The organism is Parasphingorhabdus sp., from assembly GCF_059726685.1.
Genome location: NZ_AP041068.1, coordinates 3,247,802 through 3,357,500, shown reverse-complemented (window position 1 = coordinate 3,357,500; position 109,699 = coordinate 3,247,802). Strand labels below are relative to the sequence as shown.

Annotated in this window: 82 protein-coding genes, 1 tRNA gene, 2 rRNA genes and 1 pseudogene (2 of these 86 cut by a window edge); 53 read left to right on the top strand and 33 right to left on the bottom strand. The window is 52.2% G+C overall.

Going from position 1 to position 109,699, the window contains the following annotated elements; genetic code table 11:
- The 3 genes from AC6I9Z_RS16390 to AC6I9Z_RS16380 form a co-directional block, all read left to right on the top strand.
- Window positions 1-1,300 (top strand): 23S ribosomal RNA (locus AC6I9Z_RS16390); it begins 1,495 nt to the left of the window's first position.
- Window positions 1,301-1,476: 176 nt separating this feature from the next.
- Window positions 1,477-1,591, top strand: a 5S ribosomal RNA gene (gene rrf / locus AC6I9Z_RS16385).
- A gap of 133 nt (window positions 1,592-1,724) precedes the next feature.
- Window positions 1,725-1,801: transfer RNA gene (locus tag AC6I9Z_RS16380), tRNA-Met, on the top strand.
- A 68-nt stretch (window positions 1,802-1,869) separates the two neighbouring features.
- Here AC6I9Z_RS16380 and AC6I9Z_RS16375 read toward each other — a convergent pair.
- From AC6I9Z_RS16375 to AC6I9Z_RS16345, 7 genes are all read right to left on the bottom strand, one after another.
- On the bottom strand, window positions 1,870-2,868 hold the full coding sequence (locus AC6I9Z_RS16375; protein ID WP_461459005.1) for a hypothetical protein: 999 nt from the start codon (window positions 2,866-2,868) through the stop codon (window positions 1,870-1,872).
- A gap of 4 nt (window positions 2,869-2,872) precedes the next feature.
- The gene (locus tag AC6I9Z_RS16370) at window positions 2,873-4,225 is read right to left on the bottom strand and encodes an outer membrane beta-barrel protein (protein ID WP_461459003.1); all 1,353 of its coding nucleotides are present in this window, start codon (window positions 4,223-4,225) and stop codon (window positions 2,873-2,875) included.
- Between the two features lie 56 nt (window positions 4,226-4,281).
- A complete protein-coding gene (locus AC6I9Z_RS16365) occupies window positions 4,282-5,379 on the bottom strand; it encodes a glycosyltransferase (protein ID WP_461459006.1) in 1,098 nt (365 codons plus the stop codon).
- 159 nt (window positions 5,380-5,538) lie between these two features.
- Window positions 5,539-5,799, bottom strand: coding sequence for a hypothetical protein (locus AC6I9Z_RS16360; RefSeq protein WP_461459001.1), 261 nt, complete (start codon window positions 5,797-5,799; stop codon window positions 5,539-5,541).
- 39 nt (window positions 5,800-5,838) lie between these two features.
- Window positions 5,839-7,182, bottom strand: coding sequence for an O-antigen ligase family protein (locus AC6I9Z_RS16355; protein WP_461458999.1), 1,344 nt, complete (start codon window positions 7,180-7,182; stop codon window positions 5,839-5,841).
- A 61-nt stretch (window positions 7,183-7,243) separates the two neighbouring features.
- On the bottom strand, window positions 7,244-9,433 hold the full coding sequence (locus AC6I9Z_RS16350) for a GumC family protein (RefSeq protein WP_461458998.1): 2,190 nt from the start codon (window positions 9,431-9,433) through the stop codon (window positions 7,244-7,246).
- An 80-nt stretch (window positions 9,434-9,513) separates the two neighbouring features.
- A complete protein-coding gene (locus tag AC6I9Z_RS16345; RefSeq protein WP_461458996.1) occupies window positions 9,514-10,461 on the bottom strand; it encodes a glycosyltransferase family 2 protein in 948 nt (315 codons plus the stop codon).
- A 211-nt stretch (window positions 10,462-10,672) separates the two neighbouring features.
- Between AC6I9Z_RS16345 and AC6I9Z_RS16340 the strand changes: the two genes are divergently transcribed.
- Genes AC6I9Z_RS16340 through AC6I9Z_RS16325 form a run of 4 tightly spaced genes read left to right on the top strand, consistent with a single transcriptional unit; the run spans window position 10,673 to window position 15,094 of the window.
- On the top strand, window positions 10,673-11,425 hold the full coding sequence (locus AC6I9Z_RS16340; protein ID WP_461458994.1) for a glycosyltransferase family 25 protein: 753 nt from the start codon (window positions 10,673-10,675) through the stop codon (window positions 11,423-11,425).
- 18 nt (window positions 11,426-11,443) lie between these two features.
- Window positions 11,444-12,952, top strand: a complete 1,509-nt coding sequence (locus AC6I9Z_RS16335) for a lipopolysaccharide biosynthesis protein (RefSeq protein ID WP_461458992.1) — start codon at window positions 11,444-11,446, stop codon at window positions 12,950-12,952.
- Window positions 12,945-13,946 carry a polysaccharide pyruvyl transferase family protein gene (locus AC6I9Z_RS16330; protein WP_461458990.1) on the top strand — a complete coding sequence of 334 codons (1,002 nt, stop codon included), beginning with the start codon at window positions 12,945-12,947 and terminating at the stop codon, window positions 13,944-13,946. The genes AC6I9Z_RS16335 and AC6I9Z_RS16330 overlap by 8 nt, the downstream gene beginning before the upstream one ends.
- On the top strand, window positions 13,943-15,094 hold the full coding sequence (locus tag AC6I9Z_RS16325) for a glycosyltransferase family 4 protein (protein ID WP_461458988.1): 1,152 nt from the start codon (window positions 13,943-13,945) through the stop codon (window positions 15,092-15,094). The genes AC6I9Z_RS16330 and AC6I9Z_RS16325 overlap by 4 nt, the downstream gene beginning before the upstream one ends.
- Here the strand turns inward: AC6I9Z_RS16325 and AC6I9Z_RS16320 are convergent.
- Window positions 15,041-16,435, bottom strand: a complete 1,395-nt coding sequence (locus tag AC6I9Z_RS16320; protein WP_461458986.1) for a sugar transferase — start codon at window positions 16,433-16,435, stop codon at window positions 15,041-15,043. The two genes, AC6I9Z_RS16325 and AC6I9Z_RS16320, sit on opposite strands and share 54 nt — an antisense overlap.
- 594 nt (window positions 16,436-17,029) lie before the next feature.
- On the opposite strand from AC6I9Z_RS16320, the gene AC6I9Z_RS16315 reads away from it, so the two are divergent.
- The gene (locus tag AC6I9Z_RS16315; RefSeq protein ID WP_461458985.1) at window positions 17,030-17,491 is read left to right on the top strand and encodes a serine acetyltransferase; all 462 of its coding nucleotides are present in this window, start codon (window positions 17,030-17,032) and stop codon (window positions 17,489-17,491) included.
- On the opposite strand, the gene AC6I9Z_RS16310 is transcribed toward AC6I9Z_RS16315, so the two are convergent.
- Window positions 17,488-18,075, bottom strand: coding sequence for a polysaccharide biosynthesis/export family protein (locus tag AC6I9Z_RS16310; RefSeq protein WP_461458984.1), 588 nt, complete (start codon window positions 18,073-18,075; stop codon window positions 17,488-17,490). The genes AC6I9Z_RS16315 and AC6I9Z_RS16310 overlap by 4 nt on opposite strands.
- Before the next feature lie 481 nt (window positions 18,076-18,556).
- Here AC6I9Z_RS16310 and AC6I9Z_RS16305 point away from each other — a divergent pair, with 481 nt between their 5' ends.
- From AC6I9Z_RS16305 to AC6I9Z_RS16260, 10 genes are all read left to right on the top strand, one after another.
- Window positions 18,557-18,913 carry a MerC domain-containing protein gene (locus AC6I9Z_RS16305; RefSeq protein ID WP_461458982.1) on the top strand — a complete coding sequence of 119 codons (357 nt, stop codon included), beginning with the start codon at window positions 18,557-18,559 and terminating at the stop codon, window positions 18,911-18,913.
- A gap of 19 nt (window positions 18,914-18,932) precedes the next feature.
- Entirely contained in the window at window positions 18,933-21,125 is a 2,193-nt protein-coding gene (locus tag AC6I9Z_RS16300) for a TonB-dependent siderophore receptor (RefSeq protein WP_461458980.1), read from the top strand.
- Window positions 21,126-21,164: 39 nt separating this feature from the next.
- Entirely contained in the window at window positions 21,165-22,325 is a 1,161-nt protein-coding gene (locus AC6I9Z_RS16295) for an acetyltransferase domain-containing protein (protein ID WP_461458978.1), read from the top strand.
- Window positions 22,326-22,412: 87 nt separating this feature from the next.
- Complete coding sequence (locus AC6I9Z_RS16290) at window positions 22,413-23,132, top strand: ABC transporter ATP-binding protein (protein WP_461458976.1); 720 nt, start codon at window positions 22,413-22,415, stop codon at window positions 23,130-23,132.
- The gene (locus AC6I9Z_RS16285) at window positions 23,129-24,565 is read left to right on the top strand and encodes an ABC transporter permease (protein ID WP_461458974.1); all 1,437 of its coding nucleotides are present in this window, start codon (window positions 23,129-23,131) and stop codon (window positions 24,563-24,565) included. The genes AC6I9Z_RS16290 and AC6I9Z_RS16285 overlap by 4 nt, the downstream gene beginning before the upstream one ends.
- Window positions 24,565-25,815 (top strand): DUF3526 domain-containing protein, encoded by a 1,251-nt coding sequence (locus AC6I9Z_RS16280; protein ID WP_461458972.1) that lies wholly within the window; start codon window positions 24,565-24,567, stop codon window positions 25,813-25,815. Before AC6I9Z_RS16285 ends, AC6I9Z_RS16280 begins: the two co-directional genes overlap by 1 nt.
- 334 nt (window positions 25,816-26,149) lie before the next feature.
- Window positions 26,150-27,130, top strand: a complete 981-nt coding sequence (locus AC6I9Z_RS16275) for a sterol desaturase family protein (protein ID WP_461458970.1) — start codon at window positions 26,150-26,152, stop codon at window positions 27,128-27,130.
- A gap of 9 nt (window positions 27,131-27,139) precedes the next feature.
- Window positions 27,140-27,688 carry a rhodanese-like domain-containing protein gene (locus AC6I9Z_RS16270; protein ID WP_461458968.1) on the top strand — a complete coding sequence of 183 codons (549 nt, stop codon included), beginning with the start codon at window positions 27,140-27,142 and terminating at the stop codon, window positions 27,686-27,688.
- 69 nt (window positions 27,689-27,757) lie between these two features.
- Window positions 27,758-28,843: an inorganic phosphate transporter gene (locus AC6I9Z_RS16265; RefSeq protein WP_461458966.1), complete on the top strand. Its 1,086-nt coding sequence runs from the start codon at window positions 27,758-27,760 to the stop codon at window positions 28,841-28,843.
- Window positions 28,844-28,898: 55 nt separating this feature from the next.
- Window positions 28,899-29,768, top strand: a complete 870-nt coding sequence (locus AC6I9Z_RS16260; protein WP_461458964.1) for an S-methyl-5'-thioadenosine phosphorylase — start codon at window positions 28,899-28,901, stop codon at window positions 29,766-29,768.
- Here AC6I9Z_RS16260 and AC6I9Z_RS16255 read toward each other — a convergent pair.
- A complete protein-coding gene (locus AC6I9Z_RS16255; protein ID WP_461458962.1) occupies window positions 29,765-30,724 on the bottom strand; it encodes a radical SAM protein in 960 nt (319 codons plus the stop codon). The two genes, AC6I9Z_RS16260 and AC6I9Z_RS16255, sit on opposite strands and share 4 nt — an antisense overlap.
- Before the next feature lie 108 nt (window positions 30,725-30,832).
- Here AC6I9Z_RS16255 and AC6I9Z_RS16250 point away from each other — a divergent pair, with 108 nt between their 5' ends.
- Together AC6I9Z_RS16250 and AC6I9Z_RS16245 are read left to right on the top strand one after the other, a co-directional pair.
- Entirely contained in the window at window positions 30,833-31,888 is a 1,056-nt protein-coding gene (locus tag AC6I9Z_RS16250; protein WP_461458960.1) for a methyltransferase domain-containing protein, read from the top strand.
- Between the two features lie 4 nt (window positions 31,889-31,892).
- Entirely contained in the window at window positions 31,893-32,963 is a 1,071-nt protein-coding gene (locus AC6I9Z_RS16245) for an SDR family oxidoreductase (protein WP_461458958.1), read from the top strand.
- A gap of 8 nt (window positions 32,964-32,971) precedes the next feature.
- Here AC6I9Z_RS16245 and AC6I9Z_RS16240 read toward each other — a convergent pair whose 3' ends face one another.
- Together AC6I9Z_RS16240 and AC6I9Z_RS16235 are read right to left on the bottom strand one after the other, a co-directional pair.
- Window positions 32,972-33,712 carry a glycosyltransferase gene (locus AC6I9Z_RS16240; RefSeq protein WP_461458956.1) on the bottom strand — a complete coding sequence of 247 codons (741 nt, stop codon included), beginning with the start codon at window positions 33,710-33,712 and terminating at the stop codon, window positions 32,972-32,974.
- Window positions 33,697-34,281: a TIGR04282 family arsenosugar biosynthesis glycosyltransferase gene (locus AC6I9Z_RS16235; RefSeq protein WP_461458954.1), complete on the bottom strand. Its 585-nt coding sequence runs from the start codon at window positions 34,279-34,281 to the stop codon at window positions 33,697-33,699. The genes AC6I9Z_RS16240 and AC6I9Z_RS16235 overlap by 16 nt, the downstream gene beginning before the upstream one ends.
- Before the next feature lie 193 nt (window positions 34,282-34,474).
- Between AC6I9Z_RS16235 and AC6I9Z_RS16230 the strand changes: the two genes are divergently transcribed.
- Together AC6I9Z_RS16230 and AC6I9Z_RS16225 are read left to right on the top strand one after the other, a co-directional pair.
- Window positions 34,475-34,810: a hypothetical protein gene (locus tag AC6I9Z_RS16230; protein WP_461458952.1), complete on the top strand. Its 336-nt coding sequence runs from the start codon at window positions 34,475-34,477 to the stop codon at window positions 34,808-34,810.
- On the top strand, window positions 34,807-36,828 hold the full coding sequence (locus AC6I9Z_RS16225) for a glycosyltransferase (protein WP_461458950.1): 2,022 nt from the start codon (window positions 34,807-34,809) through the stop codon (window positions 36,826-36,828). Before AC6I9Z_RS16230 ends, AC6I9Z_RS16225 begins: the two co-directional genes overlap by 4 nt.
- On the opposite strand, the gene AC6I9Z_RS16220 is transcribed toward AC6I9Z_RS16225, so the two are convergent.
- Window positions 36,825-37,775, bottom strand: a complete 951-nt coding sequence (locus AC6I9Z_RS16220) for a DUF547 domain-containing protein (protein WP_461458948.1) — start codon at window positions 37,773-37,775, stop codon at window positions 36,825-36,827. The two genes, AC6I9Z_RS16225 and AC6I9Z_RS16220, sit on opposite strands and share 4 nt — an antisense overlap.
- A 123-nt stretch (window positions 37,776-37,898) precedes the next feature.
- On the bottom strand, window positions 37,899-38,423 hold the full coding sequence (locus AC6I9Z_RS16215) for a class I SAM-dependent methyltransferase (RefSeq protein WP_461458946.1): 525 nt from the start codon (window positions 38,421-38,423) through the stop codon (window positions 37,899-37,901).
- A 188-nt stretch (window positions 38,424-38,611) separates the two neighbouring features.
- Between AC6I9Z_RS16215 and AC6I9Z_RS16210 the strand changes: the two genes are divergently transcribed.
- A complete protein-coding gene (locus AC6I9Z_RS16210) occupies window positions 38,612-38,905 on the top strand; it encodes a winged helix-turn-helix transcriptional regulator (RefSeq protein WP_461458944.1) in 294 nt (97 codons plus the stop codon).
- Here the strand turns inward: AC6I9Z_RS16210 and AC6I9Z_RS16205 are convergent.
- On the bottom strand, window positions 38,854-40,500 hold the full coding sequence (locus tag AC6I9Z_RS16205) for a sialidase family protein (RefSeq protein ID WP_461458942.1): 1,647 nt from the start codon (window positions 40,498-40,500) through the stop codon (window positions 38,854-38,856). The two genes, AC6I9Z_RS16210 and AC6I9Z_RS16205, sit on opposite strands and share 52 nt — an antisense overlap.
- Before the next feature lie 203 nt (window positions 40,501-40,703).
- Here AC6I9Z_RS16205 and AC6I9Z_RS16200 point away from each other — a divergent pair, with 203 nt between their 5' ends.
- The 6 genes from AC6I9Z_RS16200 (at window position 40,704) to AC6I9Z_RS16175 (ending at window position 46,705) form a co-directional block, all read left to right on the top strand.
- Window positions 40,704-41,801: an ABC transporter ATP-binding protein gene (locus AC6I9Z_RS16200; protein WP_461458940.1), complete on the top strand. Its 1,098-nt coding sequence runs from the start codon at window positions 40,704-40,706 to the stop codon at window positions 41,799-41,801.
- Window positions 41,802-41,803: 2 nt separating this feature from the next.
- Window positions 41,804-42,904: an ABC transporter ATP-binding protein gene (locus tag AC6I9Z_RS16195; RefSeq protein WP_461458938.1), complete on the top strand. Its 1,101-nt coding sequence runs from the start codon at window positions 41,804-41,806 to the stop codon at window positions 42,902-42,904.
- Window positions 42,904-43,779: a carbohydrate ABC transporter permease gene (locus AC6I9Z_RS16190; protein ID WP_461458936.1), complete on the top strand. Its 876-nt coding sequence runs from the start codon at window positions 42,904-42,906 to the stop codon at window positions 43,777-43,779. Before AC6I9Z_RS16195 ends, AC6I9Z_RS16190 begins: the two co-directional genes overlap by 1 nt.
- A 71-nt stretch (window positions 43,780-43,850) precedes the next feature.
- Window positions 43,851-44,627, top strand: coding sequence for a carbohydrate ABC transporter permease (locus tag AC6I9Z_RS16185; RefSeq protein WP_461458935.1), 777 nt, complete (start codon window positions 43,851-43,853; stop codon window positions 44,625-44,627).
- A gap of 28 nt (window positions 44,628-44,655) precedes the next feature.
- On the top strand, window positions 44,656-44,928 hold the full coding sequence (locus tag AC6I9Z_RS16180; RefSeq protein WP_461458933.1) for a DUF2160 domain-containing protein: 273 nt from the start codon (window positions 44,656-44,658) through the stop codon (window positions 44,926-44,928).
- A 58-nt stretch (window positions 44,929-44,986) separates the two neighbouring features.
- The gene (locus AC6I9Z_RS16175; protein ID WP_461458931.1) at window positions 44,987-46,705 is read left to right on the top strand and encodes an ABC transporter substrate-binding protein; all 1,719 of its coding nucleotides are present in this window, start codon (window positions 44,987-44,989) and stop codon (window positions 46,703-46,705) included.
- 61 nt (window positions 46,706-46,766) lie between these two features.
- Here the strand turns inward: AC6I9Z_RS16175 and AC6I9Z_RS16170 are convergent, their stop codons facing one another.
- From AC6I9Z_RS16170 to AC6I9Z_RS16160, 3 genes are read right to left on the bottom strand one after another with little or no spacing between them, the layout of a single operon-like run.
- Window positions 46,767-49,235, bottom strand: a complete 2,469-nt coding sequence (locus AC6I9Z_RS16170) for an outer membrane protein assembly factor BamB family protein (RefSeq protein ID WP_461458929.1) — start codon at window positions 49,233-49,235, stop codon at window positions 46,767-46,769.
- 44 nt (window positions 49,236-49,279) lie between these two features.
- Complete coding sequence (locus AC6I9Z_RS16165) at window positions 49,280-50,038, bottom strand: SDR family NAD(P)-dependent oxidoreductase (protein ID WP_461458927.1); 759 nt, start codon at window positions 50,036-50,038, stop codon at window positions 49,280-49,282.
- Between the two features lie 8 nt (window positions 50,039-50,046).
- On the bottom strand, window positions 50,047-51,096 hold the full coding sequence (locus tag AC6I9Z_RS16160) for a VOC family protein (RefSeq protein ID WP_461458925.1): 1,050 nt from the start codon (window positions 51,094-51,096) through the stop codon (window positions 50,047-50,049).
- Between the two features lie 232 nt (window positions 51,097-51,328).
- On the opposite strand from AC6I9Z_RS16160, the gene AC6I9Z_RS16155 reads away from it, so the two are divergent.
- Window positions 51,329-53,746 (top strand): TonB-dependent receptor, encoded by a 2,418-nt coding sequence (locus AC6I9Z_RS16155; protein ID WP_461458923.1) that lies wholly within the window; start codon window positions 51,329-51,331, stop codon window positions 53,744-53,746.
- Between the two features lie 195 nt (window positions 53,747-53,941).
- Window positions 53,942-54,898 carry an alpha/beta fold hydrolase gene (locus tag AC6I9Z_RS16150; RefSeq protein WP_461458921.1) on the top strand — a complete coding sequence of 319 codons (957 nt, stop codon included), beginning with the start codon at window positions 53,942-53,944 and terminating at the stop codon, window positions 54,896-54,898.
- A gap of 21 nt (window positions 54,899-54,919) precedes the next feature.
- Here AC6I9Z_RS16150 and AC6I9Z_RS16145 read toward each other — a convergent pair whose 3' ends face one another.
- The 3 genes from AC6I9Z_RS16145 to AC6I9Z_RS16135 all read right to left on the bottom strand — a co-directional run bounded on the left by AC6I9Z_RS16145 (window position 54,920) and on the right by AC6I9Z_RS16135 (window position 58,935).
- Window positions 54,920-55,549 (bottom strand): TetR/AcrR family transcriptional regulator, encoded by a 630-nt coding sequence (locus AC6I9Z_RS16145; protein ID WP_461458919.1) that lies wholly within the window; start codon window positions 55,547-55,549, stop codon window positions 54,920-54,922.
- 249 nt (window positions 55,550-55,798) lie between these two features.
- Entirely contained in the window at window positions 55,799-58,279 is a 2,481-nt protein-coding gene (locus AC6I9Z_RS16140; RefSeq protein ID WP_461458917.1) for an ABC transporter permease, read from the bottom strand.
- On the bottom strand, window positions 58,276-58,935 hold the full coding sequence (locus tag AC6I9Z_RS16135) for an ABC transporter ATP-binding protein (RefSeq protein WP_461458915.1): 660 nt from the start codon (window positions 58,933-58,935) through the stop codon (window positions 58,276-58,278). Before AC6I9Z_RS16135 ends, AC6I9Z_RS16140 begins: the two co-directional genes overlap by 4 nt.
- Window positions 58,936-59,116: 181 nt before the next feature.
- Between AC6I9Z_RS16135 and AC6I9Z_RS16130 the strand changes: the two genes are divergently transcribed.
- From AC6I9Z_RS16130 to AC6I9Z_RS16120, 3 genes are all read left to right on the top strand, one after another.
- Entirely contained in the window at window positions 59,117-59,797 is a 681-nt protein-coding gene (locus AC6I9Z_RS16130; RefSeq protein WP_461458913.1) for a response regulator transcription factor, read from the top strand.
- Window positions 59,790-61,007, top strand: a complete 1,218-nt coding sequence (locus AC6I9Z_RS16125) for a sensor histidine kinase (RefSeq protein ID WP_461458911.1) — start codon at window positions 59,790-59,792, stop codon at window positions 61,005-61,007. Before AC6I9Z_RS16130 ends, AC6I9Z_RS16125 begins: the two co-directional genes overlap by 8 nt.
- Before the next feature lie 113 nt (window positions 61,008-61,120).
- Window positions 61,121-61,918 (top strand): alpha/beta hydrolase, encoded by a 798-nt coding sequence (locus AC6I9Z_RS16120; protein WP_461458909.1) that lies wholly within the window; start codon window positions 61,121-61,123, stop codon window positions 61,916-61,918.
- Window positions 61,919-62,767: 849 nt separating this feature from the next.
- Here AC6I9Z_RS16120 and AC6I9Z_RS16115 read toward each other — a convergent pair.
- Together AC6I9Z_RS16115 and AC6I9Z_RS16110 are read right to left on the bottom strand one after the other, a co-directional pair.
- Window positions 62,768-63,409, bottom strand: a complete 642-nt coding sequence (locus AC6I9Z_RS16115; RefSeq protein WP_461458907.1) for a TetR/AcrR family transcriptional regulator — start codon at window positions 63,407-63,409, stop codon at window positions 62,768-62,770.
- Window positions 63,410-63,428: 19 nt separating this feature from the next.
- Window positions 63,429-64,504, bottom strand: a pseudogene (locus AC6I9Z_RS16110) (hypothetical protein).
- A gap of 126 nt (window positions 64,505-64,630) precedes the next feature.
- On the opposite strand from AC6I9Z_RS16110, the gene AC6I9Z_RS16105 reads away from it, so the two are divergent.
- Window positions 64,631-65,806: a sterol desaturase family protein gene (locus AC6I9Z_RS16105; RefSeq protein ID WP_461458901.1), complete on the top strand. Its 1,176-nt coding sequence runs from the start codon at window positions 64,631-64,633 to the stop codon at window positions 65,804-65,806.
- 332 nt (window positions 65,807-66,138) lie between these two features.
- On the opposite strand, the gene AC6I9Z_RS16100 is transcribed toward AC6I9Z_RS16105, so the two are convergent.
- Complete coding sequence (locus tag AC6I9Z_RS16100) at window positions 66,139-66,972, bottom strand: glutathione S-transferase family protein (protein WP_461458899.1); 834 nt, start codon at window positions 66,970-66,972, stop codon at window positions 66,139-66,141.
- Window positions 66,973-67,367: 395 nt separating this feature from the next.
- Between AC6I9Z_RS16100 and AC6I9Z_RS16095 the strand changes: the two genes are divergently transcribed.
- A complete protein-coding gene (locus AC6I9Z_RS16095) occupies window positions 67,368-68,123 on the top strand; it encodes an SDR family NAD(P)-dependent oxidoreductase (protein WP_461458897.1) in 756 nt (251 codons plus the stop codon).
- Window positions 68,124-68,157: 34 nt separating this feature from the next.
- Here AC6I9Z_RS16095 and AC6I9Z_RS16090 read toward each other — a convergent pair whose 3' ends face one another.
- From AC6I9Z_RS16090 to AC6I9Z_RS16080, 3 genes are all read right to left on the bottom strand, one after another.
- Window positions 68,158-68,793, bottom strand: coding sequence for a TetR/AcrR family transcriptional regulator (locus tag AC6I9Z_RS16090; protein ID WP_461458895.1), 636 nt, complete (start codon window positions 68,791-68,793; stop codon window positions 68,158-68,160).
- A 67-nt stretch (window positions 68,794-68,860) separates the two neighbouring features.
- Entirely contained in the window at window positions 68,861-69,961 is a 1,101-nt protein-coding gene (locus AC6I9Z_RS16085; RefSeq protein ID WP_461458893.1) for a VOC family protein, read from the bottom strand.
- A gap of 11 nt (window positions 69,962-69,972) precedes the next feature.
- Window positions 69,973-71,835: an outer membrane protein assembly factor BamB family protein gene (locus AC6I9Z_RS16080; RefSeq protein WP_461458891.1), complete on the bottom strand. Its 1,863-nt coding sequence runs from the start codon at window positions 71,833-71,835 to the stop codon at window positions 69,973-69,975.
- 137 nt (window positions 71,836-71,972) lie between these two features.
- On the opposite strand from AC6I9Z_RS16080, the gene AC6I9Z_RS16075 reads away from it, so the two are divergent.
- The 3 genes from AC6I9Z_RS16075 (at window position 71,973) to AC6I9Z_RS16065 (ending at window position 77,463) form a co-directional block, all read left to right on the top strand.
- Window positions 71,973-73,007 (top strand): alpha/beta fold hydrolase, encoded by a 1,035-nt coding sequence (locus AC6I9Z_RS16075; RefSeq protein WP_461458889.1) that lies wholly within the window; start codon window positions 71,973-71,975, stop codon window positions 73,005-73,007.
- A gap of 4 nt (window positions 73,008-73,011) precedes the next feature.
- The gene (locus tag AC6I9Z_RS16070; RefSeq protein WP_461458887.1) at window positions 73,012-74,337 is read left to right on the top strand and encodes a dipeptidase; all 1,326 of its coding nucleotides are present in this window, start codon (window positions 73,012-73,014) and stop codon (window positions 74,335-74,337) included.
- A 195-nt stretch (window positions 74,338-74,532) separates the two neighbouring features.
- Window positions 74,533-77,463: a TonB-dependent receptor plug domain-containing protein gene (locus AC6I9Z_RS16065; protein ID WP_461458885.1), complete on the top strand. Its 2,931-nt coding sequence runs from the start codon at window positions 74,533-74,535 to the stop codon at window positions 77,461-77,463.
- A gap of 545 nt (window positions 77,464-78,008) precedes the next feature.
- On the opposite strand, the gene AC6I9Z_RS16060 is transcribed toward AC6I9Z_RS16065, so the two are convergent.
- Window positions 78,009-78,620 carry a LysE family translocator gene (locus AC6I9Z_RS16060; RefSeq protein ID WP_461458883.1) on the bottom strand — a complete coding sequence of 204 codons (612 nt, stop codon included), beginning with the start codon at window positions 78,618-78,620 and terminating at the stop codon, window positions 78,009-78,011.
- An 81-nt stretch (window positions 78,621-78,701) separates the two neighbouring features.
- Between AC6I9Z_RS16060 and AC6I9Z_RS16055 the strand changes: the two genes are divergently transcribed.
- On the top strand, window positions 78,702-79,199 hold the full coding sequence (locus AC6I9Z_RS16055; protein WP_461458881.1) for an Lrp/AsnC family transcriptional regulator: 498 nt from the start codon (window positions 78,702-78,704) through the stop codon (window positions 79,197-79,199).
- Window positions 79,200-79,408: 209 nt separating this feature from the next.
- Here AC6I9Z_RS16055 and AC6I9Z_RS16050 read toward each other — a convergent pair whose 3' ends face one another.
- Window positions 79,409-80,728, bottom strand: a complete 1,320-nt coding sequence (locus AC6I9Z_RS16050) for a carotenoid oxygenase family protein (RefSeq protein WP_461458879.1) — start codon at window positions 80,726-80,728, stop codon at window positions 79,409-79,411.
- A gap of 231 nt (window positions 80,729-80,959) precedes the next feature.
- Here AC6I9Z_RS16050 and AC6I9Z_RS16045 point away from each other — a divergent pair, with 231 nt between their 5' ends.
- The 8 genes from AC6I9Z_RS16045 to AC6I9Z_RS16010 all read left to right on the top strand — a co-directional run bounded on the left by AC6I9Z_RS16045 (window position 80,960) and on the right by AC6I9Z_RS16010 (window position 91,340).
- Entirely contained in the window at window positions 80,960-83,407 is a 2,448-nt protein-coding gene (locus AC6I9Z_RS16045; protein ID WP_461458877.1) for a TonB-dependent receptor, read from the top strand.
- Window positions 83,408-83,617: 210 nt separating this feature from the next.
- On the top strand, window positions 83,618-84,340 hold the full coding sequence (locus tag AC6I9Z_RS16040) for a TetR/AcrR family transcriptional regulator (RefSeq protein WP_461458875.1): 723 nt from the start codon (window positions 83,618-83,620) through the stop codon (window positions 84,338-84,340).
- A complete protein-coding gene (locus AC6I9Z_RS16035; RefSeq protein WP_461458873.1) occupies window positions 84,337-85,782 on the top strand; it encodes an NAD-dependent succinate-semialdehyde dehydrogenase in 1,446 nt (481 codons plus the stop codon). Before AC6I9Z_RS16040 ends, AC6I9Z_RS16035 begins: the two co-directional genes overlap by 4 nt.
- Before the next feature lie 49 nt (window positions 85,783-85,831).
- On the top strand, window positions 85,832-87,274 hold the full coding sequence (locus AC6I9Z_RS16030) for a carotenoid oxygenase family protein (RefSeq protein WP_461458871.1): 1,443 nt from the start codon (window positions 85,832-85,834) through the stop codon (window positions 87,272-87,274).
- A 659-nt stretch (window positions 87,275-87,933) separates the two neighbouring features.
- Complete coding sequence (locus AC6I9Z_RS16025; RefSeq protein WP_461458869.1) at window positions 87,934-88,608, top strand: hypothetical protein; 675 nt, start codon at window positions 87,934-87,936, stop codon at window positions 88,606-88,608.
- Window positions 88,609-88,788: 180 nt separating this feature from the next.
- On the top strand, window positions 88,789-90,141 hold the full coding sequence (locus AC6I9Z_RS16020) for a hypothetical protein (RefSeq protein ID WP_461458867.1): 1,353 nt from the start codon (window positions 88,789-88,791) through the stop codon (window positions 90,139-90,141).
- Between the two features lie 39 nt (window positions 90,142-90,180).
- Window positions 90,181-90,540, top strand: a complete 360-nt coding sequence (locus AC6I9Z_RS16015) for a hypothetical protein (RefSeq protein ID WP_461458865.1) — start codon at window positions 90,181-90,183, stop codon at window positions 90,538-90,540.
- Entirely contained in the window at window positions 90,537-91,340 is an 804-nt protein-coding gene (locus tag AC6I9Z_RS16010; protein ID WP_461458863.1) for a DUF1036 domain-containing protein, read from the top strand. Before AC6I9Z_RS16015 ends, AC6I9Z_RS16010 begins: the two co-directional genes overlap by 4 nt.
- Window positions 91,341-91,400: 60 nt before the next feature.
- On the opposite strand, the gene AC6I9Z_RS16005 is transcribed toward AC6I9Z_RS16010, so the two are convergent.
- Window positions 91,401-92,039 carry a response regulator gene (locus AC6I9Z_RS16005; RefSeq protein WP_461458861.1) on the bottom strand — a complete coding sequence of 213 codons (639 nt, stop codon included), beginning with the start codon at window positions 92,037-92,039 and terminating at the stop codon, window positions 91,401-91,403.
- On the opposite strand from AC6I9Z_RS16005, the gene AC6I9Z_RS16000 reads away from it, so the two are divergent.
- The 3 genes from AC6I9Z_RS16000 (at window position 92,024) to AC6I9Z_RS15990 (ending at window position 96,256) form a co-directional block, all read left to right on the top strand.
- The gene (locus tag AC6I9Z_RS16000) at window positions 92,024-94,057 is read left to right on the top strand and encodes a sensor histidine kinase (RefSeq protein ID WP_461458859.1); all 2,034 of its coding nucleotides are present in this window, start codon (window positions 92,024-92,026) and stop codon (window positions 94,055-94,057) included. The two genes, AC6I9Z_RS16005 and AC6I9Z_RS16000, sit on opposite strands and share 16 nt — an antisense overlap.
- A 102-nt stretch (window positions 94,058-94,159) precedes the next feature.
- Window positions 94,160-95,203, top strand: a complete 1,044-nt coding sequence (locus tag AC6I9Z_RS15995; protein WP_461458857.1) for a hypothetical protein — start codon at window positions 94,160-94,162, stop codon at window positions 95,201-95,203.
- A 15-nt stretch (window positions 95,204-95,218) separates the two neighbouring features.
- Window positions 95,219-96,256, top strand: coding sequence for a hypothetical protein (locus AC6I9Z_RS15990; RefSeq protein ID WP_461458855.1), 1,038 nt, complete (start codon window positions 95,219-95,221; stop codon window positions 96,254-96,256).
- 43 nt (window positions 96,257-96,299) lie between these two features.
- Here AC6I9Z_RS15990 and AC6I9Z_RS15985 read toward each other — a convergent pair whose 3' ends face one another.
- Window positions 96,300-96,719 carry a hypothetical protein gene (locus tag AC6I9Z_RS15985; RefSeq protein ID WP_461458853.1) on the bottom strand — a complete coding sequence of 140 codons (420 nt, stop codon included), beginning with the start codon at window positions 96,717-96,719 and terminating at the stop codon, window positions 96,300-96,302.
- Between the two features lie 400 nt (window positions 96,720-97,119).
- Here AC6I9Z_RS15985 and AC6I9Z_RS15980 point away from each other — a divergent pair, with 400 nt between their 5' ends.
- Window positions 97,120-99,099 carry a M1 family metallopeptidase gene (locus tag AC6I9Z_RS15980; RefSeq protein ID WP_461458851.1) on the top strand — a complete coding sequence of 660 codons (1,980 nt, stop codon included), beginning with the start codon at window positions 97,120-97,122 and terminating at the stop codon, window positions 99,097-99,099.
- A gap of 347 nt (window positions 99,100-99,446) precedes the next feature.
- Here AC6I9Z_RS15980 and AC6I9Z_RS15975 read toward each other — a convergent pair whose 3' ends face one another.
- Window positions 99,447-107,450 carry a beta strand repeat-containing protein gene (locus AC6I9Z_RS15975; RefSeq protein ID WP_461458849.1) on the bottom strand — a complete coding sequence of 2,668 codons (8,004 nt, stop codon included), beginning with the start codon at window positions 107,448-107,450 and terminating at the stop codon, window positions 99,447-99,449.
- Window positions 107,451-107,665: 215 nt separating this feature from the next.
- On the opposite strand from AC6I9Z_RS15975, the gene AC6I9Z_RS15970 reads away from it, so the two are divergent.
- Window positions 107,666-109,237 carry a winged helix-turn-helix domain-containing protein gene (locus AC6I9Z_RS15970; RefSeq protein WP_461458847.1) on the top strand — a complete coding sequence of 524 codons (1,572 nt, stop codon included), beginning with the start codon at window positions 107,666-107,668 and terminating at the stop codon, window positions 109,235-109,237.
- A 53-nt stretch (window positions 109,238-109,290) separates the two neighbouring features.
- On the opposite strand, the gene AC6I9Z_RS15965 is transcribed toward AC6I9Z_RS15970, so the two are convergent.
- Window positions 109,291-109,699, bottom strand: the final stretch of a protein-coding gene (locus tag AC6I9Z_RS15965; protein ID WP_461458845.1) for a TIGR03032 family protein. 686 nt of this gene lie beyond the right edge of the window; only the last 409 of its 1,095 coding nucleotides appear in the window; its start codon lies off the right edge, out of view; it ends in the stop codon at window positions 109,291-109,293.

Genomic DNA, 109,699 nt, shown 5'->3' with positions numbered 1-109,699 from the left:
TCGAAGTGGATCCAGGAAATAGCTCCACCATATAGACCGTACCCGAAACCGACACAGGTGGTCAGGTAGAGTATACCAAGGCGCTTGAGAGAAGTATTCTGAAGGAACTCGGCAAATTACCTCCGTAACTTCGGGAGAAGGAGGCCCTGCATGAAGGCAACTTTTTGCAGGGGGCACAAGCTGGGGGGTAGCGACTGTTTAGCAAAAACACAGGGCTCTGCTAAGTCGGCTTCAAGACGACGTATAGGGTCTGACGCCTGCCCGGTGCTCGAAGGTTAAGAGGAGGAGTGCAAGCTCTGAATTGAAGCCCGAGTAAACGGCGGCCGTAACTATAACGGTCCTAAGGTAGCGAAATTCCTTGTCGGGTAAGTTCCGACCTGCACGAATGGCGTAACGACTTCCCCACTGTCTCCAGAATATGCTCAGCGAAATTGAATTCTCCGTGAAGATGCGGAGTACCCGCGGTTAGACGGAAAGACCCCGTGCACCTTTACTGCAGCTTCAGAGTGGCATTAGGAAAGAATTGTGTAGAATAGGTGGGAGGCTTTGAAACTTGGGCGCCAGTCCGAGTGGAGCCATAATGTGAAATACCACCCTATTGTTTTCTGGTGTCTAACCTAGATCCGTTATCCGGATCAGGGACCCTCTGTGGCGGGTAGTTTGACTGGGGCGGTCGCCTCCTAAAGAGTAACGGAGGCGCGCGATGGTGGGCTCAGGACGGTTGGAAACCGTCTGTTAGAGTGCAATGGCATAAGCCCGCCTGACTGCGAGACTGACAAGTCGAGCAGAGACGAAAGTCGGTCATAGTGATCCGGTGGTCCCTCGTGGAAGGGCCATCGCTCAACGGATAAAAGGTACGCCGGGGATAACAGGCTGATGATTCCCAAGAGCTCATATCGACGGAATCGTTTGGCACCTCGATGTCGGCTCATCACATCCTGGGGCTGGAGCAGGTCCCAAGGGTTTGGCTGTTCGCCAATTAAAGTGGTACGTGAGCTGGGTTCAGAACGTCGCGAGACAGTTTGGTCCCTATCTGCCGTGGGCGTCGATAATTGAAAGGAGTTGACCCTAGTACGAGAGGACCGGGTTGAACATACCTCTGGTGTACCAGTCATGCCGCCAGGCGTGCCGCTGGGTAGCTATGTATGGACGGGATAACCGCTGAAAGCATCTAAGCGGGAAGCCTCCCTTAAGATAAGTTATCATAGAGTCGTGGGAGACCACCACGTTGATAGGCTGGGTGTGGAAGTGCAGTAATGCATGTAGCTAACCAGTCCTAATTACTCTATTCGCGCTTGTAGAATCCCGCCATCAACAACAATGTTGGACCAAGAAATTGGATAACCTTCTTGTCGTAGATGCTGGACATTATAAGCTCAGCCCACGGTAATATGTGCATGGATTAAACATGCATATCTTACCAACGATATATCGATTAAAAGACCCGTGATTACAGCTTATGCGCTTGCTTCATTGCTTGGTGGCCATAGCGTCTGTGCCCCACCCGATCCCATCTCGAACTCGGCCGTGAAACCAGATTGCGCCGATGGTACTTTGTCTTAAGGCATGGAAGAGTAGGTCGTCGCCAGGCATTGCAGCAGGCGCATTGAGATGTAGTCACGAGGAAATAACCCATTCACTTTTTCAAAAAGCGGCCTGTCCATCGAGTGGGCCGGCCGCTTTTTTAGTTTTGGCAGCTGTTGCAATATGGCTGCCATTGGTGGCGCGGGATGGAGCAGTCCGGTAGCTCGTCAGGCTCATAACCTGAAGGTCGTAGGTTCAAATCCTACTCCCGCAACCAAAAAAGGCCGCTGACCTAATGGGTTGGCGGCTTTTTTGTGTCTGGCGCAAAGGGGAAGTTTCAAGCCTCTATTCCTTGGTTCTGATGCTTTGCTCTGCTCGCGCTGGCACCCATTTGATGTTTGGCTCGCTATTTTCAGCAAGGACCAAAGGAGCGCCAGGAGCGCTAATATCAGCATTGCGAATTTCGACATTAGCCGGTGCATCATTGTCAAAAAGGAAAACCGGTGCGTCGTTGTCGTCAGCGGCGCGCACGACGGGCCTGTCGATTACATATTTTGCGCTGCCCCCATGGAAGGAGAAATGGGAAGCCCGGCCTGACCCGCCACGTGATCGTGGATCTTCACTGCGGCATTTTTCCACTTCACCGCTGCCCCAAAAGCGGAAATTGCGCTTGTTATCTTTGGCCACGCAATCGGACAGTCTGACATCGGTTGATTTCAAATCAAACCCTCCGTCCGTGCTGCCTGTGGCAACGCAATTCAGATATTGGATCGCCTTATTGCCTCGCTCGTCAGTAAAACCATCTCCGTTCCAGTAATCGCTGCCAGACCTGCCCCGCTCGGCAAAACCATGTGCCTCACAGCGACGATAGATGATGGACCGTGCTTCATCGTCGAGAACGAAGCCGGCGCAATATCGTTCTGTCTCTGTCCCGGCGCGCGCAATTACATCTTCTATGAGACCGTCTCGCGATCCATAACGGATACGGGTCATGGCTCTGCTGATGTCGTCTCCCGTAATCCGGCGCAATGTGAAATTGGTCAATGACGCGGGTGTAGATCGGTCTGAAGCGGTATTTTCAAGAAACCGATACAGATCGCGCCCCTCAACATCTTCCACAACCAGGCTGTCTGTCGCGACATTCACCCGAATGGCACCATTGCCGAGATTGAAGAAGCCCGAGTTTCTGATCACCAATCCCGATTGGGCTCTTAGTCCTTCTCCTGAGCCATCGCCTTTGAAAGTGCGGCCATCTATGGTTGCTGCGTTGGCAGAATGAGACCTTCCTGCCAGAGACGCCAACACGAGAGCGGAGATAACAGTTCTGCGGTCTGGATGGTTCACGATATCACATTCCTGCTATGGTTATGCCCGCCAGGAAACGGTGCCGGGAAAATTCACGTCCCGGGAATGTGCCTGAAGCATCCTGTTCGCGAAAATCATATTGGGCGTGGAGCGCAAAGCGCGGCGCCAGACGCCATTCTGCGCGCATCTTTGCGCTGGTGATATCATAGCGCCGGTCGATATCCTGGAAGCGGTCGCGCTCGTAACCAGCGCTCGCACTGATGACGAGATTGCGTAACAATTCATAGTCCGCCGTCAGCGAGAAAGATGTTGCAACAAAAGCGCCCGAACCCAGTGTCGAGGACTCTTCAACCCCACGATTGGCCCTTGCCGTCAGCGTCACCAGGGGTGTTACAAAATATTCCGCCTTCGCCCTGACGGCAAAGCCATCGACATCTTCAAAGCCAGGATCCTCGAAATTTTGCTTGAAATAGCCAACTCCGATTTCCGAACGGATCAGTTTGCTGAGCTGAAAACTGGTTCCGGCCGTAATTTCGTAGCCTTTAGAGTCTCTGGATGGAGAAAGCGCCGGTTGTGTCGTGTAGTCCCGCCGATTGATACTTCCGTTGATGAATACAGAAGTGTCGGGGCTGATCGCGAATTCGGCAGCCAGATCTGACGTAAACAGTGTTCGGTTGCGAAAGTCCTGATCCACCGGCACGTCCAAGCCGTCTCGTCCGTCCTTATAATCACGGGTTTCAATTCCGACGCGACCGGCAATACGCAGCCGGTTGAAACTCTGTGCTGCTCCGAGAAATGCAGAGGCATAGCGATATTGTACCGGCTTTTGCAGATTAAGCGGGGAGGCGGGATCGGTTCTATCCTCCGTGGCTTGTCCGTTGCGGGTTCCGATATAGATCTGGCCGTCCCGACTGGCGTCAAACCTTCCGCGGAGACCCAAGGTATAGTCCGTGGTGCTCTGACTATCGGTGCTTAAATATTGCCGACGGTCTACCTCTGCAGCGGTCGCGATATTGAAACTGCCAAGCTGTGTAGATGCGGTAACTTTGGGCCTGACCCTCACGATCAGGTCATCACTGGCATCGCGCACTGCAAAGATATTGCTGTCGTAAAGCGTTTCGATATTGATGCTTGGCATGATCTCTACTCCATCAACGCGGTACGGGACGGCATCATATTCAGGCTGAGGTCGATCAAGAACGCCAAGCTGATCGTTCCTCTTGAACTGGAGGCTGTCCTCACGAAAATCCTCCAGCACGTCGGATTGTTGAGCATAGGCGTTGCTTGGCAGCATAGCGGCAATGATCAACGGCAAAGCAAGAGCCTGATAAGACGTAAAAACTGTGTCGCTGGCGGCTCGTTTTCCGACAGCACGCATGGGGCCAAATTGACGCATATCCGCTTCAATTCCTTGTCTTGCCCCAAGGTTGAACAATTGCCCGAGAGCGTCAGCTACACGGCATTCATGCTATTCTCTATCACATGCCAGTAACGGCGTGCCGCCTTTTCCGGTGTATAGTCTTTGGTACGGGTCAAAGCGAGATCAGCGAAGCGTTTGCGGGTCTCATCATCCTGAAAATAGAGCAAAGAATCGGCCATTGCGGCAACATCGTTGCACGGAACCAGGACGCCAAAATCAACCGGAGTCATTTCTTCAACCGCCAGATTGTTTTTGTTAGCGAGAATTTCTGAGGGGCCGGATTTGCAATTGGTGGAAACTACCGCAGTGCCGGTACTCATCGCTTCGACTAGTCCGTTGGGGAAGCCTTCGGCATTGGATGGCAGCACAAAAAATTGCGCTCCGGCCAGAAGGGGGAAAGGGTTTTGGATGAAGCCGGTCAGGATGATTTGTGGCTCCAGCCCATGATCAGCAATTTTCTGTTCAAGAGTGGCGCGGAGCGGCCCATCGCCGATGATGATTAGCTTTCCCGGGATTGATGCAGCAGCAAAAGCATCAATCAATAGCCCAAAATTCTTATTCTCTACCAGCCGGCCGATTGCGACAATATAGGGTTCATCCGGATGGACAGGATATTTTTCAAGCGCTTGCCGGGAGATGCGGACGGTATCAACCGGATTGGAAATTACGCTGATGATATCGTCCGGCACATCAAACGTCTCCGACAGATCATCCGCTACGCCCTGTGAAACGGCAATGATATGAGTAGCATGGCGATAAGAAAGCTGGACGAGCATACGGCTAAGTCGCCCGGATAGCCCTTGGCCGAGATGCGCGCTGGTATTAACCCGTTCGCTGATAATCCAAGGGTAGCCTTTGCCTGCTCTGCTGGCCCAGTTCGCGACGTTTGCGCGGGTTAGAAAACTCAGCGTTGCAGCAGGGCGCAGGGATCGTTCCAGCGCGCGTAATTGCCGGATGGATTGCAACAGGCTGCCACGGCAATCGAGCTGATGGACAGTGATCCAGTCCGGCACTTCATAGGCGGCTGGTTCATCGTCCAGCAAAGCCAGCGATATATCATATTGATCGCGATAAGGGACCGAGTGTCGAAGCAAGGCAGCCATAACCCGCTCTGCACCTCCGCCTGTCAAACTGTTGATGATGAAGAGAATTGTTGGTCGCAAAAAATTCAACCTCAGGGGGACAATCTATTTCTAGATATCAAAGCCCGGACGGCAGCAAAATTGTTCGGCGATATAACGCACAGATTTCGCGTTGACGGGAAGGAACCCCAATAAAAGAAAATCCATTCAGAAGAAAAAGATCAGCAATCCAATCGCGATGATGATCCAAATGAACAGTCCGGCAACAACGATGATCCGTGTCCTTTGCGGCAGCTGTGCTGCCTTTTCGGATGCGGAAGACGGCTGGAAAGCACCAGAATCATCAAGCTGTTCTTCAGCATTGCCATCCAATGTCGAAGGAGGGTCAGAAAGTATCCGCGCACTAACCGTATCGCCTGACAAATTGGATCGACTGGATCCAGCTGTATCGCCGCCTTTCTTGTCCAATTACGCCTCCCCTGTTCCAGCCTATCTGGAACCAAAAAGTCAGGCAGGGTGCAATTGCGCTTTGAAATGGCTTCTGATTGCCCCTGATTCCACCTTCCTAAATAGCGAAAAACCACAAATAATGGCATAAAAAATTACACCTTCTATTTGCCACAGGGCCATGGTTGCCAAGTTCATGAAAAGGAATGACAAATGCGCGAACAACAATATCGCGCGGTCTTCAGCGGGCGCTCGCATGGCCAATTTAATCATGGTAACCCAGAAAAACAACAGCAGGAAAACGCCGGCCCAGCCCAGTTCGTAGAGATAGGCGACAATTGTATTATGGGGGTAGACTTTGAATATCTCCTCCCAACTGTCCGGACCGAAGCCAATCACATGATTGAGCGTCGACCCATCAAGCCAGGCGTATATATATCCTGACCATATATAGAGCCGACCCGACAACAAACGCCGCTCGTCAAACGAAAATTCTGCTTGTGGTTTGATATATTGGCCGGGGTCGCCGAAAAACACCGCGAGGTCATTGAAGCGTTCTGCTGAGAAACCGGCCAGCATGAAAACTCCGGCTACCGTGATTACCGATATGATCACGGCCAATATGACTCGCTGTTCCCGCACGAAAGAGAACATGGTGCTGCTCACCAACTGTATCGCTGCAACCGGCAAAACCGCGAGCATGGTTGTCCGGTAGTTGGCCAGCACGATCCCGCCAAGCAATCCGATGGACAGAAGGCCCTTTAGCACGCGCGTTAATGAACTCGCAAAACACAAGACCACGAAAAACGTGGCCATAGCGATGGAGAAGGTGGCCTCATGGTTATAGCCGCCGATATAACTGCTGGAACCATCGAATTCAGATGCTTTCACCGCGCCCAGGCCGATTGACAGCAATTGGAGAACAACCAAAGGCGCAAAGGCCCAGAGCAGGGGCGTAAAAAACCGGGCGCCGCCATTTTCCAAAAGCGCACGATATATAGCGATCATCAGCACCATGAAATATATATGTTTCACTGCGGCATTGAGCGCCGTGAATATACCATCATTGGCGGCGGCACTAATCAATGACAGAAGGATCAGCGCATAGACGGGCATTAGCGGCTTCAGCAGATAATGCCGAGGAGTCACCAGCAGTAGGCCTGTACCGGCAACAGCTACGGAACCAATGGCATTCCAGCTTAGACCGGCGACGGCTGGCGAAAAAGTGATTTCATGAAAAGCGCTCATGATATAGCGCAGCCAAATGGCAAAAATCACAAAGCGCGCCGGATAACCGCGCACTTTCTTGAGCGCCAATACCATTGGAACGGCCATGAAGAGTGTAACCAGCGCCAGAACTGGCAAAGGTAAGGATGGTGCTCCTCCCAGGTCGCCGCCGATCATTGGCTATCCTTTTGGATATCTGAGGAGAATATGGCCAAAACCGCGCGTTCCCGAGCCTCCCTTAAGCATAGTATTCCTTGTAGCGCTTGAAATAGAGGCCTGCGTCTCCAAAGCCCGTCCGCGCCTGTTCAATCACATCTACCCGGCTTAAAACGACTCCAGACACGTTGGCGCCGACATCATCCAGCTGATGCAAGGCGATTTCCGCTGCCTTGGCCGGAGTTTTCTTCCACTGGACCAGAAAGACAACCATATCTGCGAGCGCTGCCAGCATGCGGGATTCTGCCACCGGCAGAACCGGCGCTGTATCCAGAACGACAAATTGGAACTGACCTCGCAATTCCTTGAGCAGGTCGGACATCGCTTCGGAACCCATGAGGTCAAACGGCGTGTCTTCATCAGGCTTTTGGCCAAGGAAATACACACCGCTATCTTTATCATGGACAACGGCCTGACTCAGCGCGGCCTCGCCGTTCAAGACATCTGTAAGTCCGTAGGTTATAGATTTAGCCAGAGAACGGGATGATGCCTGTCGGCGAGAATCGCAGTCCACCAAAAGTGTGCGAATACCGGATCGGGCAGCAGCGCCGGCAAGGCATATTGCTGAACTCGTCTTGCCTTCTCCGGGCAGCGCCGATGTGACCGAGATGATTTTCGTCTTATGACGGCCAGGCGCCATTGCCAGTGTGGTCTTAAGCGCACGAAAAGCTTCGGCAAAAGCCGATTTGGGATGATCGATCAAAAATTGGGGCGGCCATGGCTTTGGATCACCGGACTTTTTGACTTCCGGAAGTGAGTTGATTTCTGGGATAGACCCTAAAGCATTGATTTTCAGGCGCTTCTCGACGGCTTCGGCGGTCCTTAGACCATTCTCAAGAAACTCCCGACCTGCGACAACAGCGGTCGAGGACGCGCCCGCGGCCACCAATGCAAGGGTTATGTATAATAACGGGTTCGGGGAGACCGGAAGAACTGGAATAGCGGCTCGTGATACCTCTTTAGCCCCGCTGCTCTCCGTGCCTTGACGCGCCACAGATTCTTTGTAGCGATCCAGAAAGCCCTGATACAATTCCCTAGCAGACGCAGCATTGCGTTCCAGCTCACTGAGCCGCACAGAGGCATCGCTGTCCACCGCCAAACGATTTTGCAGCCCTGCTATAGACGATGCAATGGACGAGGTGCGTCCACTTGCGGCACTGGCTTCGGTTTTCAGACTCGATACAATCCTCCCGACTTCGGCGGCGATTTGGGTGTCGATGTCAGCGAGCTGGCTTTGCGCCTTGATCAGGCTGGGGTGACGCTGTCCATAGCGGGTCGACAGGTTCGCAACTTCGGCGCTGGCGACCGAGCGCTGAGCCCGCAAAGCGCCTACTACTTCGGACTCGAGCGCGGCTCCCAGGCTTTCTCCGGACAAGCCTTGAGACATTTGCGCCCTAGCGGTCGACAAACGTGCATTGGCTGCGGCTTCGGCGGCTCGCGCTTCGGCCAGCTGTGTATTGAGAACCGATAGTTCTTGCTGTGTAATTGAGCTGACATCCGTGGCAGCGAATAGCCCTTCGTCAGAACGGTATCTTGCGACCTGCGCTTCGGCAGCCAATACTTCCCCGCGCAGTTCTTCCAGCCTTGTTTCGAGCAGGTCTGCGCTCCGTTGGGTGGAACCTTGCTCCCCCTCAACCCGGGTTAGCAGATATTCATCGATCGTAGCATTGGCAATGTTCGCGGCCATCTTCGGGTCTTCGGACTCATATCGAACGGCAATAGCGTAAGAAACACCTTCTCGCTGGACAGTTAGCGAGCCGCCCAAGATACGAATGGCCCGGTCGCGTGCTGCTTGTTGCTGCTCTGATGTCTGTGGTCCTTGGCCATTTGTCTTCAAAAGTGCAGGGTTAAACTCAGGCTCTTCTGTGAGTTTTAATGCATCGACCACCCGTCCAGCAATGAAAGGGGATTGCAATATCTCCACCGTGGTATCGACGGTGGGGGAATCAGTTGTCAGCGCCGGTGTATCACTATTTACCGGAACTACTTCCTCCGCCTGTCGTTCGACAACCATGGTTGCGGTAGCGAGATAGCTGGGTGGGGTCATGAAATAGACAGTGGCCGTTCCGATCATGGCCAATGCCGACACCAAGATGACCGGAACGATGTGCTTGCGAAAAGCGCGGCCGATAGCACGTAAATCTATGAGCTCATTACCTTCTTCGACAACAAACCTGTCGAGCGGAAGCGGTGTTTCCGACATTCTATTCATGGCCGTTAGCTCCAAACAAACAGCCCCCTGCATTTATGCCCGTAATTTTTCCCCCAGTCTAAATTCCCCAGTCTAAATCATCATGTTCCCTTGATTGCGCGGTAAATCTTGTGGCGCAATGTTGGCGGCATTAACCGTGCGGCCTCGATCATCAGGAAAAGTCCAAAACCTTCTGGCAAGCATAAATTACGCGAGAATTGCGACGAGATTTCACCGCCCTTGAAAGAAAAACGCGCATAGAGACCGATTTGCTGGTTGATCAGCTTGCGCAGCAATGTCCGTTCTTCCTCACTTGCCGTTGCCATCATGGCCCGGGCTGTGTTGACCAATATGGGGATGCTGTCGGGATTGGTGGTCTTGCTTACCTTGTTATCGGTATCGCGATGAAATTCAGCACTGACTTTTGGTACATAGGTAAAAGGCGCATGGGATAGAGCCCGTAACCACATGTCCTTATCACCGCCGCGTACAGCTTTTCCGGCTGGAAACGGTCCTGCTCGGTGAAGCAGATCAAGGCGAAACGCGGCTGCGCTGGTCCAGATCGGGCACTCTCCACTGTGCACCCAGATATCAAGGGCCTCTCGAAAATCCGCGCTGCGCCCTGCAATGCTGGCAAGCGCATCCGTCATTTTGGAAGGTTTTCGATGGGAAGCAAAAACATGGTCATAGCGCGTTGCTACACATCCCGCCTCTGGCGTTGCTTCAATCGCGGCTGCCATGTCTGCAAGATGAGACGGATGCCAGATATCGTCTGCATCGAGGAAGGCGATCCAATTGCCATTGGCTTCGGCTATTCCTAAATTACGCGCTGCATATCCACCTGGTCCCGGTGTGTCCCGAAACAGCAGGCGAATGCGAGGATCATTCATGTTCGAGAGGATTGCCGCGCTGCCATCGGTGGAAGCATCATCGATGAGGATGATCTCGCTCGGTGGCCGTGTCTGTTGCAACGCGCTGGCTACGCTTGCGGTGACATGCCTGGCCTTGTTGTGGACCGGAATGATAACAGAGAATCTTGGATCAATCATTCTATCCCGTTTTTTGCAGTGCCGAAGATAATGTGTTGCTTGACATCGACGAATGGATTTTTCGCCTTGCCAGCAGCGCGATACAGGCATTTATAGAACCTAGCTCCTTCGTTGTGCAATGCAGTAAAGATCGTTCGGTCTGGGGATTCGAACGACCGAACCCGGACGACTTTTTAATCCGCATCTTCAAATGCCGGACAAAGGAACTTTAATGGCGCGTGGCTCGGTACGGACCAAGATTTTCGTCATAAGTATGCGCAACGCCGGTGAAAGGCGTCGGATATTTGCGGAAAGCGAGATACTGGATTCGATAGACTGGGCGTTTTTCGATGCCCTCGAAGTGTTGCATCCCGACCTTCATTACAATGAAGACCAGGCAATCATTGCCAAGGGTCGACCGCTGACCACTGGCGAGCGTGGCTGCTATTCGAGTCACTATGCACTGTGGAAGCAATTGGTGGACGATGACGTGGATCAATATGTCATTCTGGAAGATGATATTCTTGCTGACTGGAGTTTTATCAGGCCGCTGATTGTCGAAGATCATGCGGAAACTGGTCGTGATTACATCCGGCTCTATTACAAAAAACCTGCGCCTGCCCGGATATTGGAGAAAGATTTCATTTGCCGGACTACACGGCTAATTGAGATATCCGGATATTGCTTTGGGACACAGGCTTACTTGCTCACTAAAAACGGAGCCAACCGGTTCCTCGCCCAAACCCGCGATGTGGTCCGACCGATTGACGATCAGATGGATCGGTCATGGATACATGGCATAGCTAATCTCGCGGTTTTCCCGTTTCCCGTACTGGAACGGTCGGTCCCCAGTGAGATCGGAATGTCCCGTTTCGATGCCTATAAAATTCCGGAACGATTGAGGCTGAAGCGCTTCATATCGCGGAACCGCGAGCGCGCCAGCTATCAATTGCGGGGCCGCCGCCCTTTCCGATTTCAGCTCTAGCCAATGGGTGATCAGCACATGACGGAAAAGAGCAGTGATTTTTCTGACAATGCTTCGGCATTGTTTGATGATTCACTACGCCAGAAAACGAAGAAGTCTCTGGGTTGGACGGTGACCAAGGCGCTGAGCGATCAGGTCTTCTCGCTGGTGATATTCATCCTGCTGGCCCGGTTGCTGACCAAGGAGGAGATAGGCATCTTCGCTATGGTTTATGTCTTTTCGGAAATCGGCAGGATCATTGCGACTGGTGGTCTGGTGCAGCTTATCGCGCGGGCGAAAAAGATCGATAACCTTCAGATTAACACGATTTTCTGGACGAATATGGGCATCGCGTTCGCCTATGTAGCGCTGATCTGGATTTGCGCGCCGCTGCTGGCGGATTTGCTGAACCAGCCGGGATTGGTATGGCCACTGCAAATATTGTCGCTGGCACTGCCGATTAATGCGCTGGGCGCCTCACATTTTGCGCTGCGCCTGCGCGAGTTTGGGCATAAAACTGTGGCGATGCGCTCAATTCTGGCCGGAATCATTGGTGGCAGTGCCGCTGTGGTGGCCGCGTTGTCGGGCTGGGGTATCTGGTCGCTGGTGCTGCAACGCTGCGTGGCGGAGACCGTGAGTACCGTTCTTGCCTGGGCTTCTTATCGCTGGGTACCGGGACTGAAGTTTGACTGGGTACAAGCGAAACGGAATTTTGCCTTTTCCAGTAACCTGACGATTGCACAGCTGATTTTTCTTATGCTTGTGCGGATACAGGATTTGCTGATTGGAGCCAGTCTAGGTGCGGCTGCCGTTGGTGTTTACCGCGTGGCATGGCGATCCACCGAAATGTTTGCCAATGCCGCGATACAGCCATTCTCGCAGGTTGGTTTACAAACCTATTCCCGGCTGCAGGATAATCCGGCCGCGATGCAAAAAGCCTATAAGGCAATGCTCGGCATCTGTTCCGCGTTGTCCTTTCCAGCCTTGGTCGGTTTTGGTGTTATCGCGCCTGATCTGGTGCCGCTCGTATTTGGCAGCAAATGGCAGGCGTCTGGCAATCTTGCCCAGATATTCGCTTTCATGGCGATACCCTATACGTTGAACTTCTTTGCATCCCCGGTCCTCTCAGCAGTGGGGAATACACATCGTCAGCGAACACTGGCGATTATTCAGCTGGTATCGACGTTGGTCCTTACTCTCTTGGCCTTGCCCTATGGATTGACCGCAGTTGCCATAGCCTATGTTGTTCGTTCTTATCTGACTTTGCCACTTCAGATGCATTTCCTGAAAGAAGCCTCCCGTATTGGCGCCAAGGCCAGTTTTGATGCGATTAAGGCGCCTTTTTTTGTGTCGACCATAATGGGGCTGTTGCTTTGGACCGGCTTGCAACTTTTCTCAGCTGGACAGCCTCTCTCATGGAAAGGGCTGTTTATCACCATAGCTGGAGCCGCTCTGTTTTACACTGCGGGCTTGCTGATGATTTCCGCAACTTATCGTCGTTTGGTCTCAGATTTTCTGCCTCTGAAGGAGCTTTCCCCCCATGCCTGAACAACTCACACTTTCAAACGATCCGGCTACAGCTACCCTGGATCACCTCCGACAGGAAATATCGGATAAGATCGAGCCGATGATTGATGAACTGCCTTATGCGTTGCTGGACTTCCCGGATCATTCCAATGTCGGTGACTCTGCCATCTGGCTGGGCGAAAAGCGCTTTTTTAAGGAGCATGCCCAATCACCATCTTATGTCAGTAGTTTGAAATCCCATGTGTCTAATCAAATGGAGCAGGCAATTGGTGGTGGGACCATCTTCCTGCATGGTGGCGGGAATTTTGGCACCATCTGGAAGTCACATCAGGATTTTCGCATAGATTTGATGGCCCGCTTTCCGGGCCAGAGAATCATACAGCTGCCGCAATCCATCTATTTTGACAATTATGATGCCGTGGATGAAACAGCGCGAGCCATCGAAAAACACGGTAGTTTCACACTGCTTGTGCGGGATCAAAGATCCTATGAATTTGCGCGGTGTCATTTCCAGTGTGTGGTCTCTCTATGCCCCGATATGGCGTTTTATATGGAGCCGTTCGAGCGGCAAGATCCTGTCCATGACTTCTACTACCTGATGCGCACCGATTTTGAACGATCAGTCATGGGTAAGGCCAGTCATCCAGGTCACTCAGTCGAAATCGGCGATTGGCTGACCGAAGACAAGCTGCAGATGAAGATGGCCTCGGCGGCTTCCAAATTAATGGATTTTGGCCAAAGCCCTGATACCGCCCGAGCCATGAAATATGATCGTTTGGCGCAGAATCGGTTAAAACGCGGCATTGGTCTTTTGTCTTCTGGCCGTGTTGTTGTGACTGATCGCTTGCATGGGCATATCATGTCCACTTTGCTTGCGATCCCGCATGTCACGCTCGACAATAGCTATGGGAAGCTTCAGAACTTTATTCAGGCATGGACATCTGAAATTCCCTTTATGCGGACTGCAGATACGCTTGAAGAAGCGCAGGACCTGGCGGAAGGGTTGTTGTCATGAAGGTGGCGGTCACAGGGCTCCGGGGTATTCCGGATATCATGGGTGGAGTGGAAACGCATTGCGAAGAAATGTTACCGCGCGTCAAGGCCATTCAGCCGAACCTCGATATCACGGTATTCGCGCGCGCGCCTTACGTGAAAGATTCGAAATATGATTTTCGAGGTGTTTCTGTTGTCAGTGTTTCATCCCCTGTTTCGGTTTGGCAAGAGGCGATAGTCTCGACCTTCAATGCCATTATGGAAGCACGGCGGCAGGGCATGGATGTGATTCACATTCACGCAATAGGGCCGGCTTTGCTAGCTCCACTGGCGCGGTTAATGGGCCTGAGAGTAGTCGTCACACATCATGGCGAAGACTATAAGCGCGCCAAATGGGGACGATTTCCACGCTTTGCGCTTAAGATGGGTGAACGGTTCGGCCTATGGTTTGCCAATCATGTGATTGCCGTATCCCCATCGCTGACAAAGCGGCTGCAACAGTCGTTCCCCAAGGCCAGTCGCCGTATTTCCTACATTCCCAACGGGGCCCCGGAACTTCCTGCAGCACCCGGTGATGCTTTGTCGCGTTTTTCACTGGAGCGGGGAAAATATGTTCTTGCGGTTGCGCGACTGGTACCGGAAAAAGGTCTGCACGACCTTATCAAGGCGCATGCCCAGATAGATGATGGTCGGAAATTGGTAATTGTCGGGGGTGCTGATCATGCCAGCGATTATTCAGAGTCGTTGCTCAAACTTGCCGATGAAAACATCATATTCACCGGCTTACAGGATCGCGGCACATTGCGGGAACTTTATGAAAATGCCGATCTTTTTGTAATGCCCTCCTATCATGAGGGGCTACCTATTGCTGCGCTGGAAGCAGGATCCTGTTCCACACCAATGCTGCTCAGCGATATTCAGCCCAATCTTGATATCGGTTTGCCCGAAAGCGATTATTTTCCCGTTGGAAATACAGGTGCGCTGGCGGAAGCACTGAACCGGCCTACCTATCTATACCGAGTTGATGCAGCGGAATTCCGGCGGAAATTTGATTGGGATCAGATCGCAATGCAAACGTCATCCGTTTACCAAAAAATCATGGCAGGGCAGGGTGGTTCAAAAGCTGTTGCGATGGACAATCACACCAAAGGTACGGGCCAAGATCAGTAGATCGAAACCGGGCGACCATCGCTGGATATATTCCAGATCTGATGCAAGCCGGTTTTCCAGATCCTCTTGCGTCATGGTCGCTCCCCGAAAACCGCGCACCTGCGCCAAACCGGTGAGGCCGGGCACCGTCGCGTGACGCAGCCAGTAATTGCGGTCGATTTCCCAGAACAGTTTGCTGTCGGCTTTGGAACCCAAAGCATGAGGCCGTGGTCCAACAAGGCTCATTGTTCCGACCAGCACATTGAACAACTGTGGCAGTTCATCAATGCTGGTGGCGCGAATGAAACGGCCGACGCGGGTGATCCGGTCATCATCGCGGTCCGTTGAGCGATCGCCGTTCAAATCACGCAAATCATCACGCATGCTACGAAATTTGTAGATGTGAAACAGTCGGTTACCGTGACCCAATCGTTTCTGTTTGAATAATATCGGGCCGGGGCTTTCGAGTTTGATCGCGATGGCTGTAATTATCATCAATGGCGCGAGGAAGAGAATCGCCAATGATACCAGAACCAGATCCATTCCACGTTTCAACCATAGTTGCTTACGGGTCAGTGGCTTCACCTGTGAAGGATGAAGCGGCAACTCACAATATTTGGCCACCGGTGCAAACCGGTAATGGCGATGGACTTCGCCCGTCACGCCTGTGCTTTTCAGGACCAGAGCCCAATCGCAATGCCGCTCACCAGGGCAAGCCACTATCACGCGGTCGATTGACTGAAATAGATTTCCCAACCGGTTCAGCATGACGGGATCGGAAACATCCGGGTTCAAACCAATATCCTTGGCGTGGATTACGTGCTTATCTCTGATCGGGCCGTGGGGAACGCCGTCTATGATAACTAGCTCGCTGACCGGATTTGTGCCCAGCATCCGCTTGGCGAAGGCATAGCATACGTAGCGACCGCCGGTGATCAGCGCCGATGAAATCAGAAATCCGAAAGCCACAAAGGACGGATGATGGGACTTGAGTATCGACAATCCAAAAAGAACGAACAGGATAAGAGTCAATGTGGCAAATAGTGAGGCTATGCTGCGGATGGTCGCGCTTGTGTTGCGGTATAGAGCCCTTCTACCATAGGCTTTATTATTCAGCGCTATGGCAAGAAAAATGGGGATCGACAAAACACCAAGTTTTAGCCCGGGCGATGCGAACGGCTGGTCTAACAACAAGGCATTGCTGATCAGAAAACCTACGAAAACCGCCAATGCATCAGTAAAAAGCATGACCGAGTAAATTCCTATCCGCCATGACCGCTTGGTCAGGATCGGGTTTTTCCGCGCTGCTATTTTTGTGGTTGTGAAAGACGCATTTTGAAGAGCGCGTAGATTGGCTGTCATCCGAGAACCCTTTCGCGATCATTTCAGCAATGCGGTGCCGCCAGTATATTTGAAACTATAAGGTTCAAAATCATGCTGCACCGCAACAACAAATATCATCATCACATCTCTACAATGCCACTCGGAACGCGTTTGATGGTATTTAATATGCTGAAACGGGTTGAAAATATTCCCCTGAGAATTCTTCCTGAACAATATGTGCCATCCCCAAACTGGCTTGTCACGCTATGTTGATGGCGTGAGAGACGGGGTGTGTATTCAACACGATTAGATACCATATGGTCTAATGGCAGTTGCTCCGACTCGCATTTACCCCGACTTTAGATCAATCGAAGCTGATGCTGCATCGCAATAAAACGTCGCAAAGGAACAAAGGTTTTGAATGAAGTACTGACGCGAAATACCAATATTGCAAGCAATCGAACGACCAACAATCGGAGCCTTCGCCATACTTGGGCGCTTATATTGTCAGACCTATATCGCTATGCTGGGAACAAGCGTGCACGCTCTTTCCTCCGCCACTTTTTCTTCACACCTGGGTTTAAATATTCTGTGATCATGCGTCTCTGCGGTTGCATGAAAAAGCGGGCTGTGATGCAATATACTTTATATCCTCCTTTCAAACTGCTGTTGCTGCGATATCGTTACAAATATGGCATCGCCATTCCAGAATATACCAGGATCGGTCCGGGATTTTTCATCAATCGTTTTGGCAATATCATGGTCAACGGCGATGCGATCATCGGCGCCAATTGCAATATTACCCATGGCGCAATGCTTGGGCAAATGAACCGCGGGCCGAAACAAGGCTCGCCCATATTGGGAGATGGAGTGTTTCTGGCGGCTGGATGCAAGGTTATCGGCAGAATATACATCGGTAGTCGCGCGGCTGTCGGGGCCAATGCCGTTGTTACAAAAGACGTCCCTGATGACGCCGCAGTCGGCGGTATTCCGGCGAAGATATTGTCGATGAACGGATCTGAGGGTTATATCAACCGCCGGGTGGATAGCGATTGCCGCACCGGATATCAGCCGGATGGGCTGTCCAACCGCTAAAAGAAGCGCTCTGCAATCCGAATAGTGTCACCGGGGTAAATGCGGGTATTGCTGCCTAGCCTGATTTTCACCTCCCTCGGCTGATCCGAACGCTTCAAAAATATCTGCTTTTGCTGGGCGCGATAGGTGAAGCCATCCGCTTTCGCGATTGCCGCCAATATGGTCATGTCAGGAACGTAGGGATATTCGCCGGGTTTGTTCACTTCGCCCAATATGTAGATGGGTCGATAATTTTTGACTTCCACGTTAACTTGGGGGTTGAGCACATAGCCGTCAGCGAGCGCCGTCGCTATGCTTTTGCCGAGAGCGGCCGGCGTCAGACCCGCTGCTTTGATGTCCCCGACCAGTGGAAAGGAGAGAACACCATTCGCGCCGATATTAAACTCCCCGGTCAGTGTTTCCTCTCCATAAGTGACGACCTGGATTGTTTCGCCAGCCCGCAAAGGATAGGACACATCGATATCGGGTTGCTCAGCGGTCTCCACCGGAAAGGCGCCTGATGACGTGCAGCCTGCAACCAAAAGCGGTGCAGCAATAATGATCCCGATATTTTTAAAGGCCATGTGTAGAAAACGACGTTTCATCCAATGTCACCTGCAATTCCGCAATAAGTCACTTGCCCCACTTGTTGTTTCGACTAGCTTGCTCCACCAATAGCTCAAGCATGACGCGACAATCTGACAGACAAATTAGCTCAGTGGACTTTATCACAGAGCTTCGCGAGGCATCTTTTAAAGACTTCCAAGACAGCATGTCACGGGATGGATTGCCCGATCGATGAGAATGATATCGGAATCAATCGTTTCAATTTCCCGCTCCATGCCGGTGCGTTTGGAAATAGTGTTATCAGCATCGGTTGAACAACGGACGATAAATTACACTCCGCAATAACCGCATTGACCCCAAGGTGGTCGCTGGCCGCTTAAGCTCCTTTATCTAGAAGGCAGAAGTTTCGTGACATCACTTTCACTTTCCGACGCTTCTTCTGAGGTCGAAGTGAAAACCCGGTTGACTCAAGAAGGTCAAATTAATAATGTAATATTATAACATTACATGGATTTCTCAATGCATTCTGCTTTCTACAAAGATGGCGCAGCAATTGCGCTTAGCTTCGCTTGTGTTGCACATTGTATTCTTTTGCCTGCCATAGCCATATCATCTCCTGTGTTAGCGGTGGTTGCACAGGCAGAATGGCTTCACTGGACCATGGCCATACTGGCTATTTTGGCTTCAACGAGCGTGGTGATTTTTTCGCCGTCAGCGCGCGTTCCGGAATTTCTATTGCCAGCCGGGTTGGGAGCTATTTGGATAACAGGCGCACTTTTCGCAGAGAATTTCGGCTTTGAGGAGACATTGCCAACCATCGTCGGAGGTGTCCTGATCGCCTCCGCGCACATTTATCGAATTTACAGACAAAGATAGTGGATACGGGGACCCAATAATGACCTTTTTTAAACTTTCGGCATCGGCTTCGGTACTGCCGCTTGTCGCGCTTTTGGCCACGCCATCCTTTGCCCAAAGCGATAATACAGATAGTGCCGACGACGGATCGCCGATTGTCGTAACCGGTCTGCGACAAGCTTACCGCGGGGAATTTGAAGTGCTTGAAACACCGAAGGCTGATCAAATTATCGACAATGAAACGCTTGTTGACTTCGGTGCGGAGGATCTGGTGAGTGCGCTGGATCTGTCTGCTTCAGTCGCCCGGCAAAATAATTTTGGCGGACTGTGGAATGCGTTTTCGGTCCGCGGTTTTTCCGGTGACATCAATCTACCGAGCGGCTTTCTCGTCAACGGCTTCAATGCCGGGCGCGGCTTTGGTGGTCCTCGCGATATAGCCGGCATAGAGTCCGTTGAAGTCCTCAAGGGACCCCGCTCAGCCCTTTTTGGACGAGGTGAGCCGGGGGGCACGGTCAACATAGTCACCAAGCGCCCTGAATTTGCGACCACGGGTTATATCCGCGGTACAATCGGAAGCTGGGAGCAATATCGTATTGAAGGCGATGTCCAGACAACGCTTGGTTCGAATGACCAACTGGGAATCCGTCTGGTGGGGTTTTTTGAAGATGCCGAAAGCTTTCGCAAAACGGTCGAAACGGAGAGATTTGGCCTTTATCCTTCTCTAACCTGGAAGATTGGCGAGGATACCCGCGCGACCTATGAGCTAGAATATACAAGGCAAGATATCCCGTTCGATCGCGGTGTCGCTTTCACTGAAGAATTTGGTTTTACACCTCGCCGGACATTTGTGGGCGAACCCGGCGACGGACCGATCGAAACCGAGGTTCTTGGCCATCAATTCGAAATCCAGCACGATTTCTCGGACAATTGGAGCCTGCTTACCGGTATTGGTTTCCGGGAGACCTCGCTGGTCGGCAACGCATCAGAAACGAATTTCGAGGGTCGTCAGACCTTGTTCGAGGACGGACGTACCCTTTCCCGATTCTTCCGTTTTCGCGATTTCGATTCCGAATATCTTGTCCTTCGTGCCGAGCTGGCAGGCGAATTTAGCACCGGTTCCCTGCGTCACCGGGTATTGGTCGGTGCGGATTACGACCGTTTCGACAACAGCCTTTTTATCCAGCGCTTTCGACCCGGGTTTTTCCCTACAGGCACCGACATCAGCACGTTGGACCCTGCCGAATATCTGTTCCTTGACGTGTTTGATCCGATCTATGGACAGTTCCCACAACCTGTGCCGGGACCGAATACCGATCGCGAAGAGGTGCTCAAAGGGTTCGGTTTTTACTTCCAGGACCAGATCGATATCACCGATCGTCTGCAAATCCGTTTGGGTGGGCGGTTTGATGATTTCAAACAGGACCTAACCAATCTGCGCGCCACACCAGCGACCACCACAACGACCTCGGATACCCGTTTTTCTCCGCAGGTCGGGGCAGTGTACCAGGTTGATGACGGGATCAGCATCTACGCGTCCTATGGTGAAGGCTTCCGCCAACAAACCGGTTCCGACTTCCTGGGCAACCAGTTCGACCCGAACATCACCGAATCTGCTGAAATCGGGATCAAGGCGGATCTGGGAACCTATTTCAACGGGGTCAATGGCGCTGTTACGCTCACCGCTTTTCAGGTCGATCAAAGCAATATTCTGGTGAATGATGATCGGCCGGAGGCAGTGGCGGCGGGATTCTTCTCTATCCCGGCCGGTGAGGCACGCAGCCGCGGCATTGAGTTCGATGCCAATCTGGCTTTTGACAGCGGTCTGAGTATTTGGTTCTCTTACGCTTATACCGACGCGGAGTTTACCAATAGCAACCCCGATGCGGACTTTGGCGCGCTGATCGAAGATGGCGACCCGCTGATCAACTCGCCGGACCATCAGCTGAGCCTTCTGGTCAGTCAGTCCTTCAACATAGCCGATGTCCCGGCACAATTGGGCGGCGGTGTGTTGCATGTCGGTGAACGGCTTGGCTGGACAGGCTTTGATTTCTTCTTGCCTGACTACACAACCGTACGCCTGTTCGGGGAAGTGGAGCCTGTCGAGGGTCTCGCGCTTCGTTTCGATGTCGATAACCTGTTCAATGAGACCTTCTACACCAACTCCTTTGCCGATGTTTGGGTCCAACCGGGCGCACCGCGACGGTTTCGATTCACGGCATCCTATTCATTTTAGTCCGGAGGATCAGACGAGAGTCGTTAAGCATAGAGAACCATGACCAACGAAAACATGCCAGCATCACGCATTGCCTCTATCGATATCATGCGGGGCCTTGTTATAATCCTGATGATGCTCGATCATGTGCGCGAGCGCTTTTATATGCATGTCCGCACAGGTGACCCGATCGCTGACACGATAGAGCCGGATCTGTTCTTCACGCGCATGCTCACGCATTTGTGCGCGCCGGTTTTCATTTTCCTCGCCGGCATGTCCGCTTGGCTTTACGCTCATCCGCGGGACGGAGAATATCGGTCGCCGTCCATGTTCCTGTTCAAGCGCGGTCTTGTCATTATTGCGATCGAAATAGTGCTTTACTACCTTGTCTGGGCAGACAGCTTTCCAAACTTTCTTTTTCTGCAAGTGCTTTGGGCGATTGGGCTTTGCATGGTTGCGCTATCCCTCGCCAGCCGATTGAATTACTGGGTCATCGGTGCCTTGGGGTTCCTCATCGTGCTGGGCCACAATATTCTGGTGCCGATCAACTTCGAGCCCGGTGAATTAGGATATATCCCATGGGCCATTCTGCACGATGGCGGTGAACTGGGGAAGATTGGCCCTCTGACGATAAGCTTGTCTTATCCCAGCCTGCCATGGTTTGGTGTTATTCTTTTGGGCTATTTTGCCGGTCCGCTCTTCGCAAAGTCCATGTCTATCGTGACGCGACGGCAATGGCTCATCGGCCTCGGCGCATCATGTCTTGCTCTTCTGTTGGTCCTGCGCGGGTTCAACATCTACGGGGAGACGATCCCCTGGACGAGACAAGAGACGGGAATTGAGACAGTGATGTCGTTCATCAACTTCACCAAATATCCGCCGTCGCTCGACTACATATTGCTCACGCTGGGCCTAGGCCTGCTGATGCTCGCCTGGCTTGAGATGGTGAAAAAGCAAAACTGGTTACTGGACCTGATGCAGACATTCGGGTCCATTCCGATGTTTATCTATGTCCTGCATCTCTATGTTTTACTGGCCGCCTATTGGATCCTCTATGCGATATTCGGCGCAACGCAAGGTGAGCGCTATGGTCTGGACAGCGTTCTGTGGATCTGGGTTGGTATGTTCTTGCTAGTCGCGGTGCACTACCCGATCGCAAAGGTCTTTGCTGACTACAAGCACCGTGAAAAGCGCAACAAGCCATGGCTCAGCTATTTCTAATGGCACGCTCCCTCCAGCCAGCATGCCCCCAGACGCGCGCCATACCCGTTTCGTGTCCTCAATCTTTAAGTCAGGGAAAACAGTATTATGACCTCGCCACTTGAAGCTCGTTCCCTCTCACTGAATCGCGAAGGTAATGCTGTACTAAACGGTGTTTCTTTCGCGGTTGCGGAAGGGGAGGTTTTCGCCTTGCTTGGCGGCAATGGTGCAGGAAAATCGAGCACTCTCCTCGCCTTTCTGGGTTTTCTGGAACCTTCCGGCGGAGAGATACTGGTCAACGGAAAAAGCGTCGCCGATGATATTGCTGCCGCGCGATCAGCAATTGCATATTTGCCTGAGGCAGCCGCGTTGTACGGCCATATGACTGCTTATGAAAACCTCAATTACTTTCTCGATTTGGCGGGTAAATCAGTCAAGAAGGCTGACTATGACGACGCATTGAACCGGGTTGCACTTCCTAGGGAAGCCCGTTCGCGGCGACTGCAGTCCTACTCAAAAGGCATGCGGCAAAAAACGGCGATCGCGCTTGCGCTATTGCGCGAAACTCCGATCCTGTTGCTTGATGAACCGACCTCCGGCCTGGATCCGGTCGCGATCGATGAATTCCATGATCTGGTGAAAGATCTGGCTGGCGCCGGCCAGACAATATTGATGGTCACACATGATGTTTACGGCGCCTGCCAGGTCGCCGATCGGGTCGGATTGCTTCGGCGCGGTCAATTGGTCGGTAGCTTTGCCGCAGAGAATGGCGAGCGGATTGATACGGAAACCGTGCATGCGGCCTTTGCCGAGCGAGAAACCGCATGAACATGATGCTGAGGATTGCCAAAGAAGAATGGCGGCTCTGGCTGCGTTCGAAAGTAATCGTGGTGGCGACATTGATTGTCGCGGTTTTGCTAGCGGTAACCAGTGTGCTGACGGTCAACCGCGTCGCCAGCGAACAGTCGCAACGTCTTGCGCAGCAGGTTGCGGCCGAAGCAACTTTCTTTGTACAGCCGGATCGACATCCGCACCGTATGGTCCATTATGGCCACTACGCTTTTCGTCCCCCGCCGCCGCTGGCGGCCTTCGAACCCGGTGTCGATGCGGTAACCGGCCAATCGATCTTCCTAGAGGGACACCGGCAAAATACCCCTATGTTTGCAGATACCAAGGCGGCCGCCGATCTAGGCGGTTTTGCGTCCCTGAATCCGGCAAACCTGTATCAGTTGCTCCTGCCATTGCTGCTGATCGTACTGGGTCACGCGTTGTTGCTGCGCGAACGTGAAAGCGGCACTTTGGCCGTGATGCTGGCGCAGGGCCAGTCAGGTGTGTCGCTAGCAATGGGTAAAGCATTGGCGTTGCTCGCTGTTATCGCGATATTCATGTTGCCGCTGATTGCCGTCGCAATCCATTCGGTTGTCCAGGGAGAAAATGGGCTTGCGGCCGTCTCGCTTGTCGGCGGCTATTTTCTATACCTCTGCGTCTGGGGCGCTATCGTTCTGGCCGCATCGATTATTCTAAAACACCGTGCCGTTTCGCTCGGCGCTCTGATTTTCATATGGCTTTTCGCGGCGCTGATCGTGCCCCGATTCGCAATCAATGCCAGTAGTGCGGCCATTGACGCCCCGGGCAAGATTGAAAGCGACCTCGTCATGCTTGCGGAACAACGCAAACTGGGCGACGGCCACAACGCTGCAGACCCGGCTTTTCAGCGCCTGCAAAAAGAGGTGCTGGAGCAATATGATGTGGAAAAGGTCGAGGATCTGCCGATCAACTGGCGCGGGGTTGTGGCATCCTATTCCGAAGCTGAACTGACCGATTTACTCAACGGCTATGCTGAAAATCGCATGGAGCAGGAGGCGAACCAGTCAGGGCTTTTCAATCTATTTGGTCTTGCCTCACCGACTATTGCAATCGGCTCCGTATCGCGCACCCTTGCCGGAACTGATCTGTCTACGCACCATCGTTTTTTGCGCGAGAGCGAGGCTCTTCGCTTTGATTTTGTCCAATCGCTCAACGAAGTTCATGCCAAGGAACTGGCTTATGAGGATGACCTTAACCGCAGCAGCGATCCGGAGGCCGAACGCCGAACAAGAGTGAATTCAGAAGCATGGCGCGTGCTCGACGAATTTCGTTTCACGCCAGATAGCGCTTCAGACAGAGTCGATCGGGCTTCGTTTGCCTTTGGGATGCTTTTATCATGGTTGATACTGGCTTGCGGTGTCGCATTTTTTGCAGCGCGGAGGGTGCGGGTCTGATGGTCAGAGATATGCTTCGAGAGTCACGTTTCCTTGCCAAGGACCGTGGTGCGCTATTCTGGCTTCTTCTGGCGTTTATACTGTCCATCATTTCCGTTGCATTTGGCGTTGCAGAAGTCCGAGACCAGCAAAGGACTATTGCAGAACTTGTCGAGGAAGACCGCGCCGACCGGGCCAATGCACTTGAAGGACAGGAAGACTGGGGCGGCGCTGCCTATTATGCTTTTCATCTGACCTATGCCCCGCCGTCCGAATTTGCTTTTGCCGCCTTGGGGCAGCGCGACAGCAGTCCCTGGAAACACCGCGTGCGCATGCTGGCACTCGAAGGTCAAATCCATGAAGCAGATACCAGAAATGCGGATTTTGGTCTGGTAGGCCGGTTTGATTTCGCCTTCCTTGCCGCATCGGTCGCGCCACTGCTGCTCATATTGCTGCTCTATGATTTACGCGCGGCCGAACGAACAGCAAGGCGTCATGATCTGCTATTAGCGACAGCCGGGTCGTCCAAAAGCCTCTGGTTGCCGAGAGCGCTCATCCGGGTGATGGCATTGTTCTTTTTATTATTGATACCGCTATGGGTCGCGTCGGCAGTGGAAGGTGCTTCACTCGGCGTGATGATACAGGCAAGCGTCGTTCTCCTAGGCACTCTGTTGCTTTGGTGGTTGATTATTGAACTAATCAGTCGGATTGACGCCTCTTCGTCTGTCTTGCTCACTGCATTGGTTGGACTATGGCTTGCCTTGGCGATTGTAATCCCGGCACTTTCCAAAGCTGCAATTGAAACTCGTCAACCACTACCGAAAGGTGGGGAAATCTTGCTGCTTCAAAGAGAAACGGTGAACGATGCGTGGGATATGCCTAAGGAAGCGACAATGTCCGCATTTCTAGAAGAGCATCCTGAATGGAACGCCCACGCAACGATTGAGCAGCCTTTCGAATGGAAATGGTATTATGCCTTTCAACAACTAGGTGACATGAAAGCAGAGCCTCTAGTTGCCCAATATCGCTCTGCAAGACTGGCGCGAGATCATGAGGCAGGTGTGTTTGCCTTTCTCTCCCCAACCTCTTTTGTCGAGCGGTCGTTTGAAAAACTGGCGGGTACGGATGCCGCCTCCATGATCGCCTATGAGGAATCGGTGCGTGACTTTCACGCGCAACTCAGAGCGTTCCATTACCCCAAGCTTTTCAAGGATGAACCATTTGATCGGGACCTGTTGGAAGGATTGCCGGCTTACGATCCGAAATCTTAGGAGAGTTCTTGTCGTGAGGTCATGCTAGAAGCCTACTAGTTATCGGGAACAGGATTTTTCATACTACAACGCTGAACCAGCATACATCATCGAGATAACACCCTTATATCTGCCTTGAGATTTTCATGATCTTGACTATAAAAAACTATCTTTGAAACCCGCACGCCATCTCGGTTCATCAGTTTCTCAACTTTCGTTACGATTACCCGGCTAAAGTCACCGAAAGCAGGCATTAAATTACAGGCTGATAAAATAGAGGGCAAAACAAGTTGGACCGCCAATCAAAACTGCCCTCATTGTAACGTTGCAAGGCTTTCGATCGAATACACGTTTTATGATCCCAATCCCAAAGCAGATCGATAGTGTCGTGATGGTGAACAATCCCAACATTGCCAGCAAGCAGTCGGAGCCAATAGGCTACGGGAACTTCATTCTGACTTTTGCGGTTTTGTTGATCGTTGCGGAATCTTTGCTCTATGCTGCTGGATGGATGCAATATCGACTGGGGTTTTTCTTTCAGGATATCGAAATCAGACCAGTAGCTGCCGATATATCTGTAGCTCTGGCCAATGGGATATTCACTTTTTTGACGGTGGCTGGGCTTTTTGTCATCATCGAATGGCGGCAACTGCGCTTTTCCGATTTTCGGACCCGATATCGCGATGGCATGATCTATAGCGTAGTGGCGCTAGCGATTTCTATATTGGTTCAAGCGGCAGAATTCAGCCTGCTTCGGTCATTGGGCGTGGAACCACTATTTGCCGCCGATGATCTAGGCCCCGTGCTTGTCGTCTTTCCGCTGATTTACCTGCTGTTGCTGGGCCTGATGGAATATTGGCTGCATCGCGCGCTGCATCACTTTGACTTCCTATGGCGCTTTCACGCGATCCATCATCAAATCGAACATCTAAATGCGGCACGCAGTTATTCCCATTTCGGGCAGGATGTAATCTACATACTGTTGATTACCACGCCGCTGGTACTTTTGATCGACGCTCCACAGCAACATATCATGCTGGTGACGACATTTTATCTCATATCCAATTACTACATGCATTCTGATGCCCCGGCGCTTTCATTTCCTGCTCCATTTCGCCATATCGTTGCCGACAATGTCTACCATCATCACCATCACACACGCGATGTCCGTCATATCGGCAAAAATTACGCATCCTTCTTTTCATTTTTTGACCGTATATTCGGCACGCAATATATGCCGAAGGATGGAGAGTTTCCGAAGACCGGCATTGATGGATATCCGCCAGTTGCGTCGCTACGCGACTATATCTTGCGCCCTTTTGGACCCAAAGGTTAGGAAGGTGGAATGAAGTGGAAAGCCAAAAGTGCAATCGCGTTTGCGCTGTGCGGTTCGTTAACTGCGGCCGGTTATCTGCTATTAGCGGGCGATGATGGTGGTCTAACCAAAGTCCACAAAGGAATAGAAAGCGAATTTGTTGAGGTGAGTCATATTGATGGTGATAGCCTATCAGCCCTGAACCAGGAGAGCACCGTGCTTTTTGACGTGCGGGAGGCGTCGGAATTTTCGGTCAGCCATTTGAAGGGTGCCTTTCGGGTCGATCCAGGGATGTCAACACAGGAGTTCATCGCGCAATTTGCTGATCTCTCCAAAGGAAAGACGGCGATATTCTATTGTTCGGTTGGGCAGCGGTCATCCGATCTGGCCAATCGGGTGCAAGATGCTTTGATATCGTCAGGTGCAAAAGCGGCCTATAATCTGGAGGGCGGGATATTCAAATGGCACAATGAAAGCCGCCCGCTTTACACTAGCGGAACTAAATCAACTTCATATGTGCATCCCTATAACCCGGTTTGGGGCCGCATGGTCAACGATCAGAATAACACCCGATATTAATGTTTGAAACCGGCGGCATGTAACTATCTCTTCTACCGGACCGAACCTTTGCCAACAGACAAAGGGTAGATGATGATAATAACATTGGTCATAGTCGCAGCACTGTTCCTTGCCTTCGCAAATGGCGCAAATGACAATTTTAAAGGCTTCGCAACCGTATGGGGTTCGGCAACGCTGGATTATCGCAAAGCGTTGATAATCGCGACACTTGCGGCGCTTGCTGGTAGCCTGCTTTCGATATTACTTGCCCATGGTCTGGTAAAACAGTTTTCGGGCAAGGGTCTGGTCCCGGATGAAATTGTCGCCTTGCCTTCCTTTGCACTTGCGGTAGCGAGCGGTGCGGCTGCGGCGGTGATGATTGCGACACGGGTGGGTCTACCAATTTCAACGACCCATGCGCTGGTTGGCGGCCTGATTGGTGCCGGACTTGCGAGCAGCGCAGGCGCGGTCAACGTTGGCAATTTGGGTTCGGCATTCATTCTGCCTTTGCTGGTCAGTCCGTTCGTTTCAGCTTTCATCGGTTATTTGGTTTATAGGTTTTTGCCAGAGAGAAACGTCAATAAGGACTGTATTTGTGTCGTGAAAACAGCACCGCAAGCAACCGTTGACGGCACAATGAAACGCGCCCTGGCGATGCCTGCTGTTATCATTGACACGGATGAAGCATGCGCTGTTCACGGGTCTGAAGCTACTCGCGCTTCGGTCAGCAAGACACTCAATTCTGCCCATATCGCCTCAGCTGCAACGATCTGCTTTGCCCGCTCGGTCAACGACACGCCAAAGTTGGCAGGTTTGATGGTGGTGGTGAATGTTGGCAACACAAATTTGTCATTGATCGCGATTGCCATTGCCGTGGCCTTGGGCGGTTTATTGTTGTCACGCCGCGTTGCCGAAACGATGAGCCAGAAAATCACTACTCTGACCCCAACACAGGGATTGACGGCCAATCTGGCAACAGCTGCGCTCGTCCTTGCTGCAAGCTTCAAGAGCTTACCTGTATCCACCACCCACGTCAGTGTGGGTGCCATTACCGGCGTGGGTGCAGGTGCGCAGACATTGTCCGGTTCAACCGTGCGAACCATCCTGCTTTCATGGGTTGGCACATTACCGTTGGCAGGTGCGATCGCGTGGATCGTAATGACACTTGCAGCATAGGAAACCTCCGGTCATATCCGGCTAACAACATTTCAATCGGGGCGGAGCTTCAACTATGAGTGAATGGACATTGGGCATTATCGGCGGATCAGGGTTGTATCAGCTGGATGCTCTGGAGGGTGCCCGTTGGATATCGGTTGAAACACCTTGGGGAGCGCCGTCCGACGAACTGCTGACCGGGCATATTGCCGGCGTAAAATGTGTATTTTTACCACGTCATGGGCGCGGACACCGTCTTGGACCGAGTCAGTTGAATTTTCGGGCCAATATCGATGCCATGAAACGAGTGGGTGTGACGGATCTTGTTTCCATTTCGGCGGTTGGTTCACTCGCCGAAGATTTGGCTCCCGGACATTTTGCGGTGGTGGACCAGTTTATTGACCGCACGTTCGCTCGGGAGAAAAGCTTCTTTGGTGACGGCCTTGTTGCTCATGTATCAATGGCTGATCCCGTCTGTCCGCGGCTATCTTCATATGCAGCTGATGCTGCGCGAAAGGCCGGAGCAACCGTGCAGGATGGCGGCACCTATCTGGCGATGGAGGGACCGCAATTTTCGACCCGCGCCGAAAGCCATATGTATCGCGGCTGGGGTGCTCACGTCATTGGCATGACCGCTATGCCAGAGGCAAAATTGGCGCGGGAGGCGGAGCTCCCTTATGCGTTGATCGGCATGGTCACCGATTATGACTGCTGGCGCGAAAATGAAGCTCCCGTTGAAGTGGAGGCCATTATTGCTCAGTTGAGCGATAATGCAGCAAGAGGCCGTGCGCTTGTTGAATATCTGGTGAGATCATTGCCAGAGAAACGAGAGGTAAGTCCGATTGATACGGTGCTCGACTATGCGTTGATTACAGACCCATCGGTCCAAGATCCCGTGTTAAAGGCGAAACTGGATGCCGTGGCCGGACGGGTTTTAGCGATTTAAGCCGAGCAACTGGCACCGCCCAGAACACAAAACCGTGCACAATGCGGATGGTTTAGTGCTACGCTTTGGCTGGCTTCCTTCAACGTTCCGCCCATATCAAATTGTGGATCATAGGGCAGCAACGTACAGGCAGCCACGCGGGGAGTGGACTCTCCTTTGCGTTTCACAACCATGCGGCTGGATGCGCACATGATACTGGCTGGATCGACATTCAGGATACTCCAGCAAGCGTCCGTAATTTCGGCGATATCGGCCTGCGCATCCATTTCGGGAAACAACATCAATTGTGAGGGGTCATCCACTTCGATGGCCCAGTTTCGATCGGCAAATAACGCGCGATATCCGGCACGTGCCTGTGTCTCGTTTTCTCCGGCTAAATGCCGTCCGGCAACCGAGATGTTGAATCCGTTCGCTGAAAGCCAATCAATTCCGTCCAGCGCTTTGTCCCAGCTATTGGGGCCACGCTCTGCCTCATGAATGACCTTGGTGAAATGGTCCAGGCTGACCCGGAACGTCAGGCGGCTGCGGTCTTCCAGTGTCAACAATTCGCTTTCAAAACGTCGCATTGGCCGCATGGCATTGGTTAGCACCAGGACCTCAAACCCGCGTGACAGGCACAGGCGCAATATCGCCATCATATCCTTGTTCATAAACGGCTCACCGCCGGTAAACGCGATTTCCCGTGTCGACAGGTTCTCCGCCACAATCTCATCCAGAAACGTCTCAACCTCGGCCAGCGTGATATAGACCAACGCGTCATTGGTCGGGGAGCTTTCGATATAGCAGTTTTTACACGCCAGATTGCACAAGGTGCCGGTGTTGATCCACAAAGTATGAAGACCGGTCATGGCGACGCGCGCACGCGTTTCGCCCTTGGCGGTTAGATCCTGATCAAGGAATTTTTTCGGATCAAGTGGCGGTGCATTGATAACGGAAAATGGAGAAGTCTCTGACATATAATCCTATTCGCGACATGTAGGCCATTCGTTACATGCAACGGCATGTAACTGTAACCCCTTGGCTATTTTTCCCGAACCAGTGGTGTAAAATTGCGGAGCCACTGAATGAATCTTGAAAATAGCCAGAAATATTATGGGGAAATCCTTGCCGGATCATCTGATCTGCTGACCGACGCTTGCACCATGGCCGATGCGCCAGATTCCCGCGTCAGGGCGGCATTGGATAACGTGCATGAAGAAGTGAAGGGCCGTTACTATGGTTGCGGCCTTGTAACGCCGCAATTGATTGATGGAGCGCACATACTCGATCTGGGTTCCGGATCCGGGCAAGACGCCTATCTGCTGGCTCAACTTGTCGGAGAAGACGGCGCCGTTGTGGGTGTCGATGCCACGCCCGCGCAGCTTGAAGTCGCCAATCGGCATATCGAATGGCACCGGGAACGCTTTGGCTATGCGCAAAGCAATGTGCGCTTTATCGAGGGTGATATTGAAAAGCTTGACGAACTGGAATTGGAACCGAACAGTTTCGATATCATCGTCTCAAACTGTGTCATCAATCTGGTGGCGGACAAAGCTGCAGTTTTCCGAGCGGCGTTTAACTTGTTGAAACCGGGCGGTGAGCTGTATTTTTCCGATGTCTATGCCGACCGCCGCGTTCCGGTGCATTTGTTGAATGATCCGGTCCTTCACGGCGAATGCCTTTCCGGTGCGCTTTATTGGGGCGATTTCATGGAGCAGGCGAAGAGCGCCGGCTTCGGCGACCCGCGTCTGGTAAAGGATCGTCCGCTTGGCATTGGTGACGCGAATATTGCCAAGATGCTGGATGGTATCAATTTCTACTCGGCAACCTATCGACTTTTCAAACTGGAGGAGTTGGAGCCCGAGTGCGAAGACTATGGCCAGGCCGTTATCTACAAAGGCGGCATAGAAGGACAGGAACGCCTGTTCGAGCTGGATAAGGGACACGCTATCGAGGTTGGCCGGGTGTTCCCCATTTGCGGCAATTCATGGCGCATGCTGGCGGATACACGCTTCGCGCCTCATTTCGATTTCATCGGTGATTTTTCTCGCCACTATGGTGTGTTTGAAGGGTGTGGCAGCGATATGCCCTATACGTCCGATACCAGCGGTGCAGAAGCCGAGCCAGCGTCCTGCTGCTGAAACCGTGAATATACTGCTCACAGGTGCAACAGGAACTATCGGCGGTGAGCTTACTGCGCGATTGCTTGCTGCTGGCCATGCGGTCGTCGCGTTGGTCCGGAAAACCCGTGACATATATGCAAATGACGGGCGGATGCTGCCAGCTGGTGATTTCGCAAATGTCATGCCCGACGCCGGTTGTGTGTCTAAACTGACCGGAGATGTGACGTTACGCGGCCTTGGTCTGGATGAGGCCACTATTGCTTTGCTCGGGCGTCAGATTGATCTGGTCATTCATTGTGCCGCAACGACCGATTTCAATGCCAGCGGAGCGGTGTATCGAAACGTCAATGTTCGCGGCGTCTTCAATGTTCTGGAGACGGTACCGAGAGCCCGCTTCCTTCACGTAAGCACAGCCTATGTTTGCGGCCTGAAAGACGGACGGATTGCCGAAGCACCATGTGCAGCTGATCAGAGTTTTGCCAATGGCTATGAGCGATCAAAGGCAGCAGGAGAGGCTTTGGTGCTCGCTGCCGGAAGGCGCGCTGTCATTGCCCGGCCCAGCATTGTTGTAGGCGCGCATGATGACGGCAGTTTTCATCGCTTTGATAGCTTTTATCAGTTATTCCGGCTGATCGCCGAAGGTCATATTACACGGTTGCCTGCAGCGCCCGAAGCGACGCTCGATTTTGTTCCCATTGACCATGTTGTGGGAGGGTTGACCGACATTGTCGGTCATTGGGACAAGGCAGAGGGAAAGATCATTCACCTAACGTCAGGGGCTGCTATCTCTCCCACCATGCTTGCGGAAGCGATAGGCCTGTTTGACCAGCTGGATCCGCCTGAATTCCTGGCTCCAGAGATGTTCGGTGTTCAAGAACTGCCAGAATTGGAACGCCGTTTATACACGCATGTTGCTGCGTTCTACGCCAGTTATTTTCAACGCTGTCCTGATTTCGGGACCGAAAACCTGCGCCGGATTAGTGGGCGAACCTGCCCCCCGGTCGATCTTGCAGCTCTGGAAAGAATGATCGAACACTGCATCAAAAGCAGCTTCATTCGCGATGTACGACCATCCAGCAAGGCGATCCCATAAACGCCGGACTAGCGGATATCTGGATATTCATCGGCCAGCCGCTCACGGGCGCCCATGGCCCACATCAATCCGACTTTTAGATATATCCAGTTGGCCCGCCATCGGCCCCATGCCGTAATCCGTCTGTCCGATGTCCAGACCCAGCGCGGTATCATCCGAATTTTGCCATAGCGGGACAGTTTAATGCAAAGATCGGCTTCTTCCATTACGACCAGTCGCTCGTCGCAGCCACCAATGGCCAGAAACTGTTCTCGCCTGAAAAACATCGCATGATCACCGAATAACAGTCGCACACCGCGAAGGAACAGATGCGGCCGAGTAATGAGTGGCGCATACCATGTCTTTATCCAATTATGCAGCGTCGAACCCCAGCGTGTTCCCTGCGGCCCGGCAATCCGCGGTGTGAAGCTGGCCAGACCGGTTTTACCATCGGCCATGGCCGCGCGCATAACCGCCACGGCGTCCGCAGGCAGTATACTATCGGCATGAAGCACGCAGACAACCTCACCCTGCGCTTCACGCACTCCGAAATTAATTTGTGCGCCGCGACCTTTTTTGGGCGCTGCGATGACTTGCAGTCCCGCAGTCTGAGCGAGTGCTACAGATGTATCGGAACTGCCACCATCCACAATCAGAATCTCATCCGCCGGTGGATCCAGTGATTTGACGCAATCCAAAGTGTTAGGCAATGCCCGCTCTTCATTAAGCATCGGGATCAGAATGGTAACCCGGTTCATGGATTCAGCCATGGCCATCGCTCCAGATCCTCTGGCCGGTCGCAGTCATGTAATGTCTCCAACAACTCAAAACCAATGTCATGTTGTCTCAAACGATCAAGCGTATCGGGCATAACATGTTCTGTGCTCCAGCGCATATTCTGGAATAGAAAAGGATAGGGTTTTGCTAAACCAATAAGATAATAGCCGCCGTCATCTGCTGGTCCAATAACTACATCGGATTTCTGTAAAGCATTGATCGCCGCGTTCACATGATGGGCGGATAGATCAGGTGTATCAGAGCCCAAGAATATGACCGGCGCAGGGTCCATCGCAGCCAACAGGCGGCTGGTGAGATCGCCTTCGACCTGCGGCACATAGGACGGGTCGCTACCCAACCATCTGGCAATGGCATTCGCGTCGCCGCCGCTATATTGGATTTCAATCTGCTGACCGGTTTGCTTCAGTATCTCCACCGTCCGCTCGGTCAGCTGCATATGTACGGCGGCCGCCCCGTCTGCTCCCAATGCCGGAATCAGGCGTGTTTTTGCAGATCCCGGCACCGGATAACGTGTGAAGAGAACCAGCCGAACAGTGTTCATGAGCCGGTTCCGGTCAAAAAGAGCATGCTTTAGTTGTCCTTGTAATGGCAGCTGAGTAGCACATGATTCGATTAAGACGGCTATTTCGTTACATAAATTGCAGTATTTTCAAACCAACCTGTAACAAAAAGCCATGTTTCTCCGAAATCGTAATGAGGGTTCAAAACCCGGACCAAAAATTTAGGAGTATGATATGAAAATGCTGAGCTTATCTGTAGCAGCACTATCTGTGATGATCGCGGCACCGGCCTTGGCGTCAGGCGGTGGTGGCGGTGGTGGTGGTTATAGTGGTGGCGGTTTTGGCGCGTCTCAACCACGTGACCCCCGCGCTGCAGCGTATAGTAAGGGCAAAAGAGCTTTCAAAAAGCGCATTACTTGCAAGAAGTGCGAGTATAAGGGCGGCTTTACCGATGGTAAAACGGCGCGTGAAGTTGCTGCCAAGGTGAAAGCTGGCGAATTTGATCTGAAGGCCAAACAGCGACAGGCCGTGCTCTACTATATGTCGGAACGCTATAGCATCGCGCCTTGACTCAACAATCAGCTGTCGCCCATCTCAACGGCGTGGTGACCGGCTTTTCCACAATATTGACAGTGGTAGCGGCAATTGCCGTTACCACTGGCCTTGTGTTGTTGTCGCACAGTGATGACAGCGCGGTCCTTCCCTATGTCGCGTTGTTGAGCCTTGGTAGCTTGACCGTATTTATTGGCATCTGGCGATCAACAGCACTGACGGCCGGAATGGTTTTTGGCGTTGCGCTGATTCTTCATGTCGTAGCGATTTTTGGCTTTGCGGCCTTTGAAGACGATTATTTCCGGTTTATTTGGGATGGCTGGCGACTGATGATCTCCGGCTCTCCTTATGGTATCGCGCCTGCCGACTTTTTTGGAAAGTCGCTTCCCGACAACGGTCTTGCACTGACCTTGGACGGGGTAAATAATCCGCATTTGCCGACAATTTATGGCCCGACGCTGCAATTCATTTTCTCGCTTGCCTATCTGTTCGCCGGTACAGACCCAGTGGGGTTGCGGATATTTTTTGCGGTAATCAACCTGATCCTGGTGACTTTGCTGCTGCGATGGACCAGTCCTGAAAAGGCGGCCCTATATGCTTGGTGCCCTCTGGTACTGGCGGAAACAATCATCCACATCCATCCCGATGGGATAATGGCGATGCTGTTGCTCGCGGGCATATTATTGGCGAAGCACTATCCGCTGTTGGCTGGTCTGTTCTTCGGACTTGCGGCCGGTGCCAAGATTGTGGCGCTCGCTCTTTGGCCCCTGCTTTTGCGCATGGGGTGGCGGGCCGTGGCATCCGCTATCGCAACACTTGCGCTTATCTATGGTATTTTTCTGATCCAGGGGCAGGGTGCCGGTTTCGATTCAACCGGCGTTTTTGCGGCGGACTGGTATTATAATCCCATGGGCTTTGCGTTGCTTGATGTGCTGTTGCCTTCATCAATAGCAAGGCTGAGCGCCGCATTGATCGGTATTGGCATCATCATGGTTCTGCATGCGCGTACGCGCAGTTTGGAAGTCGCGCCGATAACAATGATCTTCGGTACCATATTGCTATTCGCACCGGCGGTGAACGCCTGGTATTTGCTGTGGATATTGCCGTTTGCGACAAAAAGCCGCATGGTCTGGCCTTTCGCGGCGGCGGTTGCCTTGCCGCTTAGCTATCTGACAGGACTTAACCTTGAAAACCCGGCGTTGAGGGATTTCGAGGTGCATTGGATGGCTTGGGCGGCTCAGGTCATCATATTGCTGGCCGCTGTCTGCTGGGATTATCGGCGTTTCCAAAGAGAAAAGAAAGCCAGTGATTCTGCGGAGGTTTTGTGCACACCAATAGCGCAGGCCCAAGTTGCGGTTATCATCCCGGCACTGAACGAGGAAAACTCAATCGGAGAGGTCGTTCGCGATATTGGATCGCAAAACTGGTCTGAGCCACCTTGCATCATTGTCGCCGACAATGGCTCTACGGACAGGACGGTCGAACAGGCCTTGACCGCCGGAGCGATAATTGTACGCGAACCAAAGCGTGGCTATGGCGCTGCATGTTTGGCGGGCATATCCGCCGCCCCAACAGCTACGAATATATTTCTGTTCATGGACGGTGATGGTGCAGATGTGCCGGAGGAAGGGCCCGCCTTGATTAAACCGCTGACAGACGGCGCGGCTGATCTGGTCATCGGATCACGGGCCCTGGGGCAAAAGCAGACCGGGGCCATGACCTTCCCGCAACAGTTTGGGAATTGGCTTGCGACCCGATTGGTTTGGCTGATTTGGGGTACGAGAATGACTGATCTCGGGCCATTTCGCGCTATTCGGGCTGATGCGCTTGACCGCCTGAACATGGCAGACAGGGATTTTGGCTGGACCGTTGAGATGCAGGTTAAAGCTGTACAACAGAATATGCGCATAACCGAACGCCCGGCCAATTACCGCCGCCGTGTCGGTATATCAAAAATATCCGGTACGGTTCGCGGCGTGCTGCTCGCAGGGAACAAGATATTATATGTGATCGGACGTGAAGCGTTCTTCCGTTAAGCTTGGGCTGCTTTTGTGCGCCGCCGCCGGATGAAAAATATGATCCCGCCAACTAGCACCAACAGAACGCCGCCAGCTGCAACGCCCAAAATGGGGTTTGACCTTATGAGCCATAGGGGCGAGATAAAGTTGGAGTTCTCGGCCGAACCCGGTCCTTTGCTGTCATTGAGCCGCCAATCATATTCCAGAAATGTGATTTCCATATCACCGCTATCGAGCGCCTCAATGTCGTCAGCAGACAGACCAAGACTGTCTGCATAAAGCGCGAAAAATTCGTCCAGCGTTTCAGCGCCGCGCCAACCCTGTTCAAAATCACCGCCATACCAGTTGAAGATGCTCGACACGGCGAGATTTCCGTCCTCAAGCCGGTTGCGGGTGCGGTCGCTCAAAAACCCCTTGGTCATCATATCCAATTGCTGGTCCAGTTTGCTGCCAACAAAGGCTTCGTTGAGCAAGGCCGGGCAACCAATGCTTGCACAGTTCACACCAAAATGGATGCGTGGGTCATTATATAGTCCGCTGCCGCGGATAATATCATGCTCGATATTGTCCAGAGATAATGTCTCGCCCAAAAGCGGAATGAAGGCCATCTGCCACGGTGACTCGGTCAACGATCCCAGCTCCTTGATCGACACCAGATCGGGATATTGGGTGAGAATTAGCTCAACCGTCCAGGCGTTATAGGCATTGATCAAAAACGCGAGCTGATCCGGTTTCGACCAGCCATCAAACTCCTCGCGGCTGACTTTTGCCATCGCATCCAGATAGGATTTCAGAGCAGCGCGATCCTCTTCAAACTCCGCATAGTTTACGGTTGAGGAACTGCCATCGGGCACCATCTCTACATTCTCGGTCAAAAGAGCGTCCCAGCTGGAATGGTCAAAATCTGCCGCTTGTACGGGTGCAGATGCCAGAAGTGACAATATGGCGATATAATGATGTTTCATGTCGAACCTTGCAAAATGAATATGTGGTCTGTCCCAAGTGGATGACCAATATTCGTCCCAAAACCGACAAGCGTTACAAAGCAGCAAAAAATGACCAGATTCGAATATGCCCGCCGTGCTTATTCATTGTGTGTCAACGATATAAACAGCCTGCTGATAGAATTTTGCCAATCTATGGATTTCGCTGTGACGAACGGTGAAGCCCATCCGGTCAAAAGTTTCCAGCCATTCGTTATGTGACCGGTTGCTATGGGGATGACCAATAAATTCCATATTGGTAATCTTGTCAGTCAGCTTGGTGTAAGCGGCCTGAAATGGAGTGTCATAGACATCTTCCACAATGATCAATCTTTTTGACACGCGCGCAGCTTCCTGCAGGATTTTGTCGGGGTTAGCTATATGGTGCAACACTGTAAGGAGCAACGCAGCGTCAAATGATTGGTCTGCGAATGGCATGGTATCGCCATCATATATTGTGGGTTTCAGGTCTTCAGAGATGCTATTGTCCGCGATATCCAGTGCCATCACGCACAGTCCGTGTTCGCGGAAAATCTTTACAACGCTACCCGGACCAGAACCAACTTCCAGCAGACGGTCTCCACGCTCTATCCAGTCTTTTGTGAGCCTGTACTTTCTCTGAGCATCCATTTTCCAAATAGCGAATACGGCCGGGCCCAGAAGAGGAGTTTTCCAAAAAAGCTGCATTTAGTTTCGCCCGGTAACGGTAACATCCAATATTGGTACTGCCAGCAATATCTGTAGGGCTAGCAAAACTCCATGCCAAAGCCCTTTGAACAATAGGCTTTCTATGCCTGAGCCCGGCTGTGCATAGAAACATGCGGGGTCGGATTTACCATCCGACCATTCCACCCAAGGTAGAATATAACCTGACGGCAATGGGCAAGTCATTTTGTGAGCCCGTCAACGCGTTGGGACATTGGGCACTGAAGAACCTCTCCAGAATCGACGCAGCTCGTGAGAGTTTCGATATTGCAAAAGAGATGCAAAACGCGGCTCCGCTTAGCGTATGCCTACCCACCCAGTACGGACATTGGATAGTTAGTCAATACAAGATGCTCTATCCATCAACTTTTGACTTTGCCCATTTTTTCCACGCAGCAACATCATAACCGAAATGCTCGCCGCTGACGGCGGTCAGCGTACCGATCACTTGTGACCTGAGCCATGGAGGATCATTGGCGAAATCCAGTCTTGCCAACAGCGCCTCGATTGTTTCTCGATCATCCTGTCCGGAAGCTGCGACGGCTCTTAGTGCGCTCAGCTCTATCTCAAAATATTTTTCGTAACTGTTCGGCGGAGAGGTCCAGGGGTCTGTCAGATATGAAATCGGTACATTTGCATGACCGGCTCTCTCCATACCCGATAAAAGGACTGCACGCGCAATATCTTTAGCTCTGAGCTCCATATTACCGCCAAATGCGCGTACCGTCACAGGCGGTATTTCTACTTTCAAGCGCTCGGCAAAAAACCCTGAGGGCGCACCATTGGTGGAAGCTTGAACTATTAGTCTGCGAACTTCACTTCTGCCCGCATCGATATAGGTAGACGGGTCGGATAACAGTGCGTCAATTTTCTGGCCTGCAGCCGCCCAATCCAATCCGGTCTTTTCCGCCGGGAGTTGCGAGATGAGTTCGGGCGGCTTTTTGCCCAAGGGAATGACATGCTCACTAGGACCCCAGACAATGCCTCGTCCATCGTCTCCTGCTCCGGCGACATAGATTCCTCCTGCAATTGCCTGGATGGATACAGGGCGACCGTTTTCAAGATCGCCATGCCGCGTCCAACTATTGCCGTTTTGACTCGACCATAGTCGTCCATCATTGGAAACGACCCAGAGTTGATCACCATCACTGGCCAAATCGACGAATGCTCCCTTAAAGCCAACGCGGATGGACCTTCTCCCGTCAAAGCGCCAGATTTCCCTCTCACCGCCACGTCCGACAATTCCAAAGAGCCCCTCTCTGTGAACCGTCAGGCCGTTAAAAAAGCGATTAAGCGGCCAACTGCTGACGGTCTGGAAACCAGAGCCAGTCCACCTGACAAGACGTTTGACCTTGGTGTCTTTCAGCGAAGCATAAGTTTCGCCATTAAATAGGAGAATCTCCTTGATCCGGCTGACATGCGTAGACGGCGTCGGGTGGATATAAAATTCTTCCCAACTGCGCCCTGCATCCGTTGATCGTTGCAGACCAGCGTTACGCGTTCCGGTAATTGCCAGCAATCCATCGTTCCATTCCAGCAACTGGCTGGTGTGATAAATGGGCGAATTGGGAATGATCAAAGGGCTCCAAGTTACACCATCGGTAACCTCGACAACGCCTTCACCAGCAGATTGCAGTGCATCCTCGAACGGCCAGTAAAGTAATCCCTTGTAGACCAGTGGGTGCCCAGCATCCTGACTGTATAAATGCCGTTCATATCTCGTTTCGCGCGTGTCGGGATCGAAACTCCAGATATCGGCCGAATTGTGATTGCGACCCTTGACCGAGTTAGCGAACCATAATTTACCCCGATATCCGATCAGCCGGGATGCAACTGGCCAAGGACCAACTTGCGCGATGACATCCAACTGCAATTTCTTTGTTTCTTGACCCGCACTGTCCGACGAAGGATTGGCAACAGAATCGCGCGTGAAATAGAAAGTCATGATAACGGCGAGACACGCAAGTAAAGCTAACATCATACCATTGCGGGAAATTTGCATATTTCGGGTCTACGAACCATTGGCCCAATTGCAATGCATTTTCTATATGCTTTGAGCGTCAATTGATGCCATAGCGTAGCGGCAACCCTTCATTCGAAAGGGCGCTACATATTGTCATTTGGAGAAAAGATGCTCAGAATCGCGGCCTATCTGGCGAAATCCAAAATAGGCCAACCATCTGACGAGTGCACTGGGAATGGTTCATGAGTTTGCGACTTCATGGGATCTCCAAAATATCCAATGGTGAGACGCATATCTATGCCACCGATCTGGAATTGCAGAAAGGAACGATGAACGTTCTGCTCGGGCCAACATCGTCCGGCAAAACATCCTTGATGCGTCTCATGGCTGGGCTCGACAGGCCAGATACCGGCAAAGTCTTTTGGGACAATGTGGATGTGACGAAAAAGCGCGTGCAGAATCGCGATATTGCGATGGTGTACCAGCAATTCGTCAATTACCCCTCGATGACGGTCTATGACAATATTGCGTCACCGCTGAAGTTGCAGAAGAAGTCCGCGGCGGAAATTGATGCAAAAGTGCAGGAAATGGCTGAACTGCTCAAACTGACTTCTATTCTTGATCGCAAACCCAATGAAATATCGGGAGGGCAACAACAGCGGTGCGCGATGGCGCGAGCATTGGCGAAAGATGTTGGTCTGGTCCTCATGGACGAACCGCTTGCAAATCTGGACTATAAATTGCGGGAAGAGTTGCGCCTAGAAATTCCGCGGCTTTTTGAGGCGTCCGGAAGTATTTTTGTTTACGCAACGACAGAGCCGGAAGAGGCGCTTTTGCTTGGCGGAAACACCGCGACCCTCTGGAACGGCCGGGTAACACAATATGGGAAGGCTATGGATGTCTATCGCAATCCCGTGGATGAGACGACCGCTCGCGTTTACTCCGACCCGCCGATGAATTTTGTGTCGGTCCAGAAGGACGGCGCAGTTGTTCATTTTCCAAATGGGCAAACGACAATACTGAACGATGATTTGGCTCGCTTGCCCAATGGCGAATATAAAGCCGGATTCCGTGCCCATCATCTTGAAATGAGCGATGGCCAGTCTGATGCCGTTGAATTTGCGGCGAAATTGATCGTCACAGAACTTACCGGATCAGACACCTATATTCACGTCAATGCAAGGGATGAAAGATGGATCGGCTTGATCCCCGGGCTTCAAACTTTTGAAGTTGGGCAAGTGCTGAAAATTTCCCTAGACCCTAAAAATATCTTCTTTTTTGATAAGGATAAGAAGCTGGTTGCGTCACCAAATCATGAACCTGAAAAGTCGGGAGCATAGATTTGGCCTCCATAACCCTCGAAAATCTGGCGCATAGCTACCTCCCCGATCCGGGTGGGGATCATGATTTCGCTCTCAAGGAGATCAATCATATCTGGGAGGATGGGCGAGCCTATGCATTATTGGGCCCCAGCGGATGCGGCAAAACAACGTTACTCAATATAATTTCCGGCTTGCTCACACCAACGAGCGGGCGCGTTTTATTTGGCGACAAAGATGTTACCGTATCATCAACAGCAGAACGTAATATTGCGCAGGTTTTCCAGTTTCCGGTTGTCTATGACACAATGACGGTTAGGCAAAATTTGGCATTCCCATTGCGCAATCGGGGCATGGAGGCCGACTATGTCTCCGAGCGAGTAGAGCAGATCGCGCAGATGATCGGTCTGGAAGCAGATCTTCATAAAAAAGCGCGAGGGCTAACCTCCGACCTGAAACAGAAAATCTCACTTGGACGCGGTATGGTTCGGGACGACGTGAACGCGATCCTTTTCGATGAACCTTTGACAGTCATCGATCCCCATTTGAAATGGGAATTGCGGACTCAGCTCAAGTCGCTGCACCGGGAATTTGGGCACACAATGATTTATGTGACCCATGATCAAACGGAAGCCCTGACCTTCGCAGAAAAAGTCGTGGTGATGCATGAAGGCCGGGTGGTGCAAATCGGAACCCCGAAAGAGCTTTTCGAAACACCGGCGCATGTCTTTGTGGGTTACTTCATTGGTTCTCCCGGAATGAACTTCGTTCCCGTTTCTGTCACAGGAAACAAAGCCCATATTAATGGCAATACGATCGACCTCCATCATGATTATGGCAACCCGCAAGGTGACATTCTTTTAGGGATACGGCCTGAATTCGTTCGGCTTAGCAAAAGCGACGGATTGCCGGTTCAAATAAACCGTGTTCAGGATGTCGGTAGACATAAATTCATTAATGCAACATTGTTCGATATTGAAATCAACATTTCTGCCAACGAGGGGTTTGAAATTGAGTCGGACATGATCAAGATAGAGTTTGATCCGGCCAACATCGGCATATTCCGCGATGATTGGCGCATGAATGGCAAAGCGATTGACCAAAGCAACGGGGGAACGGTTTAGTGGAAAAGACCGTTAATCAGCGTGCTTGGCTTCTGGTACTGCCGGTATTGGTCCTCGTTGCATTTTCATCAATCATCCCGATGATGACGGTGGTCAATTATTCTTTCCAGGATAGTTTCGGAGAGAATATATTTTTCTGGGTCGGACTGGAATGGTATCAGGAACTGCTCCGATCGGAACGGTTGTGGGATGCTTTGGGCCGGCAGCTGCTCTTCTCTTTCATCATTCTCATGATCGAAATCCCTTTGGGCATCCTGGTGGCACTGAGCATGCCGAAAAAGGGAATTTCAGCCTCGATCTGCCTGGTTCTCATGTCTTTGCCATTGCTAATCCCTTACAATGTTGTCGGAACGATCTGGCAAGTTTTCGGGCGCGCAGATATCGGACTGCTTGGCCGCACCTTGTCTGATTTGGGTATCTCCTACAATTATTCCCAGAACGCTTTTGACGCTTGGGTCACCGTGATAATTATGGACGTCTGGCACTGGACATCATTGGTTGCACTTCTGGCCTATGCGGGACTTCGATCTATCCCGAAGCCTTATTATCAGGCGGCGATGATCGATCAGGCGAGCCGGTGGAACGTCTTTCGATATATTGAACTACCGAAAATGCGAGGCGTTTTGATGATAGCCATCTTGTTGCGCTTCATGGACAGCTTCATGATCTATACGGAGCCATTTGTTCTCACCGGCGGTGGACCTGGAAATGCTACGACATTTTTATCGATAGATTTGGTGAAAATGGCGCTTGGTCAGTTTGATTTGGGCCCAGCGGCGGCATTCTCTCTTATGTATTTTCTGGTCATTCTGCTGATTTCTTATGTGTTCTACACCGTCATGATAACCATCGATAAAGATGAGGCGAAGCAATGAGCAAGAACCGGCATCCAACCAAAAAAAGTGGCTCAACATCGATACCAAGGGCCCGAATAGGGGCTCTCGTGATGACCCTATATTTGGTTTTCCTGCTGGTCCCGATCTATTGGTTGATCATCATGAGTTTCAAATCAAACTCTGAAATATTGAGCACGTTCACGCTTTTTCCTGATAATTTCACTCTGAAAAATTATAGCACCATCCTCACTGATCCATCTTGGTATATGGGCTATGTGAACAGCTTCATTTATGTTTCGCTCAATACCGTAATTTCTCTTCTTGTCGCATTGCCAGCGGCTTATGCCTTTAGTCGCTATCGATTTTTCGGCGACAATCATCTGTTTTTCTGGCTTCTCACAAATCGCATGGCACCGCCAGCAGTGTTTGCTTTGCCGTTCTTTCAACTATATTCCAGCGTGTCTTTGTTCGATACCCATATTGCCGTTGCCTTGGCGCATTGCCTGTTCAATGTTCCGCTCGCTGTTTGGATATTGGAGGGCTTTATGCGCGGAGTTCCAAGGGAAATTGACGAAACGGCTTTCATTGATGGCTACGGATTTACGAGATTCTTCACGAAAATATTTATACCCATGATCGCGCCGGGAATTGGCGTCACCGCCTTCTTCTGTTTCATGTTCAGCTGGGTCGAACTTTTGTTGAGCCGCACGCTTACGAGTGTGGATGCAAAACCCATTACCGCGATCATGACCCGGACTGTTTCTGCATCCGGTCTTGATTGGGGTGTGCTTGCCGCTGCAGGTGTTCTGACCATTATCCCCGGTGCAATTGTGATCTATTTCGTCCGCAATCACATTGCCAAGGGGTTCGCTTTAGGCCGTGTCTAGATAAGTTCGATAGGGGAGAGATGTTTTAATGGAATGGATGGCCTGGACACTGCCGACGGCAATATTCTTTCTGTCCATCGGCACCTTGCTGATTGGCATGGGATTATTGCACTTGAAATATCCGAGTACGCCCAGGGTTGGCGTGCTCGGAATAGAAACAATGCGCGGAGATCGCCTGTTCATCTCTCTCTTGGGCTCTGCCTTTATCAATCTTGCGTGGATTGGCTTGCTGGACGCGCCGCAATATGGTGCACTGATTATTTGCGGCCTATTTGCAATATTCGTATTTCGCTGGGTATAAAAATAGAAAAGATCGGATCAATGAAATGAGAAGTTTTCGAACAGCAGCAATCCTTTGCATGAGCCTTGCCGCGCTATCCTGTTCAGATTCCACAGAAACAGACAATGATGCACGGAATGACATCGACATATCCGATCCGGCAGGTGCAGCGAGCAAATTTCTGGATGAAGAGATTGGCGAACTCTCCAGTCTCAACCGGGAAGAGCAGGAAGCCGAATTGGCCTGGTTCACGGAGGCCGCAAAACCGTTCAGGGGTATGGAGATTTCGGTAGTATCGGAAACGATTGCAACGCATGAATATGAATCCAAAGTTCTGGCGCCCGCCTTTACAGCCATTACAGGAATCAGGGTCACGCATGACCTTATCGGCGAGGGTGACGTGGTTGAGAAACTGCAAACGCAGATGCAGTCAAATGAGAATATCTACGACGCCTATGTCAATGACTCGGATCTGATAGGAACGCATTGGCGCTATCAACAGGTTCGCAATCTTACGGATTGGATGGCAGGCGAGGGCAGTGATGTCACCAGTCCGGGACTGGATCTTGCCGATTTTATCGGAACCGACTTCACCACCGGTCCAGATAAAAAACTATATCAATTGCCCGACCAGCAATTCGCGAATCTCTATTGGTTCCGATATGATTGGTTCACCGACCCAAAAATCAAAGCCGAATTCAAAGCGCAATATGGATATGATTTGGGCGTGCCCGTCAACTGGTCAGCCTATGAAGATATTGCCGAATTCTTCACCGGCCGAGAGATTGGCGGGAAAAAAGTCTATGGCAACATGGATTATGGTAAGAAGGACCCTTCCTTGGGGTGGCGCTTCACCGATGCCTGGATGTCCATGGCCGGCATGGGATCGGTCGGGGAGCCTAATGGGCTTCCGGTTGACGAATGGGGCATAAGAGTAAACGACAAGTCACAACCGGTCGGGTCTTGCGTTGCGCGGGGCGGCGCCACCAATTCACCCGCTGCAGTCTATGCTGTGGCCAAATATTCCAAATGGCTTTCCGATTACGCACCACCATCGGCAGCCGGTATGACCTTTTCAGAGGCTGGGCCGGTTCCGTCACAAGGCGCCATTGCGCAACAAATGTTCTGGTACACGACATTCACCGCTAACATGGTCGGCGAAGAAGCATCTGCTGTCCTTTATGAAGACGGAACACCAAGATGGCGCATGGCACCCAGTCCTCACGGCGCTTATTGGGAAGATGGCATGAAAGTGGGATATCAGGATGCTGGCGCTTGGACGCTAATGAAATCCACACCCGTCAAGCGGGCCCAGGCGGCATGGCTCTATGCGCAGTTCGTAACCTCAAAAACTGTGGACGTCAAAAAAGCCCATGTCGGACTGACATTCATTCGCGAGTCGACCATCCAGCACGAATCCTTCACGGAGCGCGCGCCAAAGCTAGGCGGATTGGTGGAATTTTATCGCTCACCGGCTCGCACACAGTGGTCGCCGACTGGAACAAATGTTCCCGACTATCCTCGCTTGGCGCAGCTTTGGTGGCAAAATATTGGCGATGCTTCGTCGGGCACCAAAACACCGCAAGCAGCCCTCAATGCCCTATGCGAACAGCAAGAACGTGTCCTCAGCCGGCTCGAGCGATCTGGATTGCAAGGCGATCTCGGTCCCAGACTGAATGAAGAACGAGACAATGCCTATTGGTTGAACCAACCCGGATCACCCAAAGCCAAGCTAGCGAATGAGAAGCCCAAGCCGGTGACAATCGAATATGATAAGTTAATCGCCGCCTGGCAGTGAGGTAGTCCATCTTCAAACTTATCGCATCGGACAATAGAGTTTGCTAAAACCGGACCGTGATTCAGTCATTGTCCAATGCATAAGCAATCACGTAGCCACCGTTGCCGTCTCGAACATCTTGTGAGTCCAGATATTGGTTTGTGACTGGGTCCCGCGGATAGCGCCAGGTTGGATTCGGGACCGTCACGATAAGATATTGCTTACCGTCTTTTTTTGACCGGTAGGACATCGGCGTAGATTGTCCGTTGCCAGGCAAATCTGCTTTCCATTTTTCTTCGCCGCTACGGATATCAAAAGCACGAACCTTGCTGTCCATGGTCGAGCTCAAGAATGTCAATCCCCCGCGCGTTGTCAATGTGCCTGCACGTATTGCCGTTCCGACATCATACGGAATGCCTGAACGCAAGTTAAACGGACCTGAATCGCTCATATCGCCAGCTGGCCGGCTCCACAGCAATTCTTTGGTATTCAGATCCATAACCGCAATCCGCGACCATGGTGGTTCGAAACAGGGGACCTGCGTACCAAGCCGCGACATGAACGGCATAGGCAAGCCAAAAAATTTGATCCGTCGATGGTCAAATGGATTGTCTGCATCGGGTTCCCCCATTTTGGGCATGGGTCCATTCGGATCCATGCGAACGGCCGGATGGTTTTTGCCCAGCAACAGACCTCCAAGCGGCCCGGCTTCCGCAACCTGTTCCGGAGTCACCAGAATCAATCGATGCGCCAACATCATTGGAGCAGCAATCAACAGACCGTTATCGGCATCGACCGAGACACTGCCCCAGTTAAATCCACCGAAGTTACCAGGGTAGAGCATGGTACCCGTGTTCGTGATGCCGGTTGGCACGGTTGGCGGCGTGTACATGCCCTCATAGCGCATGGTTCGATATTCAATCCGGCACACCAACTGATCAATCGGAGTCAGACCCCACATGTCTTTCTCATACCGATAGGGATGAAAATTGGGGAGCGAGGAAGCAGGTTGGGTGGCGGAGAGATATTCTCCATCAACCGCGCCCTGCGGTGCCGGTTTTTCAGGAATGGGATGCACAGGCTCACCATTGCGCCGATCGAGTAAGAAGATATCACCCATTTTGGTTGGTACGGCGACAGATGGCACTTTCTTGCCATCCTTGGTCACATCCACCAGCACCGGCTGTGCGGGTACATCATAATCCCAGACATCATGATGGACGGTTTGATATTTCCAGCGCGGCTCACCGGTGGCGGCATCAATGGCCACCACAGCGGATGACCATTCATCGTCAAATTCGCGGCGCGCCCCGCCAAAATAATCGGGCGCAGCATTGCCGGTGGGGGCATAGATCAGGTTCAACTCCGGGTCATAACTCATGATCGACCAAACGTTGGGGGTACCCGGTGTGTAGGTCTTGCCTTCCGCTGGTTCGCCGTTCTGGCCGGCATTGCCCATATCCCATGCCCAGGAAAAATCACCGGTCGCCGCGTCAAAAGCTCTGACCACGCCGGATGGCAGGCCAAGATTCTGGGAGTCGTTTACTAGGCCGCCAACCACCAGATTATCGCCTGCGACCAGTGGCGGTGATGTATGATAATAGTCACCGACCGGATGGTCGCCCATGCCCTGTCGCAAGTCGACAATGCCGTTGTCGCCAAAATCGCTGCAGGGCTTTCCGGTCATGGCATCTATGGCAATCAGACTGGCATTGACAGTCGCTGTCACGATCCGGCTCGGGCACTGGCCTTCATATTCCTCGCTCGCTTCATAATAACCGAGGCCGCGACAGGTTTTGGCATATTGATGGGTCGCTGGCGGCTCAAGGCCGGGCTCATAACGCCAAATTTCTTTACCAGTGCTGTCGTCGATAGCGATAACAACATTCAGCGCCGCACAGATATATAGCATGCCGTTGACATTAAGCGGCGTGGCTTTGAAATCCTCTTCTACTCCGGTACGGTAACGCCATACTTCTTTCAGCCCGCTAACCGTTTCAGCATTAATATCGGTCAGTTGGGCAAAACGGGTACCGCCGGCATCATTACCATAGTGACGCCAGTCGGAAACGGCATCATTGGCGTTCGCTTCCCGAACCGTTCCGGTACCATTTTGGATATAGCCTTGCATCGAAGCAAGCAGCAGAGCGGCAACTGCCGCCAGGCTTGGACCACCAACCCACCAGCGGTTTGAAGGTGCCGGCCCGTCGTCCTCGGCATCAGCTTTGAGCGAACGACGGTACCAAGGCGTCAGAAACCACAGTCCAACGACCAGCCAAGCAGCCAACCGTGGCAAGAGCGCAAGGAAGTGCAGCTCTGCCTCAAAGAGTGACCAGATGAGCGTGACGAGCAATATGGCCGCATATATTTTTGGTGCTTTGTTGCTCCGTTTTTGCGCCAATATCGCGACCGCAATCGTAGCGACACCAGCCAGTAGGTAATAGACGCTGCCGCCCAGATAGACGAGAAATCCGCCCAATAAACTAAGGGTCAGACCAATCAACCAAAGCAGAACGATAAAAACCCAATGCATGATTTTGGAGAAGTTCATTTGAGTATTCCTGTTTGTTCTGCGGTTCGGAAGTTATTCAGCACTTATAGTGGGAAGATGGAATGACCTCCATCCAGGACGATATTTTGACCGGTCATGAAGTCACTTTCCTTGGAAGCAAGAAAAGCCGCAACGCCTTCCATGTCTTCCAGTTTGCCAATCCGGCCAATCGCAGCGCGTCTTTTTGCGCCGTCTTTAAATGACTGCGGCGTGTCCAGTGACATTTCCGTTTCGATATAGCCGGGCAGGATGGCGTTGACCCTGATGCCTGCCTGTCCAAGTTCAACAGCCAATGCGCGCACCAGACCCAAAACGGCTGCTTTGGTTGTGGAATATCCCGCGGCACCGCCCGTGCCAACCAGACCAGCTACCGATGATGTGACGATCAGTCGTCCCGGTGCCTGGCGTTTCATAAGATGCGCGGTCACAGGCTTCCAGGTTTGCACCACGCTCATCAGGTTCAGATCAATCGTATCGAGCCAAACCTGCCGGTCCGTCATATGGGAAGGGCCCCGATACCCGCCGCCGCCTGCATTGGCAAAACAGCTGTCGACCTTTTCAAATCGCGCCAGTGTCTGAGCAAAGGCTTCATCGATCTGGCTTTGATCGGTCACATCGCAGGCAAAGGCTTCAACATCGCCGCCCATGCCCTGCAATTCGGAAACTGCAGCAGCATTTTTTTCTTCGTTTCTGCCCCAAATGGCAACCTTGGAGCCTTGTTTTACAAGACCGCGACAAAAAGCGAGGCCAAGGCCACCGTTACCGCCGGTGACTACAGCTACCTCGCCGGATAAATCGAACATAAAAACTCCTAAGTTCCGTTATTCTTGAAATTCTGCGAAGAAAAAACACTGGTTTTGGCGACTGCCTGCAGTCCAAGAAGATTACCGTCAGGATCGCGGCCAAACATGATCTGCCCGCCATCAATCGGTTCAGGTTCCGATACGATTTTACCGCCGGCATCGACCAGCCGTTTGCGCGCCGCATCGATATCGGACACATCAAAGACAATCATGTTGTAGCCAAGCGCATCAACCGGGCGCGGCTCTTCCAAATCTTCGGTGGGATGGCTGTGATACTGGAACATCTCCAGTTCGAGATTACGTATCTGGAACCAGGCCATTTCCAGCTCGCTGCCGGGCAGACCTGATACCATGTCCACCTTTTCCCCTGAAACAGACAACCACCTGCCGACACGGCGCGGGCCGGGCTGGTTCAGAAATTCTGTGTAAAAGTCAACCAGCCGGTCAATATCCGGAGTAGCGAGCGAGACATGCCGAACGCGATATTGGTTTTTGGGCGGAGTTGGTAAGTCCAGTTTTGCAATATCCACATGCTCAATCTCGGAAATCAGTCCATCGGAATCGCGCGCATAGGCATAATAGACGGGGTTCTGTGGATTGAGATGAACCATGTCCTTGGCACCGATATGCTTGGCACCACCAGCCAAAAACTTCTGATACGCCTTTGTTTTCTTATCAACCTGATAACAGACATGGGCAATACCTGGGCCCTGTACGTCCATTGGTTTGGTCGCCCGGGCGTCGGCAGATGGATTGGCAAATTGCATGAAACGAATTTGTGCATTCACACTGCGCATCATCTGTGTCGACGCCGAAACCCCTGTTCGGCCGGCCAACTTATCAAAGACCGGATTCTCTGAAATTTCAGACTGGTCGACAGGCTGAAGATCGACCGAGCTGCCATATAGTCCGGCCGCCTTCTCTATATCACTAACGGATGCACCAACATAATTGACGCCGGTAATGATCGAATCGGGAGGAATCGGCTCGCCTGCTGATCTGCCACCACATGCGGTCAGCAGGAATATCACGCTCAAGCTTATTACACTTTTATTCATATTGAACCTCTCGCTGCGACGGCATTTGGAAAACCAGTCCTGTCAGATTGTCTCGGCTTTTTAGCATCCTAACGCGCTTTAGACCAAAAATGGGATGCACGATTCTCTCACCGCTCTAAACCTTAAATGTATAGATAGTCAAATTAAAGGTTTTCAAATCGTGATATTTAGGTATATCGGAAAGATAAATGGACTATGTGTCCAACAATAACGATATTCAAGGGAGGATAATATGCCGAAAGCTCGTTCCAATATGCCCATCCAAAACAGGCTTGCAGCATCTATTGCTGCTATCGCGCTTGCCGGCACGGCCAGCGCCGCCTTCGCGCAGGAACAGGATTCACAAGGTGGAGACGACAATGTCATCATCGTGACTGCGCAGAAGAGATCCCAAGATATTCAAAACGTCCCAATCGCCATTTCCGCTTTCGATAGTGGAGTTCTTGAAGACAAAGTTGTTGATGATGCAATTGATCTCAGCTTTTCTGTCCCCAATCTGACGGTCGATATATTCGGCGCCTCGCTCCGCGGGGTTGGCGATCTTGCGATTTCGGCAACCTCTGAATCCGGTCTCGGCTATCACGTAAACGGAGTATATCTGGGTTCCGCTGCAACCGAAGCGGAATATTATGATCTGGAACGGATCGAAGTTTTGCGCGGCCCGCAAGGCACACTCTATGGACGCAATACGACCGCCGGCGTGCTGAATGTAATTACGCAAAAGGCCACTGATGAATTCGAAGGCTATGTCACTGCTGGCTATGGCAATTTCAACTCCATAAAGCTGCGCGGCGCGATAAATCTGCCTATAAGTGATAACCTGTCGACCCGGGTCGCGGGTTTTTTCCTCGACCGGGATGGCTATGCTACCAACCTCTTCACAGGTAACGATGTCGATGATCGCCAGATGTTCGGGCTGCGCAGCAGTACCAAGCTTGAGTTTGGAGACACACGCGCAGACTTGGTTGTTTCCTACTTCAAGGAAGATGACCGGCGTCTGACACGGACCAAGGTCCTGTGTGAAAAGGATGCCGTGCTAGGCTGCTCCCCTCTTCAGGTCGGCTTTGGAACACCGGACTCCAGAGGCACACTCTTCAACACATTGGGCGCGGTTACCGGGGTGATTGCCACCGGCTTTGGACCAGCGGCGGTCGACTATTATGCGAACAGCGTCAATCCAGCCGACACTCGGCTGATCAACGAAGATGTTGATCCAACCTATTTTGTAGAGGAATGGAGCGCTTCACTCGAAATCACGCATGATTTTGGCGACCTGACACTAACGTCACTTAGCGGCTATCAGGAAATCGAACGCGGCTTGTTCAAGGATTTTGATCGCTTCGTTCCGTCGCAGGGGTTAACGCGCCCGATAACCTTTGACTTTTTTGCCAACGGCAATCCGATTACCACGGAGATGATCCTGACCGGTCGCCGCGATCAGAGCGAAGCACGCGAATATTATCAGGAACTGCGACTAGCATCCGACTTTGCCGGACCGATCAACTTCATTGTCGGCGGCAATTATTATAATCGCCGCAGTTCAGGTTCAGCCAATTTTACCCACGTCACAATCGCAGCCCGTCAGCAGCAGCTCGGGTTCCCGGATGCGTTCGCTTCATTGATAACTGAATCCAATCCCGTGAAGACAAAGAGTTTCGGCATTTTCGGTGAGGTCTATTTTGATTTGTCTGATGATACCCGTCTGACCGGTGGTCTGCGTTATTCTCGCGACGACAAAACCATCCAGACTCGTCAGATATTCCTGAATCCCCAGGCCGATGGCAGCCTGCCCGATTTCACTTTTGGTGAGTTTGAAAAAGGCGTGGTGACCGGACGTATTGTTTTGGATCACCAAATTACGCCAGACCTGCTCGGCTATGTCAGCGCTTCTCGCGGTTACAAAGCGGGCGGTATCAATCCCGGCGAGGTCGGTGTCGAGACGCAAGGTTTTGATCCCGAATTCCTGAATGCTTTTGAAATCGGCCTGAAAGGCTCTTCAGCAGATGGCAGCTTCACCGGGAATGTCTCAGCCTTCTATTATGATTATAAAGATCTGCAAATTGGCCAGACGACTGCAACAGCGTCTTTGACTATCAATACAGATGCTACGATCTGGGGCGTGGAAGCGGAATTCGGTCTTCGGCCGAGCAGCCGTTTTCAGGTCGATGGCAGCTTTTCCTATCTCAACACCCAGGTGAATGACTTCGCCTCCATTGACGAGACTGATCCTTTTGGCATCGCGCCGGGAACTGTGGTTTCAGAGGTAACAGCCGCAGGTGTGGTGAAGGACGTAGATGGCAATTCTCTGCCTTTCTCGCCCGACATCAAGATCGCAATTGGCGTTCAGTATGAAATTCCTGTGGGTGACTGGACACTCACCCCTCGGATTGATCATTATCTGCAGAGTGAGTTTGCAAGTTCTATCTTCAGCAAGCCGATCGATATTTTTGATGGCTATAGCCAGACCGATCTCAAACTTTTGCTGGCTCCTGACGACGGCGATTGGGAAATTCGCGGCTATGTGAAAAACCTGTTCAACAATGATGATATCACACGTGTTTTGCCTGCCGGTCGCCTCGTTGGGCGTTTTAGAGAAGTAGTGATATTGGAGCCGCGCACCTATGGTGTCGAAGCTACTATCCGCTTTTGATGACTAGACATTAGCTTCTCTCCAAGGATAGCCTGGTACAGTCTGTGCCAGGCTATTTTTTTGCTCTGGTGGAGTAGCCAACATGATTGAGTTCCCGGGAGGGTGATTTTGGGACGAACTGCGCAAAAGTTCAGGCGGGTTGCCCTTTTCCTGATCGCTGGTTTTTTGATGCTAGCCTTCTTCGCTGTGATATGGATGAAGATACCGGTCTCTGTCGATGTTTCCGAACCGGACCAGGCGGTTATGCACAGCAATATGACTGGCACGGGCGTCCCTTATTCCAGTTCCTATTTCGCGTATGGTGATCACACATTGCATTATGTCGAGGCCGGCGAGGGGGAGCTTATCCTCTTTTTACATGGATTCCCGTCCTATTGGTTTTCCTTCATCCGGCAAATGGATGCATTGAAGCAGGATTATCACGTTGTTGCTATTGATGGGCTGGGCGCAGGCAAATCGGATGCGCCTCACGATGTAGATGCATATAGGCTGGAAAACATGGCGGCTCATCTCAATGCCCTGATTGATCATCTGGATGCTGAAAAAGTGCATATTGTCGGTCACGACTGGGGCTCGACTTTCGCGTTTGGTTTTGCCCAACGCTATCCGGATCGCGTGGCCAGCGTAACGGGATTGAGTGCACCACCGCAAAATGTACTGCTAGGGCTGATGCAGCGCGATAGCTCACTCAGGCAGACCTCAGCCTATATTGATCGTTTGAAGCAGGCCAATCCATTGCTCATCAAGGCATTGGGCGGTGACAAAAGGGTTTGGACGGGTGCCTATGAACCCTTGATCAAAAAGGGCTTTCTCACCCCGGAGGAAGGAGAACTGTTCCGTGAAGCCACCGGCAATCCCAAACGGATAGATGCGCATATCAACTGGTACCGAGCCAATATTCCATCTTTCGGCGCCATTGAGGATGCCGATTTCTGGCCTGATCAAAAGACGCGCGTGACCGTGCCAGCGCAAATTATCTGGGGGCAGGATGATCGAGTCTTTGCCAAAGAATATGCTGAGGCAACAAAAGCTAGCTCAGATGATATGCAGATACTTTCGCTGACAGATGTCGGACATTGGCCTCATGTAGAAAGAACCGAGACAGTTACTCGGGCGATAAAGAAATTGATATCTGAAAGGCACCAAAAATAGCCAGCCCTGTAATAACTGGGCCTATCTCTCGAGTTTTTTCTTTCGTGTGAAATAGTCGAAGCGAGCCATCGTGTAAGTTCCGATCATCATGGAAACCGTTACGTCTTCCAATTCCTGCAGATCCATATCACTGCGCAGCAGAAATTCTCCGGCTGCGGCAGGTATACCCAGGGATATATCGGTCACCGCTAGGGCAATCTCTGGCGGCATATCAAAATTTTTGACCACCAAGTCAGAAAAATATTTTACCGCAACTTCGCGATTGTAACGAGCTGGATGATAAAGTTTCGCAATGGAAGGGTCAGCAAGCAGAGGCTCTATAATAAGTCCGCGCTCCGCGATAAAGCTGAGATAGACATGCGTTGTGCCACGAACCAGTTCTTCAAAAGTAGTGGCTTTTTCCGCCACAGCGACTTGACGTTTCCACCGGATCGTTAGTTCACGTTTCAACAGCTCTTTCAAAAGGTGAGAGAGGCTATCAAAATACTTGTACATCAACGATTTGCTGACATCCGCTTTCTGGCCAATGGCTTCCATCGAAACTTTGGACATCCCGCTTGTGGAAATCAGCTCTGCTGCGCTATCAAGTATCATGGAACGCCGGACTTCCGGGCTAAATCTCCGTTTTGTTTTCTGTGCTAATTGTTCCATTCAAATAACTATTCCCTAAAAACTCTGATCGCAACGATATCACATCATCAAGCCTTGCACAGTATTGCTTCTAAAAGCAGTTCGAGATTTTTGGTAGATAGGTTGAAAAAAAGTGAGTCCATTTTTGCACCCATAGCGGGCTTTTGTTCTGAAAACACTTTTCTACCGGTTTGAGACTAAAGCCGACATTGGACACCACGCTTTCTTCCAATCCTCAAGAGTGTCTGGCGCGCCAACAATACGTCTAAATCACTCACTCAAAAGGTCTTTGATGGATGTAGAGAGGCTTTTGCGACTATAGATGACACCGATCCCGCAAACGGTAACGCCTATCGCAAGCATGGTGCTGACCAGCCAGATGGGATCGGGCTCATAGATCATAGAGAACTGCGATTGATAGATCAGCAGACCGGCGAGCCAGGTCCCGGATATTGCGCCGATACCGGCGATCAACGAAACGGTTAGCCAGTCATAGAGAGCCAGTTTCACACATGATTTTTTGGTCACGCCCATGCTCATCAAAAGACCGTTTTTCTGCCGGTCTTCGGCCTCAAAGCCTTTCATGGACGCCGCTATGACCAGCGCGGTCATTATCAACACCATGGTTGCGTAACCAACCACCAGCTTGGTGACCATTGCCAGTGTATTATCAAAGCGTTGGGTTAGTTCTTTCAATGGTACCAGCGACAAAGAGGGATATTTTTGCCAAAGCGAACCAAGTTCGTTCCATGCTGCATCCGGGAGTTCTATGCTTCCCATATAGAAGACGTCAGGTTTGATCGCTTCAATCGCTCGCTCGGGTATCTGGAACCAGAATGTCACCGAACCGCCTCCGGGTTTAAAGGCATGGCTGGCGACCAATTTGAATTGAGTGGCTTTCCCATCGATCATGAAGGTCAACTGATCTCCATAGTTCAGGCCTAAATCCGTCATCACTTCATCTTCAGCAGATATCTGATTCCAGTTCGATTCTTTTTCAGACCACCACTTCCCTCCAACCAATTGGTTGTTTGATGGGATGGTATTTGACCAGTGGAGTCGGATCGAGTTTTTGACGGTGGCTAAAGTCTCACTCGGTGTGGAAATTGCCTCGTCAATGGGTAGGCCATTAATTTCGGATAATTTCGCGGCGGCATATGGCCGCAATTGCCGGATTTCACTTTCATTCTCTCGCGCCCAATCCTCAAGCGCTGGCTTATCTTGTGCTTGCAGTTCTGCGACCATCAAATTTCCGTTATTTGCGCGCGTGTAACCCTCCATGGTTGAGCCGATATCTTTCATCAACATCAGCGTAAAAAGCAGCAGCAGGCTGCACAGACCCAGCCCAAGTATCTGCGATGATTTACTCAGTATTCGCTGTTTCATGATGAAGAAATTGAAGGATAATAGTCCGGGATATCGTCGTCCCCAAAATTCTCCTGCCGTTAGAATAGTCCAGCTCAAAATTGCCATTAGCAACAGAGCCGCACCCAACGCGCCCAGCGTCAATCCAGTCAGTAGAAAGTTGTCTGAATAATATGCGGCGAGCAGCGAGATGCTTGCAAAACCCCAGAATAACCTTAGCAACTGCGCGGACGGGTATTCCACGGCGCGGATCAGGCTAACCAATGATGTGCGACTAAGTTGCCACAACATGGGAATTTGAAAAGCGAGCAATAGTAAAAATATCAGACCTGTAGTCTTGGCAATTGTAGCTGGATGCCAGCCCGACGCTATGCCCGGAAATTGATCGGCGAGCTGGCCGATCAGAAAATGTTGCGCAACATAAGCGAGGCCAATTGCGATCATGAAAGAGAGCAGAAAACCCAAAAGCCACTGCAGCAGAGAAAGCCTGAGGCACGCCGCCAATGTCTGTCCAAAGCTGAGATACACAGCCAAACGTTGCTTTTGTCGTTCCAGATAACGGCGATTAGCCATATCAATTGCGATCGCAGCAAGAAAGAAGAGGATGACCGAAGCAAGACCGAGAAAATTCTCTGTTCGTTGCCAGAATAACGCCAATGGATGACTACCACTCGCTTTGGTTAAGAGAGTAAAATCACTGAGCTTATCAGAAGCCCAACTTTCAATGCTTCCCCGCTGTTCGGGGGTTGCGGTTAGCAAATAACGATACAGAGTCTTGCTACTCTTAACATCATCAATGGAAAGAGATTTACTGTTGATCAAAGCCCGCATGGAAACGGAATGACCTTCCATTAGCCGATCAGGCTCGTGGTATATAATCGCGGTAAAACGGAATGTTTCCTCGCCAATTGCTATCCGGTCGCCAATATTTGCGTCAATCTTGCTGCTTGCTCTGGGCCCCAACCATATTTCCCCGGGCGGTGGTCCATGTTCGATTGTCTTCTGGATCGTTTGATCTTGAACCATCCCAATTTTGAGACTGCCTTGCAGCGGGTAGTTGTCATCGGTGATTTTCAGTTGCACCGGAATAGTTTCCCCGCGCAAAGAAATTGCCAAAGGGGTCAACTGTATTTTGGCGAAGTCTGCTGCCTTGTCCGAGAGCAGATTTTCGTCGCTGCTTGATAACGGGCGAGGTCCGGAAACGGAAATATCTGCACCCAACATATTGTTGAGATTGTCATCCAGATACTGCTGCACAGAAGCACTGGTTAGTGACAGAGTGGCGAGGAACAATATCAATGTGATCTGGGTCAGTAGCACCAGACGGCCATCACTGGACTTGCTGTCGTTAAGGAAATTATCGAAGGCGAGTGTAATCCAGCTCATTTGATTTTCTCGAGATGCGCTTCGGAAAGCGCGAAAATATTGTCAGCGCGTTCCGCAAGTGCGCTACTGTGGGTCACAATGATCAGTGCAGAGCCTGTGTCCTTCGCGAAATCAAACATAAGATCGGTAACATCGCTCGAAGTAGCTTCATCAAGATTTCCGGTCGGCTCATCGGCGAAGATAAAGGCGGGGCTGGAGACAAAAGCCCTGGCAATTGCCACCCGCTGCTGTTCACCGCCACTAAGTTGTGTCGGCTTGTGATTGGCACGATCCTCCAGATTGATCTTCTTCAGCCATTTTCTGGCGATATCATATGCCTGTTTGTTACCGTTCAACCGCATCGGTAGTGCAATATTCCCGAGCGCATCCAATTCCTGCATGAGGTGAAATTGTTGGAAAACGAAACCAGATCTTTGGCGCAGTTTGACAGGTGACACTTGTTCACCATCACAAGTAAATGTTATTTCACCCAAACGAGGCAGCTCGAGACCCGCAGCCAGAGACAACAGACTGGATTTGCCCACGCCCGACGGGCCAACAATGGCGTGCGTACTTCCCCCTGAAAATGTGAGCGAGAGTGTGTCAAACAGCGAGATACGGCCATGCGGCGTATCAAAATAATGGCCAACATCTTCTAGTTTTATTTGATGATCCATGCAGTCCTCGGCAGTCCTTGAATTTTTATCGTGAACATTTGGATAGGCTGTCCTGTGTCAAATCGATGTGAAGTGGGTTTTTGACAGTTTTTTGACATTGATTTCGTCAAACAAAAGGCCCGGCGAATAATGCGTTGGTTTGTGTTAGTTTGCGCAACGAGATCTGGAGATAGGCACGCTGATGCGAGTTTTGGTAATTGAAGATAATTTGGATATTCAGGCCAATATCGCTGATTTTTTGGAACCCAACTATGTCTTGGATTTCGCCTATAACGGCGATCACGGACTAAAACTGGCACTCGCCAATGACTATGATGTGATTGTCCTCGACCTGATGCTTCCAAGACGTGACGGTATCGATCTCTGCAAAGCCTATAAGAGCGAAGCCAATCTACAAGCACCAATATTGATGCTGACCGCCCGTGATACATTGGAAGATAAAGAAGTCGGGTTTGCCGCTGGTGCGGATGATTATCTGACCAAGCCCTTCGCATTGCGAGAATTGAGAATACGGATCGATGCTCTTGCCAAACGTCCAAAAATCAAAAATGCTTCATCGCTGAATTGCGGTGACCTGACATTTGATCCTGCCGATAATGTCGTAAATCTTGGATCCTCTTCAAAGCCGCTCAACAATAAAGAGGGAGTCATTTTGAGGCTTCTGATGGAGGCCGCTCCCAATGCAATTTCCGGCGAGACGATTTCCTATCGCATTTGGGGCGAAGAACCGCCAAATTCCGGCGCCCTCAGAACGCATATATATAATTTACGCAAGATATTGTCATCGCTGAAAACCCGCTGCGAGATCGAAACTGATCGCTCTCGCGGCTATCGCCTCAAAGAAAGATCATCCGATGAATAGAAGACCGACAAAAGTAAATGATCTGGTGTTGCGCAATTTTATCACGTCAATCGGCATGTGTTTTGCGATTACGGTGTTTATGGCGGTAATGTTTGGCTTCGACCTTGAAGATCAGATTTTTGAAAACCAGGTTAGCACGATGGCAGATCAACTTTCCGAATCTGTGCAACCGGAATCTGGAACTAGACAGACCGTTTCCGGATTGGAAATGGAGTATTTTCAAGGGACCAAGGCGATGCCCGAGTGGCTCGCCAGTCAAATAAAGCCGGATTGGAAAGCAGGAGAATATGAAGTTTTTGGCGGTGAGCGCGGGCACTACCACCTAGCCGTCCGCGAAAACGATGGAGTAAAACAATATCTGATATTCAATGCGCGGTCCTATGTCCGATCAACAAGTCAGGTTTGGGGTTTTGTGATATTGATAGCTTTTCTGGGCGGGTTGATGCTGCTTGTGTCCATATTCTTCATGCGGCGTATGACCAGAAAACTGACTATGCCTATCGAAAAAATGGCGGCAGCTGTGACCTCTCACAGCTCGCTCGAACCCGCAACATTGGGTTTAGGAAACGGGCCGGTCGAAATCGATATATTGGCAAAAGCAATCGCCGACAAAGACCGACATATCGAAGATCTGATGCAACGTGAGCGGCAGTTTAACCGGGACGTCAGTCACGAACTGCGCACGCCGCTAGCCGTAGCGGTTGGTGCTGCCGAGATCATCGAAAAAGATGGTTATAAAAGCTCTGCCTTCACAAGATTGGAATCAGCGCTCGGCAACATGCGGCTTCTAACTGAAGGAATATTGTGGCTCGCCCGAGAACCGGACAGGACAAGTTGCAATGCCTGGAAAGCAGGCGAATATGCCATTGAAGCAAACAAACATCTGTTGCGCAGTGACAAAGTCGAAACCAGTATCTTTGGTAATCGAGATATCGACATGCCGGTCCCCGAAGCCGTCGCTCAGGTCATTGTCGGCAACCTGATTCGCAATGCTATCAGCTATACAAGCGAAGGCACGGTCTCGCTCTCGATATCCGAAAGAAGCTTGAGCGTTAAAGATACTGGCATTGGGTTCGATGAATCACAGAATGACAATTCCGGCTTTGGGATAGGCCTTTCGTTGGTAAAAAGGCTGTCTTCGCATTTTGGTATGAAGATTGCTGTTGCAGCACGAGAAGAAGGCGGCACCATGGCGACCGTTTCCTGGTAGGATGGCAGTGTCAGAACGACAGCTAGGGTCTTTCGCATATCTCCTTGCGTTTTGTTTGACACTGGTTTGACGTTGGCAGCGCTAACAGGTCTCCAAACATGATGGAGATTCCAATGAAAAAAATATTGATAGCAATAATGGTTGCCTTGATAGTCCCGGCGACATTCTTGGGCAGCGCCGGTGCATCTGCACAAACCAATGTTCAACAGCTTGCTTTGGAGGCACCTGATGGGAACCGGATTACTGGTTTCATTTATCAAAATATAAAGACAGAAAAAGACGCGCCTCTAGCCATATTGATGCACGGCATGACCGGTTCTAGTCTGGGTTGGCTTGCCGATAATCACGGTGCCTATACCGACCTGATCACCAAAGATTTGATCAGCAAGGGATATCGGGTTGTGGCATTGGACGCGCGATCCCATGGCGCCCGAAAAGATGATATGAAACCGCTTGAGCGGCTCAAAAACCTGCGCTCAGGAAAGCCGGAGCCTTATCTGGCAATGATTGAAGGTACTTTGAGCGACTATGATATTTTGCTTGCGAAAGTGAACAAAAATTTCGGACCACCCAAACACATATTGGCAGCGGGGTACAGCATGGGCGCGCAAATGGCGGTGCTATTTGCGGCGAAACATAAGGAAGTGACACATATTGTCACCATGGTGCCGCCCGCAGCGCAAAGTGCAAAGATTGTTGCGCCCATCACTCATGCCAGCAAGGTGCAGGCCCAATGGCTCTTGATCACCGCAAGTCAGGACCAGTTCGCCAGCCCGGCCGACAATGATGCATTGGAAAAAGCCGGTGGCGAACAACTGACTAGAGTGGAGTTTGATAGCAAACACAGATTGCCGCGTGGCTATGTCGATGCTGTGATTGACTGGATTGCAACCGTAGAGCCAAGAAATTAGACAAATTGAGTTTCTGCAATAGAACCCGTAAGTCCGATGCATAGAATGAAATACAGGCAAGCTATCAACACTAGAGACGGGATCGAATCTATAATCGAAGCTGTCCCATCGACCTGAATGCGAATGTCACGCAAAAAAGTGTCGAACGCATTTACGTCTGCTACCGCTTCGTATGTTTGCATATCAAGCATTCTAGCTAGTTGGCCGTCTCTAACCTTAATGTTGTGGATCATTCAAAGTACAAAAAACTGGTTACAGCGTCTCCGGGTTTCTTCCAAAGTCCGCTTTCCGGATGAAGCGGAAGGAAAGATTGCGATACTGGATGTTAGAGATTTGCTGTCAGCTTACTATCGATCAGGTTGATGATTTTGCCAAATATCATACGCTTTCCTTAACTAGTGTCGCAAAAACATTCGAGCACGGTGCCCTTTGATCACTCGCCAGTGCGTACCAGATTTACATGGACGAAACGATTGAGCTTGGGGAACCTGAGCAGCCGATTCTTGCAACGTGGGGAGAGCGGATAAATCCCATTCCGAGGAAAATGCGCTTAGTCCGCTGAGTTTTTCAGACAATGTGACATACGTTTCATTCGACGGACTCGGCCATTTTGCAGAACTGGAAAATCCAGAGACAATGTTCCAAGTCATTTCGGATTTCGTCGATGAACGGGAGACGTTTAATATGAGATAGGACCTGTAACGTTCGCTTTCGGGATAAAGTGCACACAGTGCTAGTGTCCGTTTGAGCGCAAAAGCGGACTCTGAAGAGTTCACTAATGCTGTGCGGTCCTGGCCATCCGACAGCCGTTCTGTTTTCAGCCTGTTTCAGCGGTTTTTTGTGCCAAATCTATGGACTGGACACGTCCAGGATCATCGCCATCAACTCTTCAATCATATCTGACGAAAATTCCTCTGCATTGTCGAATTTGAAGCGATCAAGATTGATTGGAAGGGCCAGGCACCCGTGGATGGCCGCCCAGAATATCTGCGCCATCTTATGCGGATCAAATTCCCGGAAATGTCCCCGCTCTTGACCTTCAAGGAATGCAGCTTTCAGATTGCTGTAGAATGGTTCATCGCAGAGCTCGACTTGTTTGGGTTGTCGATATTTTCCTCCCGGGACCGATAGGAAAATGTGTGTGAACAGGTTTTGATCGGCGACCGCGAACTCTGCGTAGCGTTCCAGCAGTATGCGGACTTTCTGTTCTGAACTGCCGGCAGCATCATAGTCAGTTTGCATCTCTGTGCGAAGGCGATCAACCGGGATCGACCACAGTGTTTGCGCGAGGTCGGCGCGATCCTCAAAATATTTGTAAAATGTCCCGATCGAGATACCGGCCTCTTTGATGACATCCCTGATGGTGATTTCACTCCATCCCCGAACATCATTGGGAGTGATCGCTCTTTGTCGCGCTATCCTGACGACGGCATCGCGTATAGAGCTTCGCATTTCAGCACGTTTTTCGGGAGAGATTGAGGGTCGAGCCATAAAAAATCAGACTTTCAAACTATTCATTCCGGCAACGCAGAAAATGCGTCTCCGCAACTGCGCCAATTAGCAGCTCGCCGTCAAGCAAAGTAGCAACGCTTGATCCTGACAGTTCCGATCCGTTGTTCATATACAAAGTCTCGACCGTCATTTCCGGTTTTTGGACATTTATCGCGATAACTTGTGACGGGGAAATCGCGGCCGGATCATCAAAATGCTCTAACAAGGGAAATATCTTGGGATGCGTTCCCGATAATAGCCGGCCATCATCGCTCCATTCCAAATTATCGACAGCGGTATCAACGAAAATCTTGTCAGCAAACTTCCACTGCCGGTTGGATTTTCCCCGGCGATAGCGCTTGACGGATCGACCCAGCGCTTCAGCGACATATAGTGTTTGCCGATCTTCGGACACAGTGATGCCGTTGGCGCTTTTCAGACCCTGCAACAAAAATGATCCCTTGTTTCCGTCAAAATAGGAGACTGATGACCAGGATAGTCCGAGATACTCCTCAACGCGGGCCATGAATGAGGACTGCGGACTCCCATGGTCGTTGGTTACAAAAAACGGTCAGTGTCGATCGCTTTGATGTCGTTCGGAGAGATGAGCTCGGGATAATGGATTCGCCGCTTAAGCGTCAAACCATGATTCGCGCCCACCGTGAAGATCAGGATTTCGTGCTGGTCGCGGGCCGGATGATTGACGACATAAAGTTCCCGCGCGCCACTGGGCAGGGTGAGCAGGTCGATACCATGGGGATGAAACTTACTCCCGGCATCGACTTTGAGCGGCCGCGGCAGGCTATCGGCCACGGACAGATCAAGAACCCAAATGTCGCCATCTGCCACCTGGCCAGGCTTGCCGCTGCGATAACTTTCAAATGCCTCGCGGCCATTACCCGACGAGATAAAGGCAACACGATTGATACGGTCCACATTGATATCTTCCGAACCCGGTGGGCCATACAGTTTTTCGCAGCGGCCATAGTCAACTGGCTTGATCTCAACGAACGCGCCTGCATCCGTGGAAATGCGAAAAGCCTGAAACACGATCAGGCCGAGCAAGATTGAGATAACAATCAGTTTGCTGGACATTTTGTTTTTCCTCCAAAAATATGTTGGCCGGTTGACTAACCGTGCAGATGAGAATAATGAACATGTTCTTTTTATCAATGCATTCATTCGGAACCGCCCATATTTGGGCCATCAAGGACCAGAATCGTGACCGCAAAACCTCTGTCCGCATCCCATGCCACAAGTGATGAATTTCATATCCGCTACCAGAATCGCAACCTGCGTTCCCATAGCCGGATCGGCTGGATGCTCGAAAAATGGATCGGTATTCCGCTCAACCTGATTGAGACGTTGATTTCCTATCTGCTCGTTCGCCCGATGAACTGGGCGCTCAGGCATCTGGATGGCCTGTCGTACAAATTGGAGGGCACACGGCTGAAGGTCATTTTGCAGCATGCCCTGTTCCCGGTGATCATGATTGCCGGGATGTTCATCGGTTTCGCCGCCACCGACGCCGGTGCTTCGCTGCAATCGATCACCACGCTCGCGCTCATTCCAGTGGTCATCGGCCTGATCGTTGCTCCGCTAGAACGCCTCATGCCGTATAGCCGGAACTGGCTGGAGGGCGGTAACGACACCTCGGTCGACCTGATGATGTTTATCTCGGGTGCGTTCTGGAATGGCTTTGCCAAATATGTAATCCAGACTCTGTTCCTGGTTGGGCTGGTGGAAGCGATGGAGGCATATGGGCATGGTCTCTGGCCGTCCCACTGGCCAGCCCTGGTCCAGGTGTTTTTGTTCATCCTGATCAAAGATTTCTTCCGCTACTGGCTGCACCGTGCGCTTCATGAAGTACCCTTCCTCTGGCGTTTCCACGCGGCGCATCACTCAGTCAAGCGACTCTACTGGCTCAATGGTATCCGCAGCCATCCGGTGGAAGTGGTGGGGCAGGCGATCCTGTTCGCGGTTCCGTACGCCCTGCTGCAGCCCACGGCCGAAGTCGCCATGGTCGCCATTCTCATGCAGCTCACTATCGGTATATTCCAGCACGCCAATATCGACCTGAAGCTGGGTTTTTGGGAGTATATCTTCTCGATTGGCGACAATCACCGCTACCACCATTACCCCGACAAGGGGGTTGGCGACAGCAATTATGGCGGTGAATTCATCCTCTTCGACATCCTGTTCGGCACTTTCCACAAAGTGAAAGGCGAGCGTCCGCACGACAATATCGGTATCGGCACCGCGCCCAATTATCCCATGACCATGGCGGGGCTCTATATTGCACCGTTCTTGCCCGACCAGAAGATTTGGGCACCCGAGAATGCCGAACAAACCGTGGATACAGACAATCCTAGAAACAACTTGGTGGCGGATGTTTAAATTACACTTTTTTGGATAAAGCGGGCAAGCTGATATATTCGCTGGTCGACGATATTGCGAATAGTGAAGCTGCCCAAAGCGTATAGACTGAGCGCAGCGCAAAACAACGGATCCACGGGTTTTCGAGCCGCTACATTGTGCTCTTGCGGCACAACCTCGTTTTGCGATGAAGTAAACATAAAGCCGGAGCTCGTTTTGGACTCAGAAGCAGAAGGGCATCCCAAAAGCCGAACAGCTCGTTGGTCAGTCTACGGATGAGAGTCACTTACAAGGTGTTGATCATAAGCGATGCGCAATTTGACAGCGCCTCAGTCGCAATAAACAATCAGCGATTATTCTTTTGGCTTGGTGCCAGGTAGCGAAGTCGCTCGGCTGTTTGATGGCGGGTGTTTCACTGGTGGCAACGCGCCTATCACTCCATCGGGCGTAGCTATTGCGCGCATCCGGGCATAGGCTGGGCGGGCTTGAATTCGCTTTTGCCATGCCTGAATATTGGGGAACTGTGCTGAATCAACCAAATTCAGCTTAAACGCGACGTTAAGTGGCCAATCCATCATGATATCGGCGGCTGAAAATTCGGGACCACCAAACCATGGATTTTCTTTCAGATAATCCTCGGAATATTGCACAACATTTTCACTGTCGACCAACATAGATCGCTGCGTGGGCGGATTGACACGCCAAGCGCGATAATCACTGAACAAACGAGCGGCCAGTGACCCTTCAGCATAATGCATCCATTTGATGTGGTGCGGATAAGCCCGGCTATCGATTGGAGGAACGAGTTTACCAGGCGCATGCCGGGATAGGATGGTATCAATAATAGCACCCGACTCTACGATGATATCATCGCCATAGACGACCGTTGGTGCCATGGGCATGCCGTGACCGAGGGCGCGAATCTGCATCATAGATGCCATCAGGTCACCGCGAACATATTTTAGCTCATAAGGCAGGCCCAATTCTTCCATCAACCATATGATCCGCTCTGACCGACGGCCTTCAAGATGATAGATTGTAATATCTGGTGCCGGGGTAGCTGTGGCTATTTCGCCCTCATTTTCTGAAGGCGTTGAAGCACTTGCCCCAGTCTGGCTAGCGGCTAGGCCAATTGCCAGCAAGCTTGCACCTATCGAACGAACAATTTTCGTCTCTAAACCAAACATCCTATGCCCCCATCCTAAAGCTGCCATTATTTAAGCTTCTATTGAAAATATAGTCAATAATCTTGTTGGATTGGGCATGGACTATCTTGAAGATCAGCCAACGTTCCAGCCACCGCGCATCCGTGTGCCTCGATCTTTTGATTTTTGGTTTGCATAAACTTAGGCGGTTCCAGCTTTTAACGATACGCCGTCCATAACCGTGTTGAGAAGATATGGTTTGGGGCATGGTTTTGTGCACTTGGGTATCTCGACGAGGCATGCCTTATCTATCAATCAGTAATATCACTATTGACTTTATTTCCAATAACAATGAAGTGACGCAATACGTCGTTTTGTTGGCCACTCGCTTACGAGGCGATTAGGTGTTCTGCCAATTCATCGTAAGGATAGATTTTATGTTCGATTTAACCGGCCATGTCGCTCTGGTGACGGGCGGTAATGGCGGCCTGGGTTTGGCGATGGCTAAAGGATTGGTCAAAGCCGGTGCCGCTGTTGCAATCTGGGGTCGTAATCCGGAAAAAAACGAAGCAGCATTGAAGGAACTGCACGATATGGGTGGCGATGCAGCGGTGTTTTCTTGTGATGTCACTGATGCCGAGCAAGTCGATGCCGCCTTTGGTGCAACGCTGCAACGCTTTCAAAAAGTGGATAGCTGTTTTGCCAATGCAGGTGGCGGGTCTGCGGGCATGTTGCACAAGACGAGCGGGGAAGCGTGGACGGCGACGGTGGATATGAACCTTACCAGCGTAGTGAACACCTATAAACCGGTCATCGCTCATCTTCTGGAACGTGGGCAGGGCGGAAAGTTGATCGTAACCTCTTCTGCTGCTGCGATAATGGGTATGCCAATGGGGAGTGGTTATTCAACCACCAAGGCGGCAGTCACCGGTTTAACGCGTGCTCTGGCAATCGAACTAGGGCAGGCAAATATTCAAGTTAACGCGATCCTGCCAGGATATATTGAAACGGACATGTCGCTAAACACGCCGCAAATATTCCGGGATGCATGTAAGCGCCGATCTGCTTCCGGAAAGGTTGGGGAATTGGAAGACATGGAGGGTATCGCCGTCTATCTGGCGTCCCAGCAAAGTAACTTCATGACTGGTCAATCACTGGTCATCGATGGAGGTCATTCCATCCACCCGCTGTAGTCCGTCCGTCGGATCCCGGCATTAGCAAAAGATTTCAGGGCTTTCGCTTCAAAGGTTGCTGCCGCATGTTATAGTCACTCTGAACGGCATTTAACGAACCCAATATCATTGTGACGGTGATGTTTTCGATCTCTTCCCTGCTCATATCGCTGTGCAGATAATAGGCCCCCGCAGTCGCAGGAAGGCCAAAGGATATATCACTTGCCGCCCTGGCTGCATCTTTTGGAATATCAAAATTATTGGCCACAATATCGGCAATATAATCAACCGCATCATCGCGGCTATAGTCTGTAGGATCATGGCCGCCCGATACGCTGGGTTCGGTTTGGAGGCGTTCAATGATTAGCCCGCGTTCCTCAATATATTTGAGATATTGATGTGTGATGCCGCGAACCAGTTCTTCGAAAGTCTTCGCTTTATCTGCCTCGCGTACCTGCAATCGCCGCAAGCGCTTTAGTTCGCGATTTAGGAGCGCGCGGAGAAGTTCCGTCAGGCTGTCAAAATAAGTGTAGACGAGCGACTTACTAATTCCCGCTTCTTTGCCAATGAGTTCCATACTTAAAACTGCCACACCATCGCGTGCCACAATCTCTGCTGTATGATCCAGGATCAAAGACTTGCGCTTTTCTGGACTGAGGCGCCGTCTTTTAATGGGAGTTTCATTATTCATAGTTTCAACTGATACCATATAATCTTTTGTTGATGAACCGCGAAGGCGGCCGACAAAATTGCAGCTCCTAAAAGGTCGTTGGATCGATCCACATCATATCGTCAATCGATTCAGATTTTGGTGCAGAGACATTTTCCTGAATTGAAATCACATTTCCGTCTGGATCGTAAGTGTAGTAAATTTTCCAGCCTTTGCTGGTTTTTGCCGGACCAGCCATTTTTATGCCCAACTTTGCCAGTCTTTCACGCTCCGCATCTGCATCGGTTACCTCAAATGCCGTCATATTGTAACCGATCTGGTCAACTTTGGCAGGTTTATCACGGACCGGTGTGGCCGGCTGAACAAACTCCCAAAATTCAAGTTCAAGATTGCGGACAGCAAACCATGCACTGCGAAGGACAACGCCATCAATCGCAACGATATTATCCATATTTGGAAAGTTTGAATATTCACCGCGCCGTCTTGCGCCGTAACCGATAAACTTGGTGTAGAAATCTGCCATTCGGTCTGCATCCGGCGTCGCTCCACCAATATGGGTAATCCACGCACTATCTTGACGGCGGGGCCTGTCGACGGTTTCATTTTCAATGATCGTGCCGTCGGGATCTCGGCCATATGCGTAGGTGACACCATAGCCACCTAAGTCGACAGGCGCATTTCGTGACACCATTTCCAGTCCCTTTTTTTGGAATTTTGGCAGGGCGGGATCGGTCGCCGGGGACTGGAAACAAATATGCGTATATCCAGGGCCAATGACCGGTTTGGCATAAGGCGGCGCTTTCGCGTCCGGATCAAAATCAACCAGTTTAACAAAAACCGTTGGGGTTCTAATCAGTGCAACTTCTACATTTCCATGCTGTTTGGAAGTCATCCCGGGAAGATAGATGTCGCTGGCGGCGACACGATATCGACTGACCAATTCAAACGGTACGGCCTGCTGATAAAAAGCGATGCTCTGATCAATGTCTGACACCGCCTTGCCAATGAACCGCACGCCCTTGATTTTGGTATTGCCCAGACTTGCTGGACGGAAAAACGGCGTTTGCACTATGCGCGGTGGACTGGTGGTCGTGTCGGCCGACTCAGTGGCAGCGGTTTGCATACAAGATGTCAGACAAAGGCTGACGGTCAGGCCTGTACAAAGACTAGCAATATTTGATCTGAACATTGGTCTTTTCCTCAATCAGCGCTGTAAACTAGCATCACATTGCCGGGTATCTGTCCGAATTTGTCATAGCCGCTGTTGACGATAAGCAGGCCGCCTGCGACGACAGGGCCTGCGGAATCTATCGAGCCACCACGCGCGCTAACGTCATTCAGAGTTTTATATTCCCTGCGTGTGTCGGTGCTCCACAATATCTCGCCTCCATCGGCACTATAGGCACGCAATATGCCATTGAGTGCGCCGGCGAAAACGACGTCTGACGTGATGGTTGGCGGGGCAGACAATGCGGTCATGCATTTATGCGCTTTTTCTTCACAGACATTGGGTTCAAATTTGCTCCACAAAGCTTTACCCGTTGCGGGGTCATATCCGTGCAAGCCTTGACGTGAAGGGCCCGTGGCAAACCGGTTGCCGGGAGTATCGGCAATACCAACAAACAGTGTCTTGCTGTCGGTTGCCATCCCCCAATGGACGCCGCCATTAAAACCGCCCATTCCAGCACGTGTTTCCCAAAGGATTTTCCCGCCTGCATCCGGGTCCATACCGAAGAGCATTCCTGATTTCTGGCCTGCCAGAATAATGTCCTTGCCATTGGCCAGAGTCGTTAAAATCGGAGGTGCGCCAAAATCAAAGTCTGGGCCGTCTTCCTGCGGGCAATTGACCTGCGATCCGTTTCGCCCACAAGCAGCGTTCCAGGCATCGCCCGAAATGGTCTGCTGAATCCACTCAACCGCTCCTGTATCAAGCCGCAATGCTATGATGGCATCGCTCTTGTCATTGGCGGGCGAGGAATAATTCTCTCCCGTCCCGACATAGAGCAACCCGCGCTTGGCATCGACAGTTGGAGTGGACCAGATCGGCGCACCCGATGGTCCGTAATTTTGTGCGCCCGCTGTGTTCTTACTTGTCTTTTTGGGTTCGGGAACGGTGTAGAAACGCCATACCGGCTCACCCGATTTCGCTGCCAACGCCAGTACACCGCCGCGGAAGGTGCAACATTCATAGTCTGGAAGATAGGCGTTGATAATCTCAAGCGAAGACATCGGAACATAGAGACGCCCTTTATGGAGCGTGATCGAACCCGTTATCGTTCCAACCGGATGGTCTTGGACAGAGCGTGTCCAAATCAACTCTCCATTTTTGGCATCGACAGCATAGACATTGGCATCGACATCCCCGAAATAGAGCGTCTTCGCATAACCATTTTTATCGGTCGATATGGTCGGTGCATTACGAACCTCTGCCTTGGCTTCAAATGTCCACCAGACACAGCCGGTCTTGGTATCCAGCGCATAAAATAGTCCGCTCTGGCTCCCTGTAAATATGGCTTCCGCGGTGACCGCGGGTTGGGAGCGCGCGCGCGCTGAACCTGGGAAACCAAAGGCCCATCTCAATTTCAGATCTGGCGCTTCTGCTGCTGTGATACCGGCATTGACAGCGGGCTGGAAACGGACATTGCGTTTGCTGTTCCCCCACCGGTTCCAAAGGGGCTTGGAGAGATTTAACTGGCCTTTGCACTGGTGCTTTTTTGCATTGGCTAATGCGCTCTCGCTGCTTGGACTGGCCAGATAGTCGGCAATGATCCGTATTTCGATCGGCGTCATCATCGACGCCTGTTCTTTCATTGTGCCGGTAGAAAGCGAGGCCCTGATCGATTCAACGCCATTTAACTGGATAGCAGCTTTGGTTGGCGCTTCTACAGTGCCGCCATCATGGCATGCGGCGCAATGTTTCTGGTAAAGCCCTTCGCCAGGATTGCCGTCCACCTGAGCTTGCACGGCATCTACGATCTCAGGTTCAGGCTCTTTCTGCTGACAGCCAGATAAGCCGACGGATGCCAACATCAGCGTTGCCGTGAATGACAAAAAAACACGCATTAAAATTTCTGCATCCTTTGGTTCTGGAGCATCCCGAAAGAAAGGTTTGACAGGTGCAGCCGATTGTTGTTGACTATTAGTACAATAACGAGCCTTCCTTATAAAGCAATGGCCAAGACACTGGCGAAGGAGAGACAATGGCATTTCTGAAGAGCGTGACTTTGATTGTCGGGCTTGTAGGCCTGCTCACGCTGCCGAGCTGTATGTCAGCTAATCTTGCTGTCGAACCCCCCACAGCGATGAACTCCGTTGCCCCTGATCCAGCCGTGGTCTTCGCCAATGCCAACGGTTCAAGCGACGTGAAGTATAAGGAAGGCTATTTCGGTTCCGGCGATACCCGCTTGCATTATGTTGAGGCAGGCGAGGGACCATTGATCATTTTTTACCATGGATTTCCATCTTTCTGGTATAGCTGGTTTGATCAGATGGAGGCACTGAAAGGCCAGTACCGGGTTGTAGCGTTGGACGCTCTAGGCTCCGGCCTGTCCGCTAAGCCGCATCAATTGGAACCTTATGACATAGCCAAACTGGCGTCCCAATTGGATGCGCTGTCCCGCCATCTCGGCGGTGACGAGAAATATATATTGATCGGCCATGACTGGGGCTCGGTTCTCGCTCTATCCTATGCACAAGCTTATCCTGATCGCCTGCATAAAGTCGTGGGCATGAGCGCCCCTCCGCTTAACCTGTTCCTCAAATATGCGGCGAATAACAAAGAGCAACAACGCCGAAACCAATATATGCAGAGATTTCGGGGCACGACTTTGGAAATGCTCAAGTCCGGCAATGCGATCGAGTCAGCGCGGGTTTCAGCCTACAGGAAACTCGGCGAACGCGGTGACCTGTCCCGGGAAGAATTGGAATTGTTCCAAAACGCCTTGTCGAGCAACGAAATGCTTTATGCGGCGATGAATTGGTACCGGGCCAATATTCCACCGTTTGACAATGTTTCAGATTCCGATCTCTGGCCTGGACCCGAAGCGAAAATCACTGTGCCCGCTCTGTTTATCTGGGGTGAAGAGGATCAGGTTTTCGTGCCTGAACTTATTGATCAAGTCGACGATGCCGGACTGGACATGCGAACAGTTCGGTTAAAAGGAATCAATCATTGGACGTCGATGGAACGGCCGGAGCGTGCGACTAAAGCGATCATCGATTTTCTTGGAGAATAGACCAATGCAAAAACTGTCGGCGAAACTCTCAAGTCACTTTCAACCTGTGCTTCGCGGCACGATGTTTTTCGTTTCAGCTGTATTGCTATCGGCTTGTGCAGCTGCTCAAACAGAATCAGCCACTGCATCTGCTGCTCCAGAAATCGAGGCCGCTCTTGTCGAAAGGGCGAGAGAAATCCATCAACAGAGTCTGGTGCTGGATGCGCATGCGGATATAGTTCTGCCATCCACTTCCAAAACCTATCTGGGGGCCGATGGACTATCCAAAGTCGCTCCAGCCAAGTTGCGAGCGGGGGGCGTGGATGCTGTCATCATGTCGGTCGCCGTGGGCCCCGGCTCCAGAACAACAGACGGTCGCGCCTTGGCGAGAGCCGAGGCCGATGAAAAACTGGCAGCGGTTTCCAACATGGTGCAACAAGACCCGAATCTGGGCCTGGCGACATCGCCAGCTGAGATCAAAAGTCTGAGTGCCAGCGGAAAGACCGTTATTTTACTGGGCTTCCAGAATGCCCGATCACTCGATGGTCAGGTTGATGCCCTGGATCAATATTACGCCGCCGGAGTTCGTCTATTCGGCCTCAACCATTTGGGGCATAATGATTTTTCAGACAGTTCGCGTCCTTTATATATTGCCGAGAAGCGGTCTTATGAAATCGCCGAAGAGCATGGCGGCTTGTCACCTTTGGGGGTGGCCGCGGTACGGCGTATCAATGCGCTTGGGGGAATAATCGATGTTTCGCAAATGTCGAAGGCAGCGACTTTGCAGGCGACGAAATTATCGCGATCTCCCGTCATCGCCAGCCACTCTAACGCGCGCAAATTATCCAATGTGTCGCGCAATCTGTCCGATGAAGAAATCGATCTCATTGCGAAAACAGGCGGCGTTATCCATCTCGCGGCATTTGGTGCCTATCTTGTCGATCTGTCGGATCCAAAATTATTGGCCGCCATTCTGAAAGTCCGACGCGATGCCGGATTGCCTGATGCCTATTCTTATCCTTACGAGCTTTATTGGGAGATCCCCGATCCCGAAAAACGTCAGTCGTTTCTGATTGCGATGCGGAGGGTGATCGGTCCGAGTTCTGTCGATCGATTGGTTGATCATATTGACTATATCGTGAACCGTGTGGGTATCGACCATGTCGGAATTGGAAGTGATTTCAATCATGGCGGCGGCGTTGCCGGATTTGTGGATGCAAGTGAGGCGGGGAACGTCACCTTCGCTCTGGTAAAACGCGGATATTCAGCTGAGCAGATTAGGAAAATTTGGGGCGAAAATTTTCTCCGCGTGTTCCGCGCGGTACAAAATATAGCTGACAAAAGAAATTGAAGACCGTCACCGGCGGAGACCGCAATTTCGAATTTCTCAGCCAGATAACTAATTTGATGCTTCGTCAATTACTATTTGACTAATGGTCTAATTACATTCACTCTTCGTCTTGGAGAGAAAATTTATCGCCTCAAAGAAGGCGCTGGAATCAAATTATCATGGTTTGATTTCCGGAATTTTTGGGAGGGAAACATCATGAATAAAACACTCTTGCGTTGCACAAGTGCGCTTAGCGCGGTCGTATTTTCGGCCACGGTCGCACCGAATATGGCTCATGCACAGGACTTGCAAGAAGCGGATAATGACGAAAATATCATCGTCGTAACAGGCAGCTTCATTCGCGGCACGCCTGAAGATGCAGCGCAACCGGTGGATGTGTTCTCTTCGGCGGATTTGGATACCGCAGGTGTTTCCTCCCCACTTGAATTTATCAAGGATCTGCCTCAGGTCGGCAGCGTACTTGGCGACACCAATCAATTTTCTACGACCGCTCAAGGCAATCAGGGACTAGGCTCCATCAACCTGCGCGGTTTGGGCCCGCAACGTACTCTGGTGCTGTTTAATGGCAGAAGGACATTTACCGCACCGGGTGCCGTCGGTGGCGGTTTTGGCGATACAAATGCTGTTCCTCTTTTCGCGCTTGAACGGATTGAAATTCTGAAAGATGGCGCGGCGGCGACTTATGGTTCCGACGCTATTGCTGGTGTGGCCAACTTCATCACCAAAAAGGGTTTTGAAGGTGTCGAAATCAAAAGCGACTATGAGTTCGTCAATGGTTCCGATGATAATTATACCGCTTCGATATTGGTCGGTAAAACATTTGGCGATGTGAACATCTTGGCTGGCTTCGGCTGGCAGCATCGTTCGGAATTACCTACGACCGAACGTGATTACGCATCTCAACCCTATGAAGTGAATCCAGCAGCATGGTCTGCCCTGGCCACGCCGGGTACATTTACCGTCGTTGGAGCGGGAGGTGCAGTTCCCATCGCTCCGGGTGTGGCGCTGCAGCCCGACAGAGGCTGTGGCGAGCTTGGAGGCGTTCCAGATGGTGTACTTTGCCGGTTTAGCTTTATTCCGTTTGACAATCTTGTCGAAGATACAGATCGCTATCAAGGCTATATTCAAGCGGATGTAGACCTGTCCGATACTTTCCGGTTCCGTGGTGAATTTACCTATGCGCAAACCGATCTTGACTTCATCCGCACTTCTCCCGGCTATCCACCTCTTCAGGGGCCAGGCGGAGCGCAACTAGGCGGCGGCTTTACGGTATCCCCAGATAACCCAGGCGTTGCACCCTTTGTGGCGCAAAACGGTCTGACTGGGACGCCCGCTGCCATTGGCATTTTCCTCTGGCGGCCATTTGGTTGGTTGGGAAATCCACTCGACGAGACAAGAGGATCGGGGCGCCAGTTTGTGAACAGTAAAGCCTATCGCTTCTCCGGTACTTTCGAAAAGGATTTTTCGGATACGTTCCGAGGGCAATTCTCGCTCACGATGATGAACTATGATCGTCGCGGCGGTTCGCCTGGTATCGTGGGTTCCAGATTGCAGTCAGCATTGAACGGTCTTGGTGGTCCGGATTGTAACGGCGTTACGCCAGGGTCGCCCGGATGCTTGTGGTTCAACCCGTTTTCCAACGCAGGACCGCGTAATCCAGCGCTGGATCTCGACAATCCCTTCTATGTTCCCGGAGCTGAAAATAGCCCAGCGCTTGTCGATTGGCTTACCGAAGAAAATGGTAACGATCAAAGCGAGGATACGGTCGTCGCAGACTTGATTTTTTCCGGTGAACTGGGACTAGATCTTGGCGGCGGCGCGATCGGTTGGGCAGCTGGTGCGCAATATCGTAAAACCCGGTTTAACAACAAGCCGCTCAATTCATTCGGTAACCTGGATTTGAATCCTTGCCCAATTTTGGGGCAGCAGGATTGTGACCCTGCGCTTCAGGGTGCCGGTTCCTTTATTTTCCTTGGCGGCCAGAGAAACATTGACCTTACACAGGATGTCAAAGCGGTCTTTGCAGAAGTTGCCGTTCCGATTAGCGATACGCTTGAAATCACCGCAGCAGCTCGTTTCGAGGATTATGGTGGTTCCATTGGTTCCACTTTCAATCCGAAAGGCTCGATACGTTGGGAGCCTACAGATTGGTTAGTGCTTCGCGGGTCCGTTGGTACAACCTTCCGCGCACCTCTTGCATCTCAGGTATCTGTCGCTGGCGTGACATCCCTCGCGGGACTTGCGGCCGCAGCTGGTAACTTCAAGGCGGTCGATATTTTTGGCAATCCGGATGATCTCGGTCCAGAAACGGCCTTCACCTATAATGCCGGTGCTATTGTCGACTTTGGAGGCTTTAACTTCTCGGTGGACTATTGGAGCTTTGATTTCAAAGACGAAATCACCACGACTGATGGCCAAGCCATTGCCAGCAGTGTTGTTCCAGTTCCCGGTGGCCTTGCTGATTGTTCAAGTCCGTTTGTAGATTTGATTACGTTTGACGGTGGCGCTTGTGTTCAGGGCACTACGACAGGTTTGAATATCTCTCGTGTGTTCAGCCAATGGGTCAATGGTCCAAAAACCAAAACAACCGGATTGGATTTTGCGGCAAGCTACACAACTGATATCGGCAATGGCGTTCTGACCTTAGGTGCGAATGCCAGCCATATTTTGACTTATGATGTTGGCGATTTCACTCTCGACGGCAACTTTTTGCGCGCCGGGTTCAGTGCGGTCGGCTTGGCTAATCTCGATCGCAATCCGGGGACCATTGCTCCGTGGAGAGGCAATGCATATGTCAACTTCAACATCAGTGGGTTTAATGCACGTTATGGTGTGAAATATGTCGATGGTGTTCGCGATGAACGTTATGCGGAAACACCTAATTTTGAGGTTGTTCCGAACTTTGGCACAACGTTTTTTGGAGAGAATATTTCCAGCTTCACTCAACATGACATTCATCTGGCATATGACTTGCCAATCAACGCTTTCGATGCACAGCTGCAATTCTCGGTCGAGAATTTCACCGATGCAGATGCGCCAGATGCACGCACACCGCTGGGTTACAACCCATTTACGGGTAACCCATTGGGTCGGATTTGGAGGCTTGGCGCCAAAGTTGGTTTCTAGTCTGTGGGGACAGGCTGGATAGCCCGCTAGTCAGTTCATTCTCTCTCGATTCTGACTAGAAAATCAGGGGTAAGCAGCAGTGCTTACCCCTTTTTTTATATAGCTTGTCCGCGGTTCAAGAGGAGTATCGCCTATCGATTACTATCAACAACCGGTTATCTTTCATGGTTCCATGAAGGAGATGTGGCATTGCGCAAGGCGATTAACTTAAAATTTGGACAGAAAATCGCACGGGCTTCTGTCGGCGATGCCGTCGGGCAGAATGCATGAGGGTCGGCTGTACAGAACACTTTCTTTCCTAATACAAGGGCGAAAGCGATGCTTATTTCGAGGCTCGAAGAGCGCTCTCTAACTTCCGCTTTGGGCGCAAAAGCGGCCATTGGAAATTACCCATTTATGCCAATCATAGGGTTACCGGCTTGTTCAATAAATATCCTGTGGCCGTTACCAACACCTAGAGACTCTGTTTCATAAGGTTCGATGGGAGGGAATGTTTCGGTCATATCGCTCCTTTCTGTGCGCGTTTATAAGTCCAACTTGTGTGCTTAAACGGTCGCCATTCGTGCTCCTGCAAGTAAAAGGGCACCGCCAGCGACGCGATTGATCAAGCGCACGATCCATTCTTTGACGCGGCCACTCGTCAACCGATCACCAGCGTAGGCATATAAACTGTAAGAGATCAGATCGAGCACAACGGTAGTGCCACCCATAAGAAGGGTTTGAGGCAATATGGGTTTTGAAACATCCAGAAATTGCGGGAGAATTGCTGCGAAATACAGAAGCGCTTTTGGATTGGCAAATTCGACTATGAATCCCTTTCCAAACAAAGAAATGGCGGATTGCAGTTTGCCCGTGGGAAACTGAATGCCACCGGTTTTGCTAAAGATGGCTGTTAAACCAAGATAGACCAGATATGCGACACCAACCCATTTGATCACGGCAAAAATAGTCGCCGATGCGATCAGTAGTGAAGCAATACCCGTGGCGGACAAAATGAAGTAGACCGCGTTAGCGGCTGCTACGCCAAATACTCCAAAGGTTGCACGTTTGTGGCCATTGCCAGCCCCCTGGGCCGCGATGGCGATTGCAGCAGGGCCTGGGACAAAAATCACAACGGCGGTGGTAAAGAAGAAGATGAAGTAAATTCCCAATTCCATAGATAACTCCCATTGCAGAATATTGTTTAGCAATATATAGGTATTGCCTAATGATATTCTGCTTCAAGGAAATTATGGCTTATGGATCAAGATACGAATAGCATTCAGCAAAAACGCTCTACGGAACTGATTATCGATGATACTGACCGAAAGCTGTTAACCGCGCTAGCCGAAGATTCATCGCAATCCTATTCCGATCTGGGTGCAAAAGTGCATCTTTCAGCACCCGCGGTGCACGAACGGGTCAAGAAAATGAAGACCGCGGGCGTAATTACAAAAAGCACCATCAATTTAGACGGCACGAAAATAGGACGCCCGTTTCTCGCCTTCATTCATGTGAACTATACCGGCACCAAAGCCCGAGACAATTTTGCCAGATTACATGAAGATGCTGATGTTGAAGAAATTCATAGCGTGGCCGGAGATTCCTGCCTTTTAATAAAGGCCCGATGCAAAGATGCTAATGGCCTCGACAAACTTTTGATCCGGATGCGTGAATTTGGTGATGTTACCAACACAAGGAGCCATATTGTTTTGACGACCTTGTTAGAGCGTGGACCGCAAGCAGAATTGGATTGAATCAGTTCTAAGCTAACGCCCGCTTAGGGCACGAAAGCGGACATTAGACAACCGGTGATCAGTCTTTCTCCTAACGACCCCTAAACAGTCATAATGGCGCTTTGAAATTACCACTGCAGCATGGCCGGCGGCCAGGCATCTGGCGAGAAACTGGCCAATAAGAGCCTCCCACTCCAACTGCCAACGCGCAGGACACTGAAAGTTGCAATCTAATCGCCAATCCAACTGCCATGAAAACCGGCAGGTACACGCGCCTGCAAATGTATTCGCGCGATTGGCTCATCAGACATTTCCGCCGCGTTGAGGATGACCAACTCGCTCAGATGTTCGGTGGTATCGAAAACAAAGGCCATCAGATACCCGTCATCCTCGCTGCCTGGATTGTCGGCAGGGACGAAAATGGCCTCGCTTCCTAACCGCCCATCTTTGAGACGATGGCAAGTGCGCGCTCCTGTCTCCATATCATACTTGTGAAAACCAAGGATATTGGGGGCGCCACCAGTATCAAACTCTGCAGCATATCCATGTTTGTGTGGCCGGCCGACCAGCAGCGGCGAAGTCACCGGAAAGTCAACACCCAGGTCATCCAGTTGTTCTTCTGTAACCGAGCCTTGATCAAGGTCTATTGTCCACCGATGAAGCTTTGGTACCGGTGGATTTTTCATTCCTACCGAGGTGTAGCCGACCATTCGGGGCGCGTAAAAAACGACCCGCGAGCCGCACTCATGGGCATTCATTGTATGGTAGACATAGCAAGGGTCAATTTCGAACCACTTTACGTCTTGGCTTTTGCCGGTGCGCGGCATGACGCCGAGCCGCGCACCATAGCTTTCATCATAGCTGATCGGGATTCCCGGTTTACCCAATTTCTCTAAATCCCAAAGCATGGGCAGATCCATAAAAAGAACGAAATTTACCGTGATTGCAAAGTCATGAACCATCGTCGCTGCTTTGACGTCAATGATTTCGGATTGGACCAATTCACCGCTGGGCGAGACACGGTAATAGGTCAAAAACGGAGGCATTATCCCATAGCCAAAAAACAGCATTTCTCCAGTTTTGGGGCAAATTTTGGGGTGAGCCGTCATATTGCCTGCCAATTTTCCGTCAAAATCATATGGACCGATGGTTTCCAAATCATCAGACATTTCGATGGGAATCTGCGTTTCTTGAAGCGCCAATATCTTGTCCGCATGTCCCACGATATGGGTGTTTGCGAGGGAGTTTCCTCTTACAAGTCTGTTCTCATTGGTGATCTTTTCGAAATCCAAAAGGGGCGTTTGGACATAGCGATTGCGATACCAATGGGCTTTGCCGTCACTGATTTTGACGCCGTGGATCATCCCCTCGCCTAGGAACCAGTCGGCGCTTGGGTGCGCACGCGGATTCGGTCCGTTGCGCAGATATCTTCCGTTCAGCTCTTTTGGGATTTCGCCGGTTATCTGCAGATTGACTGTCTCGACAGTTTCTTCGACCGGCGCAAAGTTCCCTGCCATCCAAAAAGGTGCATCGGAATGCTCTCTTGTCAAAATTTTGCTCCTCTCTCGCACTGAATTTGCCTGCCATTCACTGCAGCAGATCACATTGTCCTGCATGCCATATTATCAATTCAAACGATCATAACAATTCTGAGAGTATCTTTTGAAAACGGGATTATTAGCTTCTCATTCAGGATTGCGGCGAAATCCAACATTTGATGTTCGCCGGTTTAAATCGCGTAACAGATGCAAAAAAGCATCGTCGTGGAGGGGAGAAACAAGATGTCATTCAAGAAGAGATTGTGCCTGCGGACGGCAAGCGTTGCTATTTCTACAACTCTGGCAATAGGCATGGCCAACCCGGCCATCGCTCAGGTTCAGGGTGAGACTGCGCAGGAGAATGAGTCCAATAGCAACCTCATCGTCGTGACTGCTCGGAAACAGGAAGAAACCCTGCAGGATGTTCCAGTCGCAGTGGCCGTTATCAGTGGTGACACGCTTGATGACTTCCGCATTGATGAGGCCGCTGATCTCGTTAGCCGCGTGCCTGCTCTTTCAGTACAGGTCGGTGGTTCTGGCGCCGGTGCGCAGATTGGTATCCGCGGCATCAACTCTTCCAACATTTCGAATGCATTTGATTCCGCAGTGGCAATTAATATCGATGGTATAGCCGTGAGCACGCAACGGATCTTGCAATCAGCGTTTTTCGATCTGGAGCAGGTGGAAGTCTTGAAGGGGCCTCAGCCGCTATTCTTCGGCAAGTCGACTTCAGCAGGTGTGTTAACTCTGCGCAGCGCGAACCCAACGCCAGACTGGGAAGTATCCGGGACTGTCTCCTATGAATTCGAAGAAGAGGGATATACAGTAGGCGGCTACATCTCCGGGCCGATAACGGATACTTTGGGCATCCGCGTCGCCGCCGAATATCAAGACATTGATAAGTTCGTGGAGCTGCAGGACAATGTGCCCGCGCTCGATCGCGATAAGGGATTGACCAATTTTATCGGCCGTCTGACGCTCGCTTTTGAGCCTTCGGACAGGTTCGATGCAACCCTCAAAGTCAATTACAACAGGCAGCGTTCGGAGACGTTGAACGGCTTCACTGACATGTTTTGCGGCGGCAACGGGCAGCCGGAGCCATCATTCCTGGCGGTGTTTGGCTTGTCATTTGCGCCCACCCATAACTGTAATATTTCCGACAATCTGTTCCCCGGACCTGATGGTGATGCCAGGATTAACGTTGCCCCGGACGGACTGGACCTCGGCGGACGTGATGTCACTCAGGCATTTAATGACACCGATCTGTTCTTTGCGAGTTTAGAGGCCAATATCGGATTGACCGAAAACCTTACTCTGACATTGCTTTCAGGTTATGTTGAGCTGGACAATATTTACAACGACACTTTCAACACAACTGGCCAAAACGCAGATGGCACGGCCGCTGGATTTACGGCACCGTTTGTCAACACTCTAGAGCAATACACTCAGGAATTTCGTCTCTCAAGCGACTTTGCAGGCCCGTTCAATTTCCAACTCGGTGGCTTCTGGGAAAGTCGTGATAGCGGGCTGCTAACGGCTCAAAACGCGTTTCTGCCATCGATCTTGCTGGGACCGGACGCCGCCACTGGCTTTACGTTTGACTGGTTGGCGGATCGCCCTCTCTCAGCCGAGGCAATCTCGTTCTATGCAAGTGGTTCGCTCGACCTGACCGACACAATCAACCTGTCCGGAGGTGTTCGCTGGACCGATGAACAAAAGAGCACAACGATTGCTTTTCCGTTTGTTCATTCGTTCATCTCCGGTCCGTTGGGAGCGGTCCCGTCTGGCTTTTTTGCTGGCCCGATTAAATTCAGCGACAGCAATTTCTCTCCCGAGGTGGTGTTGAAATACTCGCCAACTGATGATTTCAATGTCTATGCAGCGTTCAAGACTGGCTTCAAATCAGGTGGTGTCGATAACAACACTCTGCCAACAGGAGCGGTACTGTTATTGAACGATCCCGATCCGGCAGTTGCTGAAGCTGCTGCTGACTCTCTTCGGTTCGATTCAGAGACTTCAACTGGTGGTGAAATTGGTGTTCGTTCGCAATTGGCCAACGGGTCTTTGACACTCAACGCAACCGCATTTTACTATGTATTTTCTGACCAACAAATTCAGAATTTTGATGTCAATATTTTCAACTTTTCGACATTCAACGCTGGTGAGACCACAACGCAAGGTATCGATGTTGATTGGCGCTGGTCTACGCCACTCGATGGACTTACCCTAAGCGGTGCTGTCGCTTATCTTGATGCCGCCTTCAGCGACACCTTTGTTTCAGTGAATGGTTTGGATTTGGATGGCCGCGCTGCTGCTCGAGCACCTGAATGGTCCGGCAATGTGGCTATCGATTGGGATATTCCCCTTGGCGATTCGCTAGAGCTTGGGCTCAATTCGGTGATCAGTTACACAGATGAGTACTTCACAACGACCACCAGCCCAACCGAACTTGATCCGGCAACAAACATCGGCGACATCGTCCAGGACGATTTCTTTACAATCGACGGCTCAATATCGATCGGTGATCCGGACGGGAAATGGACGCTATCGTTGATTGGAACCAATCTCACGGACAAAATTTTCATCAACACCTCCGCTCCGCCCCCATTTGGCGCGCCCGGAACTGATGACCGGTTGGTAACTCTGAATCGAGGCCGGCAAGTGTTTGTCGAGGTTGGCTTTAAATTTTAGTTGGCGTTCTCTTCCGACTGATCCCGTAGTTGGGTGCTGGAAACCATGTTGGCACCCAACTTTTCTTCCTGATTCTGTTCGGAGGTTGTCTTGCGATTTACAGTCATAGCATTGTATTGTCGTTGGAAGCTGGGACAAAACCAATGTCCTGTGATCATCGATACCGCCCTTTCTTGCAGAATCCAAAAGTGAGACCTGATGCAAACAAAAATGGAATACACGACAAAGTCAAAGTTACTGCAAGCTGCGATCAAGGTGTTTAGCAACCATGGTTATGCTGGCGGTTCAATTCGTCAAATCGTTGATTTGGCTGGCACCAATATCGCAAGCGTAACCTATCACTACGGGTCAAAGAAACGGCTTTGGCAGGCTGTTTTCACTCATCTGCAAGACAATTTGATTGAAGCTATTTTCGTCGATTCAGACAAGTGGCGGGACATGACACCATATGACAGGGTGAAGAGTACAACCCGCAATTACGTGCGATTTTGCGCTCGCTATCCCGAGCTACATCGCATCTCAATGTTTGAAACCATTCAAGGTGGCGAGATGCTCGATTGGATGAACGAGCGGAAATTTGCTCTGTTCTCAATGAAATCAATGGAGTGGGTCTCGCTGGCTCAGGACGAAGGTGTCTATTCTTCAGATGTATCTGCCATCCACCTGCACTTCATCGTGACGCACGCGTCTAACTCCATCTTTCTTCTAGCCCCCCATATCAAAGCAACATTCGGTATTGATGTCTTCGAAGAAGAGCAGATTGAGAAGTTCACGGACGCCATCATCTCTCTCTTCTTGAACAGCGAACCTGTTACAAGCCTAGGCAAATTGGGTACTCAGTCGCCGTCCGCAACAGTTCATGATAGCGAGAATTCCGATAAAGTGCGGAATGCGCTCCAAAGTCAATTTTCTGCGGATTTTAAGCCCTCATGACAGACGATCCGGTCGACATCGCGATGCAAAAATTGCTTGGCGGATTGGACCTTGTCAGCGGAGATCTTCCCGTTGATGATCCGTCTACGGGAGAAATTATCGCTCGGGTGCGCGCATATGGCCTCGATGAGATTTCTCAGATAATCGGTGGCGCGGATGACGCCCGACATGCTTGGGCGGCTCGGACTGCGAAAGAGCGCGGGGCCATTTTAACAAAATGGTTCAATTTGGTCATGGCTCATCAATCGGAGTTGGCACATTTGGTCACCGCGGAGTGTGGCAAGCCGCTGACGGAAGCGATGGTTGAGGTATCCTACGGCGCCGCGTTCATTGAATGGTTCGCCGAAGAAGGGAAGCGCGCTTATGGCGAAACCATTCCCAGCTTTGCTGCAGGCAAACGGGTCCTTACCATAAAGCAACCGGTTGGAACCAGTGCAGCAATAACGCCGTGGAACTTTCCTATCGCGATGGTGACGCGCAAAGTCGCACCTGCACTCGCAGCAGGCTGTTCAATCGTTTTGAAACCAGCGGAGGCGACTCCGCTTTCCGCGCTTGCGCTGGAAAAATTGGCGATAGAAGCGGGCGTTCCCAAAGAGGTTTTCAAGATCATTCCGGTCATTGACCCTGCTCCCGTGGGTAAACTTTTTTGCAGCGATGAACGTATCCGCAAATTGAGCTTCACCGGTTCTACGCCGGTCGGAAAAATTCTGATGAGGCAGGCGGCGAAAAATGTCACCAAAGTGAGTCTTGAACTGGGCGGAAACGCACCTTTCATAGTCTTTGACGATGCAGATATTGATGCCGCTGTTGAAGGATCAATAGCCTCCAAATTCCGAAATGCTGGCCAGACCTGCGTATGCGCGAACCGATTTGTCATCCAGGAAGGCGTGGCAGAGGAATTTACCGAGAAGCTTACCGCCAGAATTGATGGACTGAAAGTTGCGCCGGGTCTGGAACAAGGAGCCGAGATTGGTCCGCTGATAAACGATGCAGGCCATTCGAAGGTCAGCACCTTGGTCGAAAGCGCGATCGCTGCGGGAGCAGTTGCGCGTCTCGGCGGCAGATCAAGCGATAGGGGTGGAAATTTCTACGAGCCAACCGTCTTGACCGGTGTCACGAAGGATATGGATATTGCCAATGCAGAGATCTTTGGCCCGATTGCTCCAATCATGACCTTTGCCGATGAGCAGGAGGCAATTCGCATTGCCAATGATACGCCATTCGGTCTGGCAGCGTATTTTTACGCACGTGATCTGGGGCGTGTATGGCGGGTAATGGAAGCGCTCGAATACGGGATGATCGGGATTAACGATGGCATCGTCTCATCTGAAGTCGCACCTTTTGGCGGGATAAAACAATCCGGGCTTGGGCGAGAGGGCTCAAAGCACGGGCTCGATGAATATATGGAGCTGAAATACGCTTTGATGGGCGGCATTTCCTGATCAATCCAAAGTTCACACAAGCGCAATTTCTTAAACGGAGAACGATATCATGGCACAACCCTTTTCCGATCACCCCTATCTCACAGGCCACCATCAGCCGATGCGGTTCGAAGCGCACGCGCCCGATTTGATTGTCGAAGGCGAGCTGCCAGAAGATCTGCACGGGGTATTCTATCGCACAGGTTCAGAGCCGCTCTACGATCCGCCAGAAGGCTATCACTGGTTTGATGGGGATGGGATGGTTTACGGCTTTTTTTTCGAGGATGGCCGTGTGTCGATGCGCAACAAATGGGTGCGCACTGAAAAATTTGACGCTGAACTGGCGGCAGGCAAACGTTTGTTTGGGGTTTTTGGCGATCCTGCAACCAGTGACCCGAGCGTGCAGGGCGTCCGCTACAACACTGGCAATACAAATATCATTCTCCACAATGGTAAATTGATGGCCGTTATGGAGGGGTGTCCTGCCATCGAAATGGATCCGCGCAGCCTCGAAACGCGCGATTATCTTGATTATGGCGGGACGATCACCGGGCCATTTTCTGCGCATCCCACCGTCGATCTTACCACTGGCGAGATGATGAGCTATGGATGGATGATAAACGGACCGCAGGGCAAACCGGAAATCCGCTATGAAGTAATCGACAAGAACGGCCAGATCACAAATCAATTCACGTTTGAAGCGCCATATATGAGCATGGTTCACACCGCACTTGTTACCGAAAACTGGGTCTTGGTGCCGTTCAACCCGCTTGAGGTTAGCCTTGATCGCGCGATGAACGGCGGCCCGATGCAGGCATGGGTCAAGGGACGCAATTCGCGCTTTGCCCTGTTCCCGAGGCATGGAAGCGCCAGTGATATTCGCTGGCTGGAAATGCCGGGCCGGCACATGTTCCATGAGCTCAACGCTTGGGAAGAAGATGGCAAGTTGATCGCAGATGTCGCGGCCGCCAATGGCACTGCACTTTTCCCGAACGATGATGGCTCGCAAAGTACCCATGGCGACACAGCATTGGAATTACGACGTTGGACCATTGATCTAACGGGCAAGACCAATGACATCAAAGAAGAAACCCTCAACGATCGCGACATCCAGTTCCCGCGCCCGGATGACCGTATGATGACGCGCAAGACGCGCCACGGTTATGCCAACCTCAATCTCAATTCGGTCGATGGACGCGTGGATGGAATGGATGGCGTAATCCACTTCGATACAAAGTCCGGCAAAGAGGATATTTACCACTTTGGCAATGGCGCAGGCTGCGGTGAATTGGTCTTCGCGCCAAAGACCGGGTCAACTGAAGAAGCCGATGGCTATGCAATGAGCTTGATCCATCCAGCCAATTCCAACACGACTGAATTGGCAATCTTCCAGGCACAAGACGTTGCCGCAGGCCCTGTAGCTAGGGTCATCATCCCCTATCGCATCCCGAGCGGTTTCCACTGCAATTATTACAGCGCGGACGGCTCTCTAGCTGAACCTATTTTTGCGTAACGAAAAGTCAGTCAGCGGGCCCAATCTATGGCTTGCTCAAAAGCCGAAAGCTGAATGCTATGTCCAGGCCAGATCGATCATTGGTACTTCTCAAACATGGCCTCACAATTATCTTGCCAATGCTCGATGGGATGTCCTGCAGTTTGGCAAACGGACCTCATCGGAAAGAGCGGTCTCGATCGATGTAAAAGCAGCTTGGTCGCCTTTTATGTGGAAACTGGCAAGGTCAGTGGCATAGCGCACACCGCTACCGCTTTGGGATAAGGGCAGGAGTAGTGTCCGGCTTTTTGAGGGCTTCGACGAGACGGAAGCGTGACGGAAATAAGCTGGTTGGCATCAATGGACATCCATGAGACCTGAAGGCGGAAACTGTCGTCACATAAATATGTTGTGGGGCTCCGGTCCGTGCGGAAAACCGGACTCAGACTGTCCTTCGATTGGGCAGGCAGAGGGCTCGCAGAACTAGCCAGCATGATCGCTAATCCCAGATAGTTTGTTTCAAAAGTGGCATTAGATCACTCCTTCGACGAGACTAAATGTCTTCAGGGATGCTCTCAATCTAACCGACCTTTGCTAGCTGCCAAATGGTGTGATTGCACTATTCCGCGGTGGCTCAAGCAGCCCTAGAACTAGCGGCACATCAATTCAGGAGACCCAATATGCGACCGCAAACCCTGTTGTTAATTGCCGTCACGAGTATGACCCTTTCCGCCTGTCTGGGCGGTGGGTCTGTCAGGAGTAACCTGTCGCAGTTCCATACGCTCGAATCTGTTCCGGCATCGGCTACATTCTCTGTGGTCTCCTGGCGACCGGAACTGGACAGTTCGCTCGAATTTCGCAGCTATGCGCAGCGCTTGACTGCGATCATGCGGGAAGCTGGGTTGAGAGTCGTCGAACCCGGTCAGCCGGCAGATTATATCGCCTATCTGGATTACGGCATCGATGATGGCCGTCCCGTTACCTACACCTATAACGTCCCGCAATGGGGTACGACTTATGGAAGTCAAACCACTTCTACCATGGTAGACGACAGAAATCCCGGACAGCAGGTTATCAACAGCACCGTGCGGGGCACGGATCCGACATATGGCATTACCGGATATACGCAGGAGGTCCGGAACAGGACCGTCTATTCCCGGTTTGTGCATATTGATATCCTGCCAAAGAACGCTATTTCCAAGACCACTCCGGTATATGAGTTACGCCTGAAAAGCAGCGGATCATGTGGCAGTATTCCATCATTAATGCCGCGTTTCATGCGGGCCATCGAGAAACGGTTTGACCGCAAGTCCGGATATTCCGGCAAAGTGAAAACCGGCGGCGTGGACTGCTGAGCATCTGGCTGATGACTTCTGGACGAAGACAAGTACAAACCACTGTATAGAAGTGGTTTTTTTAAAAAACCAATGAACTGCAGATGAACGATTTTCCGCGAATATGGTGTGATTCCACTATGGGCTTTTGGGCCACTTTTCCACATTATTGTTGCATCGCCAGAGACGGGGAGAACGAGCATGAGAAAGATCAGATTGCATTCCGGATTGTCACTGACAGCGGCAGCGTTAGCAATAACCAGCTTTGCCGGGGTTCAGTCGGCGCAGGCGCAGGCAGAAGGTTTTAACGCGCTGTTCGAAAAGAATAGCAGCGAAACGCGCAAATTGGAACGGCGCGGCAATCAGGCGCGAGACCGGAGACGGGATGCCCGGCGGACTGCCGACCCAGATTTCAATGGTCCGGATTATCGCCGACATGTCGGTGACCTGGCGGCCAATAGCGACCTTCAGGAGCTCGAGCAGCGGGGCCATGATGCCCGTCGTGCTCGGCCGGGACAGCAGATTAATGATGTGAATGACCTTACGCCGACCGAGCGACAGCAATTGGATCGTCGGGGCCGCAATGCACAAGTCGCACGCGGCGCGAGACAGGGGTATCAGAATAACGGTCATCCTTCTGCACAGCGCAGCACTACACGCCACCAGCGTGGTCGGGCACGCACGCCGCGCGGCACGGATTTCCAGGGTGCAGCTTATCGCGAGCATGTTGGTCGACTGGCCGGAACCGGCAATCTGCAGGAAGTGGAACAGCGCGGCTATGATGCCCGTCGGGATCGGCCGGGACATCAAATTCGGGACGAATACGATTTAACACCAAACGAGCGCCGGGATTTGCAGCAGCGCGGACGCCAGGCACAGGTTACGCGTGGACAGCGCAATGGTTTCCGTCCAGTGGCGACGGGACCAACCGGTGGCACCCGCCACTACCAACCGCGTGCAGGCTATCGTAACAATGGCTATCCGGGTGCGGGCAGAGCGCCAGTCCGCGGTCAGGGCGCCCGCAATATGAGCAGGACAAGCCGGATAAAATCCACCGCCAGAACTGGTTACGCCGCGACATCTCTGTCGAACAAGGTTTCGGCCATCGATATGGGTACAGAGGCCTTTGGTGGGCACAGCACCGGAATTGGCGAATATGGCGTCGACATGACTTTCGGTCAGGCGCAAACCTTTGCCAATGGCGGTGACCCTGTCATAGCCGCTGGGCGAGCGACAGAGCGGTTCGGACAGAATCTCTATGGCGCAACACGCGGTGTTGGCGAGTCCATCCGCGACCCGCGAAAAATCCCGGGCAACGTGAATCGGGCCGTGACAGGTGTTGCCCGAACCGGCGTTGGCGCGGTGCAATATGTCGGTGAAACCGCTGTGAAAACTACGCGAGATGGCGCCCGGTTCATGACTGATCCCAAATATGCCGCCAAGCAGGTCAATCATGGCACAAAACAGGTCGGAAAGACTGTGAGCAATATCGGTAAATCGACCTGCAAGGGTTTTTCCACGCTCTTCGGGCTCAACAAGCGGAAGTGCAAATAGGAGCGCTTATCCGGGTCGATCTGCCGAGGGAGAATGAACATGACCAGCATTATCAAAACCGTTTCCGCTGCAACCCTTCTGATAGCCCCGATGATGGCGTCCGTCTGGAGCGCTCCGGCACAAGCCAGTGGAGCCACGCCCCAGTATCGCGCCTATTGCGAAGCCAAATATCGGACGGGTGCCTTGAAAGGGGTAAAACCGCGTTGGAGCTTCGGCTACAACAGTCGCACAAAGCGGATGGAATGCCGGGAAGCGGACTCCATGGGGTTCAATACATCAGTCAAAGGCCGGACTTTCTGGATCAACCTGAATGAGCTGTGTCACTTCACGACGGGCCGGTCGGATTTCCACTGGCACGGAGAGGGCCGGGTCGTCTGCGGCCGGAATGACCATAGATGATTGTTTTGTTTCTCCGCCAAACTGCGCTGGTCGCGTTAAGTTTCTCCATTTGCCTCGCGCTGTCCGGGATATCGCTTCCTGAGCCTGCACAGGCTGGTGGATCATCGATCAATCTTTCGAAATTCTGCGACGGCAAATACCGCACCGGTTTGCTGCGGGGGCTGCAGACCAAAATTGTTGCCAAGTGGGACTCCAAGCGCAAGAAATGGGGCTGCTACATTCCCCAGAAGATGGGATATGGCACTATTACTCCAGCCCATTACAAACCTCTTGGCTATGCTGAGGCTTGTCGCAAGTTTCGTGGCACATCCCGCTACCATTTACATGGTCGGACGCTGCATTGTGGCCGAGATACAGTACAGCGCAAACAGCCACGTCGCCAACCTCCACCGTCAGCCGGAAATGGGAGAGGAGAAGCCCAGCATACTGCGCTCAGCATGTGCAACCGATCACGCACAGATACGATATACGCGGCTTGGGTGTGGCACGACTGGGGCGAGAACCGGCGACGCAAGAACTGGCGTGCACAAGGCTGGATCCGGCTGCCACGCGGTCGCTGCGAACGCATCGAGTTTCCGCATTATCGCAATGGCGATCCCTATGAGGATACGGTTTACCTCCATGCAACGTCGGACCGGGTGAACTGGGGTAAAGGCAACTATGCCTTCTGCCTGCACCCGTCGGACTTTGATCACTTGGACGCCGACAAAATGGCGTGTACAGGACGAGATCAGTGGCTCGCGGAAACGTTTGAATTCCGGCTTGATCCAGGCGTAGAAAATACGTTCAATTTCAACTAGCAGCTGTCACCGGCAGTTGTCGGTCCAGCATCATGAGATGGGGCCATCTATGAGAGGCAATCAGGTCTGCTTCGCACTATCCAGCAAGCCTTCGCGCAAAGCCAGTGCCAGCAATTCAGCGACGGAATGGGCGCCCAGCTTCCGCATGATATTGGATCGATGGTTGTCGACCGTATTCGCGCTGATGCCCAGTCTTTCGGCAATCGTCCCGTTGGTTTCGCCGCGTGCGATGGCGAAAAGTATCTGGGATTCCCGCTGGGTCAGTTTTTCCTGTTCTTTCTCTTCGGTCAGCAGATCGGCAACTTCCGGGGGCAGTCGCCGATTGCCTTCGCAAACCAGTTTAAGTTCGTGGGCAAGATTTCCCGAATTTGATGTTTTCAGAAAAATTCCATCCACACCATTATCCCAGGCTTGGGCCAACAGCTTGCGCGATGTCAGGCCCGTGAGAATGGCAATTCGCGTGTCCGGACACCATCGACGCACCTCCTCCAGTATCTCGATACCCGTCACGTCGGGCATGGAGATATCGAGAAGGACAATATCTGGAGAAAGTTGTTTCACTCTCTCCAGGCCCGCACCTCCATCTGCGCACTCAGCGACGACATCGAAGCTACCGTGATTTTCGAGAAGCATCTTGATTCCCTGACGGACCACGTCATGGTCGTCCACGAGGATGATTGAATATGCTTTCTGCCCCATGTCCCATCCCTGACCCGAACCGCCGGCAAGCTTTTCCTGTTGCGCTCAAGATTCTTGCCATCTGCCTTCTTTCCATCTTTTTTGCCGAAAAACCAGCATTTGCCGTAAATAGTAAGGATGCGTCCGATTTTGTCGAATTGCGTCAGGATGATCCAAATCGTGAAATTACAAGCTATATCAGTTATTTGCTCGACCCCGAACAGAAGTTGACGCTTTCGCAGCTTCAACAGGACCAGGGAGAATTTCGCTTCCGGCAGGTCGCAAAATCAGAACCCAATTTCGGATTTCAGAAAGGAGCGATCTGGCTGCGGCTGAAGCTCGGCAACACCGGCAATGAGGAATTGCAACGTATCCTGGCCATCGAGACAAATTTTGTCAGCGAGATCGAAGTCTTTCAACAGGTCGGGGCTTCAACCCAAAGCCTGATGAGGCAAAACACCGAGATGCCCTTTCGAACGCGCCCGATTGATTACCATCAACTGGCCGTGCCATTCTCAGTTGAAGCCGGTCAGCAGTCCGTCTTGTGGGTCCGGTATCGCACAAGCGGACTGACCGCTTTGCCCATGTCGATTGAAACGCTGAACAGTTTCAACTCAAGATCTAACCGGGAGATGGCTTTAAATTTCGGGTTTTATGGTATCATCGGCATGTTCCTGATCGCCAGCATAGCGGCGGCCATTTTTGCTCCGGCGCGGATATTTATATATTATTTCTTCTATGCTGCTGCCGTCCTGATATATATTTTCCATCGCGACGGATATGCGTTTCAGTTCCTCTGGCCAGACTGGCCGCGCTGGAATGCTTTTGCTTCCCTTCCGCTGGCGGCGGCACTGACGGCTTTTGCCTCCCAGTTCACGCGCAGCTATCTGAACACCCGGGACGATTTTCCCGTTTATGACCGAATTTTGCTGGGGATCATCCTGCTGCAAGTTCTGATGGTTCTTGTGACGGTCTTTGTTGATAGCGAACTGATCAAGCAGCTGATGACGATCAGCATTACCCTGTGCGCGATGCTGTTTCTGTCTGCGGGATTGTCCGCCTTGCGGACAAAGGGTCGAAGGGTGCTCTTTTTCGTGATCGGCTGGTCAGGTATTGTCGTAGCGTCCTTGACCACCTTTACCGCTCATTGGCTTGATATTGAAGTGACCCGGTCGGCAACCCTGGATACCATGCGGACATCAATGATCTTTGATGCCTTCATGATGGGCGTTGCTTGCGTCAGCGTCGTGTCGGAATTGCGCAAGGAGCGCGAACAACTGATGGTTCAGCGGGCTGCATCCGCGGAACGCAATTTCGAGCTTGCCGGAAGACTGGCCGGGCTCGAGCAGAAATATGAATTGGCACAGGCGATGGTTGAAAATTCCAACCGGATGGTTGCTAACACCACGCATGATCTTCGCCAACCGCTGCATTCTCTGCGGTCCGTGATACACAATCTATCGGACAAAAAGACAACCGATAAAAGTGAAATCGACCATATTGAACAGTCGCTCCAATATATGGAATCGCTGGTCGAAGAGAATTTGAACCAGGCCAGCGAGGACCGCCGCCAGGTGCCGGAAGCGCCGAACCGGCTGATGAGCGCATCACATATCCTTCAGGCTATAGCCACGATTTTTGCAAAAGAGGCAGAGGCCGCTGACATAAAATTGAAAGTCGTTCCGTCTTCCGCGCAAATGACGGCAAACTCTGTTGCGGTGTTGCGGATACTCAGCAACCTGGTCGCCAACGCCATTGCCTATGCACCCGGCGCGCGCATAGTTGTGGGCATTCGTCGCCGGAACACGCAGTTAATATTTGAAGTTCACGACACAGGTCCCGGAATGACGGCCGAACAGTTGAAAACGGCGAAAACGCGAAGTCAGCGGGGCGAGGAAATTTCTGCCGGCAATCCCGATGGCAAGGGCCTGGGCCTGTCGATTGTGAGTGATTTGACGGAACAAATCGGGAGTGTCTGGAAACTCAGTAGCGTCCCGGGAAAAGGCACCGTCGCACAATTGTTCCTGGATTCGCAATAGTTCGCGGGGATGAGGGCTAGCAGGCCGAAGATAATAGTGTGTTCACACCATGTAGGCCGGATGTCAAAGGGCCTATGATGCACGTCTGTCAGGAGGTGTAACATGTGTATTTTTGTCGGAAGAAACTTAGCGGGCGCAATCATCAGTGCAGCTTTCCTGTTCACACCTGCCCCGACTCTGGCCCAAAGCCTTCCGACTACAGAGAACGGCTTCTACATGATGCGGACGAATGCAGATGACCTTTCCGAATATAGATCAGTCGACAGCATGTGCATCGGCGAAAATCATGATGATCTGATGGCCTTCAAGAATACTGGTGATGGCACGCTTGATTTTTTTGAGCTGAGAGAGGGGGAGCAGATTGCTCCAACCAAATTGAAACTGAGCGAACCGGATGCCGGGGTCAGCCAGATACGTTACAGGCTGATTGAACCGGAAAGTGATGAGGCCGTTGCTGAACTGCATTTCATAAATCCGGGCGCCTTGGGCGATCCGGCCCAAATATCCATGGTAACATTATCCAGCGTGCATGTTCCGCGGTATAATTTCACAAATCTCGACTGCCTGATGGGCAAGGATATTTTATATGCCGGTATTGATCAAAATTACAGGTTGACGGTGATGGCCGACGCAGAAGGCAATCTTTTTTTCATGCTGAGCTCGATAATAGAACCCGGGGTGGCGATGAATTTGACCGGCGGGTTCTGGTCCTCTGGCAAGCGGGGAGAAATCATCTTTACCTTTATCGAGGGTAGCGCAGTGACAAGCATCAAGGCCGCACCTCACCAGCGCATTGAATATCCGGCATGGCGAACCGCCAATCCTGATGGGCGTCAATATTCGGCAAGTCCTAAAGGATTTTTCGTGGCCGACATGGCAAAGCTGGGCAACAAGTCGAACCGATTGCCCTATGGGCTCGTCCTGCATTTTGAACGGCTCGAGATCTGTAGTCATCTTGCTGGTGAAACCAGCGGAAACCGGGATCGCGACAAGCAGGTTGCAGATAGCTGGCAAAAAGTGGGGTGTGATGAAGCAAAGATGCAACACAGTGCTTATGTCGAGCAATTTGCGGGCAACGAGGCGGTTTCCGAAATACTGAAAACACATGGTGCAGATTTTCTGGATCATGGTCACGGACAGCGATAACAGCGGAGAAAGTACATGGGCAGAAAAAGCTATATTGGAGCCGGGCTTGTTGCAGCTGTGCTGGTTGTTGTTTCTCTGCTTATGCCGCCACCGTCGCCGGACAACCGCGCACATGCGTCACCCGCAATTCCTGCCATACTGCTTCAAACCATCGGAGAAGCGGAAAACCAATGCCGTATCGCTCGAGAAAGCTGTGAAATTAATTCCAACCGTTGCAAGGCAAATGAGCAGTATGAGAGAAAACGGACGGACCAGTGCAAAGCCAATGTCGTCAGAAAATATGACAACTGCAAAAACCGCCGACTGAGCACATTGCCGGGGCTTAAGAGTAATCTTAACAATGGTAGGGGGCCCAGTGCGAGCAATGTTCAAAGATATGAGGAGAGAGCGGTAATTCAAGCGTGCGGTCGTAAACCAACGCGCATCAGCATGCAAAGGAGCTGCCCTTCCAAACCAGGCGGATGCTATTCGCGGGGCTATTGCACACAGCAATATCAGCGCTGTTCATCCAATGCCTATCTGGAAGAGCAATCAAATAGCCGGTACCCAGCTCCAGAACCCCCGCGCGCGCCACAACAGACAGAAACCTACGCGCCGACACGTCAACCAAGAACAATTCGGCAAGAACAACCCAAATCTTTCCGGAGCAAATATCACTATCGAGTAACCAACACCTGTACGTCTCCGGTAAGAGTTGCATTTGCAAGGTCGAGCCGAAACAAGAATTCCGGCGTTACGGTATGGGGCTGGCACCGCATTTCAGCGCGAGCCGACATGATTGTTGACTTACATGGTTATGACCTCAGAGATTTTTACGCACATGTTGACAATGGCAAGATACAGGGTTGGCGGCAGAAATCGGACATTTATCTGTCAGACAAAGCGGAGTTTCGCTGGTTGTTTGTTCCGGGGGCAACACCTTCAAATTACGACATTGAGGCGGGAAAGCTCAGGAAAGCTCCATTCATCTTTGTGGGAAACAGGAAATATATCGACAGCAAGACAGGTCCCGGCGTCCCCGAAATCAAAATCAAAAACTGCAAGAAGAAATAGGTATCAGCTGTCAGCCATATCCAGCTTTGCTGTCCGACGCGTTTCAAACCGGCCATCTGCGATGGCGAACAAGCCAGAATGCGGCACCTGCTGCAGCACCAATTGGACCAAGCGTGGCATAATCCTCGATGGCACGCATCATCGTTATCTGGTCACCGCGGAACAGGACCGGGATCCCGGCTGCAGCTCCGGTAAAGAGAAAAAACCACAGCCTTGTGATCTTGTGGATTTCAGAAACAAGTATCGCGACCAGAGCGACAGGGGCGGCAAGAATCCCTGCCATGGCAGCGAACACAGGTAGATAGCCCGCCTGGTTCGCGATATCCTCACCCCAGGTCACGCCTTCCATAAGCGGTTGCCCGATCGTCATGATGCTGGAAATCAAAAATATCCCGAGCGAGGCGGCGAGGCAGGCGGCAAAATAGGCGAATGCAATGCGGATTAGTACCTTTATGCTTGTCATAATGGCGGCCAAAGTAGGTTCCTCTCTTCACGGGTTCTTTGCACTAGCATAGCCCGGTCTTGACCGGCGGCGAATGGTGTAAAGACACCATTGTCGGCTAAGGAATGGAGGTCGCTAGCAGTTCAACTCCATCCCAATACTGAATGCCTATGCATCATACAGTTTGGAGGATAACCAGTATTCCGTCTTTTTTTGACTGGGTCTAACGTTCGCTTTTGAGATGAAGCAGCCGCACCTCTAATATCCGCTTTGTGCGCAAAAGCGGATATTAGAAATTTGGAAAAGCCGGAACGGTCCGTCTATCGAATTCTGACGGGGGATATTTTATTGTATCAGGGGCTGGCAAGCAGCTGCGTATAATGTAAATCAACCGAAAATTCTCTCTGATCAGGATTTCCCTATGCGCATTCACGTCTCATTTCTTATATTACCGTTTCTGTTCCTCCTTGCCGGCTGCGGTGGCCTAGTCTCGGAGGACACGGATCAACGGGGCGAAATCGCGCCAATATTGACAAGTGAAGAAGCGTTTGATGATCAGACTTTTGCGAAGCCGCAAGAGGCGCGTGTGACGCATATCGACCTGGATCTGGCGATGGACTTCGATGCGAAAACTATCGGCGGGACGGCCACTCTGGATGTGCTAGCGGCGGATGAGGCAAGCGAGATTATACTCGACTCCAATGGCCTTCGCGTCTCTGCGGTCACGGATGAAGCTGGCAATGCTCTAATGTTTGATCTTGGCGAGACGGTCGAAGGCAAGGGCGAACCCTTGACCATCCAGCTTCCGGCTCAGAAACTGGAGCGAGACGCCGAACTGGCAGAGGGTGAACTTGCCTCAACACACCGGATCGTGATCGAATATGTGTCTGCTCCTGGAGCCGAGGCCTTGCAGTGGTTAAGCCCGGAACAGACAGCTGGTGGCAAGCATCCCTTCATCTTCAGCCAAGGACAGGCCATCAATAACCGTACTTGGATTCCGACTCAGGACAGCCCCGGAATCCGTCAGACATGGCAAGCGACCATCTCGGCGCCCGAGCCTCTGAATGTCGTCATGAGCGGTGTGATTCAGGGCGATCCCGAACCAGAGGACGGGAACCGCCGTGACTTTCGCTTCGTGATGAACAACGCGGTCCCTCCATATTTGATTGCCATTGCAGCGGGTAATATCGAATTTCGGGAGCTTGGCCCGCGTTCAGGAGTATGGGCAGAACCCGAAGTCATCGAAGCTGCTGCGCAAGAAGTCGGCGACACAGAAGAGATGATCGACGCTGGGATTGCATTGTTCGGTGACTATCGCTGGGGTCGCTATGACATGATCATCCTGCCGCCAGCCTTCCCCTATGGCGGTATGGAAAACCCGGTGATGACCTTTCTCACACCGACATTCATTGCGGGTGATCGCTCTAACAATGGGTTGGTTGCACATGAATTGGCACATAGTTGGTCAGGAAATTTGACCACTTATTCGAGCTGGCGCGATGGATGGTTGAACGAGGGGGTCACGTCCTATTTCGAGAACCGTATCGTCGAAGAAGTCTATGGCAAAGAACGCGCCGAGCAAGAATATGCTCTCAGCTATGCCGGTTTGGTCGGCGGCATCGATGATATCGGAGCAGACAGTCCCAACACAGCCATGCGCACACCCGATGCAATAAGCCCGTTCGATACCAAAGGCTTCGCGATTTATGACAAGGGGACAGTGTTCCTGCGCACGGTGGAGAATATCATCGGCCGCGAAAAATTTGATGCCTGGCTGACCCAGTGGTTTGACAGTCACGCATTTGAGCCGGTGACATCCGAAATGTTCCTGGCTGATCTGCGCGAGAAGCTGATCGGTGACGATGCTGAACTGGAAAAACGATTGATGTTGGACGAATGGGTTTATGGCACCGGTCTGCCGGAAAACGCCTGGAAACCCGATCCGCAGGCCTTTGCTGAAGTGGACGGCGCGGTTGCAGCTTATGCGAACGAGGGAACGCTGCCCAATGTCGATGGCTGGCGTGACTGGACGGCGGCAGAGCAGCGACGCTTCCTCGAGGAACTCCCTCAGGAATTGTCTGAGGAGCAACTGGCAGCAATAGACACGACCTTGGGGCTTTCGCAAACTGGCAACAATGAAGTGTTGTTTTTGTGGCTGGAGGCAGCGCTAAGCAATGAATATGGTCCGGCCGTCCCGCAAGCCGAACGCTTTATGGCAACAGTGGGGCGCAATAAGTTTGTCAGCCCCTTGTTCACAGCACTCAACGAAACGGATTGGGGCAAGCCGATCGCTCGGCGCATCTATGCCGAAACGCGTAGCAGCTATCACGCCTATACGCGCGGCAATGTTGATAAGACACTTCAATATGAGGGGTCTGCGGGAACTGCGCTGTCAGACTAAACGTGCCTTGTTGAAAATCAGGCAAGCCGGGATAGGGTGAATTCATGACCAAGTGTCCACTTTCGGGATATTGCAGCCTCCATGAGAATGATCGAAATTGGGGCGCTTAACTGATCAGCGGGTTTTGAGTCGATAGGATTGCCAGAGCGGAAAGAAGGTTATGCATTCTTACTTGCTGACTTTCGCAAAACCACTCGATCAGCGAGGCTAGCGAGACAGGGCGACAAAATGAGATACAGGAACAGATTGGCGGCTTAGCTTATCCGGGGAGGCTAGCGCTGCCTTACCCAACCCCTAAAATTTAAATCAAGAGCATTCGCTCTGACAGCAGCCTTGAGGTAGCACCATCAAAACTTGATCCGCACCCCGGCCTGTCCGCCGTAGCTCGTATAGCCGCCTGAGACATCGGCCTGCGCTTCGATAAAGCCGCTGAGCGGGCCGTTGCCGAACAATGTCATGCCCGTCTCGATCCTGCCATATGTGCCTATCTCGTTGTTCGTCAGCGCGATTGCATCTGGGCCGAAGGAGAAGTTAACCGGAGCGCCATCTTCGAATTCATGGACTACGCTGGCGCCAAGGTAATAGCCAATCCCCGTGCCATTGGCGCGCTGGCTCTTGCCTCCCAGGCGCAGGCCAGCAATGCCGCGCAAGCCGTCAATATTGCCAAAATCAAAGCGGATGTCCTCTATCACTATGTCATCGAGACTCGTTTCCTGATAATCGAGGCTTACCTGCGGTTCGATAAAGAAGCCATCATTGCCAAACCGGTATCCGACCTGAGCGCGAATACCCAACGCATCACCATCGGCGTCACCTTGGAAACCACCAGCGCCGGGATCATTCAAATTGCCGCTGATCATATCATATTTGATCAGTCCATCGGCGTAGAAGCCGCCTGAACTATATGATGCTGACAGACCGATATTGAACACTTCAAACCGCGCGCTGTTGCCGCGTGAAGCAAAGCGAACGTTCGAGCTGAGATAGCCGGTGGTAACGCCAGCCGCGAAGCCGTCACCCGCTTCAGACGCCAGATCATAGCCAGCTTGGAGGCCGAAGAAGTCTTGGCTGTAATCGAGATCATTTGCGGTCGGCAACATCAGGCCAGTGCCCATGGTATCATCTTCGCGATTGGCGACATTGCCATAGAAGGTGAGCCAGTGCGGCGAGACGTTCTCGGCGTCGAGTCTGGTGCTCGCACGGTGCTGAGCCCAGGCATCGGTGCTGCGATACCACAGCGATTGCGCGCCTTCAGCGAGCTTGGCCCCTTCCGCCACGGACGATGTGAAGCGGCGTGAGATGAGATAGTCATTGTTCCCCGCATCAAAGGTCAAATCAAGCGCCACAAACGGCGTGAAACTAAGCGACTGGGTCGCAAGCTCAAATGCGCCCTCAAGGCTGCCACCAGTTGCATCGACCAGAGTGATCGCGTCGCCCAAACCTGCTCCTGCAGAAACATCATTGACGAGAATGCTGGTGGTACCGCTTGCCGCGCCGCCGATAATCAACTGGTCTGCCGTACCGGCAAAGTCGACATCGAGCGCCAGCGTGCCATCTACGCCGACAAAGTCGCCATCAATGCTGAGGCTGCCTGAAGCAGCCTGACCGACAAGGGTGATAAGCCCAGCGCTCCTGAAAGTTTCAATACCAATTAGTGATGTCGCCGCCTCGGCAGCTACCGTGCCGCCAGCAAGGTTTTCAAACATATCCGCGCCCGCGCCAAAGTCGCTGGTGCCGCGCACTTGGAACAGGCCAGAGTTTGTAAAGCTGTCATCACCACCAGCAAACTGAACAGGGCCCGCAACCGTACCGCTGTTTGTAAGCGTTACCGGGCCGGTGTTTGCCCCGCTCACGGTGAAGGCGAAGGTTCCGCCAGACAAAGCGCCACTATTGTTGACCGAAACCGCTCCGCCCTCGGTCGAGATGTCGAAACCATTGGCCGCGCCAAACGTCATACCGGTGAGACCTGCGGTAACGGTTCCAGCACCATCCACGGTAGCTGCAATCCCGGCGAGCGAGCCCATGACGTCGCCAACACCGGTGAGCAGAATGTCACCGCCTGCACCGCCAGTGGCATCGGCCAAAATGCCATTGCCGCCAATTCCGGTGATTGCGTCAACATCGCGCACAGTGATTGTGCCGCCGCTGGAGGCAAGGTCCAAACCGTCGCCCGCATTGCCTTGGATAAGGTCAATATTGTCGACAGTCAGATCGCCGCCAGCCGAAACCAGCATCATGCCATCCGCTGCGCCGGTAATAGTGCCCGAGCTGCCCTGAACCATGATATTTGCTGCCGCGCCGCTCGAGCTAGCAGCAATGCCCAGGGCAGCAGTGCCGGTCACATCGGCTGTCGATGAGAGTGTGATTACTGTCTCTCCAGTGGCTGCCTGCGCCGAGATACCATTAGTGCCACCGGTAACGTCATCGACCGTGATGGCGAGCGTCCCGCTTCCGTAATTGCGCGCATCTATTCCTGCAGCGGCGCCTGCGACAACGCCGCCAACAGTGTTGATCGTCACGCCGCCGCTTGCCGAGGCATTGCCCTGAGCAAAGATACCCTCGCCGGTCGTCCCCGTCACATCGGCAGTCGTAATGGCAAGCGCACCGGTACCATTGTTTCTCGCGTCAATGCCTCGGTTTCCGCCGCTGACACTGCCTGCACTGCTGTCAATGATCAGGTCTGTGCCAGCATTGCTCGCTAAGATGCCATAACTGCCCTGGCCGGTAACATCAGCAGTGGTGATCGAAACTTCACCCGTTCCACTGTGATCGGCAAAAATTCCGAAGGCACTGGCAACCACCGTCCCGGCGCTGCTGTCAATTATGAGATCAGAGCCGGTACTGAAGGCAGCGATACCGGATTGAAAGATCAATGGTGCCCCAACTGTCGTTGCGCTCACATCGCCCGTCGTGATTGTGGTGCTTCCGCTGCCAGTATTGGTCGCCAGAATACCGCTGGACAAAGTGGCTGTGACAGCACCGCCGGTGCTATCTACTATGATGTTGCCCAAACCGTTGGTGCTGGCATAGATACCCAGTTCACCAGTCACTGCACCATTGGTTGCGAGGCCGCCAATGTTGATGTCTCCGCCATTCGCTCTAGCAGTTATTCCCCGATCATTAATTGAGGTGATATCCCCTACAAGCCCGCTGCCCTGGATCGAGATATTGCCGCCATCTGACACGGCCAGAATTCCGTCTCTACCCGTGCCGGTGATCGCATCAACCGCGGTGACCGTGATGTCGCCGCCAGCAGAGTACAAGTTCAACCCTTCGCCCATCTGGCCGGTCACGCTGTCGAGATTATCGACGGTGATAACACCGCCCATTGATCGCACATACATGCCGTTGGTTGCGCCTACTACGTCGCCAGAACTGCCCTGAACGGTGATCGCACCGCCCGTGGACCGCGCATCGATCCCGGCTTCAACCAGGCCGGTGACTACTGCAGTTGAGGCAAGTGTGATCGTCGTCGCGCCCGTGGTCGCATTGGCATCAATGCCTATGCCGCCACTGACCTGGTCGACCGTAATGTTGAGCGCGCCAGCATTTTGCTGATTAGCATAGATACCCGAAACAAGACGGCCGAATGTGCCTAACCCTGTTCCGCCGGTGACGCTGCCTGCACTGCTGTCGACAATCACGTCTGTGCCACTGCCGCTGATCGCAAAAATGCCATCATAGGTGGCACCCGTAACATCCGCCGTGGTCAGCGAAAGCGCACCCGATCCGCCATTAATCGCAATAATGCCGTGTGTAGCACCACTAACACTGCCTGCATTGCTATCTATTGTCAGGCTCGTGCCGATGTTAAGCGCCATGATACCATCAGAGCTGGCACCCGTCACATCCGTTGTGGTGATCGAAAGCGCCCCTGATCCGAAGTTGTCCGCAAAAATGCCTTTGCCGCCACCGCTAACGCTGCCCAAACTGGTGTCGATCGTGATCGAACCCGAACCATTGGTGTAAGCAAAAATTCCATCGTCACTGGCGGTGATATCGCCGTTGCCGGTGATGGTAATCGCTCCGCCAGTACCCCCGCCCGCATATGCGGTGATACCATTACCACTCGTGCCGCTAATATCACCGGTCAGACCATTGCCGGTGATCGCAATATCGCCGCCATCGCTATCGGCCAGAATGCCATCGCCGCCGGTGCCGAGCACCGTATCCACCGCATTCACATTGATCGCACCGCCAGCGGATGCGAGGTCCAGACCATCGCCCGCATTGCCGGTTACGCTGTCGAGCGTATTAACGGTAATGTCGCCACCCGCTGAGCGGACATACATGCCATCGGTCGCGCCCATGACGTCGCCGGAACTGCCCTGAACCGTAATCGCACCGCCGGTGGATTGCGCATCGATCCCGACGCCTGTCAGGCCAGTGACCACTGCGGTCGAGGCCAGGGTAATCGTCGTCGCACCCGTTGTCGCATCAGCATCAATGCCAATTCCGCCGCTGACCTGATCCACCGTAATGTTGAGCGTGCCTGCGCTTTGCTGATCTGCGAAAATGCCCGAATAAATACGTCCCGAACCACCCGCCATCCCTGCCCCGCCGCTGACAGTGCCTGCACTGCTGTCAATCATCAGGTCCGCGCTATTGGACGAGTTGACCGCGTAGATGCCATTAAATCTGGCACCCGTCACATCCGTCGTAGTCAGCGAAAGCGCACCAGTCCCTTGGTTGTTCGCAATAATGCCTCTGTTGCCGCTTACATTGCCCGCACTGGTATCGATTGTCAGATCGGTCCCCGAGGCCCCATTAAGCGCAAGAATACCCTCGAAGTTGGTACCGGCCACATCCGCCGTCGTCAGCGAAAGCGCGCCCGATCCGAAGTTATTCACTTCAATGCCTCTTTCGAGGCCGCTGACGCTGCCCGCGCTGCTGTCGATCGTAAGGTCTGCGCCAAGATTGCGTGCAGCGATGCCTACAGAACTGGTGCTCGTCACATCCGCCGTGATCACCGAAAGGACGCCCGAACCCCGGTTATTCGCATTGATGCCCGAGAAGCCGGTTACACTGCCTGTGCTGGTGTCGATAGCGATCGAACCTGCACCATCGGTGCTGGCAGTGATGCCAGCGCCGCGAATGTCGCCATTGCCAGCGATAAGGATGTTCCCGCCGGGTCCACCATTCGCCTGCGCCAAGATGCCAGAGCCCGCCGTGCCCTCAATCCCCCCGACCAGACCATTGCCGGTGATGGTAATGTCGCCGCCATCGCTATCGGCCAGAATGCCATTGCCGCCGGTGCCGAGCACTGCATCAACCGCATTGACGGTGATTGCGCCGCCAGCTGAGCCGAGGTCCAGTCCATCGCCCGCACTGCCAGTCACACTGTCGAGCGTATCGACAGTGATATTACCGCCCATCGAGCGCACATACATCCCATCGGTCGCGCCAACGACATCGCCGGAGCTCCCCTGCACGGTGATCGCACCGCCCATGGACTGCGCATCAACCCCGGCCTCAACCAAGCCGGTCACAACAGCGGTTGAGGCCAGCGTAATCGTCGTCGCGCCTGTGGTTGCATTGGCATCGATACCAACACCACCGCTGACTTCATCGACTGTGATATTGAGGCTTCCAGTGGTTCGCTGACTAGCGCGGATGCCCGAAATGCGGCGACCCGAGAGGTCCGTCCCTGTTCCCCCGCTGACGCTGCCCGCGCTGCTGTCAATCGTCAGGTCGGTGTCCGTACCGTAATTGTTGGCATAGATCGCATCGTATGTCGTGCCTGTAACGTCCGCTGTGGTCAGCGAAAGCGCGCCGGGGCCTCTATTGGTCGCCGTAATGCCAAAGGAGTTACCGCTGACACCGCCCGCGCTGCTGTCGATCGTCAAACTCGTGCCAAAGTTGAACGCAAGGATTCCGGTGTCATTGCTCCCGGCCACATCCGCCGTGGTGATCGAAAGCGCGCCGCTGCCGCTATTAAATACGCCAATGCCGCGGGAACTGCCAGTCACGCTGCCAGCGCTGCTGTCGACTAAAATCGAACCCGCGCCATCGGTGCGAGCACTAATGCCGTAGTTACTGCCACTGACATCGCCATTGCCAGTGATAGTGATCGCGCCGCCTACGCCGCCAGTAGCATTGGCGTAAATGGCGCTACCTGCCGTGCCCTCAATCCCGCCCACGAGGCCGCTGCCAGTGATGGTGATATCGCCGCCATCGCTATCGGCCAGAATGCCGTTGCCGCCGGTGCCAAGGATCGCATCGACCGCATTGACAGTGATCGCGCCGCCAGTGGAACCAAGGTCCAGACCGTCGCCGTTCTGGCCGGTTACGCTGTCGAGCGTATCAACGGTAATGTCACCGCCGGCTGAGCGGACATACGTGCCATCGGTTGCGCCCACGACATCGCCAGAGCTGCCTTGAACGGTAATCGCACCGCCGGTGGACCGTGCATCGATCCCAGCTTCAACCAGACCGGTGACAACAGCGGTCGAAGCCAGCGTGATCGTGGTATCGCCCTTTTCCGCATTAACATCAATGCCAATGCCGCCACGGACCTGATCGACCGTAATGTTGAGCGTGCCAGCGCTTAGCTGATCAACAAAGAGACCCGAAAGACGACGGTTTGAAGAGTCCTTCCCCGTTGCGCCGGTGACGCTGCCCGCGCTGCTGTCAATTATCAGGTCGGCGTCCATGCCAGCGTTGACCGCATAAATGCCATTAGAGCTGACACCAGTCACATCCGCCGTAGTCAGCGAAAGCACGCCCGATCCAAAATTGCGCGTATCAATACCTCTGATTTCGCCGCTGACGCTTCCGGCGCTACTGTCGATCGTCAAACTCGTGCCAGAGTTCAAAGCAACGATTCCGGCATCATTGTTCCCGGTCACATCCGCCGTGGTGAGCAAAAGCGCGCCCGATCCGATGTTGGACGCAAAGATGCCACGGACGCCCGTCACTCTACCCGCGCTGGTGTTGATCGTCAGAGCTGTGCCACTATTGTCCGCAAAAATGCCATCGGCGCTATTAGTCGTCACATCCGCAGTTGTGATAGAGAGCGCACCACTGCCACGGGTCTGTGCACGAATGCCGTTGCCGATTCCGCTGGTGACGCTGCCCGTGCTGGTGTCGATTGTGATCGACCCCGCAAAGGCCGAGCGCGCAAAAATGCCATAGTTACTGCCGCTGACATCACCATTGCCGGTAATCGCAATATCGCCGCCATCGCTGTCGGCATTGATGCCATCACCCACCGTGCCTTCAATGCCGCCGACCAGACCGTTGCCGGTGATAGTGATGTCCCCGCTATCGCTGTCAGCCAAAATGCCTATGCCGCCGGTGCCAAGGATCGCATCGACCGCATTGACAGTGATCGCACCGCCAACAGAACCAAGGTCCAGACCGTCGCCCGCATTGCCGGTTACGCTGTCGAGATTATCGACCGTGATTTCGCCACCGCCGGTACGAACATACATGCCATCGGTTGCGCCCACGACATCGCCCGATGAGCCTCGGACGGTGGATGATCCATTGCCCAATCCAGACAACTCAATGCCAGCCCCGCCACTTGCGATCACGGTGCCGACCGTCAAATTAAGGTTCGAATTACCAGTTTGACCGATTGAAATTCCGTTTGTGCCGCCCGAGATGACACCTCCGCTGGTGTCCAAATTAGCAACGCCATCGGTAGAGATTGTGATGCCGTCACCTGTCGCACCCGAGACATCGCCTGTTGTAAGTGAGAGCGTCCCAGAAGTTCGATTTCGGGATTCGATTCCATCCTGTCCGCCGCTGATAGTTATCGAACTGGTATCTAGCGTTTGGCCACCGGACGCGGTGTAGACATTAATGCCATCAGCGCCGCCGATGATCGAGCTCGTCCCTGTCGCGGCATATTGCGTGAGAGTGACGCGGCCCAATGCATCAATGTCGAAGCCATCAGTTGCAGTGCCGCTGGTGTCAACGGCAAATCCATCTTCGATCTCAATCGAAACCGTGCCACTGGTGATGGTTTGCGTGGTGGTCGCATCGCCGCCCGAATCCTGGCAGAAAAATTCGCCTGAAGCAGGTATGGTTTCAACACAGGCATCCTGTGCCATCACTGGACTTGCCCCGGCAAGGATGGCGAGCGGTGCGGCGGACCAGCGCAGCGCGGATTTGGCAAGGCTGGCGAGCGATGCGCGGGGCGCTGCATGGGCATCAGCCAGGGTAAGCTCACTGCCGGCTTCAACTATCCCGAGTTCAGGGGAATAGCTCACCGCTTGGCCGCTAACCTTTGTAATGCGTCCACCGCGCAACATGCCAAAGCCGAACCAGCTGCGCCGGACCCGTTCATTTTCACCGAGAATATCAGCGATTGCTTCACCGTCAGTTTTACGCACAAGATCAGTCATATTGCCCCTAAGACCCCGCCGGGTCGCAATTTAAATTAGCCTGTCGATATGTGTGGAGCCGCCTTGCCTCAAGCTTGCCCCCAAAAAACCCCGTTTTGACCTTTCCCCCATGAGTTACACCGGGTATTGGTTCGTTTACGCAGGGGCAGTATGAGAGTTTGGCCTTTCGACAGCCGAGGTAACAACCAGCCGAATTGCTTCAGGAGGGAAGCAGCTTGATCTATAAATTTAGTGTGTTCGCCTATGATAGCGACCGGTTTGAACTGATCGACTCGAGCGGCGAGGAAGTCCCCCTGCAGCCGATGACCAAGGAACTGTTATACCTGTTCCTTCAAGCGGGCGTGGGGCAGCTTCTAACCAAGGGCACAATCATTGAGCAACTATGGCAAGGTCGGCAGGTTTCAAACGCCGCGCTGCTCAGTCAGATCAAGACTTTACGTGCGGCGCTGAACGATACCGAAAAGCCTCGCCAGATCATCGCCACCGTCCACGCCAAGGGTTGGCGGCTCATCCCTGAGGTGGAAATGGTGCGCGAACGCTCGGTGGCTACAACGCCTGTTGCTGGTGTGGATGCACCCAGCTCCGAGCTGGTTGGAGAGAAGCCATCAATTGCCGTGCTGCCGTTCCGGATCATCGGCGACGCACGTTCGCCCAACGCATCCTTTGCCGAAGCCTTGCCAGATGACATCATTTCCGCGTTGGCGCGTCTGCATATGCTGCGCGTGATTGCACGCGGTACCAGCTTCCAGTTTGGCAATGGCAATATCGCCCCGTCAAAGCTGCGCACGGCACTGGGCGTCGATTATTGCGTCAGCGGCGCGATCGAGCTGGGCGGAGATAATCTTGTCGTTCTGATCGAACTCGCTGATACATGTGATGACAGTGTCGTCTGGTCTGAACGGCTTGAATTTGATCCGCGTGCTGTCCACGAAATCAGGGAACATGCAGTCGGGCGTGTGGTGCATGAGGTTGAGCGGCAAATCCCGCGCAATGAAGCAGAACGATTGCGGATTTCAGCATCGAAGGATCTGACCGCGTGGCAGGCCTTCCACATGGGTTCATCGCTGATTTACCGCCGAGGGATAACCAATATCGAGCGCGCGCAGGCTTATTTTACGCGCGCTGTATCCATCGATCCGGATTTCGCTCGGGCACATGCCGCATTGTCTCACACTTATTGGTGGCTGCTGCTCCAGCGGACATTGCATGATCCGGGCGATGCGCCGCAGTTAATGCGCCAGTCGGCTGAGGCAGCAGTCGATGCCGATCCGGATGACCCGTCGGCAAACTTGGCGATGGGCAAGGCGCTTTCGCTCGGCACCCAACCCGACCAGGCACCGGAATGGCTGGAACGCGCGATTGATCTTTCACCCAGCTATGCCATGGGCCACACGCAGGTAGCGGCCTATCATGCCTTTGCCGGGCCGTATCAGGAGGCGATGGAGCATGGCGCGTTGGCGCTTAAGCTGAGCCCGCGTGATCCGATGCGCTACAGCACATATGCTGCGCACGCGATTGCGCAGTTCAATCTCGGCGATATTCAAGCAGCGGCAGAGTGGGGGCGTCGCGCACAAAGCGTACCACATGAAGACTTGATGATAATGGTCACTGCGCTTTGCGCGGTGTTTTTGGCCGGAGACAAGCAGGAAGCAGCACAGATCGCTGGCAAGATTCGCAGTGTCTTTCCGACCGTCACCATCTCGGGGATTGAACGCTCAAACCCTGCCATGGGCGATCAGGTGCGCCCGGTCGTCCAAGCAATCCTTAGCGCAAATGGATTTCACTAGGCCGTCTTAATCGGCCTATGCGTTGACCGTTGCATGCGATCGCGCAGGTGAGCCTACTGCTCGATAGTGATAAGTGTCCCAGCATCGGTCGAGCTTGGTGAGACGGTCATCGGGCAGCTGAACCCTTCGATCAACTCAACATCATATAGCTCGCCAATATCACCATCAATCCGGAACCAATCGACGCAGGTGCCCGTTTGCAGATCAATCACCTGGACCCCGCACCACGGCTCGCTATCGGCATCTTTCAAGCGTTGATCGAGCTCAAGCCCCTCAAACCTTTGATAGCGTGGCCGCGACAGGCCGACAAACGCCAATCCTCCATGGAATGAGAGACCGCGCAAAAAGCCAGGACAGAAGGTGAGCGGTTTGAACGTGCCCATCTTGGCTTTACCGTTTGGCAGCTCGACACGGCCCAGTTCGCCCGTGCCCGAATTCAGCACCCACAGCTTGCCATCATGC

Coding starts and splice junctions, on each gene's coding strand:
- AC6I9Z_RS16370 (WP_461459003.1), bottom strand. CDS start 4,225: ATGCGTCAATTTGGCCCCATGCGTGCTGTCGGAAAACGAGCCGCCAGC.
- AC6I9Z_RS16355 (WP_461458999.1), bottom strand. CDS start 7,182: ATGATCGGCGGCGACCTGGGAGGAGCACCATCCTTACCTTTGCCAGTT.
- AC6I9Z_RS16350 (WP_461458998.1), bottom strand. CDS start 9,433: ATGAATAGAATGTCGGAAACACCGCTTCCGCTCGACAGGTTTGTTGTC.
- AC6I9Z_RS16345 (WP_461458996.1), bottom strand. CDS start 10,461: ATGATTGATCCAAGATTCTCTGTTATCATTCCGGTCCACAACAAGGCC.
- AC6I9Z_RS16340 (WP_461458994.1), top strand. CDS start 10,673: ATGGCGCGTGGCTCGGTACGGACCAAGATTTTCGTCATAAGTATGCGC.
- AC6I9Z_RS16335 (WP_461458992.1), top strand. CDS start 11,444: ATGACGGAAAAGAGCAGTGATTTTTCTGACAATGCTTCGGCATTGTTT.
- AC6I9Z_RS16330 (WP_461458990.1), top strand. CDS start 12,945: ATGCCTGAACAACTCACACTTTCAAACGATCCGGCTACAGCTACCCTG.
- AC6I9Z_RS16325 (WP_461458988.1), top strand. CDS start 13,943: ATGAAGGTGGCGGTCACAGGGCTCCGGGGTATTCCGGATATCATGGGT.
- AC6I9Z_RS16320 (WP_461458986.1), bottom strand. CDS start 16,435: ATGACAGCCAATCTACGCGCTCTTCAAAATGCGTCTTTCACAACCACA.
- AC6I9Z_RS16315 (WP_461458985.1), top strand. CDS start 17,030: ATGCAATATACTTTATATCCTCCTTTCAAACTGCTGTTGCTGCGATAT.
- AC6I9Z_RS16310 (WP_461458984.1), bottom strand. CDS start 18,075: ATGAAACGTCGTTTTCTACACATGGCCTTTAAAAATATCGGGATCATT.
- AC6I9Z_RS16305 (WP_461458982.1), top strand. CDS start 18,557: ATGCATTCTGCTTTCTACAAAGATGGCGCAGCAATTGCGCTTAGCTTC.
- AC6I9Z_RS16300 (WP_461458980.1), top strand. CDS start 18,933: ATGACCTTTTTTAAACTTTCGGCATCGGCTTCGGTACTGCCGCTTGTC.
- AC6I9Z_RS16295 (WP_461458978.1), top strand. CDS start 21,165: ATGACCAACGAAAACATGCCAGCATCACGCATTGCCTCTATCGATATC.
- AC6I9Z_RS16290 (WP_461458976.1), top strand. CDS start 22,413: ATGACCTCGCCACTTGAAGCTCGTTCCCTCTCACTGAATCGCGAAGGT.
- AC6I9Z_RS16285 (WP_461458974.1), top strand. CDS start 23,129: ATGAACATGATGCTGAGGATTGCCAAAGAAGAATGGCGGCTCTGGCTG.
- AC6I9Z_RS16280 (WP_461458972.1), top strand. CDS start 24,565: ATGGTCAGAGATATGCTTCGAGAGTCACGTTTCCTTGCCAAGGACCGT.
- AC6I9Z_RS16275 (WP_461458970.1), top strand. CDS start 26,150: ATGATCCCAATCCCAAAGCAGATCGATAGTGTCGTGATGGTGAACAAT.
- AC6I9Z_RS16270 (WP_461458968.1), top strand. CDS start 27,140: ATGAAGTGGAAAGCCAAAAGTGCAATCGCGTTTGCGCTGTGCGGTTCG.
- AC6I9Z_RS16265 (WP_461458966.1), top strand. CDS start 27,758: ATGATGATAATAACATTGGTCATAGTCGCAGCACTGTTCCTTGCCTTC.
- AC6I9Z_RS16260 (WP_461458964.1), top strand. CDS start 28,899: ATGAGTGAATGGACATTGGGCATTATCGGCGGATCAGGGTTGTATCAG.
- AC6I9Z_RS16255 (WP_461458962.1), bottom strand. CDS start 30,724: ATGTCAGAGACTTCTCCATTTTCCGTTATCAATGCACCGCCACTTGAT.
- AC6I9Z_RS16250 (WP_461458960.1), top strand. CDS start 30,833: ATGAATCTTGAAAATAGCCAGAAATATTATGGGGAAATCCTTGCCGGA.
- AC6I9Z_RS16240 (WP_461458956.1), bottom strand. CDS start 33,712: ATGGCTGAATCCATGAACCGGGTTACCATTCTGATCCCGATGCTTAAT.
- AC6I9Z_RS16235 (WP_461458954.1), bottom strand. CDS start 34,281: ATGAACACTGTTCGGCTGGTTCTCTTCACACGTTATCCGGTGCCGGGA.
- AC6I9Z_RS16230 (WP_461458952.1), top strand. CDS start 34,475: ATGAAAATGCTGAGCTTATCTGTAGCAGCACTATCTGTGATGATCGCG.
- AC6I9Z_RS16220 (WP_461458948.1), bottom strand. CDS start 37,775: ATGAAACATCATTATATCGCCATATTGTCACTTCTGGCATCTGCACCC.
- AC6I9Z_RS16215 (WP_461458946.1), bottom strand. CDS start 38,423: ATGGATGCTCAGAGAAAGTACAGGCTCACAAAAGACTGGATAGAGCGT.
- AC6I9Z_RS16210 (WP_461458944.1), top strand. CDS start 38,612: ATGCGGGGTCGGATTTACCATCCGACCATTCCACCCAAGGTAGAATAT.
- AC6I9Z_RS16205 (WP_461458942.1), bottom strand. CDS start 40,500: ATGCAAATTTCCCGCAATGGTATGATGTTAGCTTTACTTGCGTGTCTC.
- AC6I9Z_RS16200 (WP_461458940.1), top strand. CDS start 40,704: ATGAGTTTGCGACTTCATGGGATCTCCAAAATATCCAATGGTGAGACG.
- AC6I9Z_RS16185 (WP_461458935.1), top strand. CDS start 43,851: ATGACCCTATATTTGGTTTTCCTGCTGGTCCCGATCTATTGGTTGATC.
- AC6I9Z_RS16180 (WP_461458933.1), top strand. CDS start 44,656: ATGGAATGGATGGCCTGGACACTGCCGACGGCAATATTCTTTCTGTCC.
- AC6I9Z_RS16175 (WP_461458931.1), top strand. CDS start 44,987: ATGAGCCTTGCCGCGCTATCCTGTTCAGATTCCACAGAAACAGACAAT.
- AC6I9Z_RS16170 (WP_461458929.1), bottom strand. CDS start 49,235: ATGAACTTCTCCAAAATCATGCATTGGGTTTTTATCGTTCTGCTTTGG.
- AC6I9Z_RS16165 (WP_461458927.1), bottom strand. CDS start 50,038: ATGTTCGATTTATCCGGCGAGGTAGCTGTAGTCACCGGCGGTAACGGT.
- AC6I9Z_RS16160 (WP_461458925.1), bottom strand. CDS start 51,096: ATGAATAAAAGTGTAATAAGCTTGAGCGTGATATTCCTGCTGACCGCA.
- AC6I9Z_RS16155 (WP_461458923.1), top strand. CDS start 51,329: ATGCCGAAAGCTCGTTCCAATATGCCCATCCAAAACAGGCTTGCAGCA.
- AC6I9Z_RS16150 (WP_461458921.1), top strand. CDS start 53,942: ATGAAGATACCGGTCTCTGTCGATGTTTCCGAACCGGACCAGGCGGTT.
- AC6I9Z_RS16145 (WP_461458919.1), bottom strand. CDS start 55,549: ATGGAACAATTAGCACAGAAAACAAAACGGAGATTTAGCCCGGAAGTC.
- AC6I9Z_RS16140 (WP_461458917.1), bottom strand. CDS start 58,279: ATGAGCTGGATTACACTCGCCTTCGATAATTTCCTTAACGACAGCAAG.
- AC6I9Z_RS16135 (WP_461458915.1), bottom strand. CDS start 58,935: ATGGATCATCAAATAAAACTAGAAGATGTTGGCCATTATTTTGATACG.
- AC6I9Z_RS16130 (WP_461458913.1), top strand. CDS start 59,117: ATGCGAGTTTTGGTAATTGAAGATAATTTGGATATTCAGGCCAATATC.
- AC6I9Z_RS16125 (WP_461458911.1), top strand. CDS start 59,790: ATGAATAGAAGACCGACAAAAGTAAATGATCTGGTGTTGCGCAATTTT.
- AC6I9Z_RS16120 (WP_461458909.1), top strand. CDS start 61,121: ATGAAAAAAATATTGATAGCAATAATGGTTGCCTTGATAGTCCCGGCG.
- AC6I9Z_RS16115 (WP_461458907.1), bottom strand. CDS start 63,409: ATGGCTCGACCCTCAATCTCTCCCGAAAAACGTGCTGAAATGCGAAGC.
- AC6I9Z_RS16100 (WP_461458899.1), bottom strand. CDS start 66,972: ATGTTTGGTTTAGAGACGAAAATTGTTCGTTCGATAGGTGCAAGCTTG.
- AC6I9Z_RS16095 (WP_461458897.1), top strand. CDS start 67,368: ATGTTCGATTTAACCGGCCATGTCGCTCTGGTGACGGGCGGTAATGGC.
- AC6I9Z_RS16090 (WP_461458895.1), bottom strand. CDS start 68,793: ATGAATAATGAAACTCCCATTAAAAGACGGCGCCTCAGTCCAGAAAAG.
- AC6I9Z_RS16085 (WP_461458893.1), bottom strand. CDS start 69,961: ATGTTCAGATCAAATATTGCTAGTCTTTGTACAGGCCTGACCGTCAGC.
- AC6I9Z_RS16080 (WP_461458891.1), bottom strand. CDS start 71,835: ATGCGTGTTTTTTTGTCATTCACGGCAACGCTGATGTTGGCATCCGTC.
- AC6I9Z_RS16075 (WP_461458889.1), top strand. CDS start 71,973: ATGGCATTTCTGAAGAGCGTGACTTTGATTGTCGGGCTTGTAGGCCTG.
- AC6I9Z_RS16070 (WP_461458887.1), top strand. CDS start 73,012: ATGCAAAAACTGTCGGCGAAACTCTCAAGTCACTTTCAACCTGTGCTT.
- AC6I9Z_RS16065 (WP_461458885.1), top strand. CDS start 74,533: ATGAATAAAACACTCTTGCGTTGCACAAGTGCGCTTAGCGCGGTCGTA.
- AC6I9Z_RS16060 (WP_461458883.1), bottom strand. CDS start 78,620: ATGGAATTGGGAATTTACTTCATCTTCTTCTTTACCACCGCCGTTGTG.
- AC6I9Z_RS16055 (WP_461458881.1), top strand. CDS start 78,702: ATGGATCAAGATACGAATAGCATTCAGCAAAAACGCTCTACGGAACTG.
- AC6I9Z_RS16045 (WP_461458877.1), top strand. CDS start 80,960: ATGTCATTCAAGAAGAGATTGTGCCTGCGGACGGCAAGCGTTGCTATT.
- AC6I9Z_RS16040 (WP_461458875.1), top strand. CDS start 83,618: ATGGAATACACGACAAAGTCAAAGTTACTGCAAGCTGCGATCAAGGTG.
- AC6I9Z_RS16035 (WP_461458873.1), top strand. CDS start 84,337: ATGACAGACGATCCGGTCGACATCGCGATGCAAAAATTGCTTGGCGGA.
- AC6I9Z_RS16030 (WP_461458871.1), top strand. CDS start 85,832: ATGGCACAACCCTTTTCCGATCACCCCTATCTCACAGGCCACCATCAG.
- AC6I9Z_RS16025 (WP_461458869.1), top strand. CDS start 87,934: ATGCGACCGCAAACCCTGTTGTTAATTGCCGTCACGAGTATGACCCTT.
- AC6I9Z_RS16020 (WP_461458867.1), top strand. CDS start 88,789: ATGAGAAAGATCAGATTGCATTCCGGATTGTCACTGACAGCGGCAGCG.
- AC6I9Z_RS16015 (WP_461458865.1), top strand. CDS start 90,181: ATGACCAGCATTATCAAAACCGTTTCCGCTGCAACCCTTCTGATAGCC.
- AC6I9Z_RS16010 (WP_461458863.1), top strand. CDS start 90,537: ATGATTGTTTTGTTTCTCCGCCAAACTGCGCTGGTCGCGTTAAGTTTC.
- AC6I9Z_RS16000 (WP_461458859.1), top strand. CDS start 92,024: ATGCTTTCTGCCCCATGTCCCATCCCTGACCCGAACCGCCGGCAAGCT.
- AC6I9Z_RS16005 (WP_461458861.1), bottom strand. CDS start 92,039: ATGGGGCAGAAAGCATATTCAATCATCCTCGTGGACGACCATGACGTG.
- AC6I9Z_RS15995 (WP_461458857.1), top strand. CDS start 94,160: ATGTGTATTTTTGTCGGAAGAAACTTAGCGGGCGCAATCATCAGTGCA.
- AC6I9Z_RS15990 (WP_461458855.1), top strand. CDS start 95,219: ATGGGCAGAAAAAGCTATATTGGAGCCGGGCTTGTTGCAGCTGTGCTG.
- AC6I9Z_RS15985 (WP_461458853.1), bottom strand. CDS start 96,719: ATGACAAGCATAAAGGTACTAATCCGCATTGCATTCGCCTATTTTGCC.
- AC6I9Z_RS15980 (WP_461458851.1), top strand. CDS start 97,120: ATGCGCATTCACGTCTCATTTCTTATATTACCGTTTCTGTTCCTCCTT.
- AC6I9Z_RS15975 (WP_461458849.1), bottom strand. CDS start 107,450: ATGACTGATCTTGTGCGTAAAACTGACGGTGAAGCAATCGCTGATATT.